The organism is Thiovibrio frasassiensis (assembly GCF_029607905.1).
Taxonomy (GTDB): domain Bacteria; phylum Desulfobacterota; class Desulfobulbia; order Desulfobulbales; family Desulfurivibrionaceae; genus Thiovibrio; species Thiovibrio frasassiensis.
This window is the reverse complement of the sequence record NZ_JAPHEH010000001.1, coordinates 900756-1012052: the sequence shown is the minus strand read 5'-3', so window position 1 is coordinate 1012052 and position 111297 is coordinate 900756. Positions and strand designations below refer to the sequence as shown.

Genomic DNA, 111297 nt, shown 5'->3' with positions numbered 1-111297 from the left:
GAGGAGTTGTCCGGCAAGTGGAAGTGCATGAGGGAGAAGTAGGGGTTTTCGGTCTTGATCGTCTTGTAAAAGGGCAAGGCCGCCTGATAGAGGGCTTCCCGGTCACGTCGGGCAAAGGCGTCGATCACCTCTTGCTTGGTGGTGGCAAGGCTGACGATCCGTGACTTGTATGCGATAAAAACTTGGTCTTGCAGGTTTTCCGCGAGAAAATTGGCGTTCTCCCTCTTGGTTCGAATATCGTTATCCAGCTGGGCATTTTGCTGTTGGATGGACATGAAAACGAAGACCGAAGTCAGGATGGTGATGGTGAGCATCACCGAGAGGATCGATTTGGCGCGGATATCCATCAGCGGATCACCTGCGTAGGATCAGGACAACACATGGACAACAGATCGGTGTGCAGCGTCTTGAGCATCCTATCTCCTTGTGGAAGTATCTAGTCTTATTGCAGATACTTTTATGGTAGCAGCAAAAAAAAATATCCGTCAAGCAAAGGAAAGGACACGATGAACTTTGTTTGTTGCGGGCGCGGAATAAGCCCGATTCAGGCCCGGATCAGGGCGAGCAGTTCCGCGGTTTTTGCCTCCATCAGCGCTCTGTCGCCTCGGGTTTCCACATTGAGGCGCAGCACCGGTTCGGTGTTGGATTTTCGGATGTTGAAGCGGAAATGCTCCGCGGTGAAGCTCAGGCCGTCGGTGTAATCCTTTCCCCCCGGGGTCTCGGCGTAAAAAGCCTCCACCCGGGCGATGACCGCATCCGGATCCGCGACCCGGTTGTTGATCTCGCCGCTCACCGGATAGGCTTCCTGCCGGGCGCGCACCAGTTGGGAAAGGGGTTGGCCTGAGCGGCTGAGAATCTCGGCGACCAGCAGCCAGGGGATCATGCCGGAGTCGCAGTAGGCAAAGTCGCGGAAGTAATGGTGGGCGCTCATCTCGCCGCCGTATACGGCATCTTCACTGCGCATCCGCTCCTTGATAAAGGCGTGCCCGGTCTTGCTCAGCACCGGTTGGCCCCCGGCTTGGCTCACCAGCTCCCGGGTGTTCCAGACCAGGCGCGGGTCGTGGATGATCTTACCCCCGGGGTTTTTGGCCAAAAGGGCCTGGGCCAGCAGCCCGACCATGTAATAGCCCTCGATGAATGCGCCCGTCTCGTCAAAGAGAAAGCAGCGGTCAAAGTCGCCGTCCCAGGCAATGCCGAAGTCGGCCCCATGCTCCCGCACGGCCTGGGCGGTGATGGCCCGGTTTTCCGGGAGCAGGGGGTTGGGCACCCCGTTGGGAAAGGTGCCGTCCGGCTGCCACTGGAGCCGGATGAACTCGAAGGGCAGTCGGGCACCAAGGCGGTCGATGATCGGGCCGGCACAGCCGTTGCCTGCATTGGCCACGATTTTGAGGGGTTTCAATGCCCGTGTCTCGACATAACCGAGCAGGTGCTCGATATAGGCGGGCGTGTTGTCCAGGGTGGTGAGGGTGCCCGGGGTGGCTGCGGTTACTCGTTTGCCTTCTACCGCTAACCGCTCGATCTCTTTAAGGCCGGTGTCTCCGGAGATGGGCCGAGCCCCCGCCTGCACCAGTTTCATGCCGTTGTAATCCGCCGGGTTATGGCTGGCGGTGACGATGATCCCGCCGTCCACCGCAAGATGGAAGGCGGCAAAGTAGATCTCCTCGGTGCCGCAGAGGCCGAGATCCACCACATCCACGCCGGCCTCGAGAAAGCCGGCGGCCAGGGATTTGGCTAGGGCCGGGCTGGAGATCCGGATGTCGTGGCCGATGGCCACTTTTTTCGGGGCCAACAGCGTGCTGTAGGCCTGCCCAATCCTGAAGGCCAGCGCCTCATCGAGTTCTTCGGGCACCCGGCCGCGGATATCATAGGCTTTGAAGCAGGGAAGCAGTGCGGGCATGAGCGGATCTCTTTGAAGGAAAATTTATTTTCGGGTAGAGTGTTTTTTTTAACAAAACCAGGACAGCTAATCATGGAAGCCCCTATTCTGCAACCGGAACTTGCCGCAAAGATAGCCGATCTCTACGGACGGATGGAAAAGGCGTATGACATCGTCGCCCGCCAGCTGGATTTTACCTGTACGGGGTGCCCGGACAACTGCTGCGATTCCTATTTTCTCCATCATACCTATGTGGAATGGGCCTATCTCTGGGTGGGGCTCATGGCGCTTGCGCCGGAACTCCGCAAGGGTATCGAAAATCGGGCCGCCGAGTATGCCGCCGCCTGTACGCATGCCCTGGATCGGGGCGAACGGCCGCAGGTCATGTGTCCGCTCAACGCAGAGGGGCGGTGCAGCCTCTACCTCCACCGGCTGATGATCTGCCGGATGCACGGGGTCCCCTCCAGCCTCACCTTTCCCAATGGCCAGGGCAAAAAATTCCCCGGCTGTTTCCGCTGCCAGGAGATCGTCGGCACCCGCCAGGCCACACCCGCGGTGGAGCGCGCCCCTCTCTTCCGGGAGCTGGTGGCTCTGGAGCAGGAACTGCTTGGGGAGCAGCAGGGCCAGATGCCCAAGGTCAAGAAGACCATCGCCGACATGATCCTGATGGGGCCACCGAGGGTGTAGGTGTTTCAGGAAAGTGAGCATAAAAAAAGCCCGGCGCATGGATAATGCGTCGGGCTTTTTTTGTCATTGATGGGGAGGCGTTTATTTTTCCCGCATCAACTCGGCAATCTGGAAGGCGAGCTCCAGGCTCTGCTCCGCGTTGAGGCGGGGGTCGCAGTTGGTCAGATAGTTCTCTGCCAGGTGGTGGTCGAGGATTTTTCTCCCCCCGCCTGTGCATTCGGTGACGTTTTCCCCGGTCATTTCAAAATGGATGCCGCCGGGCACCGTGCCCTCACTCCAGTGGATCTCGAAAAACGAGCGGATCTCGTTCATGATCTCGTCAAAATTCCTGGTTTTGTGGCCGCTTTCCGCAGTGTAGGTGTTGCCGTGCATGGGGTCGCAGCTCCAGACCAGCTTGAACCCCTCTTTTTTCATCTCCCTGGCCAGCAGTGGCAGACCGTCGCCGATCTTTTTCGCGCCGAACCGGGTGATCAGGGTCAACCTCCCAGGTTCGTTCTCCGGGTTGAGGGTGCGAACCAGCTGTTTGACATTGTCGATGTCGTGGTTGGGCCCGATCTTGACCCCGATGGGGTTGTGCACCCCCCGGAAGAACTCCACGTGCGCCCCGTCGAGCTGCCGGGTGCGCTCGCCGATCCAGAGCATGTGGCCCGAGCAGTCGTACCAGTCGCCGGTCGTAGAGTCCTGGCGGGTCAGGGCCTGCTCGTAGCCTAAAAGCAACGCCTCGTGCGAGGTGTAGAAGCTGGCCTGCTTGAGCTGGGGGATATCGGTGTCGATGCCCACGATGCGCATGAAGTTGATGGCCTGGTCGATCTGGCGGGCGAGCTTTTCATACTGTTGGCCCTGGGGTGAGTTTTTGACAAAGGCATTGTTCCAGGAATGGACCCGCTCCAGCGCCGCATAGCCGCCCTGGGTGAAGGCACGCAGGAGGTTCATGGTGGAGCAGGAGAGGTAATACCCCTTCAGCATCCGTTCCGGATCCGGCCGCCGGGCCTCGATGTTCGGTTCGATCCCGTTGACCATGTCGCCCCGGTAGCTGGGGAGCTCGATGCCCCCAACCATTTCGGTGTCGGCGGAGCGCGGCTTGGCGTACTGACCGGCCATGCGGCCCACCTTGATCACCGGCTTGCCGCCGGCGTAGCTCATGACCACCGCCATCTGGAGGATGACCTTCAGGAGTTCCCGGATGGCCGGGGCGGTGCACATGGAAAAGGCCTCGGCGCAGTCGCCGCCCTGGAGGAGAAACGCCTCGCCCTCGGCGGCCATGGCCAGCTCTTTCTTCAATTCCCGGATCTCCCCGGCAAAAACCAGGGGCGGCAGCTGGGAGATGGTATCCACCACCTGAGCGAACTCCTTTTTGTCCGGCCAGTTGGGTTGTTGCAGGGCGGTGCACTGCTGCCAGCTTGTCTTGCTCCAGGGTGGCTGTGTCATGGCGTTGTCTCCGTTTCAGCGACTGAGCCGCGAAATCTATTAGAATGGGTTCGCGGTGAAGGTATAACTATTTGGAATTATTGAGTTCTCGCGCATAAATCGTTCTTGTGCCCTGTGTAGCGTCTGCAACTCAACCTTCTTTTGCTCCGGGCAGGGCGCAGGGTCCGCCGGCACAGCAGACCTCAATATCAAAGGCGTTGAGGATGCGCAACTCCGGTTCCCGCCGTTCCGGGGGTACGGGGGTGAAATCCAGGGAGGGCAGCATGGTCACCAGCGACTCCCGGGTGGGGATGGCCCCAAGGCCGGTTCCCAGCACCTTGCCGGTTCTGGTGTCCAGCAGCTCTCCATCTTCGCCATTGCTTACGACGGCAAGGGGGATCAGCTGGCTCTCTTCGAGGACCCTGGCGGCCGCGATGGCCGGGCGTTCCCGGGTTACCAGCGAGCCGGGCCCGTAGCGCACCACCATGACCCGTCGCCCTTCAAGGCGAACCACGATATCGATCTTGGAAACCACGAACTGATGGGCGAACAGGGTTTCAATCCTGCGCCGCATCTCCACCTCACCCTTGGCAAACCCCCTTTCCTCCACAAGCAGCCGGGCCAGTTTTTGGCGGTAGCGCTCGTCATCGGTGTCCACCAGGGTTTCCCCGGTAATGAAATCGTCGAGGTTGCCATAGATCATGTGGTGCGAGGGAATGTCTGCCATAACTTCTAGGCCTCAAATAAAGAGCAGTCAGAGGAAGATGTTTCCTCCTTACTGTTCATTTCTTTGCGTGCCCAAAGAAACGAACCAAAGAAAGGGCACCCGGTGTCTCTTGTCCCGCCGTTGGCGGGATACCCTGTGCTCCTCGATGCTGCCGGAGCTTTGCAAACTCGGCTTTCGCCTCAAACAGTGCAAATCCCCTTTTCGGCAGCCTCTCCGGTGCTCGGCTGCGTGCCTATGGGATTATAACTGCCAAACCTCCAAACAAAAAAAGAGGAGGCCGCAGCCCCCTCTTTAGAAAGGCCGTCCCGGATTCGAGAAAGCGGCCTCTATATACTACCGCTTTTTTACAGGGTCAGCCAGGACTCACTGAACACGTTCTGGCCGCTCAACACCTTATAGGTTTTATAATGCTCCAGCGCGGTGCCGGTCAACCCTGCGGAATCGGGATCGTTGCCGTCCATCATGTTGTGGACCATGTCCACCAGCTCCTGACGCTCGCCCTTGCAGATCGCCATGAGCTCGGCATCGTAAGCGTTGACGATGGCGGTGGTGATCCCGTACTTCATCAGCATGATCAGGTAGGTGCGGTCCAGGTACTTGCGCAGATGCTCGGCCACGCCGTTACTGACGTTGGAGAGACCCACGGTGGAACCAGCGCCGGGGGCGATCTCCTGCAGCATGGACATGAACTCGAGGCCCGAGGCGATCTGGTCTGCGCCCAGGGTGATGGGGGTGCCGATCGGGTCGAAGAGCATTTTTTCGTTGGGGATGCCTGCCTCGGCCAGAGCCATCATCAGGTCAACGGCCATGGCGCAGCGCTCGTTGGAGTCGCGGGGCATGCCCTCCGGGCCCCAGAGCAGGGCGATAACGTTGCAGCCTGCCTCGGCGGCAACGGGGATGAGCTTTTCCATCCGCTCGGGCTGGGCGGAGATGGAGTTCATGATCGCAGCTTCGCGGTTTTTTACCACCTTGAAGCCGGCAGCCATGGCATCGGTGTTGGTGGTGTCCAGGCAGAGGGGCACGGAGCTTGCCGCTTCCACGGTCTGCACAATCCAAGGCATCAGCTCGATCCCGTCCTTACGGGCCGGTCCGATGTTGAGATCCAGGTAGGAGGCGCCGGCGGCGGACTCTTCCTTGGCCATCTCCTGAACAGGACCGGGATTCCGTTCCTTCATGGCGGTGCCGCTTCTTTTACCCATGATGTTGATGCTTTCCGCAATGGCTGCTACCTTGATCATTGTTTTCTCCCGTGCTGTGGTTTCAATCGTAATATATATTTAGGAGCCGTTACGGCTCTTTATGCCGGTCTTCGTATTGCAAAGGTGATCGCGTGCCACCAACGGGTTTTTCGCGCTCCTGTTGGAAGCGGCTGTTTTCCCGCGTGTTAAGAGGGCATGGTAACGTGGGAAAATAGCGTTTTACACAACGGATGTCAACAGGCAACCGCCCAAAACGGTGGAAAAAAATATCGAATTGATGCGTAAATCGGTGGATATACCTAGGTCCGCGGCTTGCTTTCCCTGTGCTCTGTCACCTGCCTGAGCGCCTCGAAGATATCCATGGGCGAGGTGTTGTTGGTACCGGCGATCTCCTTGATGGTCATGGCTGGGGTGGCGGTAATCTTTTTGGCCGCAAGCCCCTGGACGACCGCAGCGCAGTCGAGCCGGTATTCGCGGCAGATATCCGTCAGCGGCTTCATGCCGAAACCTCCGGGCGGGTTCGCAGGCAGGCTTTTGGCTTGGCCGGGTTGCGGCGGGGGCAGCATGGCCTCATACACCGCCTTTGGGGTCAGGGTGTTCATGCGGGCGATTTCGGCGATGGACTGGGATGGATCGCTGACCCGGATCTTGGCTGCAGCCAAGCGGCTCAGGCCGGCATCGAGATCAAGCTCCACCTTTTTGCTGAAGGTGGCCAGAGAGGAGAGTTCGGCATGGCCGTATGGGGGCTCGCCATATTTTTTGGCGGCCCTCTCCTTGATCTGGTCGCCGATGGTGATGATGGTGGAAAACGGAGGCAGTTCAAGATAGGTGCCCAGAGTAAAGGCCAGACAGAGGAGGAGGGCGATGGTGAGGTCTGTTGTGAAGAAGCGTAGTCTCCCGGCCCTGTTTTTCAGATAGGCGACAATGGGGCTCCAGTTGTAGTAGGTATGCAGGCAGATGGCGAGCAGGAACAGCACGCCCAGATTCACATGCAGACTCCCCCATTGGGTTTTGCTCAAGCCCCAGAGGTGCCAGTCCGACCAGTAGGCCACCCGCCCCTGGGGCACGATGTAGAGGATGATGCTGGTCAGCATCTCCAGGGCAAAAGAGAGCAGGGCGGTGAGGGAGGTGATTTTGCGCATGTTCATGGAGGTCTCCGGAGAGTTGCCTAAAATGAAGCATGGCCAGGAGCCTTGGTAGGCTGTCTGGCCATGCTGGGGTAAAAAAGTTTCTGATAAAGGGACTAGCGTCTTCCGCCGCCGCCCATGCCGCCACGGCTCATGCCCCCGCCAGAGCCGGACCCGGAGCCCATCCCGCCGCCCATGCCGGAGCCGGAACCCATGCCGGAGCCCTGGTCTTGACGCTGCTGCATCCGTTCTTGGTTCCGTTCCTGTTTTTCTGCGCGCATACCGCCCTGTCCCTGGCCATTTCCCGTCTGACCCATGGCCTTCTGTTTTTCCGCCGGGCTCATCTTCTGCACCCGGTTCTGCCATTCGTTCTGGAAGGCGTTGCGCTCTTCCACCGTGGACTGTTTCATGCTGCCGCGTTGGGCCGCCAGCTCCTCATTGCTCATTCCGCTGTAGTCGGTGGCGGCAAAGGCCAAGGTGGCGGTGAGCAGGGAGCCTGCCAGGATGGTGCTGATCCGGAACATTGTGCTTTTTTTCATGGGGAATTCTCCTGTGCGAATTATGTGAAGGTGAAAAACGGGGTAAGCAACAACACACTGTGGGGTAATGGATATCACGAATCATGCCAAAGGTCATGGGCTGTGGGCCATTCCCTTGAAGAACCGTGGATAATTGAAGATTGGGCACGGGCGCAACTCCCCGAGCCAGGAGAAATCTTGGATAATTTGTATCCATCAGAAGAATAGCATACGGGTAATTTTTGCGCAGCGTGGCACTTTGTCGCGGGATTCGTTGCCCAGGGTTTCACGTGAAACGTGGAGGAAATCAACAGGGAGCAGGCGGCAAGAAAGCGCTGGCTTGGGAAGGAGAAAACCCAGTTATCTCGGAGTGTTCCCGGAGGAACAAGAAAAAATCAACAGTTTTTCAACAACCAATCAACAGCAAATCAACATCCTATCAACAACCCAGTTGGGTCTGCATCAGGCAGGCATTTTGGCGGGACGCAGCCAGTTTTTTAAGAGCAACCGGGTGCAGTCGCCTACCAGGCGCGGGGTGTTGTGGCTTCGCGGCGCGGGGGAGGTTTCGGGTTTGCTTTGGAGCATCACGGCCTCGGCCAGATAGTGGAGATGCCAGCCGGCCTGGTGGGCGCGCAGGCAATAATCGGCATCACCGTAGTGCGCGGAAAAGCCCTCGTCCAGCAGGCCGATTTCGTCCATCACCTCCCTGCGGAAGACCAGGCAAGTGTCCAGGAGCCATTCCGGTTCAAAGGAGCGCAGGTGATCCTGCTCGGTGAGCAGATGTTTTTTCAGGATACTGGGGGCGGCCGGAAGCAGGCGGCCCAGGGGGGTGTGGAGGCAGAGGATCGTGGCCAACGAAGGGGCGGAACGCACCGAGGGGAGGACCATTCCGTGGGGGTCAACGATGCGGGGCGCGGCCAGACCCGCATCGGGGTTTTCATCGAGAAAACGGATCAGAGTGGTGAGGCTGCCGGGCTGCGGCCGGAGATTTTCATCCCAGAAGGAGAGATAGCGGGCCGAGGCCAAACGGCAGGCATGGTTGCGCGCCTTGACCGGCTCCGGGGTCCCGCTATTTTCCAGGATGGTGATTTCCGGGAAGGATCGTTCCAATCGGGCAAGGGCGGGATGCTCCGGCTGGCCGGCCACCACGATGATCTCCAGGGCCACCGGGTCACCCTCGGGCAGGAGCGCGTCGAGAAAGGGGAAAAGCCCTTCGGGGCTGGCCGGGTTGTGGATCAGGCAGACTGCCAGGTCGGGTTCTATTTCTTCCATATCTATAGGCGCGGCAGCTTGTCCCGCACTGTGGGGAAGAGGGCCATGTCGGTGTGGGGCAGAAAGAGCGAGGCCATGTAGTGGTTCATGAACTGGGCGCTTTCCGAGAGCTCCAGGTTGGTGATCAGCGTGCTGACCATCATCCGTTCCCGGAAGCGGACATGGTCGGTGAGGCTGATCTGGCAGCCGAGCATGGAGGCGTTGCCCAGGTAATAGAATTTGTCGCGGTCGATGTCCGGCAAAAGCCCGATGCAGATCGCCTGCTCCAGGTCGATGTAAGCCCCGAAGTTGCCCGCCATGATCACCCGGTCCAGATCGGCAAAGGTCATGCCCACCGATTCCAGCAGGGTGACGTAGCCCGCGTACATGGCGCCCTTGGCCCGGGTCAGGTTGTCGAAATCCACCTCGGTGATGGCGATGTCCTCGCCCATCAGGGTGTCCTTGGCCCAGGCCAGGACGTACTCGTAGCCGTCGATCCCTTCCCGGATGCGGGGATGCGAAAGCCCGCGGTTGAACTTGCCCTGCTGGTCGATGACCCCGGCTTCGAGCAGTTCGGCCACGATGGCGATCAGCCCGGAGCCGCAGATGCCGCAGGGCTTGATCCGGTCGATGGTGATGATCATCGGCTCCAGGGTCTCGGGGTGGATGTGGAAATTTTCGATGGCCCCGGCGTTGGCCCGCATCCCGTGGCGGATGCCGCCGCCCTCGAAGGCCGGCCCCGCGGAGCAGGCGGCACAGACCATCCATTCTTCGTTGCCCACCACGATCTCGCCGTTGGTGCCGATGTCGATGAACAGGGTGAGCTCGGGGCTTTTGTACATCTGACAGGCGTGCACCCCGGAGATGATATCGCCGCCCACGTAACTGGCCACCGCCGGGTAGAGGAAGAGGCGCACCGAAGGGTGGGCGTGGATGCCTAAGGATGCGGCCCGGGTCAGGGGGAAATGGCTGCAGGTCGGGACATAGGGGGATTCGCGCAGGTATTTCGGGTTCAGCCCCAGGAGCAGATGGCTCATGATGGTGTTGCCCGCGGCCATGATATAGCTGATATTGCTGGGGCTGATCATGACCTTTTTGCAGACCGTTTCGATCACCGTGTTGATGGTGCGGACCACCTTTTCCTGCAGCCCCTTCAGCCCCCCGGGTCGTTGGGAATAAATAATCCGGGAGATGACATCCTCGCCGCAGCCGATCTGGTCGTTGTAGGCCGAGGCCTCGGCGATCACCTCGCCGGAATTGAGGTCGATCAAGACTCCGCAGACCGTGGTGGTGCCGATGTCCACCGCCAACCCGTAGAGGTTGCCCGTGGTATCGCCGGGCTCAATGGCGATGATCCGGTCCGGCTCCTCGGCCCGCTTGCCGCGCAGCATGATGGCGGTTACCTGCCAGTCGGCCTCCCGCAGGGTGAAGGGCAGCTCCATCAAGAGCTCCGGGTGATCGTAGGTCGGCTCGGAGCAGTCGTGGCATTTTTTCTTGATGGCCCGCATCAAGCGCTGCAGGTCGGGGACATTGTCTTCCAGGGTCGGCGGGTCCAGGGTCAGGAAACGCTTTTCCACCGGCGGGGAGACCTGCCAGGTGCCGATGAGATGGTCCAGCGAGCGGGCGGAGATGGCCCGGGTGGTTTTGGGCTTGGCCTTGAGGGCCTTGCCGTCCTTGCTGGTGGCAACGGGGATGGAGACCACCAGATCTTCGATGATTGAAGACTGGCAGGCCAGACGGAAGCCTGCCGCGTGTTCCTCCGCCTTGAGCTGCATCGCCTTGTTGGCGGCAACCTCGCCCTGCTCGACCTTGACCTTGCACTTGCCGCACACCCCGTCGCCGCCGCAGGAGGCCTGGATATAGACCCCGGCCTTGGCTGCGGCGCTCAGCAGGTTTTCGCCGGTATCCACCTCGATGATAACGTTGTCGGGCAGGAAGGTTACACTTTTTTTCATAAATCTCCGGTCTCCGGGGAAGTGTTGGCAATGGATGAATTATTGCCACAAAGATAGCAGGAAGGCGGGGCTTGTCAAGCTTCCTTTCCGGGAAGAAAGGGGCGTGCTTCGATGATGTCCTGCCGGGGCCTGGGTGTGCTGGAGTTTTTTTTCTTCGCTGTTTCTGGGGTCAAGCAGGAGGGCGTGGCGTGAAGATCAGGCCGTTGGGCGGGGCAGGAATTTGTCGATCTGCTGGAGGAGATTGCGGGTAACCGGCTTTTTGATGGTTGTTCCCACCAGCGGGCTATCGGCCAGGGGATGCATCTGGTCGATCTGCATGGTGTCGAGCATGGAGACCAGGACGACCCTTGGTTTTTTGACGATCTGGCCGCAGCGGTAGCATTCGTTCAGGGCGTCCAGCACGGCCCGGCCATCCATGATCGGCATCAGCATGTCCAGGAAAACGAGGTCTGGTTTTTTCTTGAAGAACTGAAAGAGCCCCTGGGCTCCGTTGGCTGCCTCGCTGATCTTGCAGCCGGCGAACATGGCGGTCAGGTGATTTTTCAGGGTGGTGCGCGATACCGTGTCGTCGTCAATGATAAGAAAATGCATGGGGGCACCTGATGGGGGTATCGGGGTAGTGGGAACTTATGCTGTGTAGGTATGGCAGATTGGCGGACTGGATGCAATACGGAAAAAATACGGAAGATCTACCCGCAGCCGGCCGGAATGAGCTTCCCTGTAATCTTCGGGAAAGAAGATGTGCAGGGAAAATCGGGTGGCGGGTGGGGCGGGAAGCGCTATCTATGCCGTGGTCAGCGGTGTGGTCGCTGTCGGAACCTCCGGGGCAAAAAGCCACTGCTGCAGCTGGTTGCGGAAGGTGTTTTGCAGTTCGCCGAAGGCTCTGGCGATGACCGGGTGGGGCTGGGGACTCCGGGCGGCCGCTTTTTCCATGGCGGTGCTGGCCAGGGAGTTGGCAAGGGGGGTGAGTTTCGGGTGGTTGCGCAGGAGCTCTTGCATCCGTCCCAGCATCTGGTGACCGGCCTGTTCCGAGGCGGAAACCGATGCCGGTACCCCTCCCTGTTGTTTTTCGGCGGATGAATGGCCATGATTTTCGTTGGCGATTACGCTCGTGTTCGGTTCCGGCTGCGGTGGTGTCCGGCGGGTTAAGATGCCATCCAGGGTGTGTTCCTTATTTTCGTCCAGGGCCTTGAGGATTTGCTGCCAGCGTGCCTCGAGCAATTGGGCATAATCCAGCGCCTTGCTCTGGTCTATTTTCTGATTTTTGGAGAGGTCCTTGCCTTGCGGAGCGTTATCTTCTGTCATGGCCGGCAGGGAGGAATAGCTGCTGATCCGGGTCTGGGTGACGGTTTGGCGGCTGAACGAGGCGGAAAGTGAGGAGATCGAGCCAAGGCCCAGGTTGCCGAACTCCATCGCCCTGGTCATGGCACCTTCATGGTCGCCGGAAAAAAAGGTTGAGGCAATGGAGGTCAGTTCCCCCACCAGCCTCGTGATGTCGCCAAGTTCCTGGGCGTTGAGGTCGCCCTGCACCGAAAAGCCCATGGCTTCTGCGGTCATGGCGCTGCTGGCGACATGTATCCCCGAGGATGCGGGAGAAAACCAGCTTGCGCCCTGGGTTTGTTGATAACTCTGGCTCAATCCCGAGAGGGTGACCAGGTCGCCTTCCGCCGTGGTCAGGGCGAGAGAGGAGGAGAGTGTCTCGGCAAAGGTCTGTTCGAAGGTGTTTTTTTCCGAGCGGGCTCCATAGAGGGACTGGTAGTCGGTGGAGGCGGCTGCTCCCTGCGCGGACTGGGTTGGGATGTTCATCGGCAAGCTCCCGGTGGTGGTCGTGCGTCACGGCGGATGAAAAAAAGCGGCTTGGTGCTGCTGTGCTCATCGGGAGATCGGCCAAGCAACTTGAGACAAAAAACAGGCGGTTTTTGCGGCAGCGGCAGGGCGGAGGTGCAATTCTCTTGGCAGCCGGAGGATAAATGCGCTAATAATTTGTTATGTCCCGCAAGATGTCCATAATGGCAAGGAAAGAGTTTTGAAGAAAAAGGAGACCCCCATGCTTCAATTTCGCATCGATGAGGAGCGCTGCATTCAGTGCGGCGAATGTGCGCTGGAGTGCCCGGCGGGTGTTATCGTCATGGATCCTCAGCCGAAAATAACCAATGAAGCTGGGTGCTTCCAGTGTCAGCATTGCCTGGCCGTCTGTCCCACCGCGGCGGTTTCGATTCTCGGCAAGGACCCGGACGCCAGCATGGTGCTTGCGGGAAACCTGCCGGATCCGGCACGACTGGCGACTCTGATCAAGGGAAGAAGGGCGGTGCGCCGGTACCACGACCATGATCTCCCCCCGGAACTGATCGAGCATCTGTTGGAGGTTTCCTGCCATGCGCCCACCGGGGTCAATGCCCGCTCGGTGCTCTTTACCGTGGTCCGGGAACGGGCGGTGATGCATCGCTTGCGGGAGCATCTGATGGCCCGGATTATTTCACTGAAGGCTGATGGTGCGTTGCCGGAAGGATTGGCCGGTCAGTACCTCGGCTGGAGTGCCAAGGCGTGGCAGGAGGAGGGCAAGGATATCCTCTTTCGGGGAGCTCCGCACCTGCTCATCACCAGCGTCCCGGCAGACGCCCCCTGTGCAGGCCAGGATCCCCTCATCGCCCTGACCACCTTCCAGCTGCTCGCCCATGCCCACGGGGTCGGCACCGTCTGGGACGGTATCTGTATGATGGCCCTTGCTTTTTGTCCTGAGGTGGTGGGCAGACTTGGCATCCCGAAAAATCACATCCTTGGCTATGCCATCGCCTTTGGCGAACCGGCGGTGGAATATCAGCGCACCGTGCAGCGGGGTCCGGCCCAGGTGAATGTGGTTACCTGGTGATGCCTGCACGAAGAGAATCTCAGCGGGCCCGGATGTTTGGCAGCATAAGGGTCACCAGCGCACCCAGCAGGGCAAAGCCGGCCAGCGCCAGGAAGGCTCCGCTGTCTGCGCCGCCGGTGGCGGTGCGGATATGGCCGAGGAGATAGGGGCCGACCTGGCCGCCAAGGTTGCCCACCGAGTTGATCCAGGCAATCCCCGCCGCAGCGGCGGTTCCCGAGAGAAAACCGGTGGGCAGCGCCCAGAAGGTTGCCATCCAGGAGAGCAATCCCACCGTCACCAGGCTCAAGGCCAGGATGCCCAAGCCGACGTTTCTTCCTGCCGCCATCAGGCCAAGCAGCCCCAGCGTGGCGCAGAATAGCCCGGCCGCCGAATGCCAGCGCCGTTCCCCGGTGTAATCGGAATGGCTGCCCCAGCGGACCATGGCCACGGCGCCAAGCCCCCAGGGAATCATAGCCAGCAGGCCAATCTCCAGGTAATCGTTCTTGTTCAGCCCTGCATCCTGGATAATGGTGGGCATCCAGAAGCTTATCGCATAGAAGCAGACCACCCCGCAAAAATAGACCAGGCAAAGCGCCCAGACCCGGCCATCGCAAAAAGGTTCCTGGAAACGGCTGCGCAGGCCGAGTTCGCGCTTCAGCGCCTCGTCCTCGGCAACCCGCCGTACCACCAGCTCCCGCTCCTTGGCGGTAAGCCAGCGCGCGCGCTCCGGGGTGTCGGGAAGCAGCAGGAAGACGAGCAGGCCGACGAACACCGAGGGGATGCCCTCCAAGAGAAAAAGCCACTGCCAGCCGCGCCAGCCCGCCGCCCCGTGCAGAAATTCCAGGATGGCGCCGGACAGCGGCGAGCCCAGGACGCTGGAGATCGCGATGGCGGTCATGAAGCGTGCCACCATCCCGGCCCGGCGGGTGGCGGGGAACCAATAGGTGAGATAGAGGATGACGCCGGGGAAAAAACCGGCCTCCGAAGCGCCGAGCAGGAAGCGCAGGAAATAGAAGGTGAACTCAGGGTCGGTGCAGTTGAATTTTTCGGCGAGCCCTCCCCAATGGATGGCGTCGACAAAGACGAAGGATGCGGAGATGATTCCCCAGGTGATCATGATCCTGGCAATCCAGAGCCGGGCGCCGACCCGTTGTAAAATTATATTGCTCGGCACCTCGAAGAGGAAGTAGCCGATGAAGAAGATCCCGGCGCCAAATCCGTACACCGCATCACTGAAGCCAAGCTCCGGAGCCATCTGCAGTTTGGCGAAGCCGATGTTGACCCGGTCGAGGAAGGCGACGATATAGCAGCAAAAGAGCAGCGGAATGAGGCGCCAGGCGACCTTGTCAAAGGTCGCCTTTTCAAACTGCGGGGAACAATCGGCCATGACCTATAGGCCTCCGGTAGGGATAAAGACGCTGTTTTTTCTGGACGAGCTGCCTGTCAACAAGATACGCTTGCAAAAGCATGCAGGTAGATTCAAGTTCAAAATGCACCGCCTGAGCTAGAGGGTATCGTGGATAATACTCCGGCGAGATTATCTCGCGCGAGATAATGATAAATATTTATTCTTATCCGTTGTCGATGCAAGATAATAGTAAATCAAGCTCCATTATCTTGCAAAATAAGGTTGCTATGCGGGGAAGTGGGCCACAAAATTTCGCACTAGATAATAATATAGTTAAGCGACCATCCATTAATAAGAAATGTCAATTATCCAGCCGAAATTTATCGCTATTGATTCTTCAATCCTTATCAATTGGGCGGGTGACGCGAACTCAAATGACATTAAACGCAAAAAACGAGCAATTACAGTACTTGAAGAAATTATATCGCAAAATTGGGTGCCCGTTATTTGTTGGCATCACTTTGAAGAGTTGGCACGACACGCAGAGGAAAGTTTAATTGCAAGTCGTATAGAATTTTTAAAGTCGTTTCCGATGTTGGCGTGGATTTGGAGAGCTGATGGCTATGATTTTCTTGGATCAATAGTAGACGTAGTAAGTGCAGAAATACAAATTTTTGTTTCAAAACAGGAAATGTCTAAAGACGAAAAACGTGCTTGTGTCAGAAGTTGCATGCTGAGGTTCGGAAAGCCCAAGGATATTCCAACCCTAGCTTTATGGAAAGAACTGCATCCATACTGTATCGCCATGGGAAAAAGACAGCAGGAAATTTCATCAGTTTGTCATATAAGTTCCAATGAGCAGGATAAAACACTACTTTCTGAACTTGACAGCAAATCTGTCATGGAAACCGAACAAGCGAGACAAGCCTATATTTCAGAAGTGTCGAGTGTAACAAATGAGTTGATTGCAAAAGGTGATAAACGGCTAGATAATCCAGAAGAAATTTCTCGGTCATTCTGTGATCAAGTTTTTTCTGAGGTTCAGGGGATTTCGAATTGTAAATCAAAACTTTCTGAGTCCTTCATAAACCATTTTGGATTTTCAAAATGTGATCTTCCGGACAATGCCACATTGGGTGATTTAAAAAAAGCGGTGGTCCGCCGACAACAATTGGAGATTTCAGTTCGTCAACTTGGTCTCAACATTGACGAGGTTTGGCCTAAATTAAAAAATCATTTGTTGCCATCAGAGGAAATTATATCAGAAATTCGTATCTCACGTAAAAATGCGCTTCGATCAAGTGGAAGTGACATCAACGACGACTACCTTGCTTCCCTAATTCCATATTTAGATGCGGTTTTAGTTGATAAGCGCACTTATGAATATCTGCGGCAGGCTTCAATAAGAAACCCTCATTTGTTTTCATCAATTAAGTCAATTTTCAAAGCTGGGGCTTATTATCAATTGCCTGAAATATTGGTTCAATTCCGGGGACAGCATACTTAATTCCCGCAACCTGCGAAATCAACGGTCATCCAGAAATACTGTCGGAAAAAAGCCCACCCACCTAACAGATTGGCAATGCCGGAAAAATACGGGATGTTGTTGGTGTAGCAAGGGGAGCGCTACTCCCTGCACGCCTCAGATTCGCCGGGGAAGATGGTTCGTTTGTGGATTGTAATGCCGTGTTTTTTCATATAGGCGTGCAGCCGCAGAGAATGGTCCTTGTCCTCCATGTTGAGCTGCTGGAACATCTCCTCCAGCATGGTGCTTGGTTTTTTCTTCATAAAACATTGGAAATGGATCTCGCCGGCCGCAAGTTCCAACTCCAAAGCGAGATTAAAGATTTTTTCCCGATCCTGAGCGCTCTCTGTAAAAGCGCTCAGGCAGTCGGTGACAATTTTGTTTGCCTTGTCGACCTCATTCCGGGACCAAGCCAGTATTTCGGTGGGAAACTCCTTGCCGAGGGGGACAAAGGTTTCTTTGATGGAGGCAATCAAGGCCGCATGGTTCTTTTCCTCAAAGCTGAGTTGGGTCCAGAACTCTCTGTCTTGGGGCAGTGCTTGACTGAACAGGGAATAGAGCTCCGCGATTCCCTTCTCCAGCTTTTCACTGGTATCCATCAACTGACCGATGCTGTCCATCTCCATTGCATTCCTCCCTGCTGGTTGTGTTCTTCGCTATCATGACAAAAATCATTGTGGTGGGGGCAAATCCTCTTCCCATGGCAGAGAAGACCCTCCGCTTTCAACTGGCTGGAGTCCGATATTTAAGCTGCACCCCTTTGAGAAAGTTTCGCAAGAGCTGGTCCTGACATTCCCGGTAGTGCGGGTGGTCCGGCCTGCGGAAAAAGGCGCTGAGTTCGTGTTTGCTCAGGCGCACCTCCGCCAGGGCCAAAAGCGCCAGCATCTCGTCGTCTCTGAGGTTCAGGGCGATCTTTAATTTCCGCAGGATGATATTGTTGGTTAGCCGCTGTTCCGGCGGGGCTTGCACCCCTTCTTTCTTGCCCCGCCTCTCGTTGATCACACCATTGAGGAAGATCGCCAGTTCCATGTCGCTGCATGGCTGATACCCCGGCTCACCCTCTTTTTTCAGCCAAGCGGTGAGTTGTTTTTGGCTCACCTGATGCTCCGCTAAAGCGAAGACGGCGATCATTTTTGCATCGTTCCAGGCGAAGGCATAGCGGATCCGGCGCAGGATATCGTTATTGGTCACAAGTATGTCCTGGTCTCAATGGTTAACGCGGGTGTTTTTCATGATCTTGTATGCGGCGGACCTGCTTGGTTTGGGCGGGATGTTGCGCGCTTCAAGCTGCTTGACGACAAAGGCAAACGCCTCTTCTTTCACGGCACCATCCCAGCCGCCGGGCGAAGAGAGAATAAAGCGCTTATTGCGGCCGTGGAGGACCAGTGTGCCTTCCATCTCTCCGATCTCAACGTTGGCTATTTCGTCCCAGCGAATATGCCAGGTGCCAAACGAAGACCTGTGGGTAAGGCCATTGCTGTCGATGTCGAAGCTGCCGGCCCCCAGCGCCATATACAGCCCGAAGAGTGAAGAAAAAGTACAGCCCAGAGCCGGCCAATAAAGCTGGGACAGGAGTGCCGCGGTCAGCCCGAAAAGACAGAACACCAGCCAAGCCCAGCCGATGATCCGGTATGGGCGCATTTCGATGTGGTAATTGTCCATGCTGTTTGGCATTCAATTCGCCCCTGATTTGCTCTGTATTGCCTGGATCAGGGCGCGAATCTCGGCTAGCTCCCGATGCAGATTGTCTGCAGCAACATTGTTTTTGTACGACATTACGATCAGTTTCACTGAAACCAGAAAGACGCCGGCTTCAAGGAGGAGATCGTGGGTAAAGCCCGTGAAGTACAGCGCCGCCACGAAAAGGATCAAGGTGAGAAAGATGACGATCAGCGCACCGGCATCAAAATAATGGCGCATCTTGGCCTTTAGTCCTGACATGAAAATATGTGCCTAAGGCTGTGCCTTGAGACAAGCATACGCGACGAGCCGAGCAATTGGCAACTACTTCGGTTGTAGTCCGGGAAACAAAGATTCGGTCCCCCGAGCTACAACGAAGTTCGCCCCAAACAGTCAGGTTTGGTTTTATAGCCGGTCATCGTCCTCTTGACCTTTGGGCGGGGTGTCGTCGTTTAATTGCAAAAGTTCCCCGAGCAGTATGCTGACCGCGATTTTACCAAAAAATTTCACCAGGAAATGTTTTATTGGTCCTTTGACAGAGATATCAATCAACGTTTTATAGCGCTCAACAACAGCTGCCTTGAGCGCCAATCTTTTTTCCTTGGGCAGATCGTTGACCGTAACGTTTGCCAGTGTCGTATCAGGTTCTTTTATGACTTCGGAGTATGCGAAATTTGTTAACGGCAAGTTGCTATTGTTCCCTGCTTGTGATTTGAGCATATCAAGCAGTTTTCGTGCTTTCTGTCTGCCGATAGTATAATCAAAATCCCTGTATTTCTGGTCGAAAAATCCTCCAAATGCTGCGAGTTTTTCGCCTGCAACTTCATCTGCGTCCGCGGTGACGTTATATACGGTCATAATGTCCCGGTCCCCTAAATTCGCGGCTTTTTCCAACACCAAAACAGCCTTTAGCCAGGTTAAGGCCGCGTCTTGGTTGATGCCTTTTTGCTCAAGTGTGGAGAGGAGAGCCTTATATTCCTTATCAAACTGGTGCTTGAGCCGTGCAAGCGCGGCTTCCTGTGTTTCTCCCTGATTGGTTCCTAAGGTGCCAGCATAGAGCGCGTTGAGTAAAGCATCGGCGACGGAAGCAAATTCGCCTAATTTTTCCGGAGATTGGGTAAGCAGACCCTGCAATGCTTCAGCCCTGTGATCGAAGATCTCCACATCCTTATTGGTATTGGCAGTCATTATCCAATCATGAAAACGGGCTTGGGTATAAAATGCCGAGACTAATGCCTTGCCGGTTGCGAGATAGTTGGCGGTCTCAGCGGTAAACTTATCATTAAGGGATGAACGTTTCTTCGGGTTTGGAGAGATATAGAGGTAAAATCGTTTCTCATGGTTGAGATGCGCTGTATCAATTTGGTTCACGAGTTTTTTTGCCATTCCGAGAGGCTCGTTTTGGAAGGCGCCTCCATCCGTATAAGCAAACAACTTCTTAAAACCAAATGGTTCGGCGCCAAGATATGCCTCATCAGTCTGACTTCGCTCAATTCCCTGAACTCGGAAAGCGAAAGGAAACGCTCCGCAGGCGACCGCCGCTTTTCGTATTGGGTCCCAGAAACTTTGCATATCGCATGCGGGATTTGCCTTTACCTCGCGGACAAATCGGTCTTGATGCCGGGTATAGATAAATTTGTTTTGAGATGCCGGGTCATCGCTGGCTATATTTTGGAAGCTGCGCATTTCCATGCCGTAATCGACCCCATTAAGATTGGACATTGCCAGGCCCAGCAGAATTGTATCTGCGGCGGCGGCATGCTTTTTAGGCGAGGTTGGAGCGCTGCTGGAGTAACGGTCGTCTAGGTATTTTTTTGAAATATCAAGGATCAATTCCGAGGAAAGCAACGATAAGTCGGGTCTGTCTTTAGGGCCGATCTGCAGGAGTTTCATGAGATCGACTTCTTCTACCCAGGGTTTGTATAAATGATTTACAAACGCACCCTCAAGGTTATTGGATTCAAATAAAAGTTTTTGGGCCGTGATTGCCGCGGTCATTCCTCCTGCAGATGCACCGGTGATAACATCAATTTCAATGCGGTCCTCCGGGAGGGTATCAGGATTGAGATTATGCTGGCCAATGGCCTTAATAATTTCATACATAACGCCGGCTTCATAACTGCCAAGTGACACGGCCCCACTAATGGCTACAGCAAGTTTATAGCACCCCATTGTCCCCCCCCCCTTGATAATTCGGTTTCGATACGTCCATATCGTCAACATGTTGCATCTTCGTCCCGTGGTTTTGACCATGGTCCAGCAACAATTCCATGCGCCTAACAGATTGTCAACGCTGAAAATACGGGGGGATTTTGCCAGACTGCGGCAAAATCGCGAAGAAAGTTCCATGATCGTTTTGCTATTTTCGCTGGGAAATGGGGGAGTAAACAATAAGCATGGGCTTGCCGCAGCTTTGCGCCACATTTTCCGCCAGAGAGCCGAAGACAATCCGCTCAAGGCCTTGGCTGAACGTGCTGGACATCACGATCAGGTCATGGTCAGCCGCAGCTTCGACGATGGTTTCCAGCCGCGCTTCCGTGGCAAAGACCTCTGAGCGCACGCAGCAGCCCAGGCCAACGGCCTGGTTCCAGCTTTCCATTTTTTGCCTGGCGGCCGCACACCCCGCTTCATTCTCCTCCGGGGGCAGCAGCCATAAGATGGTAACCCGGTGTTCTCCCACCTTGGCCAGGGCGCAGATGATATTCTTGAGGGCGATGAGATCATCGCTGCCCGTTACCGGGACAAGGATCTGCTCGGTATGGAGTACTCCGCTGAAGCGGACGATGATCACCGGGCAGGTGGCGCGGTTTACCACCTGTTCGACCACCCGCTCAAATTCCTTGTGGGTTCCCTGCAGCGGATGGCCGATGACGATGGCAAAGGTTTTCGTGCTTTCCGCCTGGGCGAGGATGCCGTTTGCCACATTGTCATCCTCGACGATCGCCGTATTCAGCGCATAGCCGATATTTTTTACCTCTGCCGCCTCAACGGCAAAGAGAAACTCCGTTTCCGCGTGCAACTCCGTATAATAGCGGCCTATTTTTGGGGGAATAACCCGAACCGCACAGGGACGGGCATCATGATAATGGGCAATGATCGTGGCCATTCTGGCCAGGCCGGCAACCGTGGCCAGGTGCGAGGCGCCGAAAAGAACCTGTCCCTCTTGTTGGGAAGGGGGGATAAGTTTTTCCCAGGTCCAGGGAATCAACTGCACCGCTTCCGGGATAAGCCCCTCCGTCTTTGCCTCTCCCGCTTCATCAAGGGGGGGAGCGGCGGGAGGTTCATCACTGTTCGCCTCTCCTGCCTTGATGACGGCATGTCGGGCCAGGACCGGGCCGGACAGTTCGGCAAGGAAGACCCCGGCCAGCAGAACCGGCGTGAGGTATGGGGTATACATCTTCAGTTCCGGGATGCCCTGGGTGAGAAAAATGAGGGCAATGGCGACATCCGCCTGCGGTATCAGGGCCTGGCCCAGAAAAAGCCGGACGGAAGGGAGCGCCCGGGAAAACTGTGCCCCCAAATGGACGCCGAGATTCTTGCCGCCTGCCCGGCAGAGGAAGTAGATAATTCCCAGGCCGCCGGCAAGGGCAAACTCCTTGAAATTAAAATGCACCCCGGCCAGGGTAAAAAAGAGGACATAGATCGGCGCTTCAAAGCCGTTTAAGGCCCGGAAAAAACGGACATCCCGCCGGTGTCGATTGACGATGGTAAATCCCGCGGCCATTCCGGCCAGCAGGGGCGAAAAATCGAGAAAACTGGCGGTTTCGCCGCAGAGGAGCAACAGGGCGAGACCGGCGGTAAGCATTTCGCTGCGTCGTTTTATTTTCGAACCGAGGTAATCGATGGCCAGTCCGGTGACCACTCCGAGCAACAGCGAGCCGGCGATCTCCAAAATACTGATCAGGCAGCCGCCCAACATCGCCCCTGCGCCGCCCTCGCCGAAATGGCGGATCACAGAGGCGATAATGCCGAAGGTCATGATGGCCAGGCCGTTGTCAACGGCAATCACCTGCATGAGGGTGGTGGTCCAGGGTCCCTTGCCCCGCATTTCCCGCATCACCGAGAGGGTGGAGGCCGGCGCCGTAGCAATGGCCACGGCGCCGAGGAGCATGGCCAGAGAAAGATAGTGGTGCACCAGCCAGCCCTTCGGACCTAAGTGCAAAAAGAAAGCGGTCAGGAAAATGGCGCCGGAGACGGAGACAAAGGCAAAGAACGCTTCAGCGAAACCGATGAAAAAGACGGTGCGCGCCGTTTTTTTCAGCCGTTTCAGCTCAAGATGTTCGCCAATGCCGAAGGCGATCAGCATCAAGGCGATCTGGTTGAAGTGGGAGAGTTTGTCTCCGGTGAGTTCCGGGGTGATGAAGCCAAGGCCCGAGGGGCCGAGGAGGAGACCGGCGCAGACATAGCCGGTGACCGAGGGCAGACGGATCAACTGGCCGAGTTTTGCCGCGGCAAAACCGGCCCCGAGGAGTATGGCAAGGGCCAGGGTGACTTCCATGGATGGTGCCGAATGCCTGTTGTTGGTTGCGGCCTGAATGTTCCCGCATGCTGCGATCAATCCGAAGATTTCGGAAAATTTCCGGGGCAGCATGCCTCTTTGCCGGAAACTCGGGAAAACACGGAGATCCCAAGCATATCAAAAACATCCCATACGCCTGAGCCGCTGTCAATACTGAAAAAACAAGGCGTCCCGTTGCCAAGGCAGAGACCCTTGCAACCGCATATTGACAAAAACTCGAGAGCGGGTCATTCTGATGCCATGAAAAATATCAGCAAAAGCACCACCGCCTCCTATCATGCCGGTTTTTTGCAGTTTGACGTCAAGTTGGGCGAACCGGCGGCGAATCTCGCTGCGCTGCGGGCCGGTTTGGCCCGTCTGGCGCCCGCCGGTCCCGGGATTATCGTGCTGCCCGAGCTGTGGAGCTGCGGCTTTGCCTACGGGCAGCTCCAGCATTTCGCCCTACAGACGGTGGAGGTGCTGGAGGAGATGCAGCGGCTGGCCGGGGAGTACGCCATCTATCTGGCCGGCTCCCTGCCCGAGGAGGTGCTCACCGAGGTTGACAGCGCCATCTATAATACCCTGTATATCGTCGGTCCCGAGGGGGTTGTCGGTTCGATCCGCAAGCAGCAGCTCTTCGCCCCCATGGGTGAGGATCGTCATTTCAGTCCCGGGGGCAATCCCCAGCCGGTGGAAACCGGGCTTGGCTTGGTCGGCGGGCTGGTCTGTTACGACCTCCGCTTTCCCGAACTGGTCAGGAGCCAAGCCGCCAAAGGGGCGCAACTTTTGCTGGTGAGTGCGCAATGGCCCGCCGCGCGGCGGGAACACTGGCGGACCTTGGCAATGGCCCGGGCCATTGAAAACCAGATCTTTGTGGTGGCCTGCAACCGTTGCGGGGTTACCGGCGCAACCGAGTTCGGCGGCCATTCCCTGGTCATCGGGCCGGATGGCACGATCCTCGCCGAGGGTGGGGTAGAACCGGACGCAGCTTGGGTCGGGATCGATCCGGCCGTAACACAGGAGCTCCGCCAGCGTTTTAACACGGTGGGGGTGACCCCGTATCGGTTTAATGATCAGGATAAGATCATGGAACTTGAGGAGCTGGCCGCCTTGACTGCCCGATACCGGACGGTGGGCCGCAAGGTGGTTTTCACCAACGGCTGTTTCGACATCCTGCACCAGGGGCATGTCACCTATCTGGAGCAGGCCCGCGGGGAAGGCGATTGTCTGGTGGTCGGGGTCAACAGCGATGGTTCGGTGCGGAGGTTGGGCAAGGGAGACGACCGGCCGGTAAACCATGAACAGAGCCGGGCCAGAATTTTGGCCGCCCTGGGCTGCGTGGACCATGTGGTGATCTTTACTGAAGAAACGCCGCAGAACCTCATCGCCGCCCTGATGCCCGATGTGTTGGTCAAGGGCGGGGATTGGCCGGTGGAAAAAATCGTCGGCGCCCCTGAGGTGCTGGCCGCGGGCGGCCGGGTGCTTTCCATCCCCTTGGTGGAAAACTACTCCACCACCTCCTTGCTTAAAAAAATCCGTTCGTAACAAATCAGCCTGTGGCCCGGACAGGTGCTTCGACAGGCTCAGCACGAGCGGATTTTTTACGTTATGGGAACAACCCCTGAGCCCTGTCGAAGGGCTGTTGTTAGCAACCTCTAACTCTGCGGGCAGAACAGCATCCCAAGCCCTTCCGGCAGCTCTTCCGGCCCCACCTCCATCTCTTTGGCAAAGGTTGTCAGTTCCTCCTCGGTGCAGTTGAGGCAGGAGTGGCGCAGCCCCGCCAAGACCTCATTCGTCTCCTGGCGCAGGAAGCTGCGTAGGGCATCGGCAATCTCCTGGTGCAGATCCTCAACGGCAAGACCCTGGCGGAGGCAGAATTTCCCGAGTCGCTCCCAGTTGAAGATGCACCGTCTCAATCCCCGGTAGATGCGGGCGTCCCGGTTTTCCGGGTTGAGATCCCGCAGCAGGATCTCCCGGTAACGGGCCACCACCTGTTGGCGCAGGAGATCCAGTTCTGTTTTGTTTAAGGTGAGGGTCGGGCCTGCCGGGTCTTCGCAGAGATAGTAGAGGGAGCCGTGGAAGGCGATTTCCGGAATCTCTCCGGAGTGGCGGACAATGAGACTTTCTTCCGCCAGTAAACTTTCTCTCTCGGTCATGGTTTCCACCCCTTGGGCGAGTGGCAGAAAAAAAATCCACGCTGGGTGGCGTTTTGATTTTCCGCAAGATATGGTTTCTCTGTATAACCACCATACCACATGTGGTTGTCTCGGTGGTCCATGGCTCTGCCAGGCAGGAGCCTGGCAGCCGAAAAGTCTCTATCTTCTCAATATGCAAAGCATTTTTTGTTAAAGACAAAGTCTGTGCCAACCGATGATTAAGGACATACCGGGAACTCTTTTCCGCCAAGGTCGTCTGGCGGGCCGAGGCGACTTTTCGGGGTCCCATAATAAAGGAGAATAGCGACATATGCAATTCCCAAGCAAACCATGCCTCCGCTGGCTGACCCTTTCTATTCTTCCGACCATAATCGGTCTGGCCCTGCTTTTGTGCCCCGGTCAGGCCGAAGCCTTCTGGCCCTTCAGCCAGGAGAAGCCCGAGAAACCGAAGGTCGAGGCCGTTGCCCCGGCTCCGGTGGTCATGGTCAACGAAGCCGCCGTCTTGCGCACGGAGATCCAGGGGTTGGCCAATGAGCTGTTCCGCAACCTGGCGGATGCCGACCCGGAAAATGGAGACCTGGGCAACGGGGTTCTGATCTGTACCTTTGTCGAACTGAAAAAACTGACCCGCACCTCGTCGTTGGGCCGGTATGTGGCGGAGCAGCTGATGAACGAGATGCAGCAACAGCGCTACGAGGTGCTTGAGATCCGGAAAAGTCAGGCAATCTCGCTCCAGGAAAAACGGGGCGAGTTCGGTCTTTCCCGCAAGCCCAGCGAGATCAGCCAGACTGTAGCCGCAGGCGCCATGCTCACCGGCACCTACACCGCCAGCAAGGACAGCATTGTCATCAACGCCAGGATCATCGACAACAGGAGCGCCAAGCTCCTCTCCTCGGCCACGGTCATTATTCCGAGAAATCAATTGGCCGAGCAGCTGTTGGCCGATACCGCCTCGGTCCGGGAGGGAAAACCGGAGCCGCTCTATTTGAAAAAATTGGAATTGTGAGGGGTTTTTTCGCCGGAAAAAAGGCAGAGGTCCGTGCACAACATAAAAGAGGAACAACTGTTGTAAGCGCGGCGTTATGCGATTGCCGCAATTGTGATACGATAGCCGCAGGGATGCAGAGAAACATGGCTTTCCATGGAAAGAGAGTAAATCGTTCAGGGAGGACGGGATGAAAAAGGGAAGGAGCAAGGCAATACTGTGTTGCCTGGGGTTGGTGCTGTTTGCCGCTTCCGGGTGCGTGACGGTGCAGCAGGAGGCCAAGCCTGCCGCCAAGCCGGAAGTCATGGTGGCGGAGGGTCCGGAGATGACCACCCCAGCAGGAGAAGCCTCGGGCAAGAAGGTTGTGCCCGGCTCGGTAGCCACTGTGCGTAAAGAAGCGGGAACGGTTCCGCCGGTGGCGGAAGTGCGCAGGGTGCCGACCAAGTACAATGTCTATCAGTACCTGCCCGACAGCTCGAAAACCTTGGGTACGGAGATCCTCCTTTCGGAAATGACCAAGGAGATCGCCGGCAAGGTGTACTATGAGATGCAGGAGGAGGGCGAACAGCCTATAACTGGCAAGATTGCGGTGGTCAACGCCGTGCCTCTTTCCGATCTCAAGCGGGACACCGAGTTTGGCCGGGTTATGGGCGAATACCTGCTCACCGATCTGAGCGACCGTGGCCTCAAGGTGACTGAGCTTCGCTTGGGCAAGGATATCACTATCCTGCCCCAGACCGGGGAATTCATCCTTTCCCGAAACGTCGGCGAACTGGCAAACAAAATGCCGGATCTTGAGTATGTCGTGGTGACCACCTTTGCCAATACCCGCAAAACCTTGGTTGTGCAAGGCCGTCTGGTGCGGCTCACTGATGGTGCGGTCAAGACCTCCTGGCGTTACTCGATGCCGCTCAACCGGGAACTGCTTGGCCTGTTCCAGCCGGCTGAAGCACCCTATAAAATTGCCGTGAAGGGCATTGGCCGGTAAGAGGAGCACCGAGCATGAAGATATCCGGAGTGGTGCAAAGAATGGTGTTTCCAACGCAGGTGGTGCTGCTTGTGCTGCTCTGTGTTTTTTGGGCAACCGGGGCCTGGGCCAAGGAAAAAGAGGCGGATGACCAAGGCTCGGCAACCGAGGGCATGGTCAGTCAGCGAAGCTACGCCTCGCTTCCCAGCCTGGTGGCCATGGTCGGCAGTGATGCCATGGAGCATCTGCACGGTTTTTTTGCCGCCGAGCCGGTGACCATCGAGCCCTTCATTGTACTCAGTGAATTTTCCACCCGGCAGCGGTTTTCCCTGCTTGGCGCAACCCTGGCCGAGCAAATGGCCGCGGTGATCAGCAATGAGTCGTTGGCCGTGTGGCGGGCTCCTTCGGCAGGTGAGCATGAACAGCGGGTTTCCGGAGTTCTTCAGGAAGTGGACGGGTATCTGCGGATCCATATTTTCGCGGCCAATACCCGGGGCGATCGGCGTTCCTATGTGGTCAATGTCGAGATGTCGGAACCCATTTATCGGGCGCTCCATAGCTATGTCTATATGCAGTAAGCTTGTTTTGTGAGCTGCTGACGCAGGTGAGAGTATGGCGGAAGAAAAATCAGGCCTTGAGATAGACGACTGGCTGGACGATCTGGCGGAAGAAACGCCCGGCACCCCTGCGCAAGAGGAGTCGGGCGAAATGGATCAGTCCGACATCGATTCTCTGCTCGGCGGCGGAGCAGCCTCCAGTGGGCCGTCCCCGGACAGTGATGATGGCGGGGAATTGGACCAGTCCGATATTGATGCCCTCTTGGGAGGTGGCGGCGGGGGTGCTGCCCCTGTTTCCGCTGCAGGAGGGGGAGACGAAGGGTTTTCCGAGCTGGACCAGTCCGACATCGACTCTCTGCTCGGCGGCGGAGAAGAAGCCCCGGTTGCCGCGGCACCCTCGGCTGACGATGATTTTGATCTGGACCAGTCCGATATTGACAGTCTTTTTTCCGGCGCGGATGAGGAAACCGATTCCGCCCCATCAGGCATGACCGAGGGGTTGGGCGCACCGAGCAAGGATGATCTGGACCATCTTTTTTCCGAACTGGGCGACGATGAGTCGGGTCCTGGCGAAACGGTGACTTTTGCCGAGGTGGCTCAACAAGGAAGTGGAAAAGCGGGGGCAACCGCCTCCGGAGAAGATAATTTCGGTTTGCCGGATGATGGCGGGTTTGATGATGATGAGTTTGATTTTGGCGACCTGCCCGATATCCCCGACGAAACCAATACCGTTGGTACAGCTCCGCAGGGAGGGATGGGAGAAGAGGATATTTTTGCCACTGCCTCTCCTGCCGCAGCTGTGCCGGATTTTCTTGCGGAGGCCACCATGGACAACAGTAGGGAAAATCCCTCTGCTTCGAGCACCGATAATCCCTTTGCCCCGCCGCCAAAAGGTGGGAAGAAAAAAGGGTTGGCTATTGCGGTGGTCTGCCTGATTTTGCTCGGCGGAGGCGGCTACTGGTATATGACGAAAAACAAGAAAGGCGTGATGCCGGTGCCCGTGCCCCCGCCTGCCCAGGAGATGCCTGCCGCACCGGTTGTCGCTCCGCCCGTTGTCCCGCCCAATGCGCCGCCGGTGGCGAGCGAATCGCATTGGCGCATGGTAAAAGCCAATGAGAATCTGGCCATCGAGCTTACCGGAACCGATCCAAACAACGATCCCCTGAAGTTTGAGATCGTGAGCCCGCCCAAGTTCGGCAGGATCTCCGGCGATCTGCCCAAGATCACCTATCTGCCCAACAAGGATTTCCCCGGGGAAGACAGCTTTGAATTCCAGGTTTCCGACGGACAGTTGACCAGTGCTCCCGCTAAGGTGGTGGTCATGGGGCCGGAGGAAATCAAGCCGGTTGCGGCGGAAGCAGCGCCGGCCGAAGAGAAACCGGTGGTGGCGGCAAATAATGTCCGGCTGCGGACCCTGAGCACTGCCCCGCTGACCATTAACTGGAAAAAGATCTGGGCTGGAGCCAACGAGGCCCCCTTTGACGCCAAGGTCTCGGTGGAAATCCTCGGCGGCGCCCCCCTGCGCGGCTCCCTGCAGCGTCTTGACCGCGGTCGGCATAGGTATCTGCCGGACAGATATTTTGGCGGCAAGGAGGAGGTGCGCTACCGATTTAAGGCGGCCGGGGTATATTCCAAGGCCCGTAAGCTGATCATCACGGTAAAGCGCAACGACAAACCGCCGGTCTTGGTCCTGAGACCGGTGGCTGATTCGTACAAGGTGGGGGAAAACGTGGTGCTTGATGCAGGGCTGACCAAGGATGATTCCCCCGGCGGGGTGCGGTATACCTGGGAGCAGGTGGCCGGCGCGGTGGTGCATCTGGAGAAGTTCCGCGGAGAAGATTCGGCGGTTTCCTTTATCGTGCCCTCTTCTTTTCGCACGGAGCAAAAGACACGGATCGTCATCCGGGTCACCGCCACGGACCCCGGTGGTCAGCGGGCCAGCAAAGAGGTTGCCATTACCCCTGTATCCAAACGGCAAAGTCCTTTGTGGGGGATTCCCCAGTAATTTTCGCCGGATACAGGTTATAAAAAAAGCCCGCTTGCAGAAAGCGGGCTTTTTTTTCGCTAAAAATTTGTCGAGTGCCGGAGCAATGGTGTATAGAATCGTATCGGGTCATACTCTGTTGTTAGGCTGTCGGCCATAGGAAAGGGTGAGGGAATGGAGTGTCCAAAATGCGGCCATGTGCAGGCCGGTGAGAAGGAATGCGAACGATGCGGGGTAATCTTTGCCCGCCTCCAGAAAAGGGAGGAAGAAAAATCCCTGCCGAGCCAGACCGAAACGGAAATCCCTGTTGCCACAGCCCGAACCGGTTCGGGTTTAACCGGTTGGGCGGTTGCCTTGCTGATTGGGCTGGTGGCTGGGTGGTATATGTTTGGCCAGCAACAAAAAACCGGGGGGGATATTGCTCCCTCCAGGGAAGTATCTTCCCCGGCCCTTGAGCAGCAAGGGCAGAACCCTTCGCAGCCGGTGGTGCGGCCAGAGGGTCCGGTCCAGGTACAAACCGCTGAGGGGCTTGCCGGAAAGCTGGCCGCTGCCTTTCCGGTGGGCAATGGCCTGGAGCAGGCCAGAAATGCCACGGTTTTTATCAAGACCCCCTGGGGGAGCGGCTCCGGCTTTTTTGTTTCCGCCAATGGCTATATCGTCACCAACCGGCATGTGGTGGAATTTGACGCCGCTCAGCTGAAAACCCTGAAGGGCAAAGCGGAGAAGCTGGCCGGGGACCTGGAGCGGGACCGCAGGAACAGGGCGGTGCTGGAACGGCAGCTTGCCGGGATCCGGGACGCCGGGGTGCGGCGTCAGGTGGAAGAGGAGCTGCAGCGCCGGCAGGAGGCGTATGAGAAATACAGCGGCATGCTCACCGAGATCAATGGCCAGCTGCAGCGGATCGAGCGCTCCTCCTGGAGTTCCGACATCAAGGTGATCCTGATCGACGGCAGCGAGCTTCCCGTGCAATCGCTGAAGATGAGCGACCGTGCCGATCTGGCCCTGCTCGCGGTGGATTGCTACAATGCCCCTTTTATCTCCCCGGTGACGGACAGCCGCCATCTCGGCCAGGGCCAGAAGGTCTATTCCATCGGCAATCCCGCCGGCCTGCGGCATACCGTGACCGCCGGGATCATCTCCGGCTATCGCGAGTACAAGGGCCGGAAATTCATCCAGACCGATGCGCCGATCAACCCCGGCAACAGCGGCGGTCCGCTGATTGACGAGCAGGGCGGCCTCATCGGCATCAACACCATGGTTTTGCGGGATACCCAGGGAATCGGCTTTGCCGTGCCTTTCCCGGAGGTGAAAACGGAATTCGGTCAGTATCTGGGGGGAATGTGAGACAGTCGGCTGACGTACGGATCCGTTTTCTCCTGGGCGATAAGGCGGTGCGCGGGGTGCTACTGCGGGGGAATGATTTGGTCGCCGAGATGCGGACCAGGCACGGCCTGGGGTTGTTGGAAACCCTGGTCTTAGGGCACGGTTGCCTGGCTGCGGCCCTGCTTGCCACGAGTCTGAAGGGGGAGAAGGACCGTCTTGCTGTGCGGATTGAGTGTTCCGGCCCGATCAAGGGGCTGGTGGCGGAGGGCAACGGGGCGGGCGAGGTGCGCGGCTACCTGCGGCAGAATCCGATTCCCCTGGAAAAACCCCTGGAGTCGTTTGATCTCGCGTCTTTTTACGGGGCAGGCTTTCTCTCGGTGAGCACCCATCTGGCAGGGGCCAGCCAGCCGTTCACCGGCACCATCATGCTGGAGCACGGGAATCTGGCCCTGGATCTCAGCCATTATTTCCACACCTCCGAGCAAACCCCAACCGCCATAGCGCTGAGTATCCAGTTCGATAGCGAAGGGCTGCCGGTGGGGGCGGGCGGGTTGCTGCTGCAGGCCATGCCCGGAGCACCCCCAGAGCTCATGACGGAGCTGGAGGAACGGATCGCGGCACTTCCTTCCCTGGGGCGTTATTTTGCCGAAGGGGGTACGCCGGAATCCTTGCTTGCGGAAGAGTTCGCCGATTTTCAGCCGGAGATACTCACCTCCGGGCCAGTACGGTTTGGTTGCCCCTGCTCCAAGGAAAATATCTCCGCCCGCCTCCTCACCCTGCCGGAAGAGGATCTCGATGAGCTGCGCGGCGGCCCGTTTCCGGTGGAGACCTGCTGCCATTACTGCAACACCACCTATCTTTTTAATCGAGAGGAGATGGAAGCCCTCTGGCAGGAACGGACTGGGCGCGGATAAAACGGTTCAGCAAGCGCCCTTCAATTCAGCGATAACCTTACCGTAGTCGTCTTTGCCGAACACGGCGGAACCGGCCACGAAGATGTTGGCCCCGGCCGCGGCAATGGGACCGATGGTTTTCGGGCTCACCCCGCCGTCCACCTCAATCCCCACCTGCAGTCCCCGGTCGTCGATCATTTTTTTGAGCTGCCGGATCTTGGCCAGGGAGCTTTCGATGAAGGACTGCCCGCCAAAGCCGGGGTTCACCGTCATCAGCATGACCAGGTCCAGATCGGGCAGGATCTCTTCCAGGCTGCTCAGGGGGGTGGCCGGGTTGAGCACCGCCCCTGCCTTCTTGCCCAGCTCCTTGATGCGGTGGATGGTCCGGTGCAGGTGATAGCCGGTTTCCACATGCACCGTGATCCAGTCCGCTCCGGCATTGGCAAAATCTTCCAGATAGGCGTCGGCGTTTTCGATCATCAGGTGGACATCCAGCGGCAGGTCGGTGATCCTGCGCACCGCCTTGACCACCAGGGGGCCGATGGTGATGTTGGGCACGAAATGGCCGTCCATCACGTCGATGTGGATCACATCGGCGCCAGCCTTGGCCACTGCGGTTATTTCTTCTCCCAGCCGGGCAAAATCCGCGGAAAGGATGGAGGGGGCGATCATGGTCTTGAGCATCTTATTCACCGGTTTTTTCTGAAGGAATAGCGGGTTCGGTCGCGGTCGGCACCGGTTCAGTCGTTTCTTTGGGCTCCGCAACCTCCGGGACCGTGAGGAGGGGGTTGGCCCCCACCGTGACCTGCACATAGTTGGCGGGGCGGATGTATTTGCGGGCGATGGCCAGCACGGTTTGGGCATCGACCTGCTCAATGGCATGCACATAGCGGTTGCCGAAATCCTGGCCCAGGCCGTAGGACTCGTTCAAGGCCATTTCCATCGCCTGATTCCCTCTGGTCTGCAAGCCCAGCTCGTAATTGGAGATCAGGACATTCTTCGCCTTGACCAGCTCCTCCTCGCTGAGCGGTTCTTCCATTACCCGGAAGAGCTGCTGCCAGACGGCCTTGATCGCCTCATCCTTTTTGTCCGGGCTGGTGCCGATGTAGATGCCGAAGGAGCCGGTGTCCAGCCCCAAAAGGGAGAAGGAGGAGAGGCTGTAGGCCAGGCTCTGCTTATCGCGCAGCTCGGTGAACAACCGGCCGCTTTGGCCGGAAAGGGCGGTATCCAATACCTCGAGGGGGTAGCGGTCCTCACTGGTCAGGGTGGTGCCGAGAAAACCGATGATGATATGCACCTGTTGTTTGTCCCGGGGGATGTTGATGATATCCGGGCCGGCCGGCACCTCGGGGGGGAGCATGCTTTCACTGCTCCGCGATTGTTCCGGCGGGGTCATGGGCCATCCGGAGAAAAGCTCTTCCGCCAGCTCCTTGATCTTTTCCGCGTCGACGTCGCCGGCTACGGCCAGAACCAGGGTCTCGGGTCGGGCATGCTCTTCGTACAACCGTTTCAGCTCGGGTACGGTGATGTTGCGGAGGACCGCCTCTTCGCCCTGGGTATTGAGGCCGTAGGGATGGCCCATGAACAAGCGTTTGTTGAATTCCTTAAAGGCGAGGCTGGGCAGGGAGTCTTCCTGATTCTTGAGCTGGGAGAGCAGTTCCGGCCGGATCTTTTCGGCCTCTGCCGGCGAGAAGGCCGGGGTAAGGAGTATGTCACGCACCAAGGCCAATCCTTTGTTGGTGTAGCGGGAGAGAAAGTCTCCCTTGACCCCGAAGGTGTTCTTGCCGTTGAAGCCGCCGATGGAGCCGGCCATGTTGGCCACTTTCTTGGCCAGCTCTTCCGCGCTCAGCTCTTGGGTGCCCTTGGGCAGGAGTTCGCTGATAAAGGCGAAGGCGCCGTTGCTGGTCGCGGTCTCGCTGCGGAGTCCGCCGGGCAGAACGGCCCGGACGGAAACCGTGGGCACGTCATGGTTTTCCCGGACCAGGAGGCGGATGCCGTTTTTCAGGACAAAGCGGTGCACCCCGGTGAGAAAGGCATCGTCCACCTGTGAGGCGGGCTGCCCTAGCTTGGCTGCGGCTTCGGCCTTGGCGATGATCGGGGTCAGGTCTTGCGCCTTATTCAGGGGCAGAGTGGTGCCCAGCGGGGCAATGGTGCCCACGGTGAGATGCTCGCCCCGGAGATAGAAGGCGGCAACCCGCTGGATATCCTCCTTGCTCACCGCCCGGACCCGGGCAAGATATTTGTCCTCGCGGGGATCGCCGGTCAGAAACTCGAAGGAGCCCAAGATCCTGGCCTGGCCCTCGGCCCGTTCCAGGTTGAAGATGAAATCGCTCTCCAGGTTGCGTTTGGCCCGGTCAAGCTCCTCATCGCTCACCTTGGTGTGTTTCATCCGGAAGAGCTCGGTGAGCGTTGTTTCCAGGGCGAGCACCAGCTTGTCCGCATCCAGGGTGGCGGTAAATTCGAGCAAGCCCGGATCGCGGGGGGTAAAGGCCGAGCCGTCGATGCGGTAGACCAGACCCGTGTCGTTGCGCAGCCGGGTATATAACCGGGAGGTCTCGCCGCTGCCGAGAATGGAGGTCATCACATCGACCACGGCCGCATCCTGCCCCCGGAAAGAAGGGCCGGCAAAGGACAGAGCCAGCTGGGTTTGGTTGACATCCTCGCTCAGGGAGAAAAAGCGGGTTGCCTTTTGCTCCGGTTCCTTGGCGATGGCGGGGGGCTTGGCTGTGCTGCGGGGCAATCCCCCCATCAGAGAATTCACCGTATCCACCACCTGCTGGACCCGGACATCGCCCACCACCACCACGGTGAAATTGCCCGGGTAATAATGTTTTTCCATGTAGCGGAGGATGTCGTCGCGGCTGATAGCGCTGACGCTCTCGGCGGTGCCGCTGATGGGCAGCCGGTAGGGGTGCGTCGTGTAAGCTTGGGCCATGAGCTCTTGAAAGAGGGCGATATTGGCCCGGTCCTTGCGCATGCGGATCTCTTCCAGCACCACCTTTTTTTCCCGCTCCAGTTCTCCTCCGTCGAAATTGGAGTGGAGTACCGCGTCGGTGAGCACCTCCATGGCATCCGCCCAGTTCCGGGAGGAGAGGGTGGCGTGATACACCGTGTACTCATAAGAGGTGTAGGCATTGATCTGGCCGCCCACCGCCTCGATGGCTCCGGCCACCTCGCCGGGTGCCCGGGTGGGGGTGCCTTTGAAGATCATATGCTCGATGAGATGGGTGATCCCCGCCTCATGCTTATCTTCGTAGATGCTTCCCGCCTTGACCCAGATCTGGACCGTGGCCACCTTGGTGCCGGGGGTCTCCTTGACCAGGACGGTCAGGCCGTTATCGAGCTTGTTTTTATGCAGGTGCGGGGCGATTTCAATAGCTTCAACATAGGTTGGGGTCATGGTTATACACAGGAGCAGAAGGAAGAAAAAGAGTCGCTGAAAGCGGGGAAAGAACCCGGAGTCAGGCCTCGCGTCTGGCGTGCGGTGGTGTGCGCCGCCTTGGTGTCTGGTGTGGGGCATGGTTATTGGCCGAGGGGTTGTAACAGGCGGCGAAAGCATATTTTTCGTGGGATACGCGCCGCGCCTTGTTTTTTGTCTCCTGAGCACTGTAAACATCTACGGATTCTGCGTCAAGAGATCGTAAACATTCAGAAGCACCGCATCTGCTTTGTCATCGGCCTGTTTGCATAGGCTGGCTATAGCTCACAGGCCTCTTTCGCGCATCTGCAGCGCTTCTAAACGTTTACAGCTTAGGGGGCGGGCAACTTTTTGTTTCTTGCTAATGATTAAGAGATCAGGCAGCCCCAGCGCTTTTTCGCCGCAAGAAGAGGATGAGCAAGCCGGTACCAATCATCAGGCTGCTCAAGAGCTGGCCCATGGTAAGGACATTGAATAAAAAGCCGAGCTGGGCGTCGGGCTGGCGAAACAGCTCGACCACGGTGCGGAAAATCCCGTAAAAGAGGAGAAACAGGGCGAGGAGCGAACCGGTGGGCCAACCCCGTTGCCAGTATCGGTTTTTTAAAAGCCAGAGCAGGGAGAAGAGCACGACCCCTTCGAGGAAAGCTTCATAGAGCTGGGAGGGATGGCGCGGCATCGACCCGCCCCCGGGAAAGACCATACCCCACGGGACATCGCTCATCCGGCCGTAGAGCTCGCCGTTGATGAAGTTGCCGATTCGTCCCAATCCCAAGCCGATGGGGGTGGTGATGATGTAGACATCCGCGCTCTGCCAGAAAGGCAGGCCGGTGATTTTGCAGAAAAGCAGGCCGCCCAGCAACATCCCCATCAGCGCCCCGTGGAAGGACATGCCGCCCTGCCAGGTGGCCAAAATATCTTGCGGATTTGCCAGGTAATAGGCGGGGTTGTAAAAGAGGACATAGCCCAAGCGGGCGCCCAGCACCAGGCTGACGATCAGCACCAGATTGAGATTTTCAAAATGTTTGCCCAGTACGGTGAGGTTGTATCGCCTGATCTGGTGGCGGACCAGCAGATAGGAGGCCATAAAGCCCAAAACATACATCAGGCCGTACCAGCGGACCTGGAGGGGGCCGAGGTGGAGGAGGATAGGGTCGATCTCAGGGTAGGGGAGCATGGGATAGTTACAAGTTGAAAGTTAAGAATGAAAAGTTCAATGGTGAAAACTGAACGCAAAGGCGTAGAGACGCGAATAGAATTGTTTTAAAAATTAAATGGTGTACCTTCGGACTTTCATCCAGTTTGCTTACCTGCGCTTCTGCGGTAACAATGAATATGTACCTCTTCCCGGCAGGTTAGACAATGCAAATCAGCCTGATTACCCTCAATGCCCGCTACTCCCATTCTTGCCCGGCGCTCTTTCATGTGCGTAACGTCCTGGCGCAGGGGCTGCCGGAAAGCTCCCTCGTCCTGCACCAGTTTACGATCAACGATCCCTATTACCAGACCCTGCTGCGGATCACCGGCGATCAGCCGGAGCTTATCTGTTTTTCCGTATACATCTGGAATGCCGAGTACACCCTGCGGTTGGTTGGCGACCTGCGGCGGGTCCTGCCCGAAGTGGTGATCATCCTGGGCGGGCCCGAGGCAACCTTCATGGGGCCGGAAAGTTTGCCCGCAGGGTGCGCCATTGTCCGGGGCGAGGTGGAAGGGTTGGGGGAGGATTTCTTCCGCGATCTGGCCGCCAAAACCCTGCAGTCCGAGTACCGGGCTGCAGGTAACCCCCCATTTGCCATGCCGTATCTGGAGCCCGATTTCGCCGCCCATCTGGAAAACCGCAATATCTACTACGAATCTTCCCGCGGCTGCCCTTTTTCCTGCAGTTACTGCCTTTCTTCGGTGGAGCATGGGGTGCGGTATCGGGAGCTTGACGAGGTCTACCGGGAGCTGGCGATAATCCTGGTCCATGGACCGAAGATCATCCGTTTTGTGGATCGGACCTTCAACGGGCTGCCCGAGCGGGCCCTGGCCATCTGGCGGTTTCTCCTGGCCCAGCCGGGGGAGACCCTTTTTCATTTCGAGATCGCCCCGGATCTCTTCACTGAAGAGATGTTCGCTTTCCTGACCCAGGTTCCCCACGACCGCTTTCAGTTTGAGATCGGCTTGCAGTCCACCAATCCGGAGACCCTTCAGGCGGTGAATCGGAAAATGGATCTGGCCCGGGCCGGGGAGAATATCCGGCGCCTGGTGGGGTTGGACAACATCCACCTCCATCTGGATCTGATCTTAGGGCTTCCTTATGAAACGGAAGCAACCTTTCGGACCTCGTTGAACGAGGCCTTGGCCATGGCGCCCCACCATCTGCAGATGGGCTTGCTCAAGGTGCTGCCCGGCACCCCGATCAGTCGGGCTGCAGTGGAGTTCGCTCTCGTCAGCTCGGCCACGCCGCCCTATTCGGTGCTGGCCACCCGCTGGCTGGACCATGCCCAGCTGCGCCGCCTGTACTGGCTGGGCGAGTGCCTGGAGGCCTTTTACAACAACCGATTTTTCCGTAACACCTTGAATTATATCATGAAAAAAGGCGATGAGCCTTTCGGCTTCTTCGCCCAATTACTCACCGTCTGTCAGACGGCGGGTTTTTTCTCTCTGGCGAAAACCCAGGAGCTCATGACCAGGATGCTGGTGGAGCTGGCGCGGACCCGGGAGGATGGGGAGCTGTTTTGTGAGCTGCTCCGCTTTGATTGGCTGGTGAGCGGGCAGAGGATTATGCCCCCCTATCTTATCGCAGAGTCGTCCAAGGAGATCAGGGATTATCTCTGGCTCCATCTGCCGGAATCCCTTCCGCCGCAATATACCCGGCTGACCAAGAACGAGTTTTTCAAGCGGGGGATTTTTGCCAGGTTTTCCGGGCAATTGCTGCAGGCGGTCGGCTTGGCGGAATCCAAAGGTCAGTCAAGCCAAAGCGGCTATGTCTGCTTCCTGCCGGAACAGGAATGCGTCGCAGGGCATCAACGCCAGCAGCATACGGTGTTTTTCCCGGAAGAGAAGGGAAAAGGGCAGTGAAAAGTTAAAAATGAAAAATGAGGTGAAGAGCGGGAAAACTTTCCCTTAACTTTTCATTCTTCATTTTTAACTTTTCACTTTTAACTCCTGTCTACACCGCCAGCCGCAGGATCTCTGCGATGGTTTCCTTGGGGTAGAGCCCGCCGATCCCCCATTGTTTGGCCAGCCCTTCGGCATTCTCGGCGATTTTCTCGATGTCGGTGGCCGGGATCTCCGCCTCAGCCAACCGCACCGGGGACTTGATCGTGACAAACCACTGCTCCAGCGCGGCAATCCCTGCCTTGCCGGAATCGAGCCCGAAAATCTCCTTGGCAAAGCGGGCAAACTGGCTGGGGTTTTTTGCCTCATACCACTTCATCCAGGCGGGCAGCACGATGGAAAGGCCTGCCCCGTGCGGGATGTTGTAGATGGCGCTCATGGCGTGCTCGATCATGTGGTTGGGAAAGCTGTATTCCCCGATCCCGGCCGGGGTCAGGCCGTTCAAAGCCAGGGTGGCGGTCCACATGAAGGAAGCGCGTGCCTTGGCGTGGCTGGGTTCGGCCATGATCAGGTCGGTGGTTTCGATCACCGTTTTGATGATCCCTTCCACCAGCCGGTCCTGGAGATGGGTGCCGGGCTCTTTGGTGAAGTAGCCCTCGAGGACATGGGCGATGGCGTCCACCGCGCTGTAGGCCGTGTAATTCAGGGGCACGGAATGGGTCAGCTCCGGGTTGAGGATGGAGACCTTGGGGTAGACGTGGGGCGAGGCGATGTTGTATTTCTGCTTGGTTTCCGCATTGGTGACCACCGAGTTGCCGTTCATCTCGCTGCCGGTGGCGGCCAGGGTCAGGACGGTGAAGACAGGCAGGGCGCGTTCCACCTCTTTGCCGACAAAGAACTGCCAGACATCCTTGTCGCTCAGGGCGCCGACCGCGATGGCCTTGGCCTCGTCCAGGACCGAGCCGCCGCCCACCGCCAAAATCGCCTCCACCTGATCCCGCTTGGCCAGGGCCACGCCTTCCCTGGTATGGGAAAGCACCGGATTGGAGTCCACCCCGCCAAACTGAGTGCAACCGATACCGCTGGCTGTGAGGTTGGCCAGGACCCGGTCGAGCAGACCGCTTTTGACCACCGAGTTCCGGCCATAGACCAACAGCACCTTGGTGATCCCGGCGGCGGTCAGTTCCGAGCCGATCAGACTCTCTTTGTCTGCGCCGAAGATAATCTTGGTTGGGTTGTGAAAGGTGAAGTCAAACATGAGTCAGTCCTCCGTCTGGTGGATGATCTGGATTTTCAAGCTGGGTAGAGAGGCGAGTATAATGTCGAAAATAATCTATCACTTTTGGGTGTAAGCTCGCACGCAAAATAAGAAAATCTTGCAAGTAAACGCAGAAAAATTCTAATTCAAAACCATCAACACCGCATCAGTAATTCGCCACCAACAACTCGGTGTGCTCCTTACTCCTGGCATTGCCATTTCGGCTCATCGAATACCGTAGCTTCACCTCCTCGATCTTAAACATCCTGAATATCTCCCGCACCTCCGCCGTATCGTTGATGGTCATCAAAAAACGCCCCTGGATGCTTGAGAGGGTACTGGCCAGGTCGTGGAAGTCCTGCTCCTTAAAATCGTGGCGATAGCCGGGGATCTGCCAGTACGGTGGGTCGAGGAAGAAGAGGGTGTGCGGGCGGTCGTATTTGGGAATCAGCTTCCGGAAGTCCAACCGCTCGATGGTCACCTGGGCGAGGCGCAGCCAGGCGTCATGAATGGTGCGCTCTAGGTTGAACAGGTTGAGCCGAGGAGGGCCAGAGGTGGAGGTGCCGAAGGTCTGGCCAGTGACCTTGCCGCCGAAGCTGTTCTTTTGCAGGTAGAAATAGCGCACCGCCCGCTGTATATCGGTGAGGGTTTCCGGCACCACTTGCAGCATCCGCGCGAATTCATCGCGGCTCACCAGGCTCAACTCGAACTGGCGGTGGAACTCCAGGGGGTGGTGCTTGATCACCCGGTACAACGTGACCAGTTCTTGGTCGAAGTCATTCAGCACCTCGGCCCTGGATGGCTCCTTGGTGAAGAGCACCGTGGCACTCCCTGCAAACACCTCCACATAACAGCCATGTGCCGGGATCTTCTCGATGATGCGTTTTGCGAGTCTGGTCTTGCCTCCAAAATACGGTATCAGTGAGCCCATTGTTTCCGTCCTTGAATATGGGCAGGCATTATGCTACGTTCCTTGGCTGCTGTACCACAGCACCGGGACGAAAGCAGGTATTCCTGCGGGCCTCCATTCCGTGTGTTCGCACGGGTGGATGGTTCGGGGGCTGTTGACGCAGCCCCCAGTCCCGTCCTTACATTCCCTCTTGATAATCTTCCGGCAACTGCTTGCGCTGCAACTCCGAAACAAAAGACTGGTAGCAATGGTTCGGTTGCCAGAAAAACAGCTTGTCAACCAGCCACCGTGCCTCCCGCCACCATGGCAAAGCCCGGTGCCGCCACATGCGGGCAGATAGGGTCTCGTCCGCCCAGCCGCCCAGGATTGCATTCAGGAGCTGGTCAATGGCGATGGCGACCTGTTTCATGGCCACACAATAGCCGGAATTTCAGCCAGCAATCCCGCCACCGTCGGTGCGGTGCGCAGGTTGTTCTGCACATCCGCAAGAGCTTGATAACAAGTGGACCAAGCTGCATCCCGGCCAGCCACCCCGGCGGCGGCCTCGGCTGCAAATGTGGGGTTCGTGCTGGTCACGTATGAGCATAGCGACAGGATGCCTTCGTAGTTTTTCTCCCGCGCCTTGGCGTCCAGCATCGCCTGCACCGCATCCTGATACTCTTTAATGGTCGGCGCAGGCGGCGCATTCACCTCCACGGCCCACACCCCGGCCACAAACCGACAACTCTCAGCCTGGGGGTTATAGGCGGGCGGCTCCAGCTCCGTGCTCCCGGCCCAATCAGCCACGGCTGGCAGCGGGTTGCGGATATGTTCCAAGGTCTCGGGGTGATAATAGTTCATACAGCTACCTCCAGGCGGTTCAGCAGGTTGTGGGTTTTGACCCGTTGGCTGGTTCTTTCCATGGCATTCCCCATCATAATTTTTTCCAAAGCCGGGCTGTCGCCCGGCTACACAAGATTCAGGTGGTCACAGGCGGCGCGGACACCCATAGGCCAGTACGAGTCCCACGGGGAGTCGGACCAGTACGAGCTCCGCGAACCGGAGTTGACGCCGTGCGCCCGATGGCCGCCCAAGAGAACCCGAGCTAAACCGTAGGTGCCTTGAGTGTCGACTTGTCCTCGGCCTCCGTTGACGGCCTTCCACGACCATGTCGTGGTGTCGTAAAACTGGCCAGTGTCCTCCCCCCAGGTATAATGATGCCCGCTAGCCTGCTCCAACCCATACTTACTGGTGTAGCCAGCGTTGCGTTGGGTGGTGGGGTAGGTAGCAGCGGTGGAGTCGATGGACTGATTCTCCGTCACCCCGAAAGCGGCATCCACAAAGAGGCTCTCCCGCATGAGCTTGGCGCCATAGGCCCGGACGATCTCGTTTGCCGTCCACCAATTCATATTTGGATACGTGACGGTGCCATCGCCGCCAAAGGCAAGCGGCTTTTTAGGCAAGACCGTGCCGGAGGCGATGTTGGTGCCTGCCTTGGATAGCCCGTTGGCGATATGGTCGGTGGAGCAGAGATAGTTGGCCACCCACAACCCGTTGACAAACGTAAATCCCTTCTGCGCCCGCAGCAACGAATCGTTGGACGAAGCCCGCCATCGGAGATCCCAAATCGACCAGGCATTGATCCCGGCAATGAGATCAACATCCGCCTGGGTCCAGATCATACCGTTGTCCGTAGTGGCGAACGAGCCGCCCGCCACGGTGGTGCCAGGGGCCACCAGGCCATAGTGAAAGCCGCCGATGAGCCGCGAGGTTTCGGTGGTGTAGCCCGTGGGCGCGGTAAACGAGGCATCGGCCCGCACGGTGCCATCGGTGCAGGCGTAGATGGCGTAGTCGGTGCCTGCGGTGAGGGCGGGCATGACTATGGCGGTATCCACAGCGGCGGAAACCTTGGTGGAGCCAACAATAGCCACCACCCCAGCCTTGACGGAGATGGTGGACGCGCCGGTTTTGGTGAAGGCCTGGCTGCCTGATTCGCGCTTGTAGAAGCCGTAGGGGTTGTTGTTTACCCCGGCAATCAGGCTTTGAACCTGCGCCAGCGGAACCACATCGCTAGAGCCTACGGCAGTAGCGGCCCGAAAAAGCTGAGTTACTGAGCCGCTCTTCATGGCAAACGAGGCAAGCAGCCAGTCAAAAAGCTGTCCGTTATCCAACGGGTCGAGTGTTCCCCCAAGTCCCTCCACAACCCCAGCCAACTCTTCTTGCACCGCATTCAGCCAGTCGTCGGTAACTACCGTACCCTTGGTGTTGGTCGCCGGATCTCCCCCATTAAAAAGCCCGTCTTGCGTTCCTATTCTTCGCATGGTTCCTCCTTATATAATGTAGCTGAAGTAAACGAAGGTGTGCGCAGGCTTCAGCTCCCTGAACAACTCCTCCAGCAGGGTTTGCGAATCCCACCAGGACAACATCTCTCCCGCCGCAGATCCATCCGCCCGAAACTCATAGATCGGCTGATTGTATATCTCCAGCCCCCACTGATAGATGACCGAGTCATCAAACAGTTCATCTCCGGCAGCTCCCCAGCCCGCCATGAACGGCAGCGGCTCTACGATCTCGACCACGTAGCCCAGGGCCTCGGCCAGACGGATAAAGTAAGGGATCGAGAGCCCGCCCTTTTCGCGTATTTTCCGCACGATCTTGCCGCGGCGGTATTGCAGCGGGTCATCCACACCGGGCGTCAAGCCGAGCACCCGCTCCCAGTCGACAAGCAGCAGGTTTGTGGTGTCCGGGAACATCTCCGTGAGCAAGGTCTCGGCGCTGGCCTGGGCGATGTCCAGATGCTTGGCATCCAGCTCCAGATCCGCGTCATGGTCGCCACCTAACTCAACCGGAAACAGGAGGCGCAGGGTGTCTTTGTTAACTGACATCGATCACTCCTGGCCGCAGCATTTCATAGGATGCCGGAGTAACCGTGGCAGCCGGTAACGAGATCACCGGATTGCCTGCCCCATTTTCCGTGGCACGGGCAGACAGCTGCGGCAGATACAGCTCTTGCCCAGGCTCAAAGACCGTCAGATATGCCTCGATGTCGGCTTGCACTGCTGCGGCCAAGGCGCTGCCCACCCCGGTCATGGTCACGTCCTGGAGAACAATGGTCGGGGCCAGGATTCGGACAAACCGCGCTCCCACCGGGCGGAGATCGGCGATATAAGCGGCCACGGCATCAATCAAAGCCTGATCCGGAATCTCGGAGCCGGTGGTGGTCGCGTTGGCCAGGATAACCACATCCACGCTCTCTGCCCCCTGGGCCAGCGGGAAGGCATAGGCAGCCTGCACATCATCGACCTCCTTTGCCCATTTTTCATAATCGTATTTGTTGCCCCCGGCCGGTGGCTGCCGGATGTAACCGAGCAACCGCGCCAGGTAGTCGGCATCATTCTCTCCAGCCGTGCGGGGAACGCCGCGAACCCAGGCATGATGCTCCAGGGCCTCGGTGTCGGCTGTATCCGGAAACGCCTGCCTGCTGATCCAGTGCTGATATTTGTAAAGCCCCCACAAGGCCGAGGCGTAGCCCGCTGCCTTCATATAGGCGAGGCTCCCCTGGGAGACATCAACGCCAGGGAAAATGTTTTGAAAGTCGGTCAGAATGCCGTTCAAGATCTCGTCGAAGCTTTTTCCAAAGGCCATCACACCACCTCTTTGAATGTCGTGAATGTCACCGTGCGGCCGTCCGCCTGCACGACTTCGACCAGCAATTTCAGGCGATTCAGATCCTGCCGACGGTCACGTTCCGACGAGACATCCACCGACCGGGCGCGGCCTGTATCGATGAGCCATTGCAGGGCCTCTTTATAATCGTGGCGGATCAGCGCCGCCGTGGCCTCGGTGTTTTTCAGCCTGCCCCGCTGCCGCAGACCGAAGGCGGGGTTGTGGAAGAAGGAGCCTTTTTTCACGGTCAGGCTGAGGTAGATATTATTGAAGATGTTGCCAGCCCCGACGAAGGTCATCTGGGCCTGGCCATCCTGTAGGGTGATTGCGAAATCCATCTCAGCCCGCCTTGGTGATGCTGGTGCAAGTGTTGCCCAGCGTCAGCGTTGTGTTCGGCCCGGCGCTATTGCCGCTGCCGGGCTGTATTCCACCGTGATTGTGGCCGTTAAACAGGGCAAGGAACCGCTCGTCGATGAGTGACCGCAGTGATCCGCGGTCGCCGCCCAGGTTAATTATGGGGCTGGTCACCTGGCAGCTGGTGGCGGCAACCACCGTGGCCACCGGCGCGGTGATCTTGGCTTCTGCTCCGACATCCGCGGTCAGCTTGTCGCATCCATATATATGGACCTCTTTTCCACGCTTCAGATGAATGACCATGCCCTGATCGTCATACAGGGCAACCTCGCCCTCCTCGATAGGTATCCGGTAACGCCGGTCATCCGAGGCGACCAGAACGATGTGGTTCCCATCCTTGTCGGCAATCCCCTCCGCACCCGGCAGGGGCCGCGAGGTGTACCCGTAGTGCTGAAAAACCTCCCGATCGGTAAAGGTCTCCCCAGCCCGGCCGGAGGCGCTGAAGCGCTTGATCACCCCTTCCCACATAGATGTGATGCGAACCCTGATCATTGCACCAACCCCGGAGGCCCAAGCTTCAGCCTGGTGATGGTTCCGTCCGATCGGGAGCGGTCAAAGGTGCGGCCGTAGATAAGAAACACCCCATCGACCCCCAGCACTTCGTCATGGACCTCGCACAGCTCGTTTATCTGCCAGTTCTTGCCGTTTTGGCTGTGGCCCTGGACCTTATAGTGGAGCTGATAGCCCTGGTGCCGCTGCTGCTCCATCAAGAACCTGGCGTGGAGCGCCGGGCTTTGCGAATCGTTGTTATCCCTGGTGACAAAGGGCTTGTAGAAGGGAAGCTCTTTATCTTCCACCACGCCCTTAGTGGTGATCTTGGTGGCGTCCATGCCGTCATCATCCTGGCCCTGCGCCTGGCCGATAACCGTCACCTTCGAGTACCGCTTCGAGATATCATCGACCTCCTCGCCCTCCAGCACATTGTTGCCGACCCCGCTCTTCGTGTTGGTGAGCGTAAACATCGGCTCGCCCTTGGCCTTCGGCCTGCCGAAAACAAGGGTACCGTCCGCCAGGGCAAAAAACATCAACCCCCGGCTGGCAGCATAGGTCCGCAGCACCTCGAACACGGTCATGCCCGGCGCGATCTGCGAGATCTTCTGCGGGGTGTCCAGGTAGCCGATCAGCGGGGTGTCCACGCTCCGCTTCTTGCCCTTCAGCTTACCGACGATATTCTCCTGGTACTGGATCTGCTTGCGGTTGATGAACGGCACGGTCTTGAGCAGCATTGCCGCCAGCTCCGAGAGCTTCTTGCCCTGGACTGTGACAAACTCCTCGCAGTAGGAGTCCACCAGGAGCCCCATCAGATCCCGTCCCTCGATCCGCATAACAAGCGAGCCGCTCTTGTCATATTTACGGGAGCGCTTGTCGATGATGCCGGTCAGCTCCAGGGTGTCGTTTACGTACAGCTGGCACTGCTGCCCTCGCTTGATCTCTATCTCGGGAGCGGCCACCTCCAGGGAAAAGGCATCGTCCGCCGTGTAGATATCCGCTTCCACCGAGTACGAGGCGAACCGCTCGATCCGCTGGCCACCGATCTGGAGGGTAACGTTATCAGGAGGCATACACGCCCACCTCGCCGCTGGCGCAATTGGGGTTACGGATAGCGTTGATCGTCAGCAACCGCTCGGCGGCGTTATAGGGCAGGCCGTATCGCAGGCAGACCAGATGCAGCGGCATGGGGTTGTCGAGCAGGATCCGGATAATCTTCTCCCGCTCCAGCTTGATATTGCTCACATGGATCTGGAGCTGGAGGGCCTGCTGTTTCAGGCTGGTGCTCTGCCGAGACAGCTCCACGGCCTCCTGAAGACTTGCCCGCACAACAGCCAGGCTGCTTTCAAGCTCATTCACCGTCATGGTCGTTTCAGGGGCGAGGGACGAAACCCCGGTGCCGGCCGCTGCCGGAGCCGTGTAATTCCCCAGGACATCAAAGGCCCGAACCCCTTCATTCTTTTTCTGGGCCACCCGTAGCGTCTCATCCGCCTTGTAGCAATAGGCGGTCTGCAGCGCGGTATGGCTTGCCGCCGCGATGGTCGTGGTTTTGGAGAATTTGCCCGAGGCGTTCGCCAGCCCCTTGAGGCCGAAGGTCATGCTGTCCACAAACCTGGCCGGGGCGGAACGGAGCGTGTCGTAGAGCAGGGCATAGCGCTCCACGACTCGGCTCAGGCTGCCGATTACCCGGCCGGGCAGGTTGGTGCCGTAATTTATGGTGGAGACCAGGGAGTTGGCCGGATTGGCGATGGTATTCAGCGTAGCCTGCATGGTGCCGACGTAGGTCTCAACCGTTTTGAGGTAGTTTCTGGCCTTGGTGGACACGTCCTGGAACTGCTCCACGATTCCCAGCGCCGGGTCAAGCACTCGGTCCAGGATGCCGGAAGCTTCCGGCCCCAGGGCGTCCCTTACATCGTCGGCAAACTCCCGTTTCTGGTCTTCGATGCCGTCGTTGTATGCCTCCTCGGCCACCGCCTCGACATCCGTGTGGCTGGTATCGCCGCCGTCCTCGATAAGGCCATGGACAAAGGTGATGTCGATCTCCGCCGTCCGCTGTCGCTCGTCATGGCGCACCGACATCGATTCGACGCAGCCTCGCAGCGGCCCGTATTTCGGATGGACCAGCTCACTGATCTCCAGAGAGGCCAGATGGTCCACCAGCTCCTGGTGGGTGTCGTAGGTTTCATGATCCGCCCCATCGTCCCAGAAATAGCAGCGGAACTTCACGACCCGCGCCTTCTGGCCCATGTCCTCCAGGAGCGCCCCGTCCTTAAACGGGTACTCATGCCGGACGATGGCTTTCTCGAACGCATCGTCGATGGTTTCTATCTCCAGGGCGAAACCGTCGAGTTCTGCTGGGTAAAGATCAGGCATTCAGGTGATCCTCTTAATGGGACGAAGCCATAGCCGCAGGGGCAAAGCTGCCGCGCCGCATGGTGTTGATCTTGGTATGGGTGTTCGGGTCGCTGGTTTGCGTTACCACCCGGTTGTTGCCGTCAATGGCGATACTCAGGTTGATGTCGTTTTTCATCTGGCCTCTACCACCTTCATAGCCACGATTAAGCACGGAATCGATTGCTTTCACCTGATAGCTGTCTTCGCCGCCCCCCATGACCATGTGCCGACCCCGGAGGCTGCGCAGAGTCTCTTGCGACGATGCGGAGACCTGAGCGTCGGTTATTGCCTTGCCGATGACCATGGATAGTTCAGCGACAACGGCAGTGGCAAGCGGGATGGCCAGAGGAGCAGCAGCAGCCAATGTGGAGCCACCGCCAGCAGCCGCTGCAGCAGTCTCGGCAACTGCCGCCGCTCCTCCCGCACCAAAACCACCTGGCCAATTGACGACAAAAACCGGCGTCACCCCCGCCGCCATTTCCAGGGCTTTGCCTTCGGCTACTCCCAGGCCAACGGAGCTACCGTGACCGAGCATCTTCTTGACCGCTGCGCCCACACTTTTGGCGCCATATCTCGCAAGCAGCAGGGTCCCAAACGTGCCGCCGAGCCCGCCCATGATCATCTCTTTCCCGTCCAGATCCAGGCCGCCATTCTCTTTTTTATCTCGGGCAAACTGGATGAACTGCCCCAGGGTCTTGTTTATCGGTTGGACAAATCCGTCCGCCGCTTCACGCAGGTCGTTTTTCAGCATGCCGGTCTGGTCGATCAGGTTCCGGGTCGCTTCAGAGAAGTCCCTTTTCAAGGTGCCCCCGGCATCGCTGATGGTGGCAGAGAACTCACGCACCTTGTCCAAGGCATCGCCCTGAAGCAAGGTCTTGATACCCTTGATGGTGTCAAGGTCGGCATGGCCGAATGCCTTTTGGATGAAGACCGCCCGCTGCTGATCGGTGGTGAGGGTGTCGTATTTCTTCTTGATGTCACCCAGCACGTCCAGGGCGTCACGCCGTGCGCCTTTCGCATCGAAAAACTTGACCCCTGTGCCTTTCTGCGCCTCGGACATGTACTTGAGATTGGTGAATACCCGCATGGTGCTGTCTGCCAAAGTGGCCAGACGCTCAGGGTTTTTCTCCACCATGGACAGCCCCTCGATAAAGGCAAGGGTCTTTTCAAAACCCATACCAGCGCTGGCCGAATTGACCCCGACCCTGGCGAAGATGGAGGAGAGGTTCTCTAGCTCGGCATTTCCTAGACGACCAGCCACGGTCATCTTGTCGAGCATATCCAGTGCCATCCCTGGCTTGGCCAGGTCAAAGTTGTAAGCAGTGGCCGCAACAGTAAGTCCGGACGACAAAGTCTGAGCGTTGGCACCTGTCACGGCCATGGCCGTATTGATGCCTTTCAATGCCTCCTTGGACTCTTTCATGTTGAGCCCGGACTGCACCAGGGAGTTGAACCCGTCTCGCAGATCCTCAACGCCTTGACCTGATTCTCTGGACAGAGCAAAGAGTTCCGCTCGCAGCGCCGACACCTTGCCGCTCCCTTCTCCGGCGGTCTGGCCGATCTGGGTCAGCGACTTGTCGAGCCGGGCGGAGTCCATCATGATCTTGACGGCTCCGATACCGACACCGAGAGAAGCCAACTGGCCATGAACAGAACCGAACGCACCTTTCAACGCGTCCAGTTCACTCTTCGCGCCACGGGCAAACCGTGTCACCGCGCTTTTCGAGCTGTTCATTTCCGTCTTGAAGCCGGACGCATTTGCGACCAGCTCCAGGAACAGTTTCATGTTATCGGCCATGGCTCGGTTTCTTCCTCTTTACGACGTAGGTCTTTTTCTTCTTCGGGGAGACAAGCTCTTCGTGGGCAAGGAGAAGACCCATGGCCTCTCCCTCCGGCATCGTTAGAGTCTCCTGGTAGCTAAGCCCCAGCTTCACCAACGCTATCTGGAGCTTTCGCTGCGGCTTCAGCCGCGCCTCGAAACGTGCGCCTCTTCTCTTCCAGCCTCTTGTCCGCAGCGGCCAGCTCGTTGAAGTCTGTCTGGCGCATGGTCATCAGCAGGGCCGTAGTGATCTCTTCCTGCGGGATGCCATCCACCGACAGCCGCTGGGCCATGACGCACACCCCGAAGAATGAATCACTCTTTCCTGCCCGTTCCGCATCGTCGGAATCGAATACCTCGATCGCGTCACAGACCAACTGCTCCCGCAGGGTATACTTGCGATGCACAGCCCCATCCCTCTCGATGCCGAACGGCAATGTCCCTTTCTCTTCCAGCATCGCTACACCTTCCCGGCTGCGCCGAAGTTAATGGTTTTGGTCGCTTCATTGTCGCCGTCGTATTTAACGCTGCCGATCTTGAGGCGAGTTACCCCGGTATAGGTCACCCTCACCCCGTTTTGCTTGTCGATGGTCAGGGTGCCATTTTTTACGCCCTCGAAATCAAATTCGGGCGCATCCGCTGGCACCACGTACTCCACATCGACGGTGTAGCGCGGGGTGGTGTCCATGGAGCCGGTCTTGTTCATCAACTTCACCTGTTTGGCGAGTTCGACCTCGCCCTCGGTGACGGTTTTGAAATCATCAATCTCCTGGCCGTTAACCTCCAGAAGCACTCGCGATACGTATTCAGACATGGGTTTCTCCTTTTCTTTAGCTGACAGCCGTCAGCAGTTGTCAGCCGTGGCCGTGCTTTGTCTTACAGATACAGGTCAATCCGGGCTGCGAACACATGCAGGCCGTTGACCACGTCCGCCGGGATAGCTGCATTCACCCGAGTGGGATCTTGCAGATCGTCCTCAACAAGGAGTTTAGACTTGTGCTCGTCAACGTTTTCCAAAATCTCCAGCTCTTCCAGCTTGTAAGAGACATCAAGCAGCTCGGTGTAGATGGCCGATTTTACCCTGGCGGTCTTTTTCGACCGAGGGAAGCGCAAAGAGATCCTGTCCAGCCATGCTTTCCTGCTGTAGTCGAGCGAGCGGATAGTGGTGATGTCGAGCAAGGAAATGTCGTCCACCCCCTGGGCATCCTGAACATACGTGGAGACGGCACGCACGATCTGCACCCTTTCTCCTGGGCCAACCTCCAGCGGTGTAACCCCGTTGTAGAGACAGTTCTCCTGCTCGGTGCGAGAGAGCCGCTGATCGATGGCCGGGGCATGGATGCCTTTCAGCTCCAGAGTATTGAGCGGCATGGCCGGATCTTCCTCAAAAGCCACGACGGACGAGAATGCCGCAGCGAGTTCATAGGGTAACGACCGTGTACCCCGCAGATAAGGCGCATAGATCCGGCCATCGTTGATCAGGCCGGAGAGCGTCGTGGTGGCGGCAAGCGCCCCGGTGTTGCCATAGAACCCTATTCCAGGTCGTTTCTCCAGCGAACCCGACACCGAGAAAAGGTGGGTGCGCAGCGCCGTGATGCTGGTCTCGTCGTTATAGGGAGTGGCAACCACATGATACTGCTCGGCAAAAACCGTAGCCAAAGCGGCGGCGATATCCGGATCCACCGCACCGCCATTCATGGCGACAATGGTGGAGGTTACGCCCGTGGCGGTGGATGAAAAAGTGATGCCGATCTGGTTGCCGAGCGTGCCTTTGTTCTTGGCCGTGAAGTTGACTTTCTCCGTGTCTCCGCCATCCACCTCTGCAGTGACCGGCAGGTCCGGGTATTTGGCCAGCTCGGTGTTAAGTGTCGTGGCCATGGATGCGGCCGTATCGCCACTGACGACACCCACCTCAATTTTTCGGTTGGCGATAAATACCGTGTTGCTGCCGGAACTGGTGGCAGGCCCGTTGATCTTGGTGCTGCCGAGCGCCGCCACCCCGGTAGCGGCATCATCAAGCGCCACGATGGTGAGGTCCAGGTAGGGGTTAGCCACGATCGCCGCCCTGGTCATCAGGTGGGCCACTGAGCCCTGGCCGAAGTAGTCGGCCGCCTGTGCATCGGAAAAGGCCAAGGTGGGCACCTTTTCGGCCACGGAGCCAGCGGCCAGCCGTTGGCCCACTATCAGCATGCGCTGTTTGTTGGCTGGCAGAGTCCGAACCGCCAGCCTGAGATTAAACTCGCCGTACTTGCCAGGCTTGCGGAGACTGGCAAGGATGGTGTCAAAGCTGATATTCTTGGATGCCATTACCGGTCACCTCCCTTGACTTTTTGCGGGGCTGCTGCGACTTCAATCAGGGAGCCATCGGTGACCAGGCGGCGATAATATGGAGATTCAGATACCTCCACCGCCTTGCTGTCGGTGATGTACTCTCTGGGCTTGCCTTCCATCGGGCACTTGAGGCCCGGCGCGGCTTTTACTCTCATGGGTCTTCTCCTTACAAAAGGGTTAACTCATCCGAGGCGTCGGCCACTCCGTCATCCGCCGGATCTTGCAGGTAGTAATTGAAGCCGACCGTGAGCAGATCCGCGACCTCCTCTTCATCGAGCTTCGTAATAACAAACGAGGTAGCCAGCTCCAGCGAGTAGACGATGAGCCCTTTCTCCCTGAATTCCTCGGTGGTGACATTCTTCCAGTTGCGCGGCACCAAGGCTTTGATGGCCAGCCCCAAATTTTGCAGCAACAGGGTCTGGACGATGCCTTGCAGGATCAGATACACCCCCTTGCGCCGCTCACCCTCACTGGCCAGGTGGGAGAAGATGACATCAACAAAGATCGTCACCTCCTGGCGGTAGCTCTGCATGGTGACCTTCTCGAACTGCGCCGCCTCGGTGGAGACATAGACGGCCGGGTGCGGGATACCTTCGGCCCCTTTCTGCACGGCAACCATCCCGGCAGTGCTGCCCAGCTTTGTTTTTATGCGGGCGACGATCGCATCTTCGATCTGGGTAAGCATAGATTAGAACCCTCGCATGCTGTCGCGGCTGAATAGTCTGGCCGGGCCGGACACAACAGCCCCGCCTGCCTCCGGGGTCGCCGCGCCGCCGCTACCTTCCGACCCGAGAGAGATCTTGTCGGTCTGGATCTGCTCCAGGATCTTCAGGGCACTCTTGTACCGCTCGGTAACGCCCTCCGGCGGGGTGAGCTTGATCCGCCTGGCATACAGCCGGTAGATCGCCACGTCGGCGGCCAGGGTATTGAGCAGCCCAGGCACCGGGGAGAGGGGCAGGGTGTACCTCCCACGGAGATAGCCGTCGATCAGCTCACCGGCATCGGTGATGGCCCGGTCCACATTTACCTGATTGACCGCAACCGGCGGGGTCGTATCGTCGGTCAACTGGATCAGATCATTCTCCGGAACCGTTGCCCGGATATCAACCAAGGTGCAGTACATGGTTCAGCCCTTATTTTTTCTGCCCGGAAGCGGGAGTCTTCTTGCCAGCGACAGCCTTTTTCTCCGAAGCCTCTTTGTCGGTAGCAGCTTTCTTGTCGGCGGCGTCTTTCTCAGCGGCCTCTTTGTCGGCAGCAGCCTTCTTGTCGGCGGCGTCTTTCTCAGTGGCCTCTTTGTCGGCAGCAGCCTTCTTGTCGGCGGCGTCTTTCTCAGCGGCCTCCTTGTCAGCAGCAACCTTCTTCTCCGCAGCTTCCTTCTCGGCCTGGGCTTTCTTCTCAGCTTCGGGATCGGGTGCATCCTCGATCTCGACCACGGTCAGCATGGGGTCAGCCTTGAGGATCGCAATTTGTTCCTCGGTAAAGCGTCCGGCCGGGTGGTCGGTTGGCTGGGCGGGGTGCGGAATTCCGCAACGCCGGAAGCCGTCGTTTTGGGCAGTGATACGTAGCGCCATGATTTTCTCCTTCTTAAAGCCGGGCAGGTCTCCCCGCCCGGCGCTCGATGTTATTTACTTCCGAACCGATCAACCCTGGCCGGTGGAGGCGGCTGAGAGCTGCCAGAGGCCATACGCTCCGACGGCCCGAGCCTCGGCGCCGTATTTGAATTCCTTGCGCATGAAGACAGCGTCGGAACTCGGGTCGGTTGCCTGGACAAAGACCGGGGCCTTCCGTTCCTGATAGATGAAGGGCTTGATCGGCCGACTGGTGACGTGCAGCATGTAGCCGGTAGCGCTGGTAAGCCCGGCGTTGACCTTCACGGTGCAGGTGCCCTTGTAGGGATTGGGGTTGTTGTCCTGGAGCTTGTCTGCCGTGGCGATGATGTTCATCACTGCTTCAAGCGCAGGCGGCCCTTCCAGAAGATCCGGAACCAACCCGAGCTTTCTGCCCTCGTCATCGGTGAAGTTCATGATCGCGTGCCGCAGCGCACCATAGCTCGCCTCGACCGCAGCCAGGTTGGCGGCGGAGAGTACGGCGGCGAACTTATTGCTGACGGAAGCCACCGGCACCTCAGCGCCGTTGCCCACCGGATGGTCGGTATCGTAGAAAAACTGGCCGTCATAACAGGTGTTGGCGAAGGCGCCGTTCTTCAGATCGGTGTCGATCTCGCCCGGAAGCTGCTTGGCGGAAAACCCTGCCTCCTGCGCCTGGATGGCATAGATGCCCAGAGTGTCATCCTCGATGTCGTTACGGTCGACAGCGATGGTGGCTTCCCAGTCCTTGTTGATCACGATGTACTTGAAAGCGGCCAGGGCTTTGATCACCTTGTCGCCGATCCACTCCCGCATCTTGGGGAAACGGGACAGCCAGTTGTAGTTGTTCTGGCTCGACCCGCTCGGGATCTTCATCGTGGTCTTTTCCCAGTCGGATGGGGCGGCATCGAATGCCCGGTTGAAGGTGGTTTTGATGTTGATAAATACCGCTTCCAGATTAGCCTTGTTGACGATCAGGCCTGCCATCCCCGCCACGCCGAACGCGCCGAAGTCGGGCAGGCCCGGCATAGCGGCAGCCGTGGCCGCCTCCGGAGAGACCAGGATGGCCAGGCCGACAAAGCCTGCCAGGCACAGAAGTAAACTGCAGAGACCTTTGAACATTGTGAAATCCTCCATTTGGTTAAGAAAATGAATCGTTACAATTTATTACTCAGCCGACCCCGCCTTATACGGTCGAGAGGGTCGCGCCGTCGTTGACTACTACCCGCCAGATCAGAGCCCCGGCCTTTTTCACTGCCTTGAGGACCACCGTATCACCGGCATCATTGAGGGTGATGGTGTTGTTGCCCGCCTGGTTGATGGCGCTGGCCACAGTGACTACGGCGTCTCCGCCGTCCACATCCATGCTCAGGGCCAGCTCGATGCCGGCAACGCCGGGGATGGCCAGGGTGCGGGTCTCGGCTCCAGCGCTGGTGATGGCGCAGTTGCCGGAGCGGGTGACCGGGATGGCGCCTGCGTTGCCGGGGTCGGCAATGGTGACCGGGCACTTGACCAGTATCTCGGCGACCACCGCTTCGACCGTAGCTGACGCCGTGAGTTGCCCGGCATCGGCTAGGCTGATAGCGCTGGCCGCATGGGCTCCGGCGGCATCGGCGATATGGGTGGCAACGGCAGCATGCTGAATGGCGGGATCAATGTCGATCCAGGCATGGGTGGTGTCCACGTACTCGGCGATGATGCCGCAGTAGATGTTATTGATGACATTGGCGGTAAGATCCACCAGCTGATCGTCGGCCAGGAATACATTGTCGCCGACATTGGCGATGGTGATCGGGGTGGCCAGCTCCATCAGGAACACGCCACGGCGGCGGAGAACCACGGTTTTGGCGCCGCTGGCTCCGGCGTTCACCACCTGACTTGTGGCCACGCCCTGAAAGATCAGACCGGCGGTGTCGGCACCGGGTACGGCATAGCCGTCGGCCCCGATGCAGGCGTTACTGCCGCCGAAGATGGTTGTCGCGGTCTTCACCTTGAAGGGCAGCTCGACGCCGTCCTTGCGGTGTGCTTGTTTGTCTTCTGCAAGTGCTCCCATGATGCGTTACCTCTCTAGGTTGTGGGATGGGATCCAGTTTCGTTTCTCGGAAATCGTCCGGCCTTACGCTTGTGCGCCGTACTTCTTGAGATCCTCGGCCGAGTTTCCGAACATCTCGGCGATCTTGGTCTGGTCGGCGTTCAGGGCCAGCCCCTTGTCCTTATCCGGATCCTTGCCGTCCAGGCCGGAGTCATCGGCGACCGTCGGCGCTGCCTTGACGAAGTCCTTGAAGCGATCGAGCCCGCCTTCCTGCCGACAGCTTGCCTTGTGATAATCGACCGTGGCCGGGGTGATCTTGCCAGCGGCCAGCGCAGCGGAGATCTCGGTGTTGATGGCGGTTTCCATATCCGCCTTTTTCAGGTCGGCGATGGTCTGCTCCGCCTTGGCTGCCCGGTTCAGGGCCGTGTCGTAATCTGCCCTGGGTACGAAGCTGGCCAGGCTGGGGGTCTCTGCCCGATTGGCGGCAGTGGCCAGATCGCCCTGCAGTTTGGTGATGGCGTTCAACGCCTCTGTCTCGGTGGCTGTATCGGCCAGGCCGAGGGCCGCATAGATCTTCTTCATTGCTGGTTCCTCCTCGTGTTCGAGTTGTCCCTCGGTGTTGAGGGCCTGTAGTGCCAGATTCGGCTGGTTGGTCAAAGCGGCTGAGGTCAGCCGCAGGATCTGCTTGGTCAGTTTGTGATAGCGAAAAACCGGAGAGATATAGCGGTACTGGCGGTTGCTCACCGTGAAGCCGCCGTCGTTGTTCCATTCCACCCGGCCCCAGATGCTGCCGTCGTCACGCAGTTCAAGCTCCTTGATCCAGCCAACCGCCGGGGCACTATCACCCTTTGGCGCCTTCAGCTCGGTGGCGTGCTCGATGTCCACCGGCAGATCCTGTTTGTCGGCGACAAAGGTATCGATGATCGTCCGTGCATCGGCATCGGCCATAAGCCAGCTTCTGCCGTCCCTGCCCTTGATCTCCGGTCCGGCCGGGAGCAGCATGATCCAGTCCGGTACGACCGCTCCCGGATGAAACTCGAAATTCAAGGCCGCACAGGCGCCGCGATCGGCCTGGCTGTTCATGGCAATGCCCGTACATTTCTTGCGCATCCTTTTCTCCTATGTCCGTTGAACACCAACCGCGTTTAAAACATCTTTAGATTCTCTTGTGCGGGGCGCGAGCATCCTTGCCCGTGCGTCCGGGCGTTTTGTTTCTTAAAACGCCGCTACGGGCCCTTATTTACGTTTTCATCCCGAGATGGTCAGAGACCACCTCCAGTACCCGGTCACGGTCCTGCCGCGAGAGCCCCAGGAATGGCCGCGCCGGGATATCGGACCCAGGGTGATTAACCGCTCTGGCCGGGTGTCTCCCCCCTGGCCAGGCAAGAGCCTTCTTGTTTTTCGGCTTGATCACATGCGGCTTCGTCTTGCCGCCGAACTGGTGGATCGCGCCGTAGATCCGGTTGGTGCCGATTCGCACTCCGGCATCGCTCGCCTGGTACCGGATCGAGTCCACGAGATAGCGGCGGCCGATTAAGATCTTGCCGCTGTGACCGCGCAGGGACTTGCTGGCAATGGTAGAAGCCTTGAGTTTCTGCCAGGGCCGCCCGTCCGGATCTGTCTGGCTGCCGAATCGATCCTGGGTGGATCGCAACACCACCTCGCCGATGTTTTTAAAGGCCGGAGCAAGCCTGCCAGCTTTGGCGTGCCGGCGATCAAGAGCCCTGACGATCTGGCTGTCGTCGATCTTGCTTATGAGGGTGAAGGCTCCGGCCATTTGACAATCTCCGTCGATTGAGCTACTTTATGTGAACGATGGTTCCGGTTGGGCCGCAGTCCCGAAAACCGGAACCTAGCGCCAAGGCTGCTGCGGAAGCCTCACGGCCCCACCTCTTCTCTTCCCCACAACAACTTCCCGTTCCGCTGCTTGTTGATGTAGTCGAGCTTCGTTGTCGGCACCATCGTCCACGCTTCCAGCATTCCGTTCTTCGCCTGAGCCGTCACCAGCAGGCCGCGTTTCTTATCCAGTTGCACCAGCTTGATCAGCCGCTGCCGCAGCACCACCTTGCCGGTTCCCTTGTGCTGCTCGAAGGAGAGCCACGTTTCGTAGGGATCTTCCAGCACCTCCGGGAGCAGCGGCAGGTACGGGGTGCGGTCCAGATCGACATGGGCGGCCAGGCTCTCGGCGTTCACCAGCATCTTGCCTCCTGAAGGCAGCGTGTAGATTCGCTCCTCTGCGCCCATGATCCCGGTCAAGGCCTTGGCTGCAGCCTGGGTCGTGGTGAGCTTGGGGCCGAGGGCTGCCCGTGGGGTGTCGGCTGGGATGCGCTCCTTGCGGCCATGACTCTGCCAATCCCCAGGGGTCAATCTCTCCCAGGCCTTCGCGCCCTGCGCCCGATATTCGTTCATGCTTGTTTCCGAGAGCTTCTTGCCCCAGGCCGCTTCGCCCACGTTGTAGTCCCAGCCCTTGTCGATACCAACCGGCGCACCGGTCTTCGGATCGATGACAATGGGCGGGGCCTTGTCCGGCCCGCTCTTGCCCAACCGTTCCACATCGCGGCCGGAGAGCGCCTCCACCGAGCACTTGCAGCCCCAGCCGTTGGGCGGGTAGTGGCTGGACCAAAAGCCATCGTCATGGGCCAGGACCAACCCGTGCCAAGCAAGATGTTGGGGCCGTGGCCGTTGGCTGTCGCCGTGGCGGTATCGCCAAAAGGGCCGGTAGGCGAGCACGTCTGGATCGGTCATCTGCTTGTAACGCCCGGCCATGTACGAGGTGCGCAGGTTGGTGTCGTAGATCACCCTGGTGCGCCAGCCCCGGCCACCGTTGTAGCTCCAGCCGTAGCGGCCCACTATCTGGTCGAAATCCTGGCGGAACGCCTCCAGGGTGGTGCCCTGCTCGATGCCTTTGCGCAGCGCGGTCTGAAAGTCGCAGAGCATGTCGTCGCGTTGCGCCCCGGCGATCATGAAGCCCCTGGCATGCTGGCCTTTTTTCAGGTCATCCCATTGCCGCGTGGGAATGCGGACCTTATTGCGGAAGAACGTCTCCGCCTCCTCAAAGGGCAGGCTTCCGTATTCAACCATTGCCAGCCTCGTCGAGGATCTCGGCCCGGCCGGTCAGCTCCGCCTGGAACAATCTGTTACCCAGGGCCTCGCCGGTAGCGGCCAGCGGAATGCGATCGTAGATATCGAGCAGCTTCTCATGGGCCTCTTCCAGGCTGCCGCACTCGGCCAGCAGGCGGTACACTTCGGCCACCATGTCGGTGCCGTCCGCGTCGGCCAGGGCCTGCTCGGCGAGCAGATCCACGGTGTCCTGACTGGCGGCGCCCTGGCTGTTCCTGGCCGAGCCGCAACCAGGACAAGTCCGCTGCCGGTTCTCGGCCTTGGCAGGGATGCTTGGCGGGAGCGCAGCTGGTTGGCTGCCCAGCAGATCTTCCGGCTTGGCATTGGGAGCAGGGTCCGGCCAGCCCAGGCGGTCTCGAACCACGCTCTGCTCGACCTTGAGACCAAGCGGCACCAGCTTGGCCAGGGAGTCGGAGATTGCCGCCACATCTTCCTGGCTCACGTCGCGGAGGATGACCTGGGGATAGTTCTCCTGCGGCCCGAAATTCAGATCGATATACGCCCGCACCAGATCACGGTTGATGGTCTCGGCGAGCTGCTCGGCATCATCGTCGCGGATATCGTCTCGGACCTCGGACTGGAGCTTGTCGTCACCGAGCCTGCCGGGGGTGCCCGAGCTGGACGCGGTCTGGCCGAGGATGCCACGGCTGACCTGGGAGTCGAACCAGTCGGCGAGCACCTGAAAAACAGTCTCTCCGCCAGCGCCGCCCTTGCGCTCCACCAGATCGATCAGCATCGACTCCGGAATTACCGCCGCCGCATCGCTGCCCAGGTTGGCCACCGCCATCTTGAGGATGGAGATGTCGTCGCTGTTGGCCCCAGGCCGGTACTTGCCGACGCGCAGGGGCATACCGAAGACCTCGGCAAAAGCCATCCAGTCCTTGACCGTGTAGTTCTTGCACATCCAGGCCCAGGCCGCGAGCCTGGCCAGGCCGCCTCGGATGGGCAGCCCTGATTTCAGGTGCGGGACGTGAACGATGAACTTGTAGGGGGCCAGCGGCAGGCCATTCATGAGATCCGCTTCGTCGCGCAGCCTCAGCTCACGGCGGCTGACCTGGTCGAATTGGAAGAAGCGCGGGTCGCGGTGCTCGTAGCGTACCGGCAGCCATTGCGCACCCCGTTGCCAGATGATCTCGCTGGCCGAATAGCCTTTACCCAAAGAGTCGAGCAGATCCTTGAGCAGCCCACGAAAGCCGGGCTTCCGCACCAGCGACCGGATACTGTCGGCGAGCTTCTGGTCCTTGGCGTCGTCGCTGTAGGCCTCGACCGTGACCGGCAACCGGCTGACGGCGAGCTTGCGCTTGCCGAGTTCGCAGGCGTAATGGAGATCGCGCTCCTCCATCTCCTCGGCCAGGGTCAGGTACTCATAGGTCTCGCCCAGGACAGCGCCACGGAGCAGGCCAGCCAACCGCATCGGGGTGAGTCCGGAGGCAACGGTATCGTCCCAGATGGTCCGCACTCCGGTGAGCGATGGCGCGGCGTGCTCGCGGGTAAGATCCTGGCTCTTGATGGGGCGGCCATAGGCATCGAGGAGTGACATTACATGGCCCCCTGCAGGCGGCCGAAGCCGTTAGTGGTATTGATCTGATGCCCCATGTCGCGCATATCCTTGGCGGTTATCTGGTGGTAGGCGTATTCGCCGCCCTCAAACCTGGTGGCGGCCACGGCCATGGCCACGGCAATGGCGGCGTCACCGTGGCGCTGCCGTCCGTCCTTTCCCTTGGTCTTGGTCTCCGGCAGCTTGGCCACGCCCTTGATCATCTTGACCGCCCGGTAATCGTCCATGTGGTCGGCATGTTGCGGCACCTCGATGGTGCCGTCGTCAAAGAACGACTTGAACCTGGGCATCTCCTCCCGGTACCAGGCCTCGGAAAGCATGATCTGGCCGATGCGTTCTGGGCCGTACTTCTGCATGGCCCGCTCGCCGAGGTACTGACCGTTACCCCGCGAGTCCAGGTTGCCATGGGTGAAGCGCGGCAGCCGGTCCACGATGTAGTACAGAATCAGTTCCTGCTCCGTGAAGGGCACGTTTCCCAGCTCCACCATGAAGGGGGTGCGGTAGGTGAGATTCTGTTTCTCTGCCAGCGGCGCGATGACTGTCAGGTCGCCGGAGCGGGCAAAGTCCTCGCCGAAGTAATGGGCGCGTTTCGGGTCAAGTTCGGCCAGCAACGGTTCCAGCTGCTCTTTGCACCAGTCGCGGGCCTCTGCCTGGCGGATGTGATCCGGCAGGATGGCAAACTCATTATTGCAAGCCCAGCGCAGAATCGGGATATCGGCCCGCATGCAGCGCTCGATAACCGCCCTGGTCAGATAGGTGCCGCCACCGGCGCTGGGGATACAGAAAAGCTCTTCATCCGCGCCGTCTCCGTACTGGGCGACAATCAGCTTGCGCCAGATATCCTCTCTCTCCGGGGTCCACTCCTTGCCGAGCCGCAGGCAGATTCGCTCGTACAGCCCTTCAGCCAGGGCATCATCCAGGGTTACCCGGTGCAGGCTGTACGGTTTCTTTCCGGCCCGCACCTCCTGGATCACTTCGTTGAAAGCATTGCTGTCGCCGTCGTGGGTGGAGATGATCACCACCTTTCCGCCCCACATGAGCAGCGCCATGGCCGCCTTGATCAGCTCGCCCAGGTTGTCGTGGAAGGCAGCTTCGTCGATGACCACCTTGCCCTGCTTACCGCGCAGGTTGGAGGGCCTGCTCGACAGGGCCACGATCTTATGGCCGGAGGCGCAGCGGATCCGGAAGGCCAGGATGTCCTTGTCCTCGTCATCGAAAACAAACTCCTCAACCTCGGAGGCGGCCTTGTTGTAATGCTTGAGCCAGTCGCCGCAGTCCTCGATGAACTCCTGGGCCATGTCCTTGTTGTAGCCGATGTACCAAACATCCATGCCGCTCTGGCTTGCGGCCAGCAGGGCATCGTCCGCCGCCTCCGCCCAGGACAAACCGATACGCCGCGACTTTTCGATGACCTTGACGTCCGCATCGTCCTCCAGCCAGCGCTGCTGGTAGGGCAGCAACGCCATGGGCGTGCGTTTCGAGCGGTCTTCTTTGACAAAGGTATCTTCGGTCATCGCTACTTGCTCAACCCCAGGATCTGCCGACGGATAGCCTCGGCCGCTTCATCGGAAAGGCCGCCAGGTTTGCCGGTTTCTTCGGTGCTCGGTTTGTACTTGGCGGTCATGTCCTCGACCATCTCCAAAGACTGACGGATCTCCTTGATCCCGGCGAGCGATACCCCGCCCGGCTGGGTGAGCATGGCATTGATCTTCTTCTCCACCGCCTCTTGCAGAGCAGTCACAGCATCCACAGCGGTCTTGATCGGCCGCTCGATGCTGCCGGTGGCCGGTTCAGACACGGCCCTGGTTTGACTCTCCCGCGCTTCCTGTTCGATGATCTTGCCGGAACTGACCAGGGAGGCGAAGGCATACGCCGTTTGCGGGTCCATGGTGGTGAGCAGGGCATCAACTGCCTTGGCCTTGGCCAGTGTTACTCCCCGGCGAATCGAGGTCTGGGCCTGGCGGTACTCCTTGCGACGATCCACCCAGGTGTCTTCTCCGCCCCAGCGCTTGAGCTGGGAGAGCGACACGCCGGTGACATCGGCCACGGCCTCATAGGTGAGGCCGTCGATGATGTAGAGTTCTTCCGCCTGCTCGCGGATCTCCCAGGAGTACTCGGCCATGGATCAGATCCCCAGGGCCTTCTTGATAGCCTTGATCTCGGCAAGAACGCCGCAATACTCGGCATGCTTGCCTGCCAGCTCCACGGCCTGGGAGGCGGCAACCTCGGCCCGCAGATCCTCGATCGGCGCAAACGGGTCCAGGAGATCCCGGATGGCGGCGATGTCGCCCTGGATGCTCATATCAAGCCGCCTGGCGTCCGCCTCTTTTTCAGCCAGTCTGCCCCGGTGTTTCAGCCGTTCGCTGTCAAGGCCCATTTTCCAAACCCTCCATCCCGCACAATCGGGCAGTTCATGTTGTTATCGATCTTCTCCGCCAGCCTGGTCTGCATCTGGGTGTTCAGGTGGATGATGTTGGCCAGATCACCAGCCAGCCGCTCATACCCTTTGACCAGGAGGCTGTTGTCCTCGTACATCCGCACCACCGCCTCAAACCGTTTGTCCGAGTCAGTTCTTGCCTGGGTGAACAGCGCCTTGATTTCCGCGATCTCGGCCAGGTGCCGGGCCTCCGACGCAGCCAGGGATGCCTGGTGGTTCTTTTGTTCCTGGTCCAGGCGGCGCTGATCCACATACCAGAAGATCAGCACCAGCCCAGGCAGGCCCAGCATGGTGACAATGGGCATAATCGTTGCCAAGGACAGGCCTTCAAACATCACATCCCCCCTCTCAGGCGTTCATGGAGTGACTGACACGCCACGCAGCGGGGGCAGCCCGGTTGTTTCTTGCGGCGTTCCGCCGGGATTTTCTCTTCGCAGTCCTCGCAGATCTCCAAAGACGGAGTCGCGAGCTGCCGGCTCATTTTTGCCCGGTGATCGGCCAGGCCAGCCTCATTGAGTTTGGCCTGGTAATCCGCGGCCACTTCGCCCTCGTCTCTGGGTTCGTGATGCTGCATTATTTCGACCCTGTAATCAGGCTCAACATCTTGCCGCTCTGGCCGCGTTTCTCCGCGCTCCTACCGATCATCCAGATGGAACAGACCCCGCCCCAGGTGAGCCAGAACTGCTCCGGCAGTGCGATCGTGGGCAAGACAATTGGCTTGCCCATGAGGGTCAGGACCAGCCAAGCGAGAACAGGCAGCAGGACATGGACCAGGCCGATGGCGCCCAGACCGAAATAGACGATGGTCGGCCGCGCCCGCTTGGTGTAGTTGTCGCCCTGGGCCATCTCGGCGGTGATCACCGACCGCTGCAGATCGATCAGGGCGGTCTCCCGTTGCTCCAGCATTTGTTCGATCTGGATCTGGGCGGCGGCCTTCTCCGTGTCGCTCATGGCGGGCGGGAAGAATCTGTTGACCAAGCCTTTGGCCAGGTCGGCTACCGAGCCGAGCCCGGTTAAGTCAAGTCCCATGGGTGCCTCCTAGTAGGTCCACACCCGAGGGCGCGGATGGGTGGTGGGCGGCATATCGTCCAGGTGAATGAACCTGGCTGCGAACGGCCCCTTCTGTTTGATGCCGACCCCGGTAAAGCCGATCATGAAGGCCAGCTGCAGGAGCTTGTGGGCGTCCGCTCCGGAGATGGCTATATCTACTGCGCCCACGGTGTGCGGCCCGACATCGCCGGTCTCGGAGACTTCCGCGTTGTGTTTGGGGCAGCGGTAGCCGGAGGTGATGATCATGGGCCTGTCAAGGGCGACCCGCAGATCCTCCAGCTTGTCGAGGAAGGCTGGCGGGATTTCCATGCGATCGCAGCCGCATTTGCACTTCAGTTCATTGATTGAAAAATGCTTGGTAGCCATGGGACTCATGCGTTTTCCCTCCGCCAGCGCCAAAGCTGAAGCAGGTTCTCCAGATAACGGAGACGCTGCGCCCTGGTCATGGTGGCCATTAAATTTTTCTTCATGCTGCCTCCGTGGAAACAGCCACCGGACCGGACGTGTCCAGCCCGGTGGCTTCGGGAGAAAGAAGATGGAAAAGCGCTTCTTGTGGTGATAGAATTACTAGGTTGCAGAGGGGAAGGTTAGCTGAAGCGTTGCAGTGAATGGAGTTCAGTGGAAGGAGGGGAGATGAACGAAGAGGAAAAGCAGAAATTTGAGGAACTGCGGGAGGCCCTAGAGCCCATCCCCCAATATTTTCTTAAAAACTATCAATTCTTGACCGAGGAAATACAACGATCACACGAACCTGTTTTTTACCATATCAAAAAGGTCTATGACTTCATCGACCGTTACAAGCGGGATTACATCGATAAATTCGCTGTGTGCAAGCCTGGTTGCGCGGCATGTTGCAAAATAGATGTCAGCTTGACGCTCGCAGAGGCTGAGTACATAGCTTTCTCTTGTAAGATTCGTATGGACTATGGCGAAAAACAGACATCTTCCCATAGAAGCCCATGCCCTTTTCTGAGCGGTGATGATTACTGCAAAATTTATGAGGTGCGGCCCCTTAACTGCCGGACATTTCACGCCGCAGCCAATCCAGGGATGTGTTCACCAGAAGACAAGGCGAATGTTCTTTACGGTCACGCAGGAAGGGGTTACGGCGACCCTATCTTTGCTCACATGGCTACTATGTTCTGGAAAATCTTTAATGGAAGCCGCCTACCGCGAGACATCCGGGATTTTTTTCCCTCTTAATTGACCGCACCAGCGCCGATCGCCCAAGTGTCGATCGGCAGCTTGAAGTGCTGGATCGTACTATTCAGCCGCAGCCAGTACACGCGATCTCGCTGGTCTTCCAGTATAAGCACAATCCCGGCCCGTTTGCCGGTTTGTAACGAGTAATAGAGGGCTTGGCCGATTGCCTCTGCCCATTTCGGCCCGAAGTCGTGCTCGACGGCATGGGTGGCCGTGATGCAATCGGCGCGTGTGCTGTCCGAGAGAACCACCTCGGCCTGTCCGCCATGCTCGGAGCACCATTGCTCCTGGTACCACTTCTCCTTATGTAACCGCTGGGCATCCGCCGCCGACGGCAGGCACAAGCAAACCAATAATACCAAAAGAGCTTGCCGCATAGCGCCTCCCTTATCATTTCTTCTCGTATGTTTTCTGGCCGCGCCATTGCGCAGCTCCTTTAATCTTTCCGAATAACACGCTTTACAGTAAGAGTGCCAGCCATCTCCTCTCCTGTAGAAGAAATCTATACTGGCTGGCCAATACTCCTTGCAACGGGAACATTGGATCTCACAGCCCAGATCGGTCTGAATCGCCTTCCTCATCACCACATCCTCATTTGCCGCTCGTCCTGGGCGTTTACGATATTCCAGAGCTGGCGCTCACACAGACCACGGCTCCTGGCGATATCCCGCACCACGGCTGTGGCGGTTTCTCCTCGTCCCGTTCTCTGGTCGAACTCCTCACGAAAAGCCTTATCACGCAGCCGACGAGCAAAGCCATCGATTTTGACGATGTACAGCGGGGTGCCGCCGAACACCTGGGCCAGTTGCATGGTTGGCCTAACGCCGATCACCTCGGCTATCAAACGCAGATCGCCCGGCAGCTCCTCGATAGAGGGCATGGCATCATCCGGCAATCCGATGGTATCACAGGCAGCCTTGCTCATTGTCAATTCGGCTCCGGATCGATGCCGACATTCATGCACCGCTGACGCAGATCCGTGACCAGGACGAACAGATCGTGGTCATCTTCCAGCCATTCGAACCGCTCCACGTTAAACTGCTTTTTACAGCGGGCATGCAGCCTGGCAACGTCATAGCCCAGGGAATTCCACAGGGCCAGGATGTAGCGCTGCTGCTTGGCATTCGGCCCCGGCTTGATCTCGATAAAGTTATCGTTCTTGCGGATATGGCCAGAGCGGCCATGCTTTACAGCCGTGCTTTTCTTTGGCCTCCACCCTTTGGCCCGGAACTTATTGAGCAGCACCACCACCTGCTGGGGCTTGAGATCCTTGGCGCTGTCCACCTGGAAATGCAGGTGCAGCATATCCCGGTAGGCCTCGTCGGTGATGCCCAACTCTTTCTTGGCGATGTGGATCTTGGCAAGATCAGCTCTGTTCATCATCAAACCCCATCAGTTTGGCCAGCGGACTTGTGCTGACAATGCGTTCTCTGGGCAGAGCCCCTGTCTTTTCATGTTCGTTGCGCTGCTTCTCGCCCTTGGCGTCCGCCTCGTCGGCAAGTTGCCAGGCCACCTGGCGCAGGTAGTTGTGGTTCGGCATGGGCCTGGTGATCCGGTCCCGGCGATCAAGCATCTGCCCCATGGCCTCGGCCCAGATCCTGGGCGGGCATGATCGGGAAGGCTTGCCCTGCACCTGGACATGGCCGGAACCAGCGAGCTTCGCCAGCTCGGCCACGATCCGTCCCGCTTTCTTCCAGGCCAGGGCCTTGCTCTCCGGCCGGAACAGCCCCAGGTACGGCAGGCAGGCTTCAGGCAGTGGATGAGGCAACCGGACCACGACAAGCAACAGCTCGCGGGCCTCGGCATCATTGAGCCACGCCTCCACCGAAGCGGTGAGGCCGCAGCCTGGGCAGATCAACCGCATGGGGCACCGTTGAGGGCATCACGGGTCATTGCCTCCAGGGATGCGGGATAGGGGCAGGCAGGGCAGCGCTGCGGGTCTTTAGGCGACAACGCCTCAACCATCACGCGCAGCCGGGTAAAAATCAGCTCCAGGCCCTGCAATTCCTTTTCTATGGCAGCGGCTCCGGCCAGCTCGGAACCCAGCACCGGGTTCATCCGCCGTAAGCATTGCCTGATATGTTCGATCCTTTCGATGGGGGTCATTCGTTGCTCCTCACACTCCAGTTGTATTTTTACGGGGCACCAATCGCACCAGCAGCCACGGCAGTTATTCACGCTGTTTTCCACTTGCACTTTCCGCAGGCCGTCATCTTGCCTTGATTCCTCCGGCACCACTCCAGGCTGGCCCCGGCATAGGTGCCGGTTGTCGGCCAGGCCGGGCAACCAACAAGCCTTACCCCTCCGCTTCCAGGGCGCAGCTTGACCATCACCGGCTTATGCCGGGTGGGGCTTTGTTCTTCTTCCTGTTCCAGGGGTTCCGCGCTCATTTTTATCCTTTGGCTGCATCATCAGACCCAGGCAGCCACGCCTGGATGACCGGGCCGAAGCCCGGTTTCGCATGACTGAAAGATATCTATCCAGCCTCTTCTCTTATGGTGTAAAGGGCTCCGGCCACCCCGAACGGGCCAAAATTCAAGTCATCAATCTCGCCAGCCAGATCGAGGAACTCTTCTTCGAGGTCGTCAAAGATGTCTCCTTTCTTTGTTGCTTTCGCACAGCCAGCACTCTCCATGATTTCCGAACGATTCGACAGCTCCTGGTCGCCCGCAAAAACAACAGTGCTTATTCCTTCTGCCGTGATGGTGATGACAACTTTGTCTGGTCTCTTTTTCATCTCTCATCTCCTCACAAAACAAAGCTGTTTAGTTTCCGGGTCCATCCGCACCCAGCCGACAACCCCAGCCCGATCAAGATTTTCCCGCTGAAGTCTGGCGATATCATCAAAAAGCCTCTGGTTGCGGAAGGACAAAAACATGGCAGCGGCGAGCAGGAGTACGCACAGCGCGACCGCTATCTTTGCTGACCTATCCGAGCCAACACCACAGTTCGGGCTTTCCATGGCTCACACCCCCGAAAAATCAAGCGGGATCTGTTGATACTCCCCTCGCTCGTCCCGCTCATACACCCGGTAGTAGTCGCGGGAGCCGGTCACGGTTAGGGCGTCGCCGATGGCCTCCATGGCCCGCAGCCAGGTAGGGTGCTCGATCTTGAGCTGGCGCAGGCTGATAATGCGCTTGGCGTTGATCTTGCCTTTTTTATCAACCTGGAAGGCCTGATCGATCAAGGCCCGGATCTCGCTGCCGCTGTCCTTGGTCCACTCCCGCAAGCACTCATCGATCAGGCTCTTGGCCGCTTGCAGCCGTTCGTCAAACTCCAGCCGGTCGGCCACGGCCCGCAGCACCTTGTACTTGCCGTCGAAGCTAGTCAGACTCACGTTGCCCCTGGATCCGCCCATATCAGCCTTGTATTTCTCTGCGGAAAGCTCCAGGAATGCCTGGATATCGCCAGCCACGAGCTGCTTGAATTCGGTGAGCATCTCGCTCACTTTTTCGGCCTTGGCCACCACGTCCCGGACAAACCGGTCGCGGACCAGATCGATCTCTTTGATGCTCTCGATGGGGACCAGATTGCCAACCCCGTTTTTCATATAGCCTTCCGGCACAGGTTTCGTGTCCAATGTCCTTCCTCCGTAGATTGCCAGCACCTTGTCGCGGATCGCATCGGTGCTGCCGTTGTATGTCCCGCCCAACACCTGACTGATGGTGGGCGCGCTGTAGTCTATTTTGCGGCCCACCGCAGCCTGGCCGCCCTCGACCTCTACCGCTTTACGCAGCAGGCTGAGCCAGTCCATTGCCGCCCTCCCGCCGCTGCATCCGGTTTTCCGCCTGCTTGACGGTCAGATAATTGGTGATCCTGCCGACCGCTGCCTTGGCCGCCAGGGCTATGGTCCTGAGATCATCGTCCGATAGCTCTCCCGGCAGCGGGAGAACCGTGACTTTGCTGGTCAAGAGGTCGAGCAGTCCACCCAGCAGCTCCATCATGTCCTGCCGATACTCCTGACTGAGCAGACCATCCGGCACGGGCGCGATCTTGCCCCCGGAAAGCAGCGATCTAGCCTGTACCTGGATCGCATTCAGTCCCGACCTGACCACCCCCGGCACATAGTCCTGGCCGCTGATGGCCGTCTGCACCGAGACCACATCGTCAAGGATGCGGTGGGCAACTTCCTTGACTCGTTCATCAACCGGCACCATGCCGATAACCTTTGCCGTGTTACCCATAATCAATCCTCCAGCTCCGTTATGGCCTGGTGCGCCTTGCCGATCAGCTTCTGCGCTGCCGCAAGGTCCGCCAGGGCCTGTTGTTTCTTCTTTATTCGCAACGCCCGATGCTTGGCAGCGCTGTCAGTATCCACCGGCATTTCCACGGTATCGTTAATCATCTGCCAGACGCAGGGCTTGCCGCCTCCAGGGTTGATCTTCCGCACCACCGCCCGGACTTCAAGCATGCGCAACCAATCGCTGGCATACTCCGCGCCTGCTCCGGCCATCTCCACCAGATCGTCCACCGTGACCCGGCGGCGCATCCGGAGTACCCGCCACATCACCTCGCGGATCTCCGGCTGGCTCTCTCGCTTGGCCGGAGCGTATACCCCCTGGCTTACCCGCACGATCCGGCCTGCATTCTTCAGGTCGGACAGCGTGTTGAGCATGCGTTTGTGATCTGCCGTGGTCTGGATCATCATGGCGTCGGATATATCGCTCACCGTGGCCTGACCTTCCGGGGCTGAGGCGGCGCGATCGGTTACGGCAACAAGCACCCTCTTTGAAAAGGATTTGTGGGCCATTACCTACCCCCTGAGCCCGCACTTGCAGGCGATCCCGGCCAGCTCTGCGTCCACTTCTCCGGTGCGCTTGAGGCTGTTTACGGCATGAACCAGATTGATGGTGTCCCGCCGCACGATCCGGAGATCCCCGCCGGAGGCCTTGTGCATCACCTCCGTCGCCTTTGCCCCCAGGGGCAGGGTGGTGGTCTGGGCAACATAGGTGACGATATCCGAGGGGCTTACCGGCTCAAACTCCATGGCGCGGTATGTACGGGACCAGACCCGGCGGTTCTGTTTCATCAGGTGGGGCAGCTCCTCTTCTCCGATCAGCACGATGATTCCGCCGGTGATCTTGGCCAGATCACGGATGATCTCCAGGTAGCGCTGGCCGAACCGCTCGATCTCGTCGATAAAGACCGGCCTGTTGGGGTTTGACAACATGACGTCGATAATGGCGTCGAAGCATGGGCCCCGGCGATGGCTGATTTGCCGTACCCCCAACTCCAGACATAGCTTTTTCAAGAAATCCAGCTCGCTCCACACCGACACGGTCTCGATGTAAGCGCAGCCGTTTCTTGCCGCCCAGGTCTGGGTGGTGCGGGTCTTGCCGCGCCCGGCCCGGCCGGACACGCAGGCAAGCCGCTCGTCGCCTTCGCCTGATCCGCCTTTGCCGATCATCAGTCCCTTCATCAACGTGTCGAACTCGCGCACGTTTTTTGTCTGGACAAACGTCGGGGTGAATTTTATATTCTGACTCATGCCACCTCCATTGGGTTGAGGGTTGATGTGCGGGCCGGTGCTAGAACACCGGCCTTTTTTTATTTAGAAGCCTGGTTCCGGTACATCAGAGTGAACGCCATCCGGCGCGACTCCCAGTATTCTTCGTGGTTCGTGTAGTCGCCGGTCTTCGGGAAGAAGGCCATGAACCCCAGCCACTCCTCCGCCAGCTCCACTCCCTGCGCCTCCAGCTCCAGCAGTTTCTCAAAGCGGTCGCTGTTATCCATGGCCAGCAAGGTCTCCCGGAACTCTCTTTCGTCCGCCTCGCCCTGCAGGCGGGCATTCTCCGCCACTTCGCGGGCCAGCTTCTCGGCATCAAGATGGATCACCGGGGCGGGAAGCTGCTTGGCTTGCCCGCGATCGTCTGTCAGCACACCGATGGTGGCCATTTGCCGCTGGTGCTCGGGCAGGACTTCCTGCTCCAAGAAGACGCGGGCCGTGGCCGAGGCTTCCTTTTCCTGGCCCTTTTTGAATTCAATGTGCTGGAGGAGTTTCGCCTTGTCCTCTTCGGTGCCAAGACAGGTGGCGGCCGGGTGGACTTTCTCTACCGGGTTTGCCTCGCAGAGGTAGGTGCCATCCTGCTCAAAGACATAAATCGTCGAGGTGTCTTGCAGGTCATAACGGATGACTACCGGATGGCGGCGACCGTAGAGCGCCGGGGCATAGTAGTTCTGGCCCTGGAAGGTGACGCCGTTGCGATGGATGGTCTTGATCTCAATGCTCATCATCAGGTAGGCCAGCGCTGCCTTGTCCACCCCAGGGCCTCGGCCTTCCAGGAACAATTCCATTGGCGTTTGGCCGTCCAGGTGGCCACGCTGCGGCCGGTTGGCATGCGCATCGAACCAGACGGCGATGGCGCGGTGCGCCTCCTCCATGGTGAGGACGTGCCCGCCGGTCGCTTTTTCATGCAGCTTGCGGTGCAACCGCTCGCCGCGCATCATGCGGGGCGGCTTGTGCTCGATGGAGGTGCCGGTATAGGTGGGGCACCAGCGCTCCAGCTCGGCAAAGGAGCCGAAGAAGCGCTCCACGGTTTTGCTCTGGCCATGGTAGGGCCAGGCAAAGATGGTCTTGATGTCGAGGCGCTCATAGAGCCCGGCAAACCCGGCCTCCTCAAAATTCGTGCCCTGGAAGAACCGGCTCTTGAAGGCCCGACCATTGTCGAGATAGACGACCTGGGGAATTTTACCCAGGCGCAGGATGGCCCGACGCAGGGCGCTGGAGATCGCCGCAGTGTTCTCGGTGGGCATGATCTCCCAGCCCAGGGCGATGCCGGACTTCATGTCCAGGAAGCAGATCAGCGTCATGCGCTTCGGCTTTCCGGTCCAGGGGTTTATCACCTCGAAGTTCAGGGTGTGACCGTCGGCCACCACCACGTCGCCCACGTTGATCAGGTTGTAGTCGCGTTCGATGTAGAAGGCGCACTTGTCATTCCAGGCCTTGGCGCCCTCGCGGTTGAACACCCAGATATGATAGTTGCGGTCGGTCCAGTCCTGGAGCCAGCGGCGATAGGTGGCCTCCGAGTGGCCGTTGCTGATCCCCTTGGTCCGCATGATGCTGTGCGCCATGCGGATGGCCTCGGCGATACGGGGCTTGTTGGGGTGCAGGGCGCAGCGCAGCAGGATGTCGGTTTGCGTCTCATTGAGGCCGCTTTTGCCTTTGCGGCAGGAGCCGCGACGGTCGGCGAGCTGGAAGGTGTTGCCGTTGCTCTTCTTGATCCGGATCTTCCAGCCTTCGATGGTTTTCCAGTTGATCTCGCCCAGGGCGGCGAAGATCTGCGGGTAGGCGATGCCGGAGTTGTAGGCGGCGAGGAAGTCGGCGCGGGCCTGGTCCTTTTTGCCCCAGGGGGCGATGGCCATGGCCTGCATGTAGAGGCGGAGCAGGTCGGCTTTGAGCAGGGCCTTTTGGGTTTGGCTCTCGCTCACCGCCTCGTCTTGCGGGAGGGGCTGCGGAGATACCGGCACCAGGGCGTCGATCTCTTCCCTGGCAAGGATGGCCTTGCGTATATAATCCGGTAGGATATGCGCCCGGTACATTTTGCGCGGTCCGCCCTGGACAGTCTGCCAAGAAAACGACCAGTTTTCCTGCTCGGCCCGGCGGGCAATGCTTCGCTCGGTTCCGGGCAGCGTGGACAAGCCGAGGCCCAGCAATTCTTTTGCCGAATACAATGCGTTCATGGCCTAACCCCGCAAGTGCTTTTCGTCTTGCAGGATTGTTTTGAGTTCTTCATCCATCGCTTTGATGGTGTCGAATGGGCCGCTGTGTTTCTTCCAGCCCGTGCCGCCGTGTTCCTTGACGGTCATGCTGGAGCGATCCGTGCGGAACAGGCGGTATCCGGCCCGGAGCAGTTTACTGGTATCGTCAGAGCCGCCATGGAAGGCCGGTCCCTCGATCTCCTCGCCGTCCATGGCGATCTCGGCCCGGAGCTGGTCCAGCCGCTTGATGATTTCAACCCGGGGGGTGTATTTGTAGCCGGACTCTTTTTCTTTGATAAGCTGGTCGGCGAAGGCCTCAAAAACTTCGATAAACTCGGCGCTCACCGGAGACAACCGCACTTTTGCCTTGGCCGTGCGGATGGCCTTAACGACCCTTTCGCCCAAGAATCCCTTGACCGCTTTGTTGACCAAGCTGGCCGTTATTTTCCGACCTGGCCCGGCGGTATCGACCACCGATCGCCATACCGCTACCTGTTGCTCAGGTTTCAGTCTGGTGAGGGGCCGCACCTGCGCCTCGTTAATGGGCAATAAGGTCATCGTCTCGTCTGTATTTGTCTCCAACTTGGAGACATTTTCAAACACCTCTGCCGCCGCGATATAGCGGTATGCCGTTCCGCGAGCCATGTCCCAGAGATTCTTGCAGTACGATTCAAAGGTGCGATGCGTTTCCCGGTAGAGCTGCCGCTCGTTGATCTCCGCCAAAGCGGTGCCCACCCGGTGGAAAGCGCCAAATTCAGAAATAATGCGTCGTTCGAGTTCTTCCCGGAGCATCCGCTCCCTGGATGACAGCGGCTTAATCTCTTCTTCCATGACTACAATTCCTTTACCCATTACCCTCTCCCTCTTTTTATTTTCTCCATCCTTGTGCTACTCTGGAAAGCGCCAACCAACCATTTCACACAAGGAGGAGAAGACCATGAGTTTCCATAAATACGCCGGAGCTTGCACCGAACTCTCCAAGGAATTATTGAAATCTCTAACGCCAGAAGATGTAGACGAATTGCGAACTGAACTCGCCAGCCTCGGTCGCCGAGAATTCGCTTCTTGGTATTTCCGTCACACGGAAGAGGTGAAAAAATACGTTCAAGCAACCCCTTCCCAGCGCATCCGCCGTAAGGCTTGGCAAGATAGCAAATTTCGCCTGCTCTTAACGGGGAGCGCCCTCGTTTATCTTCGTGCAGCTCAATCGGTATTGAGCAACGCTGCCACTTGTGAAGATCTGATCTCACATGGCGTGGGATATCGAGATCTTGCATCTCAAACAGGTGATCAATTTCGCGCTCTAATGAGCGAAGGTTTTCACTGGTGGCCGCTGCCTGGAGACAGTCCGTTTGGTGATTAGAGGTCGCCATCATGCTGCCTCCCTCATATCCTCCGGCAGATCCAAATATCTTGCCGGGCATCCTTTTGTAAGCAGGTACTGCAACACCTTCCGGTTGTGCTTGCGTCCGGCCAGGGTGTTGCTCACCGTTCCATGGTTGGCAAATTCCAGCGCCCGCTGGATACCCACCACCGTGAACCCTTTACGCTTCATCCATATTTCTATTTCCATCGTGTTTCTCATAACTCCGACTCCAACTCCCGCATCTGCTTGCGGAGATCCTTGGCTTGGTGATACCGTTTCGACCACCGAAGGAGACTTACATCCTTCCCCTCGATGATCTGGCCGCCAAGGAGCTTGACCATGGTTTCCATGGGCCTTATGGTGCCAAGTACCGCGCAAAAGATCGTGATACCCTTGATGCTCGGCATCCGGTCCCCATCCTCTATGTTGAGCCACTTCTCAAAGGTGTCCTTACTGAGGCCACCTTTACCGTTCAATCGCATGCCGTACCTCGCAGCCATGGCGTTCAGTAGATCGAGCACCTGCTCGCGCGATTTTCCGGAGTCCTTGACCGCTTGGTTCATGGCCGCTTTGATGTCGCGGACTATTGTTCCGAGGGTCGGCTGATTGAAAAGGTCGAGCTGTTGAGGTGCCAATGTTGTTACCCCGTCCACGCGGTAGATGTTTCAGGCAGAATTTTTGCAATCACTCGGACGTTGACCCATTTCTACAGGACATGTATTGTGTAGAAATGGGGAACACCCGTTCCTTGTGCACACTATAAGCGCAAAATATGTCACATGTAAAGACAAAAGATGCGTCCAGCTTCCGAATTACGCATTTTTTGTCAATAAAGACGCAACTACTTGTTTTATTGTTATTTATCTGGCTTACTCCCTTGCCAGTAGCGCGTCCGGCTTTTTGTCGGACTTTACAGAAAGAAAGCTGGACGCAATAAATGTCTAAAGAGCTACTCGCCGAAAAGTTAAAAGTTGCGCGTAAATTTCTTGGGAAAGATCAGCAAGAAATGGCGACACTTTGTGGAAAGGCCCATCGATCGTGGCAGAGGTACGAGCAGGGAGAGGGATTTCCAACTGGTGAGGTGTTTGAATTGCTCACCAGTCTTGGTTTTAACGCAGGATGGTTTTTCACTGACGATGTACCGATGCTCATCAAGGACCAAGGCACAACTGCAGGCGCAACTGGAGGTGGCCGGGGATACAAGAGCGCGGAACCTGCAGCCCCCTATGAATCAAGGGGTAATGTTGAATACGTTCATATCCCACGCTACGAAGTGAGCGCCAGCGCTGATGGCGGGGCCATTGTTCACAGTGAACAGGTGGTGGACTATCTTTCTTTCCGGGCGGATTGGGTGCGAAGTACTCTGGGTGTCTCGGTGCGCGATCTGGCGCTGATCAGCGTGATCGGTGACTCCATGGAACCGAGTCTCTCCGAAGGGGATGTGGTGCTCCTGGATATGACCACCACAAGCGTTTTAGATGGATCAATTTACGCGCTGCAGTTAAACGGTGGGCTGCTCGTTAAACGCATCCAGCGTATGCTTGACGGTAGTCTTGTGGTAAAATCAGATAACGCTCGCTATGATACGGAGACTGTCTCTGAGGATAAGGCGGATCGGCTAAAGATCATCGGCCGGGTGGTGTGGGTCGGGAGAAGGTTATAGTCGCAGGAACAAATAAGAGGGGGTGGGGACATGACTACAACAACGGAAACTGACGAGAAACTTAGCGTTTTTGCTACTGTTATACTTGTCTTGGTTGCCTTTTTTGCTATCTTTATCCTTGAGCGGTTCATGTCTTACAATTCAAGACACCCCTTAGAGGATAAGCCAAAAGAGGTCGTGCATAATCTCTCATGGGATGGCTCTGTTTTACAGGTAGAATCCTGGCTAAAGCAGAACTTGAAAGACCCAGGCTCATTCGAGGCAATAGAGTGGAGCAAAGTCATTAAGAATGCAAATGGCTACTTTGTTCGTTGCAAGTACAGGGCAAAAAACTCTTTCGGCGGCTATGCGGTTGAAAACAAGCTGTTCATGCTGAATTCCAGCGGCGAGGTTATTACGGTCACGGATGTTGAGTAGATTTTTTTTCGCTGAAAATTTTTCTTAGATCATTTGCAAAAAGCACATAAATTTATGGACTGACCGGCCAATTTTCTTAACATGAAAATCGCGCCGAAAAATATTTTCTCATCATCCGAAGGTCCGCATAAAGTCTGGCAAAAGTCTCATTCAAGTCTCATCAAATCCAGCAATATCAATTTTCTTATTCTTCATGCCCCCCTGTATTGGGCTTTGGCTGTCACTTGGTATCATTGAAAACAGAAAAAGGCGGGCGTGTCCCTTTGCTGCTGGGCAGATGGGGAGCAGGAAAAAGAGCCCAAAAAAAGGCCGCCTGTTATAAACAGGCGGCCTTGAATTTTCGTGGCTCCCGGGGAGGGATTCGAACCCCCGACAGGGTGATTAACAGTCACCTGCTCTACCAACTGAGCTACCCAGGAACGATATTCATCTGAACGCGGGCAATATAGCAAGTGCGTATCCGTGCGTCAAGATTTTTAGGAGGTGTGGCGAAATATCTCTTACTGGGCATTTTTTCGTTACGGCTTTTATGCCCGGGACAGCATTTCAAAGCCCTGAATACTGTTATTTTGCACGCCGGCCGAGCAGACAAAATCCATCGGGCCTAAAAACAATTCTCTTGACCCGCCCCGGGCAGAGTGCTAATAAAGCAACTTCCATTATCGTCGTCCGTCGGGGCGTAGCGCAGTCTGGTTAGCGCGCCTGCCTTGGGAGCAGGAGGCCGGAGGTTCGAATCCTCTCGCCCCGACCACCACCTTTCTTTCCCCCCCCCTTTTTCGATCCCCCTGAGACGCTTAAGCATAAGTTTACCGTGGCGGCAGCAATAAGTTGTTTCAGCCAGGCGCAATATCATTTATATTTGTTGACCTTGATTTTGAGTGCAACACCTGGGGTTATTTCGATATTGGGCCGAAAATCCCGGCAACAGGGCGGTGTCGCATCGTAACGGAGTGTTTTGTTCGAGGAAAAGAGCATGGATATACAACTGGAAAAAATCAGCGAAAAAGAAGCAAAGACCAAGCCGGATCAAAACAGCCTGGGGTTTGGCAGACATTTCACCGATCATATGCTGGTCATGCCGTACACCGAGGGGAAGGGGTGGCATGATCTCACCATCCAGCCCTACCGGAATTTTTCCCTGGACCCGGCCGCCATGGTGCTGCATTACGGCCAGGCAATCTTCGAGGGAATGAAGGCTTATCGCGGCAAGGACGGCGGCATCTATCTCTTTCGCCCGGCGGACAATATCGAGCGGATGAACATCTCGGCGGCTCGGCTCTGCATGCCGCAACTGCCGGTGGACGAGGTCCTCGTTGCCTTGAAGGAGCTGCTGCGCCTCGATGAGGATTGGATTCCCACGGCCAAGGGCGCCACCCTCTATATCCGGCCCACCATGATTGCCACCGAGGCCGCCTTGGGGGTGCGCCCGGCAAAACAATATCTCTTCTTTGTCATCTTAAGCCCGGTTGGCGCCTATTATCCGGAGGGATTCAACCCGGTTAAGATCTATGTCACCGACAAATATGTCCGCGCCGTGCCCGGCGGGGTGGGGCATATAAAAACCGCGGGCAACTACGCGGCCAGTATCATGGCGGCGGTGGAGGCCCAGCAGGCCGGCTTCACCCAGGTGCTCTGGCTCGATGCCGTGGAGCGACGCTACATCGAAGAAGTCGGCACCATGAACATCTTTTTTGTCATCGGCGACGAGATCGTTACCCCGCCGCTGGGCGGCAGCATCTTGCCTGGAATCACCAGGGATTCGGTGATTCAGGTGGCCAAGGGGTGGGGGTTGAATGTGGTGGAACGGAGAATAACCATTGATGAGGTATTGGCGGCCCAGGAAAACGGCTCGCTCAAAGAGATCTTCGGCACCGGCACCGCAGCGGTGATCTCGCCGGTGGGCTCCCTGCATTACAAGGGACAGGATTGCCTGATCAACAATGGGGAAACCGGCGCCTTGTCCCAGAGGCTTTTTGATGAAATCCAGGCCATCCAGTACGGGGCCAAGGAAGACCCCTATGGTTGGGTGATCCGGGTCTGAGTTTTTTTTCGGGAGAAAAGAGAGCGTCTTCTGGAGAACAACATAACAAGCCGATATTGTTACATAAAAAAAGTAAACCGCACCTCTTGATTTTTTAAGGCCCGATACATATTGTGTGCCATCAAGGCAGGAAAGTGCCGTGCAGAACGGTCTTCCCTGCCGCTTCATTTACGGGTCGAGAAACGCTTCGGGCGGTTATTCCCCGCTGTTTCGTTTCATGGTTACACACAATACATTACCAAACACAATTGGAGGCATTACATGAAAATTCGTCCGTTAAATGATCGTATTCTGATCAAAAGACTGGAAGAAGAGATGAAAACCAAGGGCGGACTCTTTATCCCCGACAGCGCCAAGGAAAAACCTGCCGAGGGCAAGGTTGTTGCCGTAGGCAAGGGCCGTCTCAACGAGAAGGGCGAGCGGGTGGCGGTGGATCTCAAGGCCGGCGACCGGGTTCTTTTTTCCAAGTATGGCGGCAACGAGATCAAGATCGATGGCGAGGACTACCTCATCATGCGTGAGGATGATGTGCTCGGAGTTCTTGAGGGAAAATAAGCTGCGTTTGTAAATAGCGACTCCAACAAGTTGTGTAATTTCTTGTGATTAGACGGAAAGGAGAATTATCATCATGGCTGCAAAAGATATCAAATATGGGGTGAAAGCCCGTGAGTCCATTCTGAATGGCGTAAACATCCTGGCCAATGCCGTGAAGGTTACCCTTGGTCCCAAGGGCCGGAATGTACTGATTGAGAAATCCTACGGCGCGCCCGTTATCACCAAGGACGGCGTTTCCGTTGCCAAGGAGATCGAGGTAAAGGACCGCTTCGAGAACATGGGCGCCCAGATGGTTAAGGAAGTTGCTTCCAAGACCTCCGACGTGGCCGGCGACGGTACCACCACCGCGACTATCCTGGCCCAGGCCATTTATGCCGAGGGCTCCAAGTTGGTTGCAGCCGGCAACAATCCCATGGACATCAAGCGCGGCATCGACAAGGCTGTCGAGGCTGTGGTTGCTGAGCTCAAGAAAATCGCCAAGCCCACCAAGGAGCAGAAGGAAATTGCCCAGGTCGGCACCATTTCCGCCAACAATGACGCCACCATCGGCAACATCATTGCCGAGGCCATGGACAAGGTCGGCAAGGAAGGCGTTATCACCGTGGAAGAGGCCAAGGGCATGGAGACCACTCTGGACGTGGTCGAGGGCATGCAGTTTGACCGTGGCTATCTCTCACCGTATTTTGTCACCGATGCCGAGAAGATGGTCGTGAGCCTGGAAGAGCCCCTCATCCTGATCAACGAGAAGAAGATCAGCAACATGAAGGATCTGCTCCCCATCCTTGAGCAGATCGCCAAGTTGGGTCGCCCTCTGTGCATCATCGCCGAGGACGTGGACGGCGAGGCCCTGGCTACTCTGGTGGTCAACAAACTGCGCGGCACCCTGAACGTTGCCGCGGTCAAGGCCCCCGGCTTTGGCGACCGCCGCAAGGCCATGCTGGAAGATATCGCCACCCTCACCGGCGGCCAGGTGATCACCGAGGATCTCGGCATCAAGCTGGAGAACGTCACCATTGCGGATCTTGGTACTTCCAAGCGCATCGTGATGGACAAGGACACCACCACCATCGTTGATGGCGCCGGCGACAAGAAAAACCTCGCCGCTCGGGTCAAGCAGATTCGCGCCCAAATCGATGCTTCCACCTCCGACTATGACCGCGAGAAGCTCCAGGAGCGTCTGGCCAAGTTGATCGGCGGTGTAGCGGTAATCAATGTCGGTGCAGCCACCGAGATCGAGATGAAAGAGAAGAAGGCCCGGGTCGAAGATGCTCTGAACGCTACCCGCGCCGCAGTGGAAGAGGGTATTGTTCCCGGCGGCGGTGTTGCTTATCTGCGCTGCCTGGACGCGCTCAAGAAACTCAAGCTTACCCCTGAGATGGAGCTTGGCAAGCAGATCGTGGCTCGCGCTCTCGAAGAGCCGGTGCGTCAGATCGCCAACAACGCCGGCCTCGAAGGCTCGGTGATTGTGGAGCATGTCAAGAACATGAAGGGCTCCAAGGGCTTCAACGCCGACACCGAGAAGTTTGAAGACCTGATTGAGGCAGGGGTCATCGATCCTGCCAAGGTCACCCGTTTCGCGCTGCAGAATGCAGCCAGTGTTTCCGGCCTGTTGCTCACCACCGAGTGCATGATTGCCGAGCATCCCGAGGAAGATAAGGGTGCGGGCGGCGGCATGCCTCCGGGTATGGGCGGCATGGGCGGCATGGGTGGCATGGGCGGCATGATGTAAGAGTTGCGGTCCGCAGTTTCCTAGTTGCTCAAGTAGCCCCCGGGTTTTTCGCGCGCGGAAACACCGGGGGCTTTTTTGTGGTTGACAATTGCCGCAAAATCTTGAATATAAGGACTTCTTTTTTCACTGGCGATGTAGCTCAGCTGGTTAGAGCATACGGCTCATATCCGTAGTGTCCGGGGTTCAAGTCCCTGCATCGCCACCAGAATATCACGCAGATACTTAATATAATTAAGGTTTTCTGCTTCGCACATACCTCCAGGTTCGAGTGTTGTACACAAGTTTGTACACTCGATCTGGAGGTTTTTTTATGTCTTCACAAAACTACTTGTTGCGCGGAGGAAACGGCTACTATTACTTTAGGATGCGGGTGCCGAAGAGGTTACGGCAGCTGTGCGGCAAAAAAGAAATAAAAAAGTCGCTCAACACGCAAGATTTGACGAAAGCCAATCGGCTAGCGATGTTCCATGCCTCAACGGTTCATCATCTGTTCGCGCAACTGGATTCTCGAAATCATATGACCGACGACATTTTTAAAAAATACGGCTTGAGCAACATGAAGGAGCTGATAGTCGAGACGACGAGAAAACCAGACGGCAGCGTCGTGGAACGCATTGAGATGGACCCGGACAAAATTGACGCCGAGAAAGAGCTCTTAGAGGCGTTTAGAGAACAATACGTTGGTAAGCATATTACTGAGCTGAATAACGCTGTAGCGACATCAAACGGCGTCGTAAAGCTCTCTGAGACACTCACGCTCTCGGAACTCATTGAAAAATACCTAGATTGGTACCCATCCAATAAAACAAAGGTCTCAGCATCGACGATCGCGGACTACCGCGCCAAGCTTACATTACTAATTTATGTGCTAGGAGACATTCGCAATACCGACTTCACCACCTCCGAAACAAACAAATTTGAAGCAATCTTTGCCAAATTGCCGCAGCGGATAGCAACACGTAAAGAATATCGCGGCAAGACTTGTGACCAGATCCTTGCAATGAAAATTCCGTCAGAGCACGTCATGACATCAACGACTCGTCGTGGGTATGTCATTCAGCTCCGTTCTTTTTCGCAATGGGCGCATAAGCGTAAATACTTCACCGAAGATTTTTTTGGTCATTTCAGGCTACCGGCGAAGAACGACGCACCGCACTTAGCTCGTGACGTGTTCACACCCGAAGATTTGACTAAAATTTTTACGCACAGCATTTATACACAGCATTCATTCACGAAGCCGTCTCAATTCTGGATACCTTTGATCGCTCTTTATCAGGGAATACGACTTGAAGAGATCTGTGCTCTACGCGTTGCAGATATTATCACAGAAGACGACGTCCTTTCGTTGAGCATCAACGAAAACACTCCAGACAAACAGCTTAAACGAGGCTCGCGGTCGGTGCGGGTCGTGCCGATTCATCCAACATTGATCGAGATCGGCTTTCTGAGATTTGTCCAGCAACAAAAACAACGACGTGCTGCGCGTCTCTTTCCAGAGCTGAAGAGATATAAGTGCAAAGATGATCGGAGACTAAAGTACGGCCACAAGTATTCGGAGTACTTCAACGCCAATTTTTTGAGAAAGATGATTCAGATTACGGATTCGAAGAAAGTATTTCACTGTTTCCGGCACACTGTCAGCAATACACTTAAGAAGAACGAAGTCCCTGAGTCGATAGCAAATGCGATCGTTGGGCACGAGGGAAAAAACACAATCACATACAAACTCTACGGCAAACCATATACTATGGACGTCTTGTTGCCGCATCTTCAGAAAATTGAATACGGGCAGGCACTACAACACGTGAAGCCTTGGTAAGCTCTTGGGATACACTGGAGGCATGGAAGCCTCCAGTGTCATATGAAATCATATCGATAGTCGAAAAGCCTCTCAGGGGTCGCGGAAGAGGACGCGACATAAAAAACCTTTAAATTGACAGGAATTTGTGCGACTGCTAAGTTGCTTCGATATTATCTCTATCGGAGCGTACTTGTGGAACCTTCCAGACTCACGAATCTTTGTAATCTCCTGCCGAAACTAACAGCTGGTCAATTCGAGTGGATTGAGAATATTATCAAGTGTCTCTCTGCGCCTTTTGAGTATGAACGAAACGCAGCTTCGGACATTGTTACTGAGGAATTTCTTGCGGCGTTCGGTGATAACCTTCGAATTCATCATGCACTGTCAAAACAAGCATTTGGTAAAGATCGATTTGAGTATGCTCTTGAAGAAATCCTTAGTATCGGTGGAGTACCGGCAAAGTTAGCAAAACGGGGAAATCCAGGTCATGATATCACGATTCGCGACGTGCCAGTTTCGCTCAAAACACAGTCTGATATGACAATTAAGAATGACGAGATTCACATATCTAAATTTCACGAACTTGGGAAAGGCAAGTGGGGCTCTGAAGTAAAAGATTTGGAAGGACTTCGTGACCGTTTTTTTAGCCATATGCAGTCATACGAACGCATTTTCACGCTTCGTACACTTTCGCAATATCCGTCGCCTTGGATTTATGAACTTGTGGAAATCCCGAAGAGTCTGTTGCTGAAAGCTAAAGATGGTACGCTTGAGATGATGATGGGCAGCCGTCAAAATCCAAAACCAGGCTATTGTCATGTAAAAGATACAAACGGAAAGTTGCTATTCCAGCTTTATTTCGACGGCGGAACCGAAAGGAAACTCCAAATTAAGCATTTGTTAAAAAGTGAATGCATTGTCCACGGGCAGTGGAAATTTGCCAGTGCTTAAATAACGTTGATAGCAGCTCTTGGCAAGAACAGGTCTGTTTCCGGTCGAAGTCGCTCTTGTGCTAGCTGAACATATTCAGTTTTAAGCTCGACACCGACGCATTTTCGTTTTGTCCTCAAGCAAACAAGTCCAACTGTTCCTGACCCAAAAAACGGATCTAGCACGACATCACCGGGTTCTGTCCCGGCCAGGATACACGGTTCAACGAGCCCTGGTGGAAATACCGCAAAATGCGCGGCGCTGAAAGGTTCGGTATTGACATCCCAGACAGTACGCTTGCTTCGATATTGTTTTTGATTCTTTGTTGGCTCACGCACAGCTTCCCAATTATAGAAATATTTCTCGGATTTTGTCAGCAGAAAGACATATTCATGTGAGCGTGTCGGACGATCTTTGACCGACTCCGGCTGACAATTGGGTTTATTCCAAATTATATCCGAACGTAAATACCAGCCATCTTGTTGGAGCGCAAAGGCAAGCTTCCAAGGAATACCGATAAGGTCTTTAGATTTCAAGCCATTAGGGGTAGGGGCGCGGTAGCTCATGCCTCTGGCTGGGTTTTTCTTGTCAGGACCGCGCCAAGTGCGGTTGCCGCTTGTATAACTATCACCAATATTGAGCCAGAAGGTCCCGTCGTCAGTAAGAACCCTCCGTACTTCACGGAAAACGGCGGTCAAGTCATTGATGTATGCCTCTACAGTTATTTCAGAGCCGATTTGGTTTTCAGCACCGTAATCACGCAAGCCCCAATATGGAGGACTGGTTACGCAGCAACGAAAAGTTTGTTCTGGTAATTGAGAGAGGCACTTCCGCACATCACCGATGACAATGTTTACCGGAATATCAAAATTAAGATCCAGTTCGTCTTGTACGGGTTCCGCTACTTCATTTTGAATAGTTCTTGCAATTCTAGGCATGTATTCCCCGATTAATTTTTATTGCATAGCTCCGCGAAATTTATCATGTTTTTGTGAATGAAGCAACAAGATAGGGGCGTGACTAATTTGTGGACTGAAGAATTAAAAGCAAAAATTTTGTTCGGAAAACTGCCGGATTTTCATGGTACATGGTAACTTGTAAGAATAGCAGGTGCATCGACAATTTAAACTTCTGTACGAACGTGGCAATTAAGCGTAAGATTACCCGCTCCCGACAGCGCGTATTTTATGAAGAAAAGCTACAGATTCTTGTGAATTACTATGACAAATTTAGGCGACAGAGAAATCCGATCTAGTTTAATTCGGAAACTCAAGCAGCAAGTGGCAAAACCTAAGGCTATTATCGAAGAGCTTAGGGTGCACAATGGTAACGCCATAGCGGATGTGGTAGCTTTGTATACAGAAGCTCACTGTTTTGAGATAAAAGGCGATGGCGATAAAGTTGAACGGATTACAGAACAAGGTCAGTATTACAATTCTTCATTTAGAAAAATAACGCTTGTAACAACCAGGAGGCATGTGTCGAAGGCGTTATCTATAGCTCCAAACTATTGGGGCATAATGGTGGCTGAAGAAATCAACGACCAAGTAACACTAAGGTATGTTAGGCGCGCAAAAAATAACGCCAATTTTGACAAAGGGCTGGCATTAATGACATTGTGGAAAAGTGAAATGCTCAGTTTAACTTACGGCCATAATAAAACAGATAAAAAAAAGAGTAGAGAAATTTTGGCAGAACTAATTTCAGCAAGTAGAAAGAAGGCCGAGCTCAGCAAAGAAATTAGCGAGTTACTTTTTACACGACACTTGCAAGCAAAAGCCTAAAAAAAGTCTTTTAGCATATATGAAATGTGTGCGTTGAGCGTAGGTTTAACTATGCTACTAGGCGTGACATTTTTGCCAATACCAAGACTTTTTTCACTTAAGTAATGATCCCCAAAAGAATATTCGGCACTTCTGTAAAAATTTTTAGAAACAAGGACTGCAGCAAGATCAAAATATTGCGCAAATCCTCTTTGGTGGGTCTTTAGCGCGCCGCCTCTAATGATATAATGTTGATCATCAAATGAATATATTATTTTCGGAGCTGTTACGTTTTGCATTATCTCAGGCATGATATCGAGCTCAGAGTAAAATGGGCTAACAGTCGCGTAGTCACCCAAGACAACATCATAAATCTGGCCTATTTCTTTTTCAACGCTCTTATATATTTTAAGCTCGGGTCGAGTTAGCTCAACTTCGCTTTCTGCACCGGCGACGTCCCGGATGGACGCAGGAATAGATGAACCGGCAACGATTAATTTTCGAAGAGGATAATCTTTAGAAAAATCGTTGGCAAATTCAACGATATTAATCTTTAGCTGCTTTAGATCCTGCCCCAGGCAAACTCTACAATCAAAAATAAGATCAACAGAGTCAAACAAGGCGAAAATCTCAATTAGAGCATCTGAGATTTCATCCGCGACAGCGTCGTACGACGCAAAATCTTCGGGAACAAGCCGTAAAGCAAAAACAACAGAACTAAGCTCCCCTGAACTTTTAGCATCAACAACAGCAGCTAGATGCTCGGCACATCGATCGATTGAGACTACAGGAATTACATTGAACTCTGAAAATGATTTCAATAAGTAAGCATAATTATTTATGCTGTCAATTTCCAGAATTGAATCAATATCAAAATTATCTAAATAGAAATTGAAATTTTCTTTTAAATGACTTGACATACTTCGAACCATTTTCTCTGTAGTGCTTTTAAAAGCAAGCTGAGTATTTTTCTTCTGCCGTGGAAAATCAAAAAAAGGAACAAAATTTTCTTTTAATTCGTCGCTTAATTCTTTAATGGCTAAAATTTCACTAGACTTCAGTTTTAAAAAAGGAATGTACCTGTTAGTCATCGCCAAACACCATTTTCCTTATGTCAACTTCGTCAGTTAGCTTTCTGTATCTATTGTATTTGTTTGTCTCTTTCTGTAGCATGCCAGCAACAATCGCAGGATGTATGCCGATATAATTTGCAAATTCAACAACAGATTCAGGATTTGTATCGTATTTTGCCATGCAATTACGCCAAGCATGTTTTTCAACAAAAGAGTTTTTTGCTAACCGGTTTGCCTTCAGTTCATTCGTTTCAACTTCTTCTGACTCAAAATCATCAAAAATTGGTGTATCAAGTTGATCAAGGTGGATGCATATATGAGCTAATTCATGTAATAACGTGAACCAAAAATGGTCTATCCTTGGATATCTAAAGCTAATTCCTATGACAGGGTTATTTGACACAAGCTTTAAGACTACCCCGTCAAGTTTCATCCCAGGCAAAGCCTTTTCGTAAACAAGAACGATCCCTTTCGTTGCTAATATTTCTGGTAGCTTCGTGATTATGGACACATCCGGACTTAGCTGTGCAATTTCTTTCAGAAAGTTTTTGTTTAACCCGTCAAAGTTATTAATTCTTCCGATGGAAACCATAAGCTTAGCAGTGGTGGTCACACTTGCGAGCCATGCAGAGCAGAGCGCATTATTCGATGTGTTCGATTTACGGAATAAAGTTTTCAGATTATTGGATGAGATGCTTTGATAAAGCGGGACCAGTGAGGCCAAGTCATCCTTGGAACTAATCCAGCCTCGGTTGATGAGCTCATCTTTCGGGAGCTCAGCAACAATCTCTTTGAATTTTAGGTAGCTATTATAATATGACGTAGCAGTTTCACTAGATGACTGATGCTTACTAACTTCAAAGTCATTCAATTCGCTTAAGTGGAAGTTTTCTGTATTCATGTTCCCCCCAACATCGCTGTTGAATTGGCCCTAGACATTTCAAAATAAAATAAGTGTTCCTTGTCTCTTGCAGGATAGCTCTCCATTCCTATTTTTTTATAGTAATCCTTGGCTTGAGCCAGAGAATGCAACGAAAAACCATATTCAAGGCCTAGTGTGTTAACCGCATATGACAAGGCACACTTCAACAAGATGCTTCCTACCCCTCTAAAGAGCCTTGCTCCCATCGGGTTGTTTCTGTTCCATGGTGCAACTGCGAGATATTCTATATAGAAAATTTTTCTTGCATCCGTGATACTGTCTTTTGGGTGATAAATTAAACACGCCCCTTGAGGTTTATTATCGGCAATCAAATAAAACCATTCGTATTCAGGGGTTGTATATGCGACAGACTTTTTAAACCAATCCCAATGAAGGTCTTGGGTTTGAATTTCTGAAAGTATTTCACCTAACTTCTCTTCCGCATAGTTTTGTTTTTCTATAAATTCAAACAATTTTAGAAAGTATGCTTGCCATTCACGATCGCATTTATTGGAGAATACAATATTCCAGCCGTTAGTTATCGTGTAACTATGCAAAATATCGTTGCAATCGCGTAATTTTCCGGACTCAATCACATTAGATGAACAATCTAACGGTAGAGTTCCATTTTCTATAATTTTTCGTAAGTCTTCCAAATCCATGGCAGTAAATAACGGGGTAGGCATTATTCTATTAATAGAAGAGAATTAAATCTCGACTATTTCATGTCCACATTTCAACATAATACTCAACCCTAACAGTGTCGTTAAGTAAAGATATATTCTATGGATTTCAGCGAGATCTACTCCCACATCTCAATATACGGATTGCTGTTGCCTTGGATCTCTAGATTCTTCTTGTATCGTGCCTTCTCCGCGTCGGTCGGAGGGTCGATCATGTTCCATTGTAGCATTAAATCCGTCTGCCCATGATCCGGCAGCTTGTATTTCCAAATCATGTAAAGCATGGAACGAGCGATATCACCTTTCACCTCGTCTCTCGGTTCAACGATAGCATTTTCGCCGGTCGTGCGCTCAAAATCACACTCATCATTATTAAACCGGGGTGTATTTTCAGGGATTACCCCAAACGGAAGGCTGCTGCGAGATGAATTATACCGCTGTTCGGCTGGCCAGAGATTATGAAGGTCGGAGCTGGCTACTCGATACGCTTCCACGTCACAGTTTTTTCTATTTTTGCATTCATTCGCTTCGGCAATCCAGTCAGCGGGGTACACATGTTCGACGGTAATCCTTTTTCCGGCGGGGAAAGGTCGTCCGCAATAGAGATCTTCGTATGCGTGATTGTAAATTATGGGCCAGAAAAAAGTGTCGCGGACATAGTGATAGCGTGAGTCGTCGGCTATTGCTATGGCAGGGATTAGCAGCAAAAGGAAAACAAATCGTTTCATTCAAGAGCCTCTGTCGGCCAGAATTTTTAATGCCCGAAGAGTACTCCTGTTTTTTGTTAAAAACAACCATGAGTCAGTGAAGTCTGACATCATAGCTTCCGCAGCTCCCGCTCTAGCACAATCTTCCTTTCTCGCACGAGCGCTTCAATGAAGTCCTTTCTCGTTATTCTCGGCTTTGTGATTGCCGGGCATAGGTTGTCCGTATATTCCATTTGCAGCAATAAGGTTGACTCAACCAACTCGCGGTCGGCACTAACGCGAATATTCATTTTGGAGGCTCCTTACATCAGATTTTGCTTCGTGAGATACTCAAACGCGGTTGAAATTATTTGCTGAGCATAGATACCTTCAAGGCTCGTGGCGTGAGGGTTCCAGATGACGGCAATATCAGTGCCGGAGCGCTCGATGGTCGGACGCCCAACGACGCTGATGAAATCTTGCATTTTCGCTTGTGACCGCTCTTTGTAGTCGGCGGGAATGTTCTTTACGTCGCCGCGATAAAGTATGTACATCCCAATCTTGTCGAGGAGTTCCTTCATTGAGGGCGACAAAAAACAAGACTCTGCAACGCGCTCATAATAATCAGCCGGAAGCGTCGGAAACGGGGTTGTTCCGTACTGTCGCATCTTCGAGCTGACCTCAGAATCGAGATAAGAGCGACATTGTCGATCTTTGAAGGCATTTTTGTTCTGACAGAATACGATAGCTTCATGCAGTTTTTTGTCGGCATTGTCTTCAAGTCCTCGTATTTCGTGAATCGGCAAGCGCTCTTTCGAGTGCACCCTCAAGCTTCCATCGGCTTCTTCGCGTTCCATGTAGCTGACGTCGCCGGAGATCTTTGAGAAGTATGAGAGAGACTCATCTTCTTTCAGACCAGGAAGGATCAGCTGCGTCTTTAGGTTGTTCAGTATTTCTTTCTTCTCGGATTCCCCATATACACGTTCAAGCTGCTCGATGGACTGAAGACACACTGAGACCGAGAGTTTTCGGCTTCGGATCGTAGCAATATATTGCGGGAAGCCGACGACCTTGCCGATATTGGCGAATTCATCGAGAAAGAAGAAAACTGGATGACCGCTTGGGCCAAATTCGAGCAATGCATCGAAAATCTGCATGTACAGCGTAGCGAGAACCGCTTTTACGGCTGATACTTTGTGCTCTGGAACTGAAACAAACAACACGGTGGGATGCTCAGCCGATTTCAGTTCCGTGAAATCAAAAGTTGTTTGGGCGGTGATTTTTGTAATGTCATCGTTCATGAACGGCTCTAGGGCCGGACCCAAGACAAAGCTGACGGAGTTGTTCGTTGACTCTTCGCCTCGCCCTGGTCGAAATTTCGCGACACGGTTGAGCAAGCTGTCATTTTTCAGCTTCGCAGCGGCATACTCCGTCAATCCGACAATTGCTTCAAAAGATAACGTAGATGCAAGCTCGGCTACGTTTCGCAAATTTCCGTATGAGCCATCCACACCGGAGCCTGAGCGCTCCGGCAACACCTTCACGATATAAATCATCGCGAGTAGCATGTTGTTAGCGGCCTTGACGAACATTTCATTGGCACCGGCACCGTGATCGCCGGAAGCATTGGCCATAATCGACTGGCACACTTTCAGCATCATTGTCTCATCCGTCGGCAAGTCGAGCGGATTCCAGTTTTCCGAAACATCTTTATTGTCTAGCTTCAGCAGCTTCGTTTTCCAGCCATGCGCCCTCAAATAAGCTGAGGTCTGTTGGTAAAGCTCGCCTTTCGGATCGGTGACGACGGCTGAGTATCTCGGGTCGAGCAAGAAAAGGTTCGGCAAGAAGTAGGAAACGGTTTTACCGGAACCCGTCGGGCCAACGATCAACAAATGGCCGTAGCACGTATTTTCGTTGAGCCGAATGTTCTGTGTCAGCTTGACGCCATCCTTACCGAGAAATTCTTTCAGATCGGATTTCTTGGCCCACGTAGCAGAGATCTTCGCCTTTATGAGTGCCTGCCGGTTCTTGTGGTAAAGGACTGCGCCGCCAACGGTCACGCATGCTGTGTAGGCATAAGGCGCGTATTTAAAGCAAAACAAGTACAAGCGCCATTTTATGGCAACGCCAGCATCGAAGAAGATATCTCGGGTATAGAACCATACTTCCCATGCATCAAAGTCATCGCCATAGTTGAAATGCTCGATACCTTGAAACCAAGAATCGATAAGGATCGCAGGGATGAAAAATACAAGACCCAGTGCGAGCATTATGGTGATGCCAATAAATTTCGAGTTCACAACTGGACCTCAGCGATGCAACATGATGAACGCTACAACTCCAAGTAGCGCGCCAAAGCGAACGACTTCTAAAATTATCGCAACCCTTCGTTTTGAAGGATCTATGACCCGGTAAACGCCTACGAGAGACAGGACGACAACGACAACGGAAAGCATTGGATGAATGACGATGATCCAGCCGGTACACACCGTCACTGAAACGGCAGCGTATCCCGCAATATCACTGGTCTCAAAGAGCATGTAGAGCATCAACATGCTTACGGGCATCACAGCTAGCGACAACCAGCCAAGACCGGCATACACGCTGAGCAATAAACTTCCGACGACCGCGAAACTCGCCTGTTGTTCGGGTGAAAACGACAACGGCTGCTCTCTTTCAAGAAGACGCTCCGGCGCAAAGAGGCACGCTATAAACGTCCGCCACATTGAACCGGCCATTGTTTTGAAAGCATCATGCTTGTTCATGTTGTTCGGTCTCCTAGTATTTCAGCAAAAGCAATGCATTCATCGAGAGCGTACTGGACCGTTCGTGTTCTTGATGGAAGCTTACGAAGCTTGTAGCGGCTACGAAAAAACCGCTGAAGCTGTTGAACCTTTGCATCATCATTCAAGAACAAATGCATTGTCTGAATTTTCTCTTTCATAGTGATATATTATCTTGATAATTTGGACTTAAACACTTAATTTTGCATACATTTTTAAATGTACACCATTGCAATGTCTAGATATGATAATGACACAACCACTATTTAAGGAGTCATTGCTATGGACATGGGGCGATATGCAATTTTTTGGAAACCGCTTAGGCATCTTCTGTCGAGAAAATTAGAATATGTGCTGTTGTTTGGGAGCTGCTTCGTCGCAACACAATTCGCCTACCATTCGACGGACAGCTATTCGGCGTCATCGTATTTGTCGCAGGTGGGACGGGCCATTAACGCAAGCTCGGAATTCATCACGGAACAAGACTTAACAGCGGCAGTTGAGACCGGCCTTCGGACGAAAGACCGCTACATTTCTTTCTTGGAGAGTGAGCACGAGTTCAACGACCTGTATCAGTCATATGACTCGCCGGACAGGAAGAAGTACGGAATACGATTTGATAGAAAGACGGGAGTGATCACCGACGTCTTGAGGCACTCAAAAAACTATGCTCTCCTTCAGCCTGGAGAAACGATCATACGTGTCGCGGCTGAAGAGAAGCCGGAAAAGTTCTTAGCGGCGTTTCAGGCGTCCAATGAACTTAATGTTGTGGTTCGCGGTACCAACAAAATCGAACGCTCGATAAAGCTTCAATCTGGAGAGCTGAAGTCTCTGTATACTGAGGTTGAAGGCGACACGGCACGAGTGACGATGTATAGCTTCGCATATGAGACACATGTTCCATTTGTAAATTTTCTAGATTCATTGGACGCAAAGCGAATCCATACCATTGAATTTGACCTGTCACAGTGTCCAGGAGGTCGCGTCAACACCTTGACGACGCTGCTGTCATCGCTCTTGCCGAAGAACACAAAGATGTTTACGGAAGTGCGGCGCAACAAAACAATCGCCTACAGCACCGCTAGAACGCCGGATTTTGATTTAACCAAGTTCAACGGGCGAATACGTGTGCTGAAATCCGCACGAACCGCATCGGCGGCTGAAATCTTCATCGGCGTCCTGAAATACAACCTGCCGAAGGAGAAACTTGATGTTGTCGGCGACACAACATACGGAAAATGGTCAACGATCCAGTTTAAAAAATTCTTAAAAGGCGGGCTCGTGATGACGATCGGTCGAGTGTATCTTCCCGACGGTACCACGTATGAAGGTCACGGGATTTAATTAGAGGCTCGTGGGTCTCTTTTCACGCAGTTGATATAAAAACATATTACCGCACATGAAAAAGGCTCTCTGAGGTCATCGGAGAGCCTTTTTGGGATACTTCTCGGCAAGACTTTATTTGCCAAGACTCTTGTCAACCATCTGGCGATGAACTTCATTCTGTAAGACTGCAACGGAGTTGCCATGCTTTCGCCGCGCCTCCATATAATTCTGATAGAGATTGTCAACCGCAAGCAAGATGTCTTCGATGGTCAATGTCGATGTTAGATCGATGCTCTCATTATAGCTTCGAGCCATGATGTCAAAATACTCAACAACGGTCGCGGTCAAGCGTCCGAGATCCGTATCACTTGAGTTTAGCGCTCGGTCGGATTCAATGGCAATCATTTGCGCGCCACGTATGATTTCGAGCGACTGGATGAGCGTTAATTTTCTCGCAAGCATTTCAATGAAAAACTCACGATCACCAAGCGGCAGCGCATTCAGCTTAGTGATCAACGTCGGCGGAATGCCGATTGAGAAATATTGCATGTTCTTGTTGTCATATGACACATTGGCGGGAGCGAAGATTGATGGAATCCGGCCTTGTGTCGAGCCACTTAAAAACCAATCGGATTTTAGGATTCCCGGCGCATCTTCGGTACCAATGAGACGCATATAGACTGCGGAATACAATGCTGAAGAGGCGATAAGCGGCGGCTGTAGGACAACTTGGACGCTGCCGCCACCTTTTACCGTCTGGACGGCTATCTTAATCGTCGGAAACAGGTCTACGGCAAGCTGCGTTCCGGTAGAAGCCGTTGCGATTTTGTTATTGGCAACACAGCCTTTCACAAAATCTCGGTAATCAAACACGCTTTTGGTCTTTGTAGGCATTGAGCCGCCGGAGCATGCAGCGTCATTGAACCCGGTAAAAAGATCACGAAGATCCCAATTCGCGGCTTGGCGACAGGTCTCAATCGACGCACCCGAGTCGGACGTGTCGGACAACGCTTTGTGCATACACGAACTAAGCAACCGCGCCTGGAGACGATCAGCTAGAACCGGAGATTTCCATTTGTCGGCGTACAAACCAAGAATCGTGCGGATCTCAACATCTTTCCATGCTTGATATGAATGGATCAAGTTTGTAGCCATAACAAATTCATCTGGAAGTTTATTTGCGCACTCTTGAAGCCGGTCGGCTACGGAACCCGGAAGCTGACATTTGCCGATAGAATCAAGGATAGCCTTGGCTGTTTTCTCGAATGACACGTAGTCATTTTTTTCTGAACCCGGCTCAAGAGCATAGCTCTTTTGAACGTCATTGAAGCTTTTTCGGATCAAGATGTTGCCGACGTTCTTGTACTTAAATGGCGTAACGAACATGACGCGGATATTTGATGCATCACTAGCCGACCTCGGTGATGTTATTTCGCTTTCAACTTTGTTCGCACGTTCCAGGGCCGCAGCATTTGCATTCGCAGCACTCGTCGTGTCAGCCGTTTCCGGCTTAATGGCATCAAGAGCAGTATTTGTCACCTTTGCCCCAAGCAACTGGTCGCGGAGTGTAACAAGGTCATTGACGCTCGCAAGTTCAGCCGACGCTGAGCCGCCAAATATTCCCGTTATGATCAAACCAGCACAGATCAGTTTTTTCATGAGTAGCACCTTCTCGTTATGATTTCGCGGCAATGTTATGGCCTAATTCGGTTGATGTGGTCGGAGTTACCGCGCTTTTAGAGCCGCTCGAAGACCCGGAGTCGCTCTTATTGGAACCACCGCCACCGCCACCAGCAGGTGCTGATGGCATAGCGGCGCTGGCGCTTTGCTCCATACTAGCTCCTGACCCGACACCACCGGGCAACAGCTTCAGCGCAGCTTTCGCAACAACAAACATGACAATTATCGCACCGAGAGGCTTCAGCGTGTTCAATAGCATGCCAGTGATATCAAACTCGAACACGCCAAGAGTCACGGATTCAACCAACGCTCCACCGACAATGGCGAGCGACTTCAAGAGTATGCCGACGGACGAGTGAAAAAAACTCATGACTAGAGGACCGGCAGCGCCAATGGCGACATTTTCGAGACCAACTACCGCAGGGATAATTACTAGAGTCTTCAGTACCGGAAAATTAGCCACGCCACCTTGAGCCTCGTCGGAAGCGGTAGATGTCATCATTCGCGCATATACCAGCGAGGACGCAATTGGCAACATCGCAAAGATCGCCATCGAATGCGCGGTGATAGTGAAATACGCCGTCGCGTATAAAGAGAGGATTGCAATGACCGGGAGCAACGCAAGCAAGACCCCGATCCACTTAGCGGCCTTAGTAATCCATTCGAAAGGAGAGATGCTTTTGAGCGCACGGACGCTTGAGTTAGCGACCTTAGCGCCAGTGCTTTTTACAGCCGTGACCGCCTTCGTTCCTAAATTTTTGAGACCATCCCAAGTACGAGTGAAATAACTCGCTTTGCCATCAATCATTGCGGAGACTTCAGCCGTCGTGAATCCTAACGTGGCAACCGTTCCAGCGGCCATACCCGGAGAAACGATGCTTGGTGCACTGAGATTTTCGACAACAATGTCACTTTTCAGCTGAACCGGCGGCAGAGACGACGTTAATATGGACTTTTCAAGACCTTGAAGCACATTGTCGATGCCGGCAAAGTTAGCTTCATGCAACGCAAGGGCTTCAGTGCCGACGTTGACTGAAACCGCATATGCCGAGGATGCCTCAAGAGCATACGATGATTGCTTAGAATAGAAGCCATCAATAATGTCATCATTTTCGTCCATTGTCTCCGCAATCGCTTGTTGCGCGGCGGAAATGTTTTGCGCGAGCTTCAAGCATCCGCGTCTAGATAGAGCTTGTGGGGCTTCCGACTTAGACCATTCTTCGTAGATATGCTTCAAGTCACCGAGTGACTTGGCAGCCGTGCATGCCGGTGCCGACGTCACAGGCAAATTAAACGTTCCGCTGACAAAACTAGCAGCCCCGCCGATCGCTTTCCACGAAGAGCCATTGTTTAGCCACTGCGATACATTGTCAACCGTCTTGGAGGTCTTTTCTAACGCTTGATCAAGACCCTTGACCGACGCCATCTTACCCGGAGTATTGGATAGGTAGCTGAACGGTCGTGATCGGAAAGTAGCGCATGGATTTAGGCCATTCATGAATTCCTGAGCATTTTCAGCCGTGCTCAACACGGGCTCCTGAGCGCACTGTGATTCATACAACGGGATATGGGTCTGCAAATAATATTCGGCTGACACGCCGGTGTCGTTCGAGTCATACCCATACTTTTTGGAAATGGTATCCATACGACCAATGCTCGGCTTTGATGGATCGATGAATGACGACGCATCCGCCGTTTTGGAAGTGAAAACCGTCATCGGATTTTTAACGATCGTGCTTAGACGATTTGCGTACCCGGATACTCCGCCAGGATAATGCTGATAAGTCGGTGCACGTAAAGCAACCGTACCGCCGCCTGAAAGAGAAGCATATGTGTTATCAAGCATTGCCTGCTTGGTCTGTTCTGGAGAGTTAGCGGGACCCTGCGAGGCGGCCCAATCAACAACGGAATCAAACAACGACTCTGCATCGAGATGATGCGCGGATGCAAAAGCAACACGCATGCCAGTATTATGCGCGAACATCATCGCTTTTGAAAAGGCACCGCCATATTGTGACCCGGCAGCAGGAAGCGCTCGCCAACTGTCGCTATCTGACGTGCGCGTTGACGGCATCACAAAGACGGTCATTTGTTTCGGATCAAATGTCGGGCCAGCGATGTTTGACGTGTCGGCTGAAGCAACAACATCGCTTCCATCGCCAAGAGCCGCGAGCACTTCGTACGTCGTTGTGCCGTAAGTATCCATGCTTTCTTGTTTGGCATTCAAACCCGGATCTCGGAATGTGATGATTTTTGAAATCGGAGAAGCTGTAGCGGGAGAGAATCCAGCATAGACATCATCGCTGATAACGGACATTGAGAGCGTTGAGGACGTAGATGACGGCGAAGATTGCAGCGCGTCTGTGGCGAATAATATGTGCATCACGCCGTAGCCGATAAGCGCCGTAGCAATAAAATGCAAAGGTTTTTTTGTTACGAAGATCATGAGGAGCCCAACGATAACCCCATAAGTAGCAATGGCCTTAAACCCATAATTGAACACCACACTACCAGCATAAAGACCGCTCGATAACATCTGTGCATTGTTCAAATCAAACGCCATTAGCGCACTATTCATGGCAATCGCCTCTTGAGTTCGATGATATCCGCCTCAACTTCCGTTGGAAGCTGAGATTTAAAGCTTTTGGAAACCCCGCCGCCAACTTTGAGAACAACAACACCAATGAGACCGCAAGTAATCGCTAACGAAAACGTTGAGATGAACGTCACCGCTGAGCGCCCGATAGATTCGGAGTAAGCAGCGACACCAGCGAGCACTAAAAACAACAACAAGAGCCAAAAAAGTTTCTTCATAATCCAGCCTCCGTTGCTTTAGCCGCGAGGTCGTTGACATAGCGCTCGGTGGCAGCGGGTGAACGAGGAACGACGCCTTCATTTTCGTCATGCTCAGCAAGAAATTCGGCTTTCGCGTCATCATGTATGGATTTCAGATTTTGATATGTTGCAGGCATCAGCATGGCTTTCGCTTCGGGCAGGATATAGCCGTTATTAGAAATCATGTATGACGCCATGCCATACAGAACCGGAAAAGATACATTGCGGTATTCGCTGAGATACATTTTGCGCTCGTCGTCGGTAAAGCTGCGGCGGCCAAGCATGAAATCAGGCACGATAAGCTTTTCAGACGGGAAGAGTTCATTGAAGAGCGTAATGGCAACATGCGCTTGTTCGACGGTCAACGCTTCAAGGGCAGCTTGCGCAATATCGGCGAAGCTATCTTTCAGTGTCCGGGCCTTAATGACATTTGAGCGAATGGTATGTTCACGTTGTAGCTCGTCAATGTTCTTAGATGATGAATGTGCTCGCTGGAAGGTGTCAAAATCGAGAAGCTTCAGTTGATTTTGGAGATCCGCTATTTTGTCACGGGATGCTTTCTCAATGATGTCTTTGAACACACCAGCCGTCGAGTCGCAGCGGATGCACCAGAAGTCAATGACATCGTTGATTAGAGTCTCAACAACGTCATCCGATGTCAGTTCCTCTAATTCACGGTGTTCGTTGTAACGTCTCGCCGTAATAAAAGAGTCGTAGCCACTCACTCTCGGCAACATTTTCGTGATGCTTCGCACCGACTTTTCACGGTCATCACCCGTCATCGATGGATCAATTAGCATGTATTGGAACATAGCGGTCGCTCCTTGGTTTACCGTGACAGGCCGGTTTGCAGCTTAATTGTAGGTTTCGTCGGTGAGATCTTCGGGGTGTTGAGCACAGGCTTGATGCCGATGTCATCAACCTTGGATGCTACGATGTCAATTTTTGCGGTAGATGCTTTCAAGGCTAACGATTGGTAAACATCGTCAATAATCGGCTCCTGAAAAGCTTCAGCACGACGAGCGGCAGGCGACAGCGTCGATTTCCGCGCATCAGCGTCAAGATCGTCGAGCCGCTGCTTGTAGAGAAGCTTCTCTCGATAAACCCGGTAGTAGTTTTTCAATTCGGGGTTGGTCGCGCTCATTTCCGCTTTGCCGCTGAGCACATCGTTCTGCGGAGTGTTTCGGATATGGGCACGAAATTTAGGCGAAATCGGCGGAAGTTTGTGTTCGTCAACATTGACAAGCATTTCACGACCGAATTGCTTCCAAGTCGATTGCACGGCAGCCTTGATGCGGTTCGTAAGTGGTTGATGCGCGAAGCTCTTGTTGACCTTGTTCGAGGTCGAGCCATCGGCACGCGGCACGAGATAAAAATGCATGTGAAGATTCTTCCGTGCTCCGCTCCCGGCATGAACCGTCGCAACGACTGGATACTCTTTTGGGATCGTCTGGAGGCAGTTTTTCATTAGCGTTGTTACTTCATGTGGTGAAGCATCGTTCGGCAAAAGAACCAAGCCACGCCATCCGGCCACGGCATTCGTGTTCGCTCTCGCATGATCATTGGCGTCAATCGCCGATTCAATAAAGAAGCGTTTGACCGTCACCGGGTCTGCGCCTGGCTCGAAGAAGCCATTGCTGTAGAGAGCGGAACCGGTCACGGCATCTTCTTTATGCAAATAATCAACATGCGGGTTCGCGATATAAGAGTCGGCGTGCACGGGTTCCGTCCTTACAAAATCAGTTGCCGGTTTGCGATTGGCCATAGTCCCAATCCATTGAACGACCTACAACTTCACACATATCGCTTACAACACGGCGAATGCGGTTGAGAAAGAACAAGCTTCTCACGGTCTTAATCAGGCGCTTAGTCGGTGAGCCATCTGGATATGCAATGAAGTACAAATGCATGTGCGGTCGAGCCTTACCTGCATTTTCGTAGGCTCCGGTGTGATAGGCCATCACGCTTGGAAGATCGTTCGGAAATAACGCTAACACAGCTTTCGCTACGGCAATTATGGCCACTGAATCGAGTTTCGGAAGCTCAAAGACCACGTGATATCCAGCGATCCCATTTTTCCTGGCCGTGGCAATTTCACTCGCACTTTTCGCACAGATTTGAAGAATCTTGCGGTCTTCCATGTCACGGAAAAAAGCGCCTCGAAGCAGTCGAGCTTGCGGCTCAAAATCGGCGATGAAATGCTTCACTGGCGCGCTCTGAAAATACGAGGCGGCAGCGATTGGATCAGCGGTGAATTTGTACGTCCTCATGGCCATTCGTCCTTGTACATTGGGCACTTTGCGGCGTATCAATTTGATACGCTCATGATTCATAAGTGCCCGTACTCATTGGCGTTTCTATCTATATAGAACCCAATTCTAGCGGCTTTGTACAACGCTATTGTTGCATACGAGAAGGCGTCGGAATCAGGCGTTGGGGTGAGAGCGGGAAAAAAGAAATGCCGCGTGATGTACGCGTAAAGGCACATTACCCAACCGCTTCGCGGTTGGGCTGAATGCGCCCTTGCTTGGAAAGTGCCCGGCTCCACCGGAGCCCACTTTCAAGCAATTCCTCAAAAGGCATAAAACCCCCAACGCCTTAACGAAATTCGGTAAATCGAGGAGTGGAAATAGGGAAGCGTCGTCTGTGACGCATTTTTGAGGCTCCAGACGATCGAAAAAGAAGCTCTCTCAACTGCACATGTGCAGTTGGTGCAGCATCTGAGCGTCGGTAACGGCTCGCAACTGCACATGTGCAGTCCACGGGAGGCTACCAGCGGATGTTGTGTTCTAGAACGGCGTCAAAAACGAACCATGCGAGCGCCTTACACGACACTTCGGGACATAAAAAAATCGCGGCAGCGAAGATGAATTCGGTCGTCGGGGCCGTTCAATTTCAGTTTTTTCACGGCGTGGTTACTGGTGACGACCAAAATTGAGGCCCCTGGAGCTCCAAAAAGGTGCTTTTCCAACTGCACATGTGCAGTTGGTGAGGTCTCTGAATCTCGGTAATGGCTCGTAACTGCACATGTGCAGTTCACGGGAGGTCGCAGGGAGCGTCACTCAGAATCGATGTCAAAAAGGCCTTCTGGAGCGACGATCGCGAAACCTTTGGACATAAAGTGATCTTGTAGCTGAATGCGGACCCGTTCGTCGCTGCCACTCAACTTCATTTCATCGGCGCGGTCGTTGGTGATGAACAAAAAAGACACTGAGATGCCCTCGTTTTTGAAGACATAATAGAGATGTGGTGGATTGGAATTTTCAAAAAAAGACACGATGTCGGTGAAGCATTGCGCCTCAGAAAGTGGCGGGTCTTCGGTATCGAGCATTCGCAAAGACACCGTAAATAGCTGGCCGAGACGACGATCCTTGCGCTGCTGGTGGAGCTGTTGTGCTGCTTGAGAAATTTCGTCAAGCAGGAGGATCGGAGATTTTTGAGAATCGGTCGGTAAAAAAGCATGCGATTGCCCAAATCTCGCGGCGGCGTTGAGGCACTCCTTAGCGTATATGATCGTTTGCTGTACCTCAATAGCTATCGCCGAGCGGTATAGTAGCTTTTGCAGCTCAGGAGCAGTGTTGTCGGTAGAGGTCATAGGCTCAGCCGACGCATAAGCTTCTTGTTTGCCTTGTCGATAACTCAACCAGCAGCCAAGAGCGCCAAGTATAAAAAATACTGTCGCCTCTATGAGCATTGCCTTTATGCTTGTTCGCGTCATAAGATCTCTCGTCCAGGTTGAGTTGTCGGGCAATACAACAAGGTGTTTGTTGAATATTTTTTTCGCGATTGTAGGCCGTTTGGGTGTATTGGCTGGCGAATGTGTTCAATAATCGTTGAGATCGGACACATGCCAAGCAATAAAGCGAAAAGATGCAGGCTTTCTTGCACTACAGAACCATTTATCGCGAACTGGTAGAGCGCAACATGAAGAAATATGACATTGAAGTAAGCAATACGCTTCGGAACCCATCCCATAACACGACGGGGCAGCAAGCGCGCGAGCGGCGCTGATAACGAAATATTGGTGGCAGCCCACGGGAAGTCGAATGTTTCAGTATAAAGCCGCGCCCGAATGATGTAGCCGATATAAAAATGAATGATTCCTGACGCGCCGTACCAAGGAAGCGGCGTGAATTTTGTCATGGCGAGCGCATATAGAGACAGCGTGATCATGTCAAAAAGAGAAATTCGTACTGAAGATCGAATCAACAACACGACGAAAAACATGTTCACGAGAAAATGCGCATCAAATCGATGACAAAATTGCCATGCGAACAACGATGACAAGTTCTCCGCAGTCAAACCAAAATCAACCAAGTCGCTTGCATGAGTCGCGGTAATCAGTATGCTCAGCACAAGAACCGTCGCTGGAGAAATAGACTCACGAAATATCGCTGAAAAGAATGTTTTCATCGTCGCACCTTAGTTGATCGGCATCAAAAAGACGCCTTCGGATGGCGAGCCATCGGACGTCAGGTGGCTCGTTACGCTTGGCTCGGCGACCGTGATTGTCGGTGTGCTGAAATTATTGTTGGTCGCCGTAAGTGACGTGCGAAGCAACACAAGCTGTTTGTCGATCACATCAAATGCAGGATACTCAAGAATAAGCTCGCGTGGATTGCGGGAAATGTCAAATATCGCGCTGTCTGACTGAATTTTGAGATCGAGCCAGGTCGGTTTTGCTGAAGGCATGTACGTCGTGTAATCACGAAGCAGCGCATATCTTGACTGACGATTATTGAGGGAGAGTTTCAGAGCATTGCCAACGGAAGCGTAAGTCATCGGCACCGGCAGCATCGGCGGGGCGTCGTCTTTGAGCATCTGTCGGACTTTAGACGGCAAGATGAGTTCGCTGGTCGGAGTCGCTGGTCGTAGTGTCAGAATGACATACGACAACACAAGCAACACGCAGACCGAAAGGCAAATTGGTTCAAAAGCTGAAGATTTGATGCGCATGATCATTGCTCCTTGGTTAAATCGGTTCAGTGTGTATGTTGAGTACTTCAGCGTCCGTCACGCATAAGTAGCGCTTGAGTATGTAAATGCTAGAGTGCCCGTAGATTTCATGCAGGACAGCGAAATCTACATTTTCATAGACGCGTTTTTGGTAGCCGAAGGTCTTGCGGGGCGTGTGTCCTCCAACGCGGTACGTGATGCCTACGGCACGACACCATTCTTGCACAAGCAAGTTGATATACTTGCCGCATAACGGCCTTCCTTGATAGCCGATGAATAGCGGCGATGCGGCAGTGAAGTCGGGTCGAGATTTGAGCAACCGAACTTTCGCGTCAAACATGTCTCTATTCATCACAAATTTTCGGATTTTTCCGGTTTTTCGCTCACGAAACGTCCAAGGATCACCAAGCTTGAGATGTTGGACATCATTGACAGTCAACCGGCGCAAGTCGCAGGCTCGAAGAGCGGTATTGATACCAAAAATAAACAATGCATAGTCACGCGGGTCTGATTTCGCTTTCAGCATGCGCTTGATTTGTGCGACGTGCTCGCGGCTTTGGATCGGCTCAACGGCGAGAGTTTTTCCAGTTCGTAGTTTCAGACTTTTTGGCATCACAATTTCCCGTTAATTCAACGATATAAACTTTACCTTTTATATATTTATAGTAACGAAACTAGAAGTGTTTAAACACGTCTTTTTTGCTATTTTTTAACGAAAAAACGCCGAGTTACGTTGACTTCGGGCACTTCCACTAATAATACAAAAGTGGAAGTGCCTTATGGCGACTGCGGAGAACGAAGAGTGAAAAAGTTTGGAATTCTCACGAAGACATCGCCGTCCGTGACGGGCAGGTCGTGGACACTCACTCTCGCCCTTAGGGGGCGTGAGTGCCCACACAAAGCCCTGCCCGCCTCGGTCTGCGTGTCTCATGTGAGGTGATGGGAAAAAAGGAAAGCAGCTCAACACGTTTGAGACCTTCAATTACTGAGGCCGCTCCAAAGCGGCCTTCAAAAAGATCATTTTAAGATCGATCATTAAAAATAGACTCATTGAGTCATACGATGATGCCGCAGAAATCATTTCCGTCACTTCTGCGGCCTTTCTGACGTCAAAGTAATATGGAACCATGACCGCGTCATGTTGGGTGCAGCAGGAGTGATTTGGGTGCGTTTGGCGCGGTGGCCGTGCGGAGAGTAGTTATAACTATGGCTCAGTCGAGCGAACGCAATGCCGATATATGCGAATGGAATATACAGTTATGACTAGTTATGACTACCTTTGAAAGTCATAACTGCGCTCAACGTAGCCACAAGATACGTCAAGAGCGAAAATAGTTATGACTGTTATGACTTGTTAACTTTTTCAACTTCTTCTTATTTTTTATATGATATTTTCTCAATGGTATTTTTTTTTATTGGAAAGTGTAAAAAAGATGTAACAGTCATAACTATTGAAGAATGAACATATATAAGGCTTAAGACAAAGATAGTTATATCTATATTTTTAAGTAGTAACTAAGATATAATAGATATAACTCTATTTTCTTTTTAGAAAATAAAACGTATTGCAGGATTATGATTAGAGAAAGAATAGATTATAAAAAGAACTCAAGAGCGTAATGCATATTTACGTTCAATAAATGAGGCTTTTATTTAATGATGGAACTTAGAATGATAAGCGGGGGCTCTGTGTTCAATAGAGCCCCGCTAAAATGAGATTTCCGCGCCTTGGGGCGCGAAAAGGCAAACGCTTTGGAGCGTTGCCTATGCCGCCGCTAATTCAGGATTATCCTTCGACAAGTCTACAATTAAATTGACCACCGACGAACGATTGCCTGATAGCGTCTTCCGCTCCACTTTCGTCTTGAAGACACGCTGCACACGATGCGGGAATGCACTTGAAAAGCTGCGGAGTTTGAACGACGGTTCCAGTCCCTGATTCTTGCAGAACACGCAATAGAACCTGTAGAGCTGCGCGGACGTATATTCATGCATCTTGAGCCTGTCGTCGGTTACTGTCACACGCTCATAGATCCACAAATTCAGCGGATCGTTGTCGGACGCAAATATTGCTTCAGCCCATGACCGCACACGATCCGGCATTTCAAATTTGACCTTGAAGGCACTAGTATTATGCCTAGTCGTATGCGAATGCCATAGCCACGCGATAATCTCAGCCGATGCGTCAAACAGTCGCCTGTCATAACCATCTATTGCATTTTCTTTGCTGATAACATTGTCAAAGCGCACAATCACCATACGCCGCACCATGCCGAAAGACGTGTCGGAAATGCTCGGGCTGTCATTGAGCGCAAACACAAGCTTCGTTTTCATCGCGGCAGTGATCGGATCACGATTTTTTCGATCAACCTGCACGGAGTCGCCAGTAACAATAGCTTTGAACTTGTGGGACTCAACAAAGTCTCGGTTGCTGCTTTCCGTGGACAAATTTAGGCGCTTGCCGACCATTGATGACGCGCCGAAGTTCGTTTGGAAATCTTGTAGTGACGCCGATGACACATGATGGCGACCGACCACCGACGTTAGCCATTTGATATACGTTGACTTGCCGTTTGAGCCATCGCCGACTAGAAAGTACGCTTCTTCTCTCGCGGTTGAGGTCGTGAGTAGATACAAGGTCAAGTCTTCAAAGAAGTCAGCAATTTCGCCCTCGAATCCAACCCCATCTAAAAATTGCTGCCAGATTTTCGGGCGCTGAGTTATCGGCTGAGTCAGCAGCGAGACTTGAAGTGCGGATTGTCGGAATACGCTTGATGAGAGCTGCGTGACAACGCCAGAACGCAAGTCCAGGGCATTACCTTTCGCGCATAAATACAGCGTTTCGTCAATGGCTTCAGGCGTCATTGTGTCAATCAAAGTGCTTTTCGCGATTTTGCCGAAACCGCTAACGGGCAAGCGCACGTCGTCAACTAATGCCCAACTGTTTAGCATTCGTTGCAGTAAATTAGCGTAGGCCGTAGCAATAGCTGATTCATACGCCTTGAAGTCAATGTCATAATGCGCTGACTGCGAAGGCAAGTACATGAAACGCTGATTAACTTTCGGATCATTGAAAACATGGCATTCATTGCGAAGAATTTGACCGAGAGCGGCTTTTAGCTGTTCGGTGATTTCCGCCAGCCGCTTTTTTTCTGATCGATCTTCCAGTCCATCAGATATTTTAGACGGCAATTTTGCAACGTGCAAAGCCATGAAACTGACGCCCAACCTGCGCCGTAGAGCTTCCTCAAAATCCTGAGCAATGAGTTCGGGTGTGGTGCACTCTTGCAGCTGGCATGTCATTGACATCGATGCCGTAAAATTTCTGGACTGGAAGTTGAAGCACGCCACGTCATTGGTGAGGTGAATATCTCCGAAGATCTCTTTGAGTTTTTCGGCAATAACAGAGTCATCGGCACCGTTTTCGCGCCAGCACTCAACAATGTCAGTAATGTCACCTTTTTCGCCGATCAACAAACTCGTGTTGCACAAAAATAATGATTTTGAGCAATCCTTGAACTCCTTGTAAAGAGTCTCGGCGCGTTTCCATCCAGTAGCGTCATTGTCTGGAACGATGCATAAATGTTTGTCTGCCAACAGCTTGGTAAATTCCGGCTTCCATGCGGATGCGCCGCCGGAGTTCGTGGTAGCACAGAAACCAAATGCACGAAGCGTCTCGGCGTCTTTTTCGCCTTCTACAATGTAGAGACGAGTGGACTTTTTGATTCCGGCTGAACCGAGTTCAGGCAAACGATAGAGCACTCTTTCAATAGCATGGTCTTCAAGTTTGCCACGCACCCAACGCTTAAGAGTCGTATCAAAAATTTCAATGTAACGCTCAGGGCTAGATTCCGCATTAGCGGCAGGTCTTTTAACAAGCTTGTATAGCGGCGTCTCGTCAAAATCGGTGTAGATATATTCTTCACCGGCAGAGCGACGACTTCGCCACAGCCCAGACGCGACAAGAGCCTCATGAACGGCTTTCTGAGAACAACCAGCCTTACAATGCCAGAGTATTCTATCTTTCTCCAGGTCCTCACTGACATATAGCGATGGCTTGTCATCTTCATGCGCTGGACATCGTGTCATCCAGCCATCGCCGGATGCCTTAGCGTCCGACGACAACGCATAAGCTAGGTCTTTGGCTGAGGTGACGTCTACAGCACTCTTTTGTGTATTTTCCGTAATCTTCTGTGTACTATTATCCATAATAAATCAATCTCCTTGCAGGGACGTCGGGCACGGTTAAACTGGTAGCTAACCGTGCCCGATGTGTTTTCTGTTTTACTGCAACCAGCTCTGACGATCTTTGCCACTGAGATATCTCGTAGCCATCTCGGTAGCGTCCACTACTTCTAGGTCAAATGCGCTTCCGTGCATCGCATAGGCATATTCACACACTTGTTGCACATCATCGGCGGTCATCCTAATATGCACCGGCTGCTTCATGTTGCGGCTAGCCACATGCATAATCTGCGAATATGAATAATCAACGGCGGAGTTGAAGTCGTCAAAGCTCAAGCTGGTCGCTGGAATAGCATGCTTTGACTGAACACGATCCAGCGAACGGGTAAGCATTTGAAAAAACATGCACCGACAAGCTCGCGTAATATTTCCGGCGACGGACGCTGGCAGGACATCCGCACCGCGATGGAAATCAAGAAAATCAGTGTTAGCGAAAGCCGCCGACAATAACTCCGGGTACAGAGCAGCGCCAAATGATTTGAACTTCGTTGCTTTGTTCATTTTCTTAGCTCCTTTCAATTATCTTAAACGGGCCGTCGCACCAGCAATGCTGGCCTCAGCCTCAGCAATACCTTCGAGAAGCTGTTGTTCTTCGCTCAGCCTCCGTAAGTGCTCAATTTTTTCTTCAACGCTGCGCTCAAGCTCAAGCAGTGCATATTCCGCGAACACGAACTTAAGCAGTTGCGCCATTGACACTTTCGGCGCTCTAATACGCTCCTGTACACGGAGACGGACGGCTTTGAGTGTCTCCGCATCCACATAACCGATGACACGTGTCATCTTGTGATTTGCTTCCATTGATGGTGCCTCCTTTAAAAAGTGTTTAATCATCTTCTTAAGTATATTTATATATAGTAAGTGGATGATTTTACACAAAAAAATACCGCCGATAAGCACTTTTTTGTGCTAAGCGGCGGTATACGTTAAGGAGACGATCAAGCAAGAGCAGTGTCTAGGTTTTCGTTCTCCTCAAGGTCAGCCACTTGAATAAGTGGGGATATACTGTAGAACTCGCAGCTTGTTCCTTTGCGAACTTCTAAGTGCACTTTCGCTTCGCATCCTTCCAGATCAGCCGGTCGCCCACTTTCGACATTGAACGCTGCGAAAGTTTTCAGTAACCGATCGATGTCAAGATTGGCGATAGACAAATTTGGGTGTGTCGGCTTGAACCAAATCTCAGCAATAAAGCCTTCGAACTCTCCGCTGACGATTTTAAACTTGAGTACGATACACTCAACAGTTTGGTCGTTTTCTAGCGTGCGTGGCACGCCCTTGACTGCAATGATTTTAATGCGCTGCGTGCTAGTTTTGGGTTTGAAGTTTTGAGTGAATACCTGAGTTATGATTGGCATGATGTTACCTCCTGGGATTTAATGAAATATGAGATGTACGGTTTTTGGCCTACTTGGGGGCGCTATGCGCCTAATGCCGTTCAGTCCACGATTTTCTCAAAGAGCAGATACCCGGAGAACCAAGAAGTTCACCAGAGCAAGGGTTAGCGGCGCACCAAGAAGTGCCACCAGAGTCATAAATTTTTTGTCACCTCCTATCCTGACGGTTTGAAGACATCACAATTTTCGTCTTTCTTGCCTGTAGATATTCACAAGCCTCGAAGAGCTGAGCTCGGGGTTAACCATTTGATTTTTTTGAGAATAAGAGGTCGAGAATTTGCGGTCGTTGTCTAATTTCCGTGATTTTTGACTTTTAGTGGAAAATTTAATATGATTGTCTTGTGGGGGAATTTCGCTGGAATCCGTGCGGGACAAAAGACTGCGGAGTATTTATTGAATTTTTCGCGAAGAATCGCTGAAGCGGAGTGGAATCATGAAGCGCAAAACTAACTACTCGGAAATATTACGAGAAAAACTTTTTTTGATGGTGCAACAGGGTACTCAAAAAGAAAAAATTAAAACTATCATGAAGGTGTTTGGATGCAAAAAGTCATGGGCGTATAAACTAAGCAAGCGAATGACCGGCAATGACATAACGGCTTTCGACCGCATCCTTTATTACCAGCCGCAGTGTTCACGAGAAGATTTATTATCTCTGGTAGCTATTTGGCATTCTAGCTGGGGTAATGAAACAACAACAATTGCTGGAGTCAAAGAGGTGTTGGGTCGATCGATTTCTGCGGAAGATCTGAGGTTGATGTTGTCTCTGGCCACTCTTAATGGGCACGTGGTTTTTTCCGCCGATTACCTCCGTTCCAGGTACCCTCCAGCGCTTGACAGAAATCAATATGCATCAATTCGGCTCCAGCCTCTAACGAAGACCAAAGTCCTCTTGCGCATTAACCAATCATTTGAATTAAGCGACCTGAGCGGATCTCAATTAATTCAAGAATACGCGAACAAATCAGGAAGAAATACGAGAAAGGTATACAAAGAGATTGCACGGCGTCTTGAGAATTCCAGTGAATATCGGAAAGGTGATCCGAAGTATGGTGGGGTTCAAGCAAAGCGAGTAGATCAACAAATATTTATGCGCGTCGCATTGGGTATAGCGAAACAGCGCGTGCGTCGGCTCCAAAATGACGCACATCGTGTAGGCATGACAGTTTATGTCGAAACACATGAAGGGTCTGATACAACAACTTTTGACGGCGTAAGTGTGGAATTTCTTCCCGCAAACCTCGTCGATGCCATACCAACGCAGCTTGGGTCATTATAATTCCCTGTTCTTATGATCGTTCTTTCATCACTTCGCCAAAAGGCCGCGTTTTCCAATACAGATCACGGTCTATCTCGGCCCATCCTTTCACTTTAATACTCTTCAGCTCTTCTAACGAAAAATATCCCCATTCCGCACAATCCAAGTCACCGTTCAAAATCACGTACCCAAAAAACTTATCTTCACCGTCATACTCCGCTGCGTACCAGTCACACGCGCCGATAAAAAAGTGCATGTGAATGATCTTTTCATCGATCGCTATACTCTCGGTTTCGTAAATCCTCGGCAGCGCCACTAAGTCTTTCTCCGTCGGTTCGTTCCACATCTGCAAATTCTCCTTTTTATTTGATGATTATGCATATATTTTAAACTGAATGATGGTTATTGCAATACATCAAGTTAAGTTGCAGTAAACTTTCATTGTACATGCAGTAAAATACTAATTAAATTGTAGTTAAGTGTAGGTTGTATTGAATTTAACTACGGCGAAGGAGGGTGATGAAAAACGAAACACATGTAACGGTTCGATTGCCACGGATCGAGCTAGTCGACGCACTGACAGCATACAAAAAGCACTACGTCGATGACGCTGTCGCTCAACTGCAACCGAACCCATCAAACACGGCATTGGCTATTTTGGGACTACAGATCTTGGCTGGAAAAATAAAACTAAAGGAGAGTGATAAATGAAGAAGAAATTTTTGACACTGGCAGCAATTGCGTTGGTCGGCACCATGTCTACCGCTTGCATGTCGTCCATGAGCATGGGCAACAACGACGCCAAAACGATGGCAACCGGCGCGGCTGGAGGTGCAAACTCCCAAAACGCAAATAGCGCCTTGGAAACATGCACTGAAACCATCGGCACCGTAGCAATCGCAGACTACGCGGCCTCTTCAGCCGGTGACAATAGCTACATCATAACATCAGGCCCGCATGTCCAAAATTCAGCCGCCATCGTTAAGCTGATAGCTCAGCAGAGCGGGTGCTTTATTGTGGTTGATCGAGGACACGCAATGAATATTGCCGCTGGAGACCGTGCTCTACGTGATTCCGGCGAGCTCCGGTCAAATTCGAAATACCATAAAGGACAAGTTGTAGCGGCAGACCTTACGTTGACACCGACATTGACCTATGACAACAACCATGCTGGAGGCATCGGCGGCGTCGTTGGCGGCCTCTTCGGTTCCATCGGCAGTGTTGTCGGCGCTGGAATGCAGTCGAAGACCGCCTCCGCGCTGCTGACATTGACGGATAACCGTACTTCCGTTCAGGTCGCGGTAGCGGAAGGTAGCGCCAAGAATTTTGACTTCGGCGGGTTTGGTGGAATGTTCGGCAGCAAGTTAGGCGGCTCGCTCGGAGCCTACGCTAATACCAGCGAAGGTAAAGTGATCGTGGCAGCTTATATGGATGCCTTCAATAATGTAGTCAAGGCAGCCAAGTCTTATAAGGCACAGACACAACGCGGCGGTCTCGGCACCGGCAGTGCCCTAAAAGTCAATTAAAGTCCTTGATTGACACCGCAATTGGAAGGCCCGATCAGCATCGTCTGACGGGCCTTTTTTCTTTCCCTGGAGGTACCATACCAACTGCACATGTGCAGTTGGATACGCCTCTGACCCCTGGTAATGGCTCGCAACTGCACATGTGCAGTTCGCAGGGAGGCTTTATCTACCATCACTTTTATGCTGTACAGCCCCATCGAAAAAGATTAGGCTTTGGACACCGTTTGTACACAGATTAGTACACAATCGGTCGAAATTGTACGGCATCGAATTTTGAGAAGTGCGTAATTACAACGATATGGCGAGCAGTGAGTGGTAAGGGTTCGATTCCCTGCATCGCCACCATTTAATATCATAACTCGTTGAAACTATTGCGAGTTGTAGCATATAAAAGCTCTCCTTCGACCCGGTGGTATAACTGGGATATCGGATGGGGGCTTTTTTTTATATGGTGTACATGCACGAGCATCGCGCGCATCGTGCAGGGACAAGGAGGGGAAGGTGTTCAAAAAAGCTTTTTTGTGGGTCCTCATTGTCGCTACGGTGCTTTTGCTGCTCGGGTATTATTTCGGCGCAGCAGGGGTGCATTATTCAATCACCGTCAATGGCGAAAAGATGCATGGCTTTCCGGGGGTGGCTTTAGTCACGGGAGGGTTGCTGGCCGCTGGGCTTGCGGTGACGGGGGCGTTGGCATTGGCGGCGTTGGTTTTTGCCGGGGCCTCCATGCTCTTGCTGGGGGCGTTCGCGATTTTCTTCGTGGGGTTGCTCTGTGTGTTGTCCCCTGTTTGGGCGCCTGTTGCCGGGGTTGCTGTTGTCATCGCCTTGCTTGTCAGAAAACGGAGCAATAAAAAAAGCCATGATGCGGATCCCCCGAGTTATTGAGCGGGCTTTCTTTCTCTTTGGCCAATAAAAAAGCGCTCCCAAGGGAGCGCTTTTTTTGTATCTTCTGGTCCGAGCGTGGAGTTATTCGTCATCCTCCAGGTCTTCTTCTTCAAGCTCTTCATCCTCAAGAGCCTCGTCATCGGTTTCCTCATCCTCGGTTGCAGGATCATCTTCGGCCAGGTCATCGTCTGCGGAGGTGTCTCCATCCTCTTCGGGGACGGCGGCAAGTTCGTCCTCTTCCTCCCCTGTGGGCTTGCGGATTTTTGTTGGGGGCAGGATGATAGCGGTAATTTTATCAATATCTTGTCGCACCAGCGGATCTGCAAGACAAAAGGCACACTCGGCAATGTGCTTTTCCATGAAGGAAGCCATGCGCGCAGGCGCCATGGACTCTTCCTGGACTTGGGCATACCATGATTTGACAAGCCTCTGTAAGCGCTCGCATTCCATCGCTATTACTCCTTATGTCTGATTCAAAACAAAAATCGACGCATCCTCACCAACAAGGCAAGCCCTATGCTTACCGAACGTGAGTCGTGCCATATGTACCGTATTTCTTTTCTGCTGCCCAGACTCTTCTTGCAAAAAAAAGAAAAATGTTGTTTCCCCGCGGACAACATTATATCTTGGCTCAGCGGATGGAAGTGGAAAGGGCTCTGGTGGCTCTCCCGGACTTCAAATCCGGTGCACCGGGTTAACAGCCTGGTGGGTGGGTTCGATTCCCATGCACTTCCGCCAGAAGATAATGCAAAGTGAAAAGTGGAGAATGAAAAGTTAAAGGAATATTACCTCTGCTTTTCGTCTTGCTGTTCACTTTTCATTTTTCACTCTCCATTCTTCACTTTCAATAGCGGAAAGCCCATCTTCTCGCGCT

At 54.8% G+C, this 111297-nt stretch carries 120 protein-coding genes, 4 tRNA genes and 1 other RNA gene (2 of these 125 running past the window's edge); 29 read left to right on the top strand and 96 right to left on the bottom strand.

Features of this window, described 5'->3' with window-relative positions:
* Together OLX77_RS04825 and OLX77_RS04820 are read right to left on the bottom strand one after the other, a co-directional pair.
* Positions 1 to 347, bottom strand: partial view of an ATP-binding protein gene (locus OLX77_RS04825; protein WP_307632457.1) — the 5' end (the start) only. The gene continues 2284 nt to the left of window position 1, outside the view; the window shows 347 of its 2631 coding nt (coding positions 1-347); it begins with the start codon at positions 345 to 347; its stop codon lies beyond the left edge, outside the window.
* Positions 348 to 544: 197 nt separating this feature from the next.
* Complete coding sequence (locus OLX77_RS04820) at positions 545 to 1897, bottom strand: phosphohexomutase domain-containing protein (protein WP_307632456.1); 1353 nt, start codon at positions 1895 to 1897, stop codon at positions 545 to 547.
* Positions 1898 to 1969: 72 nt separating this feature from the next.
* Between OLX77_RS04820 and OLX77_RS04815 the strand changes: the two genes are divergently transcribed.
* Positions 1970 to 2563: a hypothetical protein gene (locus OLX77_RS04815; protein ID WP_307632455.1), complete on the top strand. Its 594-nt coding sequence runs from the start codon at positions 1970 to 1972 to the stop codon at positions 2561 to 2563.
* 81 nt (positions 2564 to 2644) lie between these two features.
* On the opposite strand, the gene OLX77_RS04810 is transcribed toward OLX77_RS04815, so the two are convergent.
* From OLX77_RS04810 to OLX77_RS04770, 9 genes are all read right to left on the bottom strand, one after another.
* Entirely contained in the window at positions 2645 to 3991 is a 1347-nt protein-coding gene (locus tag OLX77_RS04810; protein WP_307632454.1) for a class II 3-deoxy-7-phosphoheptulonate synthase, read from the bottom strand.
* Between the two features lie 130 nt (positions 3992 to 4121).
* Complete coding sequence (locus OLX77_RS04805) at positions 4122 to 4697, bottom strand: type I restriction enzyme HsdR N-terminal domain-containing protein (RefSeq protein WP_307632453.1); 576 nt, start codon at positions 4695 to 4697, stop codon at positions 4122 to 4124.
* A gap of 344 nt (positions 4698 to 5041) precedes the next feature.
* Positions 5042 to 5935: a dihydropteroate synthase gene (locus tag OLX77_RS04800; protein WP_307632452.1), complete on the bottom strand. Its 894-nt coding sequence runs from the start codon at positions 5933 to 5935 to the stop codon at positions 5042 to 5044.
* A 260-nt stretch (positions 5936 to 6195) separates the two neighbouring features.
* Positions 6196 to 7044 (bottom strand): DUF4405 domain-containing protein, encoded by an 849-nt coding sequence (locus OLX77_RS04795; protein ID WP_307632451.1) that lies wholly within the window; start codon positions 7042 to 7044, stop codon positions 6196 to 6198.
* Between the two features lie 95 nt (positions 7045 to 7139).
* Positions 7140 to 7562: a hypothetical protein gene (locus tag OLX77_RS04790; protein ID WP_307632450.1), complete on the bottom strand. Its 423-nt coding sequence runs from the start codon at positions 7560 to 7562 to the stop codon at positions 7140 to 7142.
* 441 nt (positions 7563 to 8003) lie between these two features.
* Positions 8004 to 8813 (bottom strand): glycosyltransferase, encoded by an 810-nt coding sequence (locus OLX77_RS04785; RefSeq protein WP_307632449.1) that lies wholly within the window; start codon positions 8811 to 8813, stop codon positions 8004 to 8006.
* A gap of 2 nt (positions 8814 to 8815) precedes the next feature.
* The gene (locus OLX77_RS04780; protein ID WP_307632448.1) at positions 8816 to 10747 is read right to left on the bottom strand and encodes an ASKHA domain-containing protein; all 1932 of its coding nucleotides are present in this window, start codon (positions 10745 to 10747) and stop codon (positions 8816 to 8818) included.
* Positions 10748 to 10942: 195 nt separating this feature from the next.
* Entirely contained in the window at positions 10943 to 11338 is a 396-nt protein-coding gene (locus OLX77_RS04775; RefSeq protein ID WP_307632447.1) for a response regulator, read from the bottom strand.
* Between the two features lie 192 nt (positions 11339 to 11530).
* Entirely contained in the window at positions 11531 to 12553 is a 1023-nt protein-coding gene (locus OLX77_RS04770; protein ID WP_307632446.1) for a hypothetical protein, read from the bottom strand.
* Positions 12554 to 12794: 241 nt separating this feature from the next.
* Here OLX77_RS04770 and OLX77_RS04765 point away from each other — a divergent pair, with 241 nt between their 5' ends.
* Complete coding sequence (locus tag OLX77_RS04765) at positions 12795 to 13616, top strand: nitroreductase family protein (RefSeq protein WP_307632445.1); 822 nt, start codon at positions 12795 to 12797, stop codon at positions 13614 to 13616.
* 19 nt (positions 13617 to 13635) lie between these two features.
* On the opposite strand, the gene OLX77_RS04760 is transcribed toward OLX77_RS04765, so the two are convergent.
* The gene (locus tag OLX77_RS04760; RefSeq protein WP_307632444.1) at positions 13636 to 14982 is read right to left on the bottom strand and encodes an MFS transporter; all 1347 of its coding nucleotides are present in this window, start codon (positions 14980 to 14982) and stop codon (positions 13636 to 13638) included.
* A gap of 319 nt (positions 14983 to 15301) precedes the next feature.
* Between OLX77_RS04760 and OLX77_RS04755 the strand changes: the two genes are divergently transcribed.
* Entirely contained in the window at positions 15302 to 16450 is a 1149-nt protein-coding gene (locus OLX77_RS04755) for a hypothetical protein (protein WP_307632443.1), read from the top strand.
* A gap of 119 nt (positions 16451 to 16569) precedes the next feature.
* Here the strand turns inward: OLX77_RS04755 and OLX77_RS04750 are convergent, their stop codons facing one another.
* From OLX77_RS04750 to OLX77_RS04725, 6 genes are all read right to left on the bottom strand, one after another.
* Positions 16570 to 17094 (bottom strand): hypothetical protein, encoded by a 525-nt coding sequence (locus tag OLX77_RS04750; RefSeq protein ID WP_307632442.1) that lies wholly within the window; start codon positions 17092 to 17094, stop codon positions 16570 to 16572.
* A 97-nt stretch (positions 17095 to 17191) separates the two neighbouring features.
* Positions 17192 to 17659 carry a YehS family protein gene (locus OLX77_RS04745; protein WP_307632441.1) on the bottom strand — a complete coding sequence of 156 codons (468 nt, stop codon included), beginning with the start codon at positions 17657 to 17659 and terminating at the stop codon, positions 17192 to 17194.
* Between the two features lie 15 nt (positions 17660 to 17674).
* Positions 17675 to 18142 (bottom strand): PH domain-containing protein, encoded by a 468-nt coding sequence (locus OLX77_RS04740; RefSeq protein ID WP_307632440.1) that lies wholly within the window; start codon positions 18140 to 18142, stop codon positions 17675 to 17677.
* Entirely contained in the window at positions 18143 to 18409 is a 267-nt protein-coding gene (locus OLX77_RS04735) for a hypothetical protein (protein ID WP_307632439.1), read from the bottom strand.
* Positions 18410 to 18553: 144 nt separating this feature from the next.
* Positions 18554 to 20320: a patatin-like phospholipase family protein gene (locus OLX77_RS04730; protein ID WP_307632438.1), complete on the bottom strand. Its 1767-nt coding sequence runs from the start codon at positions 20318 to 20320 to the stop codon at positions 18554 to 18556.
* A gap of 187 nt (positions 20321 to 20507) precedes the next feature.
* Positions 20508 to 22646, bottom strand: a complete 2139-nt coding sequence (locus OLX77_RS04725; RefSeq protein WP_307632437.1) for a cation:proton antiporter domain-containing protein — start codon at positions 22644 to 22646, stop codon at positions 20508 to 20510.
* Between the two features lie 261 nt (positions 22647 to 22907).
* On the opposite strand from OLX77_RS04725, the gene rfaE2 reads away from it, so the two are divergent.
* Positions 22908 to 24191 (top strand): D-glycero-beta-D-manno-heptose 1-phosphate adenylyltransferase, encoded by a 1284-nt coding sequence (gene rfaE2, locus OLX77_RS04720; protein WP_307632436.1) that lies wholly within the window; start codon positions 22908 to 22910, stop codon positions 24189 to 24191.
* A 110-nt stretch (positions 24192 to 24301) separates the two neighbouring features.
* Here the strand turns inward: rfaE2 and OLX77_RS04715 are convergent, their stop codons facing one another.
* The gene (locus OLX77_RS04715) at positions 24302 to 24802 is read right to left on the bottom strand and encodes a hypothetical protein (RefSeq protein WP_307632435.1); all 501 of its coding nucleotides are present in this window, start codon (positions 24800 to 24802) and stop codon (positions 24302 to 24304) included.
* A 310-nt stretch (positions 24803 to 25112) separates the two neighbouring features.
* Here OLX77_RS04715 and OLX77_RS04710 point away from each other — a divergent pair, with 310 nt between their 5' ends.
* The 6 genes from OLX77_RS04710 (at position 25113) to OLX77_RS04685 (ending at position 31532) form a co-directional block, all read left to right on the top strand.
* Positions 25113 to 25808: a FlgO family outer membrane protein gene (locus OLX77_RS04710; RefSeq protein WP_307632434.1), complete on the top strand. Its 696-nt coding sequence runs from the start codon at positions 25113 to 25115 to the stop codon at positions 25806 to 25808.
* A 169-nt stretch (positions 25809 to 25977) separates the two neighbouring features.
* Positions 25978 to 26775: a FlgO family outer membrane protein gene (locus tag OLX77_RS04705; protein WP_307632433.1), complete on the top strand. Its 798-nt coding sequence runs from the start codon at positions 25978 to 25980 to the stop codon at positions 26773 to 26775.
* 14 nt (positions 26776 to 26789) lie between these two features.
* A complete protein-coding gene (locus tag OLX77_RS04700; RefSeq protein ID WP_307632432.1) occupies positions 26790 to 27332 on the top strand; it encodes a hypothetical protein in 543 nt (180 codons plus the stop codon).
* A 34-nt stretch (positions 27333 to 27366) separates the two neighbouring features.
* A complete protein-coding gene (locus tag OLX77_RS04695) occupies positions 27367 to 29316 on the top strand; it encodes an Ig-like domain-containing protein (RefSeq protein WP_307632431.1) in 1950 nt (649 codons plus the stop codon).
* Positions 29317 to 29469: 153 nt separating this feature from the next.
* Positions 29470 to 30639 (top strand): S1C family serine protease, encoded by a 1170-nt coding sequence (locus OLX77_RS04690; protein WP_307632430.1) that lies wholly within the window; start codon positions 29470 to 29472, stop codon positions 30637 to 30639.
* Positions 30636 to 31532: an Hsp33 family molecular chaperone HslO gene (locus OLX77_RS04685; protein WP_307632429.1), complete on the top strand. Its 897-nt coding sequence runs from the start codon at positions 30636 to 30638 to the stop codon at positions 31530 to 31532. The genes OLX77_RS04690 and OLX77_RS04685 overlap by 4 nt, the downstream gene beginning before the upstream one ends.
* 6 nt (positions 31533 to 31538) lie before the next feature.
* Here the strand turns inward: OLX77_RS04685 and rpe are convergent, their stop codons facing one another.
* The 3 genes from rpe to lgt all read right to left on the bottom strand — a co-directional run bounded on the left by rpe (position 31539) and on the right by lgt (position 36103).
* Entirely contained in the window at positions 31539 to 32195 is a 657-nt protein-coding gene (gene rpe, locus OLX77_RS04680) for a ribulose-phosphate 3-epimerase (RefSeq protein ID WP_307632428.1), read from the bottom strand.
* A 1-nt stretch (position 32196) separates the two neighbouring features.
* Positions 32197 to 34911, bottom strand: a complete 2715-nt coding sequence (locus tag OLX77_RS04675) for a M16 family metallopeptidase (RefSeq protein WP_307632427.1) — start codon at positions 34909 to 34911, stop codon at positions 32197 to 32199.
* 394 nt (positions 34912 to 35305) lie between these two features.
* Entirely contained in the window at positions 35306 to 36103 is a 798-nt protein-coding gene (gene lgt, locus OLX77_RS04670) for a prolipoprotein diacylglyceryl transferase (protein ID WP_307632426.1), read from the bottom strand.
* 185 nt (positions 36104 to 36288) lie between these two features.
* On the opposite strand from lgt, the gene OLX77_RS04665 reads away from it, so the two are divergent.
* Positions 36289 to 37989, top strand: coding sequence for a B12-binding domain-containing radical SAM protein (locus tag OLX77_RS04665; protein WP_307632425.1), 1701 nt, complete (start codon positions 36289 to 36291; stop codon positions 37987 to 37989).
* 91 nt (positions 37990 to 38080) lie between these two features.
* Here OLX77_RS04665 and OLX77_RS04660 read toward each other — a convergent pair whose 3' ends face one another.
* The 32 genes from OLX77_RS04660 to OLX77_RS04505 form a co-directional block, all read right to left on the bottom strand.
* Positions 38081 to 39226: an iron-containing alcohol dehydrogenase gene (locus OLX77_RS04660; RefSeq protein ID WP_307632424.1), complete on the bottom strand. Its 1146-nt coding sequence runs from the start codon at positions 39224 to 39226 to the stop codon at positions 38081 to 38083.
* A 166-nt stretch (positions 39227 to 39392) separates the two neighbouring features.
* Entirely contained in the window at positions 39393 to 40157 is a 765-nt protein-coding gene (locus OLX77_RS04655) for a DNA adenine methylase (protein ID WP_307632423.1), read from the bottom strand.
* A 157-nt stretch (positions 40158 to 40314) separates the two neighbouring features.
* On the bottom strand, positions 40315 to 40545 hold the full coding sequence (locus tag OLX77_RS04650) for a hypothetical protein (protein ID WP_307632422.1): 231 nt from the start codon (positions 40543 to 40545) through the stop codon (positions 40315 to 40317).
* Positions 40542 to 40976 (bottom strand): hypothetical protein, encoded by a 435-nt coding sequence (locus OLX77_RS04645; RefSeq protein WP_307632421.1) that lies wholly within the window; start codon positions 40974 to 40976, stop codon positions 40542 to 40544. The genes OLX77_RS04650 and OLX77_RS04645 overlap by 4 nt, the downstream gene beginning before the upstream one ends.
* A 107-nt stretch (positions 40977 to 41083) precedes the next feature.
* Positions 41084 to 42436, bottom strand: a complete 1353-nt coding sequence (locus tag OLX77_RS04640) for a phage major tropism determinant (protein ID WP_307632420.1) — start codon at positions 42434 to 42436, stop codon at positions 41084 to 41086.
* Between the two features lie 9 nt (positions 42437 to 42445).
* Positions 42446 to 43000, bottom strand: coding sequence for a YmfQ family protein (locus tag OLX77_RS04635; RefSeq protein ID WP_307632419.1), 555 nt, complete (start codon positions 42998 to 43000; stop codon positions 42446 to 42448).
* The gene (locus tag OLX77_RS04630) at positions 42990 to 43760 is read right to left on the bottom strand and encodes a baseplate J/gp47 family protein (RefSeq protein ID WP_307632418.1); all 771 of its coding nucleotides are present in this window, start codon (positions 43758 to 43760) and stop codon (positions 42990 to 42992) included. The genes OLX77_RS04635 and OLX77_RS04630 overlap by 11 nt, the downstream gene beginning before the upstream one ends.
* A complete protein-coding gene (locus OLX77_RS04625; RefSeq protein ID WP_307632417.1) occupies positions 43760 to 44119 on the bottom strand; it encodes a phage GP46 family protein in 360 nt (119 codons plus the stop codon). Before OLX77_RS04625 ends, OLX77_RS04630 begins: the two co-directional genes overlap by 1 nt.
* A 1-nt stretch (position 44120) precedes the next feature.
* Positions 44121 to 44687, bottom strand: a complete 567-nt coding sequence (locus tag OLX77_RS04620) for a phage baseplate assembly protein domain-containing protein (protein WP_307632416.1) — start codon at positions 44685 to 44687, stop codon at positions 44121 to 44123.
* Complete coding sequence (locus OLX77_RS04615) at positions 44684 to 45757, bottom strand: phage baseplate assembly protein (RefSeq protein ID WP_307632415.1); 1074 nt, start codon at positions 45755 to 45757, stop codon at positions 44684 to 44686. The genes OLX77_RS04620 and OLX77_RS04615 overlap by 4 nt, the downstream gene beginning before the upstream one ends.
* Positions 45747 to 47057 carry a DNA circularization protein gene (locus tag OLX77_RS04610; RefSeq protein ID WP_307632414.1) on the bottom strand — a complete coding sequence of 437 codons (1311 nt, stop codon included), beginning with the start codon at positions 47055 to 47057 and terminating at the stop codon, positions 45747 to 45749. Before OLX77_RS04610 ends, OLX77_RS04615 begins: the two co-directional genes overlap by 11 nt.
* 13 nt (positions 47058 to 47070) lie before the next feature.
* A complete protein-coding gene (locus OLX77_RS04605; RefSeq protein WP_307632413.1) occupies positions 47071 to 48876 on the bottom strand; it encodes a phage tail tape measure protein in 1806 nt (601 codons plus the stop codon).
* A 119-nt stretch (positions 48877 to 48995) separates the two neighbouring features.
* Positions 48996 to 49355, bottom strand: coding sequence for a hypothetical protein (locus tag OLX77_RS04600; protein WP_307632412.1), 360 nt, complete (start codon positions 49353 to 49355; stop codon positions 48996 to 48998).
* Positions 49356 to 49357: 2 nt separating this feature from the next.
* The gene (locus OLX77_RS04595) at positions 49358 to 49711 is read right to left on the bottom strand and encodes a hypothetical protein (RefSeq protein ID WP_307632411.1); all 354 of its coding nucleotides are present in this window, start codon (positions 49709 to 49711) and stop codon (positions 49358 to 49360) included.
* A 62-nt stretch (positions 49712 to 49773) separates the two neighbouring features.
* Positions 49774 to 51204: a phage tail sheath subtilisin-like domain-containing protein gene (locus OLX77_RS04590; protein WP_307632410.1), complete on the bottom strand. Its 1431-nt coding sequence runs from the start codon at positions 51202 to 51204 to the stop codon at positions 49774 to 49776.
* Positions 51204 to 51383 (bottom strand): hypothetical protein, encoded by a 180-nt coding sequence (locus OLX77_RS04585; protein ID WP_307632409.1) that lies wholly within the window; start codon positions 51381 to 51383, stop codon positions 51204 to 51206. The genes OLX77_RS04590 and OLX77_RS04585 overlap by 1 nt, the downstream gene beginning before the upstream one ends.
* A gap of 11 nt (positions 51384 to 51394) precedes the next feature.
* Positions 51395 to 51913: a phage protein Gp37 gene (locus tag OLX77_RS04580; RefSeq protein WP_307632408.1), complete on the bottom strand. Its 519-nt coding sequence runs from the start codon at positions 51911 to 51913 to the stop codon at positions 51395 to 51397.
* Positions 51914 to 51916: 3 nt separating this feature from the next.
* A complete protein-coding gene (locus OLX77_RS04575; protein ID WP_307632407.1) occupies positions 51917 to 52351 on the bottom strand; it encodes a gp436 family protein in 435 nt (144 codons plus the stop codon).
* A 10-nt stretch (positions 52352 to 52361) separates the two neighbouring features.
* Entirely contained in the window at positions 52362 to 52799 is a 438-nt protein-coding gene (locus OLX77_RS04570; protein ID WP_307632406.1) for an HI1506-related protein, read from the bottom strand.
* 69 nt (positions 52800 to 52868) lie between these two features.
* Positions 52869 to 53792: a Mu-like prophage major head subunit gpT family protein gene (locus tag OLX77_RS04565; RefSeq protein ID WP_443098686.1), complete on the bottom strand. Its 924-nt coding sequence runs from the start codon at positions 53790 to 53792 to the stop codon at positions 52869 to 52871.
* A 208-nt stretch (positions 53793 to 54000) separates the two neighbouring features.
* The gene (locus OLX77_RS04560) at positions 54001 to 54867 is read right to left on the bottom strand and encodes a hypothetical protein (RefSeq protein WP_307632404.1); all 867 of its coding nucleotides are present in this window, start codon (positions 54865 to 54867) and stop codon (positions 54001 to 54003) included.
* Between the two features lie 63 nt (positions 54868 to 54930).
* Entirely contained in the window at positions 54931 to 55956 is a 1026-nt protein-coding gene (locus OLX77_RS04555) for a phage protease (RefSeq protein WP_307632403.1), read from the bottom strand.
* Between the two features lie 130 nt (positions 55957 to 56086).
* Entirely contained in the window at positions 56087 to 56623 is a 537-nt protein-coding gene (locus tag OLX77_RS04550) for a phage virion morphogenesis protein (protein ID WP_307632402.1), read from the bottom strand.
* 101 nt (positions 56624 to 56724) lie between these two features.
* The gene (locus OLX77_RS04545) at positions 56725 to 57927 is read right to left on the bottom strand and encodes a PBECR2 nuclease fold domain-containing protein (protein WP_307632401.1); all 1203 of its coding nucleotides are present in this window, start codon (positions 57925 to 57927) and stop codon (positions 56725 to 56727) included.
* Entirely contained in the window at positions 57920 to 59506 is a 1587-nt protein-coding gene (locus tag OLX77_RS04540) for a DUF935 domain-containing protein (protein ID WP_307632400.1), read from the bottom strand. The genes OLX77_RS04545 and OLX77_RS04540 overlap by 8 nt, the downstream gene beginning before the upstream one ends.
* Complete coding sequence (locus tag OLX77_RS04535) at positions 59506 to 61038, bottom strand: hypothetical protein (RefSeq protein ID WP_307632399.1); 1533 nt, start codon at positions 61036 to 61038, stop codon at positions 59506 to 59508. The genes OLX77_RS04540 and OLX77_RS04535 overlap by 1 nt, the downstream gene beginning before the upstream one ends.
* 2 nt (positions 61039 to 61040) lie before the next feature.
* Positions 61041 to 61646 (bottom strand): hypothetical protein, encoded by a 606-nt coding sequence (locus tag OLX77_RS04530; RefSeq protein ID WP_307632398.1) that lies wholly within the window; start codon positions 61644 to 61646, stop codon positions 61041 to 61043.
* A 3-nt stretch (positions 61647 to 61649) separates the two neighbouring features.
* On the bottom strand, positions 61650 to 61901 hold the full coding sequence (locus tag OLX77_RS04525) for a hypothetical protein (RefSeq protein WP_307632397.1): 252 nt from the start codon (positions 61899 to 61901) through the stop codon (positions 61650 to 61652).
* A complete protein-coding gene (locus tag OLX77_RS04520; protein ID WP_307632396.1) occupies positions 61877 to 62296 on the bottom strand; it encodes a hypothetical protein in 420 nt (139 codons plus the stop codon). Before OLX77_RS04520 ends, OLX77_RS04525 begins: the two co-directional genes overlap by 25 nt.
* Complete coding sequence (locus OLX77_RS04515) at positions 62296 to 62535, bottom strand: TraR/DksA C4-type zinc finger protein (RefSeq protein ID WP_307632395.1); 240 nt, start codon at positions 62533 to 62535, stop codon at positions 62296 to 62298. Before OLX77_RS04515 ends, OLX77_RS04520 begins: the two co-directional genes overlap by 1 nt.
* Positions 62535 to 62990 (bottom strand): holin family protein, encoded by a 456-nt coding sequence (locus OLX77_RS04510; RefSeq protein ID WP_307632394.1) that lies wholly within the window; start codon positions 62988 to 62990, stop codon positions 62535 to 62537. The genes OLX77_RS04515 and OLX77_RS04510 overlap by 1 nt, the downstream gene beginning before the upstream one ends.
* A gap of 9 nt (positions 62991 to 62999) precedes the next feature.
* The gene (locus OLX77_RS04505) at positions 63000 to 63386 is read right to left on the bottom strand and encodes a D-Ala-D-Ala carboxypeptidase family metallohydrolase (RefSeq protein WP_307632393.1); all 387 of its coding nucleotides are present in this window, start codon (positions 63384 to 63386) and stop codon (positions 63000 to 63002) included.
* A gap of 258 nt (positions 63387 to 63644) precedes the next feature.
* Here OLX77_RS04505 and OLX77_RS04500 point away from each other — a divergent pair, with 258 nt between their 5' ends.
* Positions 63645 to 64214, top strand: coding sequence for a YkgJ family cysteine cluster protein (locus OLX77_RS04500; RefSeq protein WP_307632392.1), 570 nt, complete (start codon positions 63645 to 63647; stop codon positions 64212 to 64214).
* Here OLX77_RS04500 and OLX77_RS04495 read toward each other — a convergent pair.
* From OLX77_RS04495 to OLX77_RS04425, 15 genes are all read right to left on the bottom strand, one after another.
* Complete coding sequence (locus OLX77_RS04495) at positions 64211 to 64591, bottom strand: hypothetical protein (RefSeq protein WP_307632391.1); 381 nt, start codon at positions 64589 to 64591, stop codon at positions 64211 to 64213. The genes OLX77_RS04500 and OLX77_RS04495 overlap by 4 nt on opposite strands.
* A 203-nt stretch (positions 64592 to 64794) precedes the next feature.
* Entirely contained in the window at positions 64795 to 65094 is a 300-nt protein-coding gene (locus OLX77_RS04490) for a Mor transcription activator family protein (RefSeq protein WP_307632390.1), read from the bottom strand.
* Between the two features lie 47 nt (positions 65095 to 65141).
* Positions 65142 to 65597, bottom strand: coding sequence for a regulatory protein GemA (locus OLX77_RS04485; protein WP_307632389.1), 456 nt, complete (start codon positions 65595 to 65597; stop codon positions 65142 to 65144).
* Positions 65581 to 66078, bottom strand: coding sequence for an HI_1489 N-terminal domain-containing protein (locus tag OLX77_RS04480; protein WP_307632388.1), 498 nt, complete (start codon positions 66076 to 66078; stop codon positions 65581 to 65583). The genes OLX77_RS04485 and OLX77_RS04480 overlap by 17 nt, the downstream gene beginning before the upstream one ends.
* Positions 66069 to 66320: a hypothetical protein gene (locus OLX77_RS04475; protein WP_307632387.1), complete on the bottom strand. Its 252-nt coding sequence runs from the start codon at positions 66318 to 66320 to the stop codon at positions 66069 to 66071. Before OLX77_RS04475 ends, OLX77_RS04480 begins: the two co-directional genes overlap by 10 nt.
* A 68-nt stretch (positions 66321 to 66388) precedes the next feature.
* Positions 66389 to 66604 carry a hypothetical protein gene (locus tag OLX77_RS04470; RefSeq protein WP_307632386.1) on the bottom strand — a complete coding sequence of 72 codons (216 nt, stop codon included), beginning with the start codon at positions 66602 to 66604 and terminating at the stop codon, positions 66389 to 66391.
* A gap of 7 nt (positions 66605 to 66611) precedes the next feature.
* Positions 66612 to 66677, bottom strand: an RNA gene (locus OLX77_RS04465) — hammerhead ribozyme type II.
* A 13-nt stretch (positions 66678 to 66690) separates the two neighbouring features.
* Positions 66691 to 66951 carry a hypothetical protein gene (locus OLX77_RS04460; RefSeq protein ID WP_307632385.1) on the bottom strand — a complete coding sequence of 87 codons (261 nt, stop codon included), beginning with the start codon at positions 66949 to 66951 and terminating at the stop codon, positions 66691 to 66693.
* 3 nt (positions 66952 to 66954) lie between these two features.
* On the bottom strand, positions 66955 to 67176 hold the full coding sequence (locus OLX77_RS04455) for a hypothetical protein (RefSeq protein WP_307632384.1): 222 nt from the start codon (positions 67174 to 67176) through the stop codon (positions 66955 to 66957).
* A gap of 3 nt (positions 67177 to 67179) precedes the next feature.
* Positions 67180 to 67968: a DUF3164 family protein gene (locus OLX77_RS04450; protein WP_307632383.1), complete on the bottom strand. Its 789-nt coding sequence runs from the start codon at positions 67966 to 67968 to the stop codon at positions 67180 to 67182.
* Entirely contained in the window at positions 67943 to 68398 is a 456-nt protein-coding gene (locus tag OLX77_RS04445) for a hypothetical protein (protein WP_307632382.1), read from the bottom strand. The genes OLX77_RS04450 and OLX77_RS04445 overlap by 26 nt, the downstream gene beginning before the upstream one ends.
* 2 nt (positions 68399 to 68400) lie before the next feature.
* Entirely contained in the window at positions 68401 to 68964 is a 564-nt protein-coding gene (locus OLX77_RS04440) for a hypothetical protein (protein WP_307632381.1), read from the bottom strand.
* A 3-nt stretch (positions 68965 to 68967) separates the two neighbouring features.
* Positions 68968 to 69702 (bottom strand): AAA family ATPase, encoded by a 735-nt coding sequence (locus OLX77_RS04435; protein ID WP_307632380.1) that lies wholly within the window; start codon positions 69700 to 69702, stop codon positions 68968 to 68970.
* Between the two features lie 59 nt (positions 69703 to 69761).
* On the bottom strand, positions 69762 to 71894 hold the full coding sequence (locus OLX77_RS04430; RefSeq protein WP_307632379.1) for a Mu transposase C-terminal domain-containing protein: 2133 nt from the start codon (positions 71892 to 71894) through the stop codon (positions 69762 to 69764).
* Between the two features lie 3 nt (positions 71895 to 71897).
* Positions 71898 to 72764: a hypothetical protein gene (locus OLX77_RS04425; RefSeq protein WP_307632378.1), complete on the bottom strand. Its 867-nt coding sequence runs from the start codon at positions 72762 to 72764 to the stop codon at positions 71898 to 71900.
* 85 nt (positions 72765 to 72849) lie between these two features.
* Here OLX77_RS04425 and OLX77_RS04420 point away from each other — a divergent pair, with 85 nt between their 5' ends.
* The gene (locus OLX77_RS04420) at positions 72850 to 73275 is read left to right on the top strand and encodes a hypothetical protein (protein ID WP_307632377.1); all 426 of its coding nucleotides are present in this window, start codon (positions 72850 to 72852) and stop codon (positions 73273 to 73275) included.
* 9 nt (positions 73276 to 73284) lie between these two features.
* On the opposite strand, the gene OLX77_RS04415 is transcribed toward OLX77_RS04420, so the two are convergent.
* On the bottom strand, positions 73285 to 73485 hold the full coding sequence (locus OLX77_RS04415; protein WP_307632376.1) for a hypothetical protein: 201 nt from the start codon (positions 73483 to 73485) through the stop codon (positions 73285 to 73287).
* 8 nt (positions 73486 to 73493) lie between these two features.
* Positions 73494 to 73913 (bottom strand): hypothetical protein, encoded by a 420-nt coding sequence (locus OLX77_RS04410; RefSeq protein WP_307632375.1) that lies wholly within the window; start codon positions 73911 to 73913, stop codon positions 73494 to 73496.
* Positions 73914 to 74215: 302 nt separating this feature from the next.
* Between OLX77_RS04410 and OLX77_RS04405 the strand changes: the two genes are divergently transcribed.
* Positions 74216 to 74941 carry an XRE family transcriptional regulator gene (locus OLX77_RS04405; protein WP_307632374.1) on the top strand — a complete coding sequence of 242 codons (726 nt, stop codon included), beginning with the start codon at positions 74216 to 74218 and terminating at the stop codon, positions 74939 to 74941.
* 30 nt (positions 74942 to 74971) lie between these two features.
* The gene (locus OLX77_RS04400) at positions 74972 to 75358 is read left to right on the top strand and encodes a hypothetical protein (protein ID WP_307632373.1); all 387 of its coding nucleotides are present in this window, start codon (positions 74972 to 74974) and stop codon (positions 75356 to 75358) included.
* A gap of 343 nt (positions 75359 to 75701) precedes the next feature.
* Here OLX77_RS04400 and OLX77_RS04395 read toward each other — a convergent pair.
* Positions 75702 to 75777: transfer RNA gene (locus OLX77_RS04395), tRNA-Asn, on the bottom strand.
* Positions 75778 to 76031: 254 nt separating this feature from the next.
* Here OLX77_RS04395 and OLX77_RS04390 point away from each other — a divergent pair.
* The 7 genes from OLX77_RS04390 (at position 76032) to OLX77_RS04360 (ending at position 82435) form a co-directional block, all read left to right on the top strand.
* Positions 76032 to 76109 (top strand) — tRNA-Pro (locus OLX77_RS04390).
* A gap of 222 nt (positions 76110 to 76331) precedes the next feature.
* Entirely contained in the window at positions 76332 to 77399 is a 1068-nt protein-coding gene (locus OLX77_RS04385; RefSeq protein WP_307632372.1) for a branched-chain amino acid aminotransferase, read from the top strand.
* A gap of 261 nt (positions 77400 to 77660) precedes the next feature.
* Positions 77661 to 77954 (top strand): co-chaperone GroES, encoded by a 294-nt coding sequence (gene groES, locus OLX77_RS04380; protein ID WP_307632371.1) that lies wholly within the window; start codon positions 77661 to 77663, stop codon positions 77952 to 77954.
* 73 nt (positions 77955 to 78027) lie between these two features.
* Entirely contained in the window at positions 78028 to 79683 is a 1656-nt protein-coding gene (gene groL / locus OLX77_RS04375; RefSeq protein WP_307632370.1) for a chaperonin GroEL, read from the top strand.
* Positions 79684 to 79811: 128 nt separating this feature from the next.
* Positions 79812 to 79888: transfer RNA gene (locus OLX77_RS04370), tRNA-Met, on the top strand.
* 105 nt (positions 79889 to 79993) lie between these two features.
* The gene (locus OLX77_RS04365; protein ID WP_307632369.1) at positions 79994 to 81502 is read left to right on the top strand and encodes a site-specific integrase; all 1509 of its coding nucleotides are present in this window, start codon (positions 79994 to 79996) and stop codon (positions 81500 to 81502) included.
* 174 nt (positions 81503 to 81676) lie between these two features.
* A complete protein-coding gene (locus OLX77_RS04360) occupies positions 81677 to 82435 on the top strand; it encodes a hypothetical protein (RefSeq protein WP_307632368.1) in 759 nt (252 codons plus the stop codon).
* Here OLX77_RS04360 and OLX77_RS04355 read toward each other — a convergent pair.
* Complete coding sequence (locus OLX77_RS04355) at positions 82432 to 83352, bottom strand: DNA-methyltransferase (protein ID WP_307632367.1); 921 nt, start codon at positions 83350 to 83352, stop codon at positions 82432 to 82434. The genes OLX77_RS04360 and OLX77_RS04355 overlap by 4 nt on opposite strands.
* Before the next feature lie 282 nt (positions 83353 to 83634).
* Here OLX77_RS04355 and OLX77_RS04350 point away from each other — a divergent pair, with 282 nt between their 5' ends.
* Positions 83635 to 84198, top strand: a complete 564-nt coding sequence (locus tag OLX77_RS04350; RefSeq protein WP_307632366.1) for a sce7726 family protein — start codon at positions 83635 to 83637, stop codon at positions 84196 to 84198.
* Here OLX77_RS04350 and OLX77_RS04345 read toward each other — a convergent pair.
* The 6 genes from OLX77_RS04345 to OLX77_RS04320 form a co-directional block, all read right to left on the bottom strand.
* Entirely contained in the window at positions 84195 to 85268 is a 1074-nt protein-coding gene (locus tag OLX77_RS04345; RefSeq protein WP_307634062.1) for a beta family protein, read from the bottom strand. The genes OLX77_RS04350 and OLX77_RS04345 overlap by 4 nt on opposite strands.
* On the bottom strand, positions 85261 to 86151 hold the full coding sequence (locus tag OLX77_RS04340) for an ImmA/IrrE family metallo-endopeptidase (RefSeq protein ID WP_307632365.1): 891 nt from the start codon (positions 86149 to 86151) through the stop codon (positions 85261 to 85263). The genes OLX77_RS04345 and OLX77_RS04340 overlap by 8 nt, the downstream gene beginning before the upstream one ends.
* A complete protein-coding gene (locus OLX77_RS04335) occupies positions 86148 to 86858 on the bottom strand; it encodes a GNAT family N-acetyltransferase (protein ID WP_307632364.1) in 711 nt (236 codons plus the stop codon). The genes OLX77_RS04340 and OLX77_RS04335 overlap by 4 nt, the downstream gene beginning before the upstream one ends.
* Before the next feature lie 116 nt (positions 86859 to 86974).
* Positions 86975 to 87583 carry an endonuclease gene (locus OLX77_RS04330; RefSeq protein WP_307632363.1) on the bottom strand — a complete coding sequence of 203 codons (609 nt, stop codon included), beginning with the start codon at positions 87581 to 87583 and terminating at the stop codon, positions 86975 to 86977.
* Positions 87584 to 87864: 281 nt separating this feature from the next.
* Positions 87865 to 89841: a type IV secretory system conjugative DNA transfer family protein gene (locus OLX77_RS04325; protein WP_307632362.1), complete on the bottom strand. Its 1977-nt coding sequence runs from the start codon at positions 89839 to 89841 to the stop codon at positions 87865 to 87867.
* Positions 89842 to 89850: 9 nt separating this feature from the next.
* Positions 89851 to 90306 carry a hypothetical protein gene (locus OLX77_RS04320; protein ID WP_307632361.1) on the bottom strand — a complete coding sequence of 152 codons (456 nt, stop codon included), beginning with the start codon at positions 90304 to 90306 and terminating at the stop codon, positions 89851 to 89853.
* 300 nt (positions 90307 to 90606) lie between these two features.
* Between OLX77_RS04320 and OLX77_RS04315 the strand changes: the two genes are divergently transcribed.
* Positions 90607 to 91668 carry a S41 family peptidase gene (locus OLX77_RS04315; protein WP_307632360.1) on the top strand — a complete coding sequence of 354 codons (1062 nt, stop codon included), beginning with the start codon at positions 90607 to 90609 and terminating at the stop codon, positions 91666 to 91668.
* 114 nt (positions 91669 to 91782) lie between these two features.
* On the opposite strand, the gene OLX77_RS04310 is transcribed toward OLX77_RS04315, so the two are convergent.
* The 14 genes from OLX77_RS04310 to OLX77_RS04245 all read right to left on the bottom strand — a co-directional run bounded on the left by OLX77_RS04310 (position 91783) and on the right by OLX77_RS04245 (position 106718).
* Entirely contained in the window at positions 91783 to 93309 is a 1527-nt protein-coding gene (locus OLX77_RS04310; RefSeq protein ID WP_307632359.1) for a hypothetical protein, read from the bottom strand.
* A gap of 16 nt (positions 93310 to 93325) precedes the next feature.
* A complete protein-coding gene (locus tag OLX77_RS04305; RefSeq protein ID WP_307632358.1) occupies positions 93326 to 95908 on the bottom strand; it encodes a hypothetical protein in 2583 nt (860 codons plus the stop codon).
* Complete coding sequence (locus tag OLX77_RS04300) at positions 95905 to 96144, bottom strand: hypothetical protein (RefSeq protein ID WP_307632357.1); 240 nt, start codon at positions 96142 to 96144, stop codon at positions 95905 to 95907. The genes OLX77_RS04305 and OLX77_RS04300 overlap by 4 nt, the downstream gene beginning before the upstream one ends.
* Positions 96141 to 96977, bottom strand: coding sequence for a hypothetical protein (locus OLX77_RS04295; RefSeq protein ID WP_307632356.1), 837 nt, complete (start codon positions 96975 to 96977; stop codon positions 96141 to 96143). The genes OLX77_RS04300 and OLX77_RS04295 overlap by 4 nt, the downstream gene beginning before the upstream one ends.
* Before the next feature lie 17 nt (positions 96978 to 96994).
* Positions 96995 to 97930: a hypothetical protein gene (locus OLX77_RS04290; RefSeq protein WP_307632355.1), complete on the bottom strand. Its 936-nt coding sequence runs from the start codon at positions 97928 to 97930 to the stop codon at positions 96995 to 96997.
* Positions 97905 to 98498: a hypothetical protein gene (locus OLX77_RS04285; protein WP_307632354.1), complete on the bottom strand. Its 594-nt coding sequence runs from the start codon at positions 98496 to 98498 to the stop codon at positions 97905 to 97907. The genes OLX77_RS04290 and OLX77_RS04285 overlap by 26 nt, the downstream gene beginning before the upstream one ends.
* Before the next feature lie 725 nt (positions 98499 to 99223).
* A complete protein-coding gene (locus OLX77_RS04280; RefSeq protein WP_307632353.1) occupies positions 99224 to 99883 on the bottom strand; it encodes a hypothetical protein in 660 nt (219 codons plus the stop codon).
* Entirely contained in the window at positions 99880 to 100578 is a 699-nt protein-coding gene (locus OLX77_RS04275; RefSeq protein WP_307632352.1) for a hypothetical protein, read from the bottom strand. Before OLX77_RS04275 ends, OLX77_RS04280 begins: the two co-directional genes overlap by 4 nt.
* A gap of 9 nt (positions 100579 to 100587) precedes the next feature.
* Positions 100588 to 101121, bottom strand: a complete 534-nt coding sequence (locus tag OLX77_RS04270) for a hypothetical protein (RefSeq protein WP_307632351.1) — start codon at positions 101119 to 101121, stop codon at positions 100588 to 100590.
* Positions 101122 to 101137: 16 nt separating this feature from the next.
* Positions 101138 to 101734 (bottom strand): tyrosine-type recombinase/integrase, encoded by a 597-nt coding sequence (locus OLX77_RS04265; protein ID WP_307632350.1) that lies wholly within the window; start codon positions 101732 to 101734, stop codon positions 101138 to 101140.
* Positions 101735 to 102885: 1151 nt separating this feature from the next.
* Complete coding sequence (locus OLX77_RS04260) at positions 102886 to 105330, bottom strand: phage/plasmid primase, P4 family (RefSeq protein WP_307632349.1); 2445 nt, start codon at positions 105328 to 105330, stop codon at positions 102886 to 102888.
* Between the two features lie 75 nt (positions 105331 to 105405).
* Positions 105406 to 105867, bottom strand: coding sequence for a hypothetical protein (locus tag OLX77_RS04255; protein ID WP_307632348.1), 462 nt, complete (start codon positions 105865 to 105867; stop codon positions 105406 to 105408).
* Positions 105868 to 105885: 18 nt separating this feature from the next.
* The gene (locus OLX77_RS04250; RefSeq protein ID WP_307632347.1) at positions 105886 to 106164 is read right to left on the bottom strand and encodes a hypothetical protein; all 279 of its coding nucleotides are present in this window, start codon (positions 106162 to 106164) and stop codon (positions 105886 to 105888) included.
* A gap of 137 nt (positions 106165 to 106301) precedes the next feature.
* Positions 106302 to 106718 carry a hypothetical protein gene (locus tag OLX77_RS04245; RefSeq protein ID WP_307632346.1) on the bottom strand — a complete coding sequence of 139 codons (417 nt, stop codon included), beginning with the start codon at positions 106716 to 106718 and terminating at the stop codon, positions 106302 to 106304.
* 472 nt (positions 106719 to 107190) lie between these two features.
* Here OLX77_RS04245 and OLX77_RS04240 point away from each other — a divergent pair, with 472 nt between their 5' ends.
* Positions 107191 to 108036 carry a hypothetical protein gene (locus tag OLX77_RS04240; protein ID WP_307632345.1) on the top strand — a complete coding sequence of 282 codons (846 nt, stop codon included), beginning with the start codon at positions 107191 to 107193 and terminating at the stop codon, positions 108034 to 108036.
* Between the two features lie 10 nt (positions 108037 to 108046).
* Here OLX77_RS04240 and OLX77_RS04235 read toward each other — a convergent pair whose 3' ends face one another.
* Positions 108047 to 108361, bottom strand: a complete 315-nt coding sequence (locus OLX77_RS04235) for a DUF2958 domain-containing protein (RefSeq protein WP_307632344.1) — start codon at positions 108359 to 108361, stop codon at positions 108047 to 108049.
* A 173-nt stretch (positions 108362 to 108534) separates the two neighbouring features.
* On the opposite strand from OLX77_RS04235, the gene OLX77_RS04230 reads away from it, so the two are divergent.
* From OLX77_RS04230 to OLX77_RS04220, 3 genes are all read left to right on the top strand, one after another.
* On the top strand, positions 108535 to 108726 hold the full coding sequence (locus tag OLX77_RS04230; protein WP_307632343.1) for a hypothetical protein: 192 nt from the start codon (positions 108535 to 108537) through the stop codon (positions 108724 to 108726).
* Positions 108723 to 109541 (top strand): hypothetical protein, encoded by an 819-nt coding sequence (locus OLX77_RS04225; protein ID WP_307632342.1) that lies wholly within the window; start codon positions 108723 to 108725, stop codon positions 109539 to 109541. Before OLX77_RS04230 ends, OLX77_RS04225 begins: the two co-directional genes overlap by 4 nt.
* A 501-nt stretch (positions 109542 to 110042) precedes the next feature.
* Positions 110043 to 110423, top strand: a complete 381-nt coding sequence (locus tag OLX77_RS04220; protein ID WP_307632341.1) for a hypothetical protein — start codon at positions 110043 to 110045, stop codon at positions 110421 to 110423.
* Between the two features lie 81 nt (positions 110424 to 110504).
* Here OLX77_RS04220 and OLX77_RS04215 read toward each other — a convergent pair whose 3' ends face one another.
* Complete coding sequence (locus OLX77_RS04215) at positions 110505 to 110873, bottom strand: hypothetical protein (RefSeq protein WP_307632340.1); 369 nt, start codon at positions 110871 to 110873, stop codon at positions 110505 to 110507.
* A 190-nt stretch (positions 110874 to 111063) separates the two neighbouring features.
* Here OLX77_RS04215 and OLX77_RS04210 point away from each other — a divergent pair.
* Positions 111064 to 111161 (top strand) — tRNA-Sec (locus OLX77_RS04210).
* An 86-nt stretch (positions 111162 to 111247) separates the two neighbouring features.
* On the opposite strand, the gene glyQ is transcribed toward OLX77_RS04210, so the two are convergent.
* Positions 111248 to 111297, bottom strand: the final stretch of a protein-coding gene (glyQ, locus tag OLX77_RS04205) for a glycine--tRNA ligase subunit alpha (protein ID WP_307632339.1). It continues 832 nt past the right edge of the window; the window shows 50 of its 882 coding nt (coding positions 833-882); its start codon lies off the right edge, out of view; its stop codon occupies positions 111248 to 111250.

Excerpts from the sequence above, each read along its gene's own strand:
- OLX77_RS04300 (WP_307632357.1), bottom strand. The coding sequence starts at position 96,144 with ATGAAGAAACTTTTTTGGCTCTTGTTGTTGTTTTTAGTGCTCGCTGGT.
- OLX77_RS04725 (WP_307632437.1), bottom strand. The coding sequence starts at position 22,646 with ATGGAAGTCACCCTGGCCCTTGCCATACTCCTCGGGGCCGGTTTTGCC.
- OLX77_RS04450 (WP_307632383.1), bottom strand. The coding sequence starts at position 67,968 with ATGGACTGGCTCAGCCTGCTGCGTAAAGCGGTAGAGGTCGAGGGCGGC.
- OLX77_RS04285 (WP_307632354.1), bottom strand. The coding sequence starts at position 98,498 with ATGAATCATGAGCGTATCAAATTGATACGCCGCAAAGTGCCCAATGTA.
- OLX77_RS04515 (WP_307632395.1), bottom strand. The coding sequence starts at position 62,535 with ATGCAGCATCACGAACCCAGAGACGAGGGCGAAGTGGCCGCGGATTAC.
- OLX77_RS04535 (WP_307632399.1), bottom strand. The coding sequence starts at position 61,038 with ATGACCGAAGATACCTTTGTCAAAGAAGACCGCTCGAAACGCACGCCC.
- OLX77_RS04495 (WP_307632391.1), bottom strand. The coding sequence starts at position 64,591 with ATGCGGCAAGCTCTTTTGGTATTATTGGTTTGCTTGTGCCTGCCGTCG.
- OLX77_RS04595 (WP_307632411.1), bottom strand. The coding sequence starts at position 49,711 with ATGTCTGAATACGTATCGCGAGTGCTTCTGGAGGTTAACGGCCAGGAG.
- OLX77_RS04665 (WP_307632425.1), top strand. The coding sequence starts at position 36,289 with ATGCAAATCAGCCTGATTACCCTCAATGCCCGCTACTCCCATTCTTGC.
- OLX77_RS04315 (WP_307632360.1), top strand. The coding sequence starts at position 90,607 with ATGGACATGGGGCGATATGCAATTTTTTGGAAACCGCTTAGGCATCTT.
- OLX77_RS04255 (WP_307632348.1), bottom strand. The coding sequence starts at position 105,867 with ATGAACAAAGCAACGAAGTTCAAATCATTTGGCGCTGCTCTGTACCCG.
- groES (WP_307632371.1), top strand. The coding sequence starts at position 77,661 with ATGAAAATTCGTCCGTTAAATGATCGTATTCTGATCAAAAGACTGGAA.
- OLX77_RS04525 (WP_307632397.1), bottom strand. The coding sequence starts at position 61,901 with ATGGGCCTTGACAGCGAACGGCTGAAACACCGGGGCAGACTGGCTGAA.
- OLX77_RS04730 (WP_307632438.1), bottom strand. The coding sequence starts at position 20,320 with ATGGGGTGCTATAAACTTGCTGTAGCCATTAGTGGGGCCGTGTCACTT.
- OLX77_RS04215 (WP_307632340.1), bottom strand. The coding sequence starts at position 110,873 with ATGGAATGCGAGCGCTTACAGAGGCTTGTCAAATCATGGTATGCCCAA.
- OLX77_RS04335 (WP_307632364.1), bottom strand. The coding sequence starts at position 86,858 with ATGCCTACCCCGTTATTTACTGCCATGGATTTGGAAGACTTACGAAAA.
- OLX77_RS04750 (WP_307632442.1), bottom strand. The coding sequence starts at position 17,094 with ATGGAGATGGACAGCATCGGTCAGTTGATGGATACCAGTGAAAAGCTG.
- OLX77_RS04660 (WP_307632424.1), bottom strand. The coding sequence starts at position 39,226 with ATGTTTGACTTCACCTTTCACAACCCAACCAAGATTATCTTCGGCGCA.
- OLX77_RS04805 (WP_307632453.1), bottom strand. The coding sequence starts at position 4,697 with ATGGCAGACATTCCCTCGCACCACATGATCTATGGCAACCTCGACGAT.
- OLX77_RS04695 (WP_307632431.1), top strand. The coding sequence starts at position 27,367 with ATGGCGGAAGAAAAATCAGGCCTTGAGATAGACGACTGGCTGGACGAT.
- OLX77_RS04795 (WP_307632451.1), bottom strand. The coding sequence starts at position 7,044 with ATGAACATGCGCAAAATCACCTCCCTCACCGCCCTGCTCTCTTTTGCC.
- OLX77_RS04350 (WP_307632366.1), top strand. The coding sequence starts at position 83,635 with ATGACAAATTTAGGCGACAGAGAAATCCGATCTAGTTTAATTCGGAAA.
- OLX77_RS04475 (WP_307632387.1), bottom strand. The coding sequence starts at position 66,320 with ATGACCCCCATCGAAAGGATCGAACATATCAGGCAATGCTTACGGCGG.
- OLX77_RS04785 (WP_307632449.1), bottom strand. The coding sequence starts at position 8,813 with ATGGAAGAAATAGAACCCGACCTGGCAGTCTGCCTGATCCACAACCCG.
- OLX77_RS04605 (WP_307632413.1), bottom strand. The coding sequence starts at position 48,876 with ATGGCCGATAACATGAAACTGTTCCTGGAGCTGGTCGCAAATGCGTCC.
- OLX77_RS04820 (WP_307632456.1), bottom strand. The coding sequence starts at position 1,897 with ATGCCCGCACTGCTTCCCTGCTTCAAAGCCTATGATATCCGCGGCCGG.
- rpe (WP_307632428.1), bottom strand. The coding sequence starts at position 32,195 with ATGCTCAAGACCATGATCGCCCCCTCCATCCTTTCCGCGGATTTTGCC.
- OLX77_RS04540 (WP_307632400.1), bottom strand. The coding sequence starts at position 59,506 with ATGTCACTCCTCGATGCCTATGGCCGCCCCATCAAGAGCCAGGATCTT.
- OLX77_RS04715 (WP_307632435.1), bottom strand. The coding sequence starts at position 24,802 with ATGACCGAGAGAGAAAGTTTACTGGCGGAAGAAAGTCTCATTGTCCGC.
- OLX77_RS04290 (WP_307632355.1), bottom strand. The coding sequence starts at position 97,930 with ATGGCCAATCGCAAACCGGCAACTGATTTTGTAAGGACGGAACCCGTG.
- OLX77_RS04585 (WP_307632409.1), bottom strand. The coding sequence starts at position 51,383 with ATGAGAGTAAAAGCCGCGCCGGGCCTCAAGTGCCCGATGGAAGGCAAG.
- OLX77_RS04705 (WP_307632433.1), top strand. The coding sequence starts at position 25,978 with ATGAAAAAGGGAAGGAGCAAGGCAATACTGTGTTGCCTGGGGTTGGTG.
- OLX77_RS04405 (WP_307632374.1), top strand. The coding sequence starts at position 74,216 with ATGTCTAAAGAGCTACTCGCCGAAAAGTTAAAAGTTGCGCGTAAATTT.
- OLX77_RS04250 (WP_307632347.1), bottom strand. The coding sequence starts at position 106,164 with ATGGAAGCAAATCACAAGATGACACGTGTCATCGGTTATGTGGATGCG.
- OLX77_RS04460 (WP_307632385.1), bottom strand. The coding sequence starts at position 66,951 with ATGAAAAAGAGACCAGACAAAGTTGTCATCACCATCACGGCAGAAGGA.
- OLX77_RS04345 (WP_307634062.1), bottom strand. The coding sequence starts at position 85,268 with ATGACTAACAGGTACATTCCTTTTTTAAAACTGAAGTCTAGTGAAATT.
- OLX77_RS04625 (WP_307632417.1), bottom strand. The coding sequence starts at position 44,119 with ATGGATTTCGCAATCACCCTACAGGATGGCCAGGCCCAGATGACCTTC.
- OLX77_RS04260 (WP_307632349.1), bottom strand. The coding sequence starts at position 105,330 with ATGGATAATAGTACACAGAAGATTACGGAAAATACACAAAAGAGTGCT.
- OLX77_RS04675 (WP_307632427.1), bottom strand. The coding sequence starts at position 34,911 with ATGACCCCAACCTATGTTGAAGCTATTGAAATCGCCCCGCACCTGCAT.
- OLX77_RS04520 (WP_307632396.1), bottom strand. The coding sequence starts at position 62,296 with ATGTTTGAAGGCCTGTCCTTGGCAACGATTATGCCCATTGTCACCATG.
- OLX77_RS04555 (WP_307632403.1), bottom strand. The coding sequence starts at position 55,956 with ATGCGCAAGAAATGTACGGGCATTGCCATGAACAGCCAGGCCGATCGC.
- OLX77_RS04550 (WP_307632402.1), bottom strand. The coding sequence starts at position 56,623 with ATGGCCGGAGCCTTCACCCTCATAAGCAAGATCGACGACAGCCAGATC.
- OLX77_RS04240 (WP_307632345.1), top strand. The coding sequence starts at position 107,191 with ATGAAGCGCAAAACTAACTACTCGGAAATATTACGAGAAAAACTTTTT.
- OLX77_RS04700 (WP_307632432.1), top strand. The coding sequence starts at position 26,790 with ATGAAGATATCCGGAGTGGTGCAAAGAATGGTGTTTCCAACGCAGGTG.
- OLX77_RS04435 (WP_307632380.1), bottom strand. The coding sequence starts at position 69,702 with ATGAGTCAGAATATAAAATTCACCCCGACGTTTGTCCAGACAAAAAAC.
- OLX77_RS04455 (WP_307632384.1), bottom strand. The coding sequence starts at position 67,176 with ATGGAAAGCCCGAACTGTGGTGTTGGCTCGGATAGGTCAGCAAAGATA.
- OLX77_RS04330 (WP_307632363.1), bottom strand. The coding sequence starts at position 87,583 with ATGAAACGATTTGTTTTCCTTTTGCTGCTAATCCCTGCCATAGCAATA.
- rfaE2 (WP_307632436.1), top strand. The coding sequence starts at position 22,908 with ATGAAAAATATCAGCAAAAGCACCACCGCCTCCTATCATGCCGGTTTT.
- OLX77_RS04800 (WP_307632452.1), bottom strand. The coding sequence starts at position 5,935 with ATGATCAAGGTAGCAGCCATTGCGGAAAGCATCAACATCATGGGTAAA.
- OLX77_RS04630 (WP_307632418.1), bottom strand. The coding sequence starts at position 43,760 with ATGGCCTTTGGAAAAAGCTTCGACGAGATCTTGAACGGCATTCTGACC.
- OLX77_RS04600 (WP_307632412.1), bottom strand. The coding sequence starts at position 49,355 with ATGCTGGAAGAGAAAGGGACATTGCCGTTCGGCATCGAGAGGGATGGG.
- OLX77_RS04575 (WP_307632407.1), bottom strand. The coding sequence starts at position 52,351 with ATGTACTGCACCTTGGTTGATATCCGGGCAACGGTTCCGGAGAATGAT.
- OLX77_RS04545 (WP_307632401.1), bottom strand. The coding sequence starts at position 57,927 with ATGGTTGAATACGGAAGCCTGCCCTTTGAGGAGGCGGAGACGTTCTTC.
- OLX77_RS04245 (WP_307632346.1), bottom strand. The coding sequence starts at position 106,718 with ATGCCAATCATAACTCAGGTATTCACTCAAAACTTCAAACCCAAAACT.
- OLX77_RS04500 (WP_307632392.1), top strand. The coding sequence starts at position 63,645 with ATGAACGAAGAGGAAAAGCAGAAATTTGAGGAACTGCGGGAGGCCCTA.
- OLX77_RS04510 (WP_307632394.1), bottom strand. The coding sequence starts at position 62,990 with ATGGGACTTGACTTAACCGGGCTCGGCTCGGTAGCCGACCTGGCCAAA.
- OLX77_RS04440 (WP_307632381.1), bottom strand. The coding sequence starts at position 68,964 with ATGGCCCACAAATCCTTTTCAAAGAGGGTGCTTGTTGCCGTAACCGAT.
- OLX77_RS04645 (WP_307632421.1), bottom strand. The coding sequence starts at position 40,976 with ATGAACTATTATCACCCCGAGACCTTGGAACATATCCGCAACCCGCTG.
- OLX77_RS04740 (WP_307632440.1), bottom strand. The coding sequence starts at position 18,142 with ATGCCAAACAGCATGGACAATTACCACATCGAAATGCGCCCATACCGG.
- OLX77_RS04355 (WP_307632367.1), bottom strand. The coding sequence starts at position 83,352 with ATGCCTAGAATTGCAAGAACTATTCAAAATGAAGTAGCGGAACCCGTA.
- OLX77_RS04790 (WP_307632450.1), bottom strand. The coding sequence starts at position 7,562 with ATGAAAAAAAGCACAATGTTCCGGATCAGCACCATCCTGGCAGGCTCC.
- OLX77_RS04610 (WP_307632414.1), bottom strand. The coding sequence starts at position 47,057 with ATGCCTGATCTTTACCCAGCAGAACTCGACGGTTTCGCCCTGGAGATA.
- OLX77_RS04340 (WP_307632365.1), bottom strand. The coding sequence starts at position 86,151 with ATGAATACAGAAAACTTCCACTTAAGCGAATTGAATGACTTTGAAGTT.
- OLX77_RS04590 (WP_307632410.1), bottom strand. The coding sequence starts at position 51,204 with ATGGCATCCAAGAATATCAGCTTTGACACCATCCTTGCCAGTCTCCGC.
- OLX77_RS04235 (WP_307632344.1), bottom strand. The coding sequence starts at position 108,361 with ATGTGGAACGAACCGACGGAGAAAGACTTAGTGGCGCTGCCGAGGATT.
- OLX77_RS04505 (WP_307632393.1), bottom strand. The coding sequence starts at position 63,386 with ATGAGTCCCATGGCTACCAAGCATTTTTCAATCAATGAACTGAAGTGC.
- OLX77_RS04735 (WP_307632439.1), bottom strand. The coding sequence starts at position 18,409 with ATGTCAGGACTAAAGGCCAAGATGCGCCATTATTTTGATGCCGGTGCG.
- OLX77_RS04490 (WP_307632390.1), bottom strand. The coding sequence starts at position 65,094 with ATGCCCTCTATCGAGGAGCTGCCGGGCGATCTGCGTTTGATAGCCGAG.
- OLX77_RS04810 (WP_307632454.1), bottom strand. The coding sequence starts at position 3,991 with ATGACACAGCCACCCTGGAGCAAGACAAGCTGGCAGCAGTGCACCGCC.
- OLX77_RS04780 (WP_307632448.1), bottom strand. The coding sequence starts at position 10,747 with ATGAAAAAAAGTGTAACCTTCCTGCCCGACAACGTTATCATCGAGGTG.
- OLX77_RS04765 (WP_307632445.1), top strand. The coding sequence starts at position 12,795 with ATGCTTCAATTTCGCATCGATGAGGAGCGCTGCATTCAGTGCGGCGAA.
- OLX77_RS04690 (WP_307632430.1), top strand. The coding sequence starts at position 29,470 with ATGGAGTGTCCAAAATGCGGCCATGTGCAGGCCGGTGAGAAGGAATGC.
- OLX77_RS04770 (WP_307632446.1), bottom strand. The coding sequence starts at position 12,553 with ATGAACATCCCAACCCAGTCCGCGCAGGGAGCAGCCGCCTCCACCGAC.
- OLX77_RS04295 (WP_307632356.1), bottom strand. The coding sequence starts at position 96,977 with ATGTTCCAATACATGCTAATTGATCCATCGATGACGGGTGATGACCGT.
- OLX77_RS04470 (WP_307632386.1), bottom strand. The coding sequence starts at position 66,604 with ATGAGCGCGGAACCCCTGGAACAGGAAGAAGAACAAAGCCCCACCCGG.
- OLX77_RS04280 (WP_307632353.1), bottom strand. The coding sequence starts at position 99,883 with ATGACGCGAACAAGCATAAAGGCAATGCTCATAGAGGCGACAGTATTT.
- OLX77_RS04230 (WP_307632343.1), top strand. The coding sequence starts at position 108,535 with ATGAAAAACGAAACACATGTAACGGTTCGATTGCCACGGATCGAGCTA.
- OLX77_RS04310 (WP_307632359.1), bottom strand. The coding sequence starts at position 93,309 with ATGAAAAAACTGATCTGTGCTGGTTTGATCATAACGGGAATATTTGGC.
- OLX77_RS04270 (WP_307632351.1), bottom strand. The coding sequence starts at position 101,121 with ATGCGCATCAAATCTTCAGCTTTTGAACCAATTTGCCTTTCGGTCTGC.
- OLX77_RS04560 (WP_307632404.1), bottom strand. The coding sequence starts at position 54,867 with ATGGGAGCACTTGCAGAAGACAAACAAGCACACCGCAAGGACGGCGTC.
- OLX77_RS04480 (WP_307632388.1), bottom strand. The coding sequence starts at position 66,078 with ATGCGGTTGATCTGCCCAGGCTGCGGCCTCACCGCTTCGGTGGAGGCG.
- OLX77_RS04320 (WP_307632361.1), bottom strand. The coding sequence starts at position 90,306 with ATGAACAAGCATGATGCTTTCAAAACAATGGCCGGTTCAATGTGGCGG.
- OLX77_RS04655 (WP_307632423.1), bottom strand. The coding sequence starts at position 40,157 with ATGGGCTCACTGATACCGTATTTTGGAGGCAAGACCAGACTCGCAAAA.
- OLX77_RS04760 (WP_307632444.1), bottom strand. The coding sequence starts at position 14,982 with ATGGCCGATTGTTCCCCGCAGTTTGAAAAGGCGACCTTTGACAAGGTC.
- OLX77_RS04775 (WP_307632447.1), bottom strand. The coding sequence starts at position 11,338 with ATGCATTTTCTTATCATTGACGACGACACGGTATCGCGCACCACCCTG.
- OLX77_RS04385 (WP_307632372.1), top strand. The coding sequence starts at position 76,332 with ATGGATATACAACTGGAAAAAATCAGCGAAAAAGAAGCAAAGACCAAG.
- OLX77_RS04635 (WP_307632419.1), bottom strand. The coding sequence starts at position 43,000 with ATGTCAGTTAACAAAGACACCCTGCGCCTCCTGTTTCCGGTTGAGTTA.
- OLX77_RS04420 (WP_307632377.1), top strand. The coding sequence starts at position 72,850 with ATGAGTTTCCATAAATACGCCGGAGCTTGCACCGAACTCTCCAAGGAA.
- OLX77_RS04815 (WP_307632455.1), top strand. The coding sequence starts at position 1,970 with ATGGAAGCCCCTATTCTGCAACCGGAACTTGCCGCAAAGATAGCCGAT.
- OLX77_RS04650 (WP_307632422.1), bottom strand. The coding sequence starts at position 40,545 with ATGAAACAGGTCGCCATCGCCATTGACCAGCTCCTGAATGCAATCCTG.
- OLX77_RS04570 (WP_307632406.1), bottom strand. The coding sequence starts at position 52,799 with ATGGCGCTACGTATCACTGCCCAAAACGACGGCTTCCGGCGTTGCGGA.
- OLX77_RS04445 (WP_307632382.1), bottom strand. The coding sequence starts at position 68,398 with ATGGGTAACACGGCAAAGGTTATCGGCATGGTGCCGGTTGATGAACGA.
- OLX77_RS04530 (WP_307632398.1), bottom strand. The coding sequence starts at position 61,646 with ATGGCCGAGTACTCCTGGGAGATCCGCGAGCAGGCGGAAGAACTCTAC.
- OLX77_RS04615 (WP_307632415.1), bottom strand. The coding sequence starts at position 45,757 with ATGCCTCCTGATAACGTTACCCTCCAGATCGGTGGCCAGCGGATCGAG.
- OLX77_RS04430 (WP_307632379.1), bottom strand. The coding sequence starts at position 71,894 with ATGAACGCATTGTATTCGGCAAAAGAATTGCTGGGCCTCGGCTTGTCC.
- OLX77_RS04640 (WP_307632420.1), bottom strand. The coding sequence starts at position 42,436 with ATGCGAAGAATAGGAACGCAAGACGGGCTTTTTAATGGGGGAGATCCG.
- OLX77_RS04275 (WP_307632352.1), bottom strand. The coding sequence starts at position 100,578 with ATGAAAACATTCTTTTCAGCGATATTTCGTGAGTCTATTTCTCCAGCG.
- OLX77_RS04415 (WP_307632376.1), bottom strand. The coding sequence starts at position 73,485 with ATGGAAATAGAAATATGGATGAAGCGTAAAGGGTTCACGGTGGTGGGT.
- OLX77_RS04365 (WP_307632369.1), top strand. The coding sequence starts at position 79,994 with ATGTCTTCACAAAACTACTTGTTGCGCGGAGGAAACGGCTACTATTAC.
- OLX77_RS04265 (WP_307632350.1), bottom strand. The coding sequence starts at position 101,734 with ATGCCAAAAAGTCTGAAACTACGAACTGGAAAAACTCTCGCCGTTGAG.
- OLX77_RS04620 (WP_307632416.1), bottom strand. The coding sequence starts at position 44,687 with ATGATCAGGGTTCGCATCACATCTATGTGGGAAGGGGTGATCAAGCGC.
- OLX77_RS04580 (WP_307632408.1), bottom strand. The coding sequence starts at position 51,913 with ATGCTTACCCAGATCGAAGATGCGATCGTCGCCCGCATAAAAACAAAG.
- OLX77_RS04755 (WP_307632443.1), top strand. The coding sequence starts at position 15,302 with ATGTCAATTATCCAGCCGAAATTTATCGCTATTGATTCTTCAATCCTT.
- groL (WP_307632370.1), top strand. The coding sequence starts at position 78,028 with ATGGCTGCAAAAGATATCAAATATGGGGTGAAAGCCCGTGAGTCCATT.
- OLX77_RS04485 (WP_307632389.1), bottom strand. The coding sequence starts at position 65,597 with ATGATGAACAGAGCTGATCTTGCCAAGATCCACATCGCCAAGAAAGAG.
- OLX77_RS04710 (WP_307632434.1), top strand. The coding sequence starts at position 25,113 with ATGCAATTCCCAAGCAAACCATGCCTCCGCTGGCTGACCCTTTCTATT.
- OLX77_RS04425 (WP_307632378.1), bottom strand. The coding sequence starts at position 72,764 with ATGGGTAAAGGAATTGTAGTCATGGAAGAAGAGATTAAGCCGCTGTCA.
- OLX77_RS04225 (WP_307632342.1), top strand. The coding sequence starts at position 108,723 with ATGAAGAAGAAATTTTTGACACTGGCAGCAATTGCGTTGGTCGGCACC.
- OLX77_RS04305 (WP_307632358.1), bottom strand. The coding sequence starts at position 95,908 with ATGAATAGTGCGCTAATGGCGTTTGATTTGAACAATGCACAGATGTTA.
- OLX77_RS04400 (WP_307632373.1), top strand. The coding sequence starts at position 74,972 with ATGACTACAACAACGGAAACTGACGAGAAACTTAGCGTTTTTGCTACT.
- lgt (WP_307632426.1), bottom strand. The coding sequence starts at position 36,103 with ATGCTCCCCTACCCTGAGATCGACCCTATCCTCCTCCACCTCGGCCCC.